At 71.5% G+C, this 114187-nt stretch carries 109 protein-coding genes and 1 pseudogene (1 of these 110 cut by a window edge); 55 read left to right on the top strand and 55 right to left on the bottom strand.

Features of this window, described 5'->3' with window-relative positions:
- Positions 1 to 141, top strand: partial view of a SigE family RNA polymerase sigma factor gene (locus tag VHW64_RS05870; protein ID WP_329649582.1) — the 3' end only. The gene continues 438 nt to the left of window position 1, outside the view; the window shows 141 of its 579 coding nt (coding positions 439–579); the start codon falls outside the window, past its left edge; the stop codon is at positions 139 to 141.
- Positions 138 to 1427: a hypothetical protein gene (locus VHW64_RS05865; RefSeq protein ID WP_329649581.1), complete on the top strand. Its 1290-nt coding sequence runs from the start codon at positions 138 to 140 to the stop codon at positions 1425 to 1427. Before VHW64_RS05870 ends, VHW64_RS05865 begins: the two co-directional genes overlap by 4 nt.
- A gap of 24 nt (positions 1428 to 1451) precedes the next feature.
- On the opposite strand, the gene VHW64_RS05860 is transcribed toward VHW64_RS05865, so the two are convergent.
- On the bottom strand, positions 1452 to 2279 hold the full coding sequence (locus VHW64_RS05860; protein WP_329649580.1) for a M55 family metallopeptidase: 828 nt from the start codon (positions 2277 to 2279) through the stop codon (positions 1452 to 1454).
- 114 nt (positions 2280 to 2393) lie between these two features.
- Here VHW64_RS05860 and VHW64_RS05855 point away from each other — a divergent pair, with 114 nt between their 5' ends.
- Positions 2394 to 4553 (top strand): HelD family protein, encoded by a 2160-nt coding sequence (locus tag VHW64_RS05855; protein WP_414690454.1) that lies wholly within the window; start codon positions 2394 to 2396, stop codon positions 4551 to 4553.
- 113 nt (positions 4554 to 4666) lie between these two features.
- Here the strand turns inward: VHW64_RS05855 and VHW64_RS05850 are convergent, their stop codons facing one another.
- On the bottom strand, positions 4667 to 6112 hold the full coding sequence (locus VHW64_RS05850) for an MFS transporter (protein ID WP_329649578.1): 1446 nt from the start codon (positions 6110 to 6112) through the stop codon (positions 4667 to 4669).
- A gap of 113 nt (positions 6113 to 6225) precedes the next feature.
- Between VHW64_RS05850 and VHW64_RS05845 the strand changes: the two genes are divergently transcribed.
- Positions 6226 to 6654 carry a MarR family winged helix-turn-helix transcriptional regulator gene (locus tag VHW64_RS05845; protein ID WP_329649577.1) on the top strand — a complete coding sequence of 143 codons (429 nt, stop codon included), beginning with the start codon at positions 6226 to 6228 and terminating at the stop codon, positions 6652 to 6654.
- A gap of 154 nt (positions 6655 to 6808) precedes the next feature.
- Here VHW64_RS05845 and VHW64_RS05840 read toward each other — a convergent pair whose 3' ends face one another.
- A complete protein-coding gene (locus VHW64_RS05840; protein ID WP_329649576.1) occupies positions 6809 to 7900 on the bottom strand; it encodes an AAA family ATPase in 1092 nt (363 codons plus the stop codon).
- Between the two features lie 119 nt (positions 7901 to 8019).
- Here VHW64_RS05840 and VHW64_RS05835 point away from each other — a divergent pair, with 119 nt between their 5' ends.
- The 5 genes from VHW64_RS05835 to VHW64_RS05815 all read left to right on the top strand — a co-directional run bounded on the left by VHW64_RS05835 (position 8020) and on the right by VHW64_RS05815 (position 14474).
- Positions 8020 to 9996: an anthranilate synthase family protein gene (locus VHW64_RS05835; protein WP_329649575.1), complete on the top strand. Its 1977-nt coding sequence runs from the start codon at positions 8020 to 8022 to the stop codon at positions 9994 to 9996.
- A 147-nt stretch (positions 9997 to 10143) separates the two neighbouring features.
- Entirely contained in the window at positions 10144 to 10506 is a 363-nt protein-coding gene (locus VHW64_RS05830) for a hypothetical protein (protein ID WP_329649574.1), read from the top strand.
- On the top strand, positions 10503 to 12425 hold the full coding sequence (locus VHW64_RS05825; protein ID WP_329649573.1) for an amino acid transporter: 1923 nt from the start codon (positions 10503 to 10505) through the stop codon (positions 12423 to 12425). The genes VHW64_RS05830 and VHW64_RS05825 overlap by 4 nt, the downstream gene beginning before the upstream one ends.
- A gap of 49 nt (positions 12426 to 12474) precedes the next feature.
- The gene (locus VHW64_RS05820; protein ID WP_329649572.1) at positions 12475 to 13812 is read left to right on the top strand and encodes a sensor histidine kinase; all 1338 of its coding nucleotides are present in this window, start codon (positions 12475 to 12477) and stop codon (positions 13810 to 13812) included.
- Positions 13809 to 14474, top strand: coding sequence for a response regulator transcription factor (locus VHW64_RS05815; RefSeq protein ID WP_329649571.1), 666 nt, complete (start codon positions 13809 to 13811; stop codon positions 14472 to 14474). Before VHW64_RS05820 ends, VHW64_RS05815 begins: the two co-directional genes overlap by 4 nt.
- Before the next feature lie 132 nt (positions 14475 to 14606).
- Here the strand turns inward: VHW64_RS05815 and VHW64_RS05810 are convergent, their stop codons facing one another.
- The 7 genes from VHW64_RS05810 to VHW64_RS05780 all read right to left on the bottom strand — a co-directional run bounded on the left by VHW64_RS05810 (position 14607) and on the right by VHW64_RS05780 (position 19960).
- Entirely contained in the window at positions 14607 to 16070 is a 1464-nt protein-coding gene (locus tag VHW64_RS05810) for a HAMP domain-containing sensor histidine kinase (RefSeq protein WP_329649570.1), read from the bottom strand.
- Positions 16071 to 16072: 2 nt separating this feature from the next.
- Positions 16073 to 16789 (bottom strand): response regulator transcription factor, encoded by a 717-nt coding sequence (locus tag VHW64_RS05805; protein ID WP_329649569.1) that lies wholly within the window; start codon positions 16787 to 16789, stop codon positions 16073 to 16075.
- 57 nt (positions 16790 to 16846) lie between these two features.
- The gene (locus VHW64_RS05800) at positions 16847 to 17704 is read right to left on the bottom strand and encodes a fructosamine kinase family protein (RefSeq protein WP_329649568.1); all 858 of its coding nucleotides are present in this window, start codon (positions 17702 to 17704) and stop codon (positions 16847 to 16849) included.
- Between the two features lie 80 nt (positions 17705 to 17784).
- Positions 17785 to 18192: a TIGR03618 family F420-dependent PPOX class oxidoreductase gene (locus VHW64_RS05795; protein WP_329649567.1), complete on the bottom strand. Its 408-nt coding sequence runs from the start codon at positions 18190 to 18192 to the stop codon at positions 17785 to 17787.
- A gap of 56 nt (positions 18193 to 18248) precedes the next feature.
- Complete coding sequence (locus tag VHW64_RS05790) at positions 18249 to 18767, bottom strand: low molecular weight protein-tyrosine-phosphatase (protein ID WP_329649566.1); 519 nt, start codon at positions 18765 to 18767, stop codon at positions 18249 to 18251.
- The gene (locus VHW64_RS05785; RefSeq protein ID WP_329649565.1) at positions 18767 to 19219 is read right to left on the bottom strand and encodes a phage holin family protein; all 453 of its coding nucleotides are present in this window, start codon (positions 19217 to 19219) and stop codon (positions 18767 to 18769) included. The genes VHW64_RS05790 and VHW64_RS05785 overlap by 1 nt, the downstream gene beginning before the upstream one ends.
- A 30-nt stretch (positions 19220 to 19249) precedes the next feature.
- Positions 19250 to 19960 (bottom strand): GntR family transcriptional regulator, encoded by a 711-nt coding sequence (locus VHW64_RS05780; RefSeq protein ID WP_329649564.1) that lies wholly within the window; start codon positions 19958 to 19960, stop codon positions 19250 to 19252.
- A 143-nt stretch (positions 19961 to 20103) separates the two neighbouring features.
- Between VHW64_RS05780 and VHW64_RS05775 the strand changes: the two genes are divergently transcribed.
- The 3 genes from VHW64_RS05775 to hisC all read left to right on the top strand — a co-directional run bounded on the left by VHW64_RS05775 (position 20104) and on the right by hisC (position 22770).
- Positions 20104 to 21021 (top strand): dimethylarginine dimethylaminohydrolase family protein, encoded by a 918-nt coding sequence (locus VHW64_RS05775; RefSeq protein WP_329649563.1) that lies wholly within the window; start codon positions 20104 to 20106, stop codon positions 21019 to 21021.
- 75 nt (positions 21022 to 21096) lie between these two features.
- Complete coding sequence (locus VHW64_RS05770) at positions 21097 to 21690, top strand: VanZ family protein (RefSeq protein WP_329649562.1); 594 nt, start codon at positions 21097 to 21099, stop codon at positions 21688 to 21690.
- Between the two features lie 9 nt (positions 21691 to 21699).
- The gene (gene hisC / locus VHW64_RS05765; protein ID WP_329649561.1) at positions 21700 to 22770 is read left to right on the top strand and encodes a histidinol-phosphate transaminase; all 1071 of its coding nucleotides are present in this window, start codon (positions 21700 to 21702) and stop codon (positions 22768 to 22770) included.
- A 19-nt stretch (positions 22771 to 22789) separates the two neighbouring features.
- On the opposite strand, the gene VHW64_RS05760 is transcribed toward hisC, so the two are convergent.
- Positions 22790 to 24091, bottom strand: a complete 1302-nt coding sequence (locus VHW64_RS05760; RefSeq protein WP_329649560.1) for an MFS transporter — start codon at positions 24089 to 24091, stop codon at positions 22790 to 22792.
- A complete protein-coding gene (locus VHW64_RS05755) occupies positions 24088 to 24672 on the bottom strand; it encodes a helix-turn-helix domain-containing protein (protein WP_329649559.1) in 585 nt (194 codons plus the stop codon). Before VHW64_RS05755 ends, VHW64_RS05760 begins: the two co-directional genes overlap by 4 nt.
- Before the next feature lie 303 nt (positions 24673 to 24975).
- Between VHW64_RS05755 and VHW64_RS05750 the strand changes: the two genes are divergently transcribed.
- Positions 24976 to 25917 (top strand): glutathione S-transferase family protein, encoded by a 942-nt coding sequence (locus VHW64_RS05750; RefSeq protein ID WP_329649558.1) that lies wholly within the window; start codon positions 24976 to 24978, stop codon positions 25915 to 25917.
- A gap of 3 nt (positions 25918 to 25920) precedes the next feature.
- Positions 25921 to 26748, top strand: coding sequence for a DUF72 domain-containing protein (locus VHW64_RS05745; RefSeq protein WP_329649557.1), 828 nt, complete (start codon positions 25921 to 25923; stop codon positions 26746 to 26748).
- Between the two features lie 399 nt (positions 26749 to 27147).
- On the opposite strand, the gene VHW64_RS05740 is transcribed toward VHW64_RS05745, so the two are convergent.
- Positions 27148 to 28776: a DHA2 family efflux MFS transporter permease subunit gene (locus VHW64_RS05740; protein ID WP_329649556.1), complete on the bottom strand. Its 1629-nt coding sequence runs from the start codon at positions 28774 to 28776 to the stop codon at positions 27148 to 27150.
- A 117-nt stretch (positions 28777 to 28893) separates the two neighbouring features.
- On the opposite strand from VHW64_RS05740, the gene VHW64_RS05735 reads away from it, so the two are divergent.
- The 4 genes from VHW64_RS05735 to VHW64_RS05720 all read left to right on the top strand — a co-directional run bounded on the left by VHW64_RS05735 (position 28894) and on the right by VHW64_RS05720 (position 33752).
- Complete coding sequence (locus VHW64_RS05735; RefSeq protein WP_329649555.1) at positions 28894 to 29784, top strand: MarR family winged helix-turn-helix transcriptional regulator; 891 nt, start codon at positions 28894 to 28896, stop codon at positions 29782 to 29784.
- Positions 29785 to 30043: 259 nt separating this feature from the next.
- Complete coding sequence (gene pdhA, locus VHW64_RS05730) at positions 30044 to 31225, top strand: pyruvate dehydrogenase (acetyl-transferring) E1 component subunit alpha (protein ID WP_414690453.1); 1182 nt, start codon at positions 30044 to 30046, stop codon at positions 31223 to 31225.
- Entirely contained in the window at positions 31225 to 32223 is a 999-nt protein-coding gene (locus VHW64_RS05725) for an alpha-ketoacid dehydrogenase subunit beta (RefSeq protein ID WP_329649554.1), read from the top strand. Before pdhA ends, VHW64_RS05725 begins: the two co-directional genes overlap by 1 nt.
- A 29-nt stretch (positions 32224 to 32252) precedes the next feature.
- A complete protein-coding gene (locus tag VHW64_RS05720) occupies positions 32253 to 33752 on the top strand; it encodes a dihydrolipoamide acetyltransferase family protein (RefSeq protein ID WP_329649553.1) in 1500 nt (499 codons plus the stop codon).
- Between the two features lie 10 nt (positions 33753 to 33762).
- Here the strand turns inward: VHW64_RS05720 and VHW64_RS05715 are convergent, their stop codons facing one another.
- Genes VHW64_RS05715 through VHW64_RS05705 form a run of 3 tightly spaced genes read right to left on the bottom strand, consistent with a single transcriptional unit; the run spans position 33763 to position 37248 of the window.
- A complete protein-coding gene (locus tag VHW64_RS05715) occupies positions 33763 to 35196 on the bottom strand; it encodes a M1 family metallopeptidase (RefSeq protein WP_329649552.1) in 1434 nt (477 codons plus the stop codon).
- Positions 35193 to 36704: a M1 family metallopeptidase gene (locus VHW64_RS05710; protein WP_329649551.1), complete on the bottom strand. Its 1512-nt coding sequence runs from the start codon at positions 36702 to 36704 to the stop codon at positions 35193 to 35195. Before VHW64_RS05710 ends, VHW64_RS05715 begins: the two co-directional genes overlap by 4 nt.
- Positions 36691 to 37248, bottom strand: coding sequence for an RNA polymerase sigma factor (locus tag VHW64_RS05705; protein ID WP_329649550.1), 558 nt, complete (start codon positions 37246 to 37248; stop codon positions 36691 to 36693). Before VHW64_RS05705 ends, VHW64_RS05710 begins: the two co-directional genes overlap by 14 nt.
- A gap of 63 nt (positions 37249 to 37311) precedes the next feature.
- Here VHW64_RS05705 and VHW64_RS05700 point away from each other — a divergent pair, with 63 nt between their 5' ends.
- Positions 37312 to 38784, top strand: a complete 1473-nt coding sequence (locus tag VHW64_RS05700) for a serine/threonine-protein kinase (RefSeq protein WP_329649549.1) — start codon at positions 37312 to 37314, stop codon at positions 38782 to 38784.
- Between the two features lie 3 nt (positions 38785 to 38787).
- On the opposite strand, the gene VHW64_RS05695 is transcribed toward VHW64_RS05700, so the two are convergent.
- Positions 38788 to 39570, bottom strand: coding sequence for a hypothetical protein (locus tag VHW64_RS05695; RefSeq protein WP_329649548.1), 783 nt, complete (start codon positions 39568 to 39570; stop codon positions 38788 to 38790).
- A 112-nt stretch (positions 39571 to 39682) separates the two neighbouring features.
- Here VHW64_RS05695 and paaN point away from each other — a divergent pair, with 112 nt between their 5' ends.
- Complete coding sequence (gene paaN, locus VHW64_RS05690; RefSeq protein ID WP_329649547.1) at positions 39683 to 41347, top strand: phenylacetic acid degradation protein PaaN; 1665 nt, start codon at positions 39683 to 39685, stop codon at positions 41345 to 41347.
- Positions 41348 to 41453: 106 nt separating this feature from the next.
- Positions 41454 to 42929, top strand: coding sequence for an amidohydrolase (locus VHW64_RS05685; protein ID WP_329649546.1), 1476 nt, complete (start codon positions 41454 to 41456; stop codon positions 42927 to 42929).
- 76 nt (positions 42930 to 43005) lie between these two features.
- Here the strand turns inward: VHW64_RS05685 and VHW64_RS05680 are convergent, their stop codons facing one another.
- The gene (locus VHW64_RS05680) at positions 43006 to 44193 is read right to left on the bottom strand and encodes a helix-turn-helix domain-containing protein (protein ID WP_329649545.1); all 1188 of its coding nucleotides are present in this window, start codon (positions 44191 to 44193) and stop codon (positions 43006 to 43008) included.
- A 102-nt stretch (positions 44194 to 44295) separates the two neighbouring features.
- Here VHW64_RS05680 and VHW64_RS05675 point away from each other — a divergent pair, with 102 nt between their 5' ends.
- The 3 genes from VHW64_RS05675 (at position 44296) to VHW64_RS05665 (ending at position 47419) form a co-directional block, all read left to right on the top strand.
- Positions 44296 to 45417 carry a ferredoxin reductase gene (locus tag VHW64_RS05675; RefSeq protein WP_329649544.1) on the top strand — a complete coding sequence of 374 codons (1122 nt, stop codon included), beginning with the start codon at positions 44296 to 44298 and terminating at the stop codon, positions 45415 to 45417.
- Between the two features lie 59 nt (positions 45418 to 45476).
- Positions 45477 to 46721, top strand: coding sequence for an acyl-CoA desaturase (locus VHW64_RS05670; RefSeq protein ID WP_329649543.1), 1245 nt, complete (start codon positions 45477 to 45479; stop codon positions 46719 to 46721).
- Positions 46722 to 46867: 146 nt separating this feature from the next.
- A complete protein-coding gene (locus VHW64_RS05665; protein WP_329649542.1) occupies positions 46868 to 47419 on the top strand; it encodes a hypothetical protein in 552 nt (183 codons plus the stop codon).
- A 12-nt stretch (positions 47420 to 47431) separates the two neighbouring features.
- Here the strand turns inward: VHW64_RS05665 and VHW64_RS05660 are convergent, their stop codons facing one another.
- Genes VHW64_RS05660 through VHW64_RS05650 form a run of 3 tightly spaced genes read right to left on the bottom strand, consistent with a single transcriptional unit; the run spans position 47432 to position 50952 of the window.
- Complete coding sequence (locus VHW64_RS05660) at positions 47432 to 48220, bottom strand: maleylpyruvate isomerase family mycothiol-dependent enzyme (RefSeq protein ID WP_329649541.1); 789 nt, start codon at positions 48218 to 48220, stop codon at positions 47432 to 47434.
- A gap of 22 nt (positions 48221 to 48242) precedes the next feature.
- Positions 48243 to 49649, bottom strand: coding sequence for an amidase family protein (locus tag VHW64_RS05655; protein ID WP_329649540.1), 1407 nt, complete (start codon positions 49647 to 49649; stop codon positions 48243 to 48245).
- A 40-nt stretch (positions 49650 to 49689) separates the two neighbouring features.
- A complete protein-coding gene (locus VHW64_RS05650; RefSeq protein ID WP_329649539.1) occupies positions 49690 to 50952 on the bottom strand; it encodes an aminoglycoside phosphotransferase family protein in 1263 nt (420 codons plus the stop codon).
- Positions 50953 to 51126: 174 nt separating this feature from the next.
- On the opposite strand from VHW64_RS05650, the gene VHW64_RS05645 reads away from it, so the two are divergent.
- The gene (locus tag VHW64_RS05645) at positions 51127 to 52431 is read left to right on the top strand and encodes a 2-oxo acid dehydrogenase subunit E2 (RefSeq protein ID WP_329649538.1); all 1305 of its coding nucleotides are present in this window, start codon (positions 51127 to 51129) and stop codon (positions 52429 to 52431) included.
- Positions 52432 to 52848: 417 nt separating this feature from the next.
- Here the strand turns inward: VHW64_RS05645 and aqpZ are convergent, their stop codons facing one another.
- On the bottom strand, positions 52849 to 53574 hold the full coding sequence (gene aqpZ, locus VHW64_RS05640) for an aquaporin Z (RefSeq protein WP_329649537.1): 726 nt from the start codon (positions 53572 to 53574) through the stop codon (positions 52849 to 52851).
- 151 nt (positions 53575 to 53725) lie between these two features.
- On the opposite strand from aqpZ, the gene VHW64_RS05635 reads away from it, so the two are divergent.
- From VHW64_RS05635 to VHW64_RS05620, 4 genes are read left to right on the top strand one after another with little or no spacing between them, the layout of a single operon-like run.
- Positions 53726 to 53920: a hypothetical protein gene (locus VHW64_RS05635; protein WP_329649536.1), complete on the top strand. Its 195-nt coding sequence runs from the start codon at positions 53726 to 53728 to the stop codon at positions 53918 to 53920.
- Positions 53917 to 55014, top strand: coding sequence for a zinc-binding dehydrogenase (locus VHW64_RS05630; RefSeq protein ID WP_329649535.1), 1098 nt, complete (start codon positions 53917 to 53919; stop codon positions 55012 to 55014). The genes VHW64_RS05635 and VHW64_RS05630 overlap by 4 nt, the downstream gene beginning before the upstream one ends.
- A complete protein-coding gene (locus VHW64_RS05625; protein ID WP_329649534.1) occupies positions 55011 to 55844 on the top strand; it encodes an NYN domain-containing protein in 834 nt (277 codons plus the stop codon). Before VHW64_RS05630 ends, VHW64_RS05625 begins: the two co-directional genes overlap by 4 nt.
- A gap of 55 nt (positions 55845 to 55899) precedes the next feature.
- Positions 55900 to 56394 (top strand): VOC family protein, encoded by a 495-nt coding sequence (locus tag VHW64_RS05620; protein WP_329649533.1) that lies wholly within the window; start codon positions 55900 to 55902, stop codon positions 56392 to 56394.
- A 43-nt stretch (positions 56395 to 56437) separates the two neighbouring features.
- On the opposite strand, the gene VHW64_RS05615 is transcribed toward VHW64_RS05620, so the two are convergent.
- The 3 genes from VHW64_RS05615 to VHW64_RS05605 are packed head-to-tail and all read right to left on the bottom strand — an operon-like array spanning position 56438 to position 58239.
- On the bottom strand, positions 56438 to 56818 hold the full coding sequence (locus tag VHW64_RS05615; protein WP_329649532.1) for a hypothetical protein: 381 nt from the start codon (positions 56816 to 56818) through the stop codon (positions 56438 to 56440).
- The gene (locus VHW64_RS05610; RefSeq protein ID WP_329649531.1) at positions 56815 to 57171 is read right to left on the bottom strand and encodes a hypothetical protein; all 357 of its coding nucleotides are present in this window, start codon (positions 57169 to 57171) and stop codon (positions 56815 to 56817) included. Before VHW64_RS05610 ends, VHW64_RS05615 begins: the two co-directional genes overlap by 4 nt.
- Positions 57172 to 57216: 45 nt before the next feature.
- Entirely contained in the window at positions 57217 to 58239 is a 1023-nt protein-coding gene (locus tag VHW64_RS05605; protein WP_329649530.1) for an RNA polymerase subunit sigma-70, read from the bottom strand.
- A gap of 177 nt (positions 58240 to 58416) precedes the next feature.
- Here VHW64_RS05605 and VHW64_RS05600 point away from each other — a divergent pair, with 177 nt between their 5' ends.
- The 4 genes from VHW64_RS05600 (at position 58417) to VHW64_RS05585 (ending at position 63555) form a co-directional block, all read left to right on the top strand.
- Positions 58417 to 59850 carry a DHA2 family efflux MFS transporter permease subunit gene (locus VHW64_RS05600; protein ID WP_329649529.1) on the top strand — a complete coding sequence of 478 codons (1434 nt, stop codon included), beginning with the start codon at positions 58417 to 58419 and terminating at the stop codon, positions 59848 to 59850.
- A 44-nt stretch (positions 59851 to 59894) separates the two neighbouring features.
- Positions 59895 to 60944: a maleylacetate reductase gene (locus tag VHW64_RS05595; protein ID WP_329649528.1), complete on the top strand. Its 1050-nt coding sequence runs from the start codon at positions 59895 to 59897 to the stop codon at positions 60942 to 60944.
- A gap of 72 nt (positions 60945 to 61016) precedes the next feature.
- The gene (locus tag VHW64_RS05590) at positions 61017 to 61904 is read left to right on the top strand and encodes a dioxygenase (protein WP_329649527.1); all 888 of its coding nucleotides are present in this window, start codon (positions 61017 to 61019) and stop codon (positions 61902 to 61904) included.
- A 205-nt stretch (positions 61905 to 62109) separates the two neighbouring features.
- Positions 62110 to 63555, top strand: coding sequence for a DEAD/DEAH box helicase (locus VHW64_RS05585; protein ID WP_329649526.1), 1446 nt, complete (start codon positions 62110 to 62112; stop codon positions 63553 to 63555).
- A gap of 45 nt (positions 63556 to 63600) precedes the next feature.
- Here the strand turns inward: VHW64_RS05585 and VHW64_RS05580 are convergent, their stop codons facing one another.
- The gene (locus VHW64_RS05580; RefSeq protein ID WP_329649525.1) at positions 63601 to 65754 is read right to left on the bottom strand and encodes a DEAD/DEAH box helicase; all 2154 of its coding nucleotides are present in this window, start codon (positions 65752 to 65754) and stop codon (positions 63601 to 63603) included.
- Between the two features lie 563 nt (positions 65755 to 66317).
- On the opposite strand from VHW64_RS05580, the gene VHW64_RS05575 reads away from it, so the two are divergent.
- Positions 66318 to 66689, top strand: a complete 372-nt coding sequence (locus tag VHW64_RS05575) for a VOC family protein (RefSeq protein ID WP_329649524.1) — start codon at positions 66318 to 66320, stop codon at positions 66687 to 66689.
- On the opposite strand, the gene VHW64_RS05570 is transcribed toward VHW64_RS05575, so the two are convergent.
- A complete protein-coding gene (locus tag VHW64_RS05570) occupies positions 66686 to 67357 on the bottom strand; it encodes a maleylpyruvate isomerase N-terminal domain-containing protein (RefSeq protein WP_329649523.1) in 672 nt (223 codons plus the stop codon). The genes VHW64_RS05575 and VHW64_RS05570 overlap by 4 nt on opposite strands.
- 163 nt (positions 67358 to 67520) lie before the next feature.
- Here VHW64_RS05570 and VHW64_RS05565 point away from each other — a divergent pair, with 163 nt between their 5' ends.
- Positions 67521 to 69446: a PAS domain S-box protein gene (locus VHW64_RS05565; RefSeq protein ID WP_329649522.1), complete on the top strand. Its 1926-nt coding sequence runs from the start codon at positions 67521 to 67523 to the stop codon at positions 69444 to 69446.
- Positions 69447 to 69484: 38 nt separating this feature from the next.
- A complete protein-coding gene (locus VHW64_RS05560) occupies positions 69485 to 70873 on the top strand; it encodes a serine hydrolase domain-containing protein (RefSeq protein WP_329649521.1) in 1389 nt (462 codons plus the stop codon).
- Positions 70874 to 70891: 18 nt separating this feature from the next.
- Here VHW64_RS05560 and VHW64_RS05555 read toward each other — a convergent pair whose 3' ends face one another.
- The 9 genes from VHW64_RS05555 to VHW64_RS05515 all read right to left on the bottom strand — a co-directional run bounded on the left by VHW64_RS05555 (position 70892) and on the right by VHW64_RS05515 (position 80478).
- The gene (locus VHW64_RS05555) at positions 70892 to 71404 is read right to left on the bottom strand and encodes a hypothetical protein (protein ID WP_329649520.1); all 513 of its coding nucleotides are present in this window, start codon (positions 71402 to 71404) and stop codon (positions 70892 to 70894) included.
- 62 nt (positions 71405 to 71466) lie between these two features.
- Positions 71467 to 72357: an alpha/beta hydrolase gene (locus VHW64_RS05550; protein WP_329649519.1), complete on the bottom strand. Its 891-nt coding sequence runs from the start codon at positions 72355 to 72357 to the stop codon at positions 71467 to 71469.
- A gap of 113 nt (positions 72358 to 72470) precedes the next feature.
- Positions 72471 to 73721 carry a hypothetical protein gene (locus VHW64_RS05545; protein ID WP_329649518.1) on the bottom strand — a complete coding sequence of 417 codons (1251 nt, stop codon included), beginning with the start codon at positions 73719 to 73721 and terminating at the stop codon, positions 72471 to 72473.
- A 203-nt stretch (positions 73722 to 73924) separates the two neighbouring features.
- Positions 73925 to 74734 carry an SDR family oxidoreductase gene (locus tag VHW64_RS05540; protein WP_329649517.1) on the bottom strand — a complete coding sequence of 270 codons (810 nt, stop codon included), beginning with the start codon at positions 74732 to 74734 and terminating at the stop codon, positions 73925 to 73927.
- 129 nt (positions 74735 to 74863) lie between these two features.
- Positions 74864 to 76219, bottom strand: coding sequence for a transaminase (locus VHW64_RS05535; protein WP_329649516.1), 1356 nt, complete (start codon positions 76217 to 76219; stop codon positions 74864 to 74866).
- Between the two features lie 57 nt (positions 76220 to 76276).
- A complete protein-coding gene (locus tag VHW64_RS05530; protein WP_329649515.1) occupies positions 76277 to 77515 on the bottom strand; it encodes an amidohydrolase family protein in 1239 nt (412 codons plus the stop codon).
- Between the two features lies 1 nt (position 77516).
- Positions 77517 to 78368, bottom strand: coding sequence for an alpha/beta hydrolase (locus VHW64_RS05525; RefSeq protein ID WP_329649514.1), 852 nt, complete (start codon positions 78366 to 78368; stop codon positions 77517 to 77519).
- A gap of 56 nt (positions 78369 to 78424) precedes the next feature.
- The gene (locus tag VHW64_RS05520; RefSeq protein WP_329649513.1) at positions 78425 to 79885 is read right to left on the bottom strand and encodes an NAD(P)-binding protein; all 1461 of its coding nucleotides are present in this window, start codon (positions 79883 to 79885) and stop codon (positions 78425 to 78427) included.
- Positions 79882 to 80478 carry a TetR family transcriptional regulator gene (locus VHW64_RS05515; RefSeq protein WP_329649512.1) on the bottom strand — a complete coding sequence of 199 codons (597 nt, stop codon included), beginning with the start codon at positions 80476 to 80478 and terminating at the stop codon, positions 79882 to 79884. Before VHW64_RS05515 ends, VHW64_RS05520 begins: the two co-directional genes overlap by 4 nt.
- A 101-nt stretch (positions 80479 to 80579) precedes the next feature.
- Here VHW64_RS05515 and VHW64_RS05510 point away from each other — a divergent pair, with 101 nt between their 5' ends.
- The 3 genes from VHW64_RS05510 (at position 80580) to VHW64_RS05500 (ending at position 82900) form a co-directional block, all read left to right on the top strand.
- The gene (locus VHW64_RS05510) at positions 80580 to 81470 is read left to right on the top strand and encodes an SDR family oxidoreductase (RefSeq protein ID WP_329649511.1); all 891 of its coding nucleotides are present in this window, start codon (positions 80580 to 80582) and stop codon (positions 81468 to 81470) included.
- Positions 81471 to 81516: 46 nt separating this feature from the next.
- On the top strand, positions 81517 to 82317 hold the full coding sequence (locus tag VHW64_RS05505; protein ID WP_329649510.1) for an SCO family protein: 801 nt from the start codon (positions 81517 to 81519) through the stop codon (positions 82315 to 82317).
- An 88-nt stretch (positions 82318 to 82405) separates the two neighbouring features.
- The gene (locus tag VHW64_RS05500) at positions 82406 to 82900 is read left to right on the top strand and encodes a GNAT family N-acetyltransferase (protein WP_329649509.1); all 495 of its coding nucleotides are present in this window, start codon (positions 82406 to 82408) and stop codon (positions 82898 to 82900) included.
- 42 nt (positions 82901 to 82942) lie between these two features.
- On the opposite strand, the gene VHW64_RS05495 is transcribed toward VHW64_RS05500, so the two are convergent.
- The 4 genes from VHW64_RS05495 to VHW64_RS05480 form a co-directional block, all read right to left on the bottom strand.
- Positions 82943 to 83878, bottom strand: coding sequence for a hypothetical protein (locus VHW64_RS05495; protein ID WP_329649508.1), 936 nt, complete (start codon positions 83876 to 83878; stop codon positions 82943 to 82945).
- A gap of 69 nt (positions 83879 to 83947) precedes the next feature.
- Positions 83948 to 84109 (bottom strand): hypothetical protein, encoded by a 162-nt coding sequence (locus VHW64_RS05490; RefSeq protein ID WP_329649507.1) that lies wholly within the window; start codon positions 84107 to 84109, stop codon positions 83948 to 83950.
- Between the two features lie 274 nt (positions 84110 to 84383).
- Positions 84384 to 85205 carry an IclR family transcriptional regulator domain-containing protein gene (locus tag VHW64_RS05485; RefSeq protein WP_329649506.1) on the bottom strand — a complete coding sequence of 274 codons (822 nt, stop codon included), beginning with the start codon at positions 85203 to 85205 and terminating at the stop codon, positions 84384 to 84386.
- A 17-nt stretch (positions 85206 to 85222) separates the two neighbouring features.
- Positions 85223 to 86704, bottom strand: a complete 1482-nt coding sequence (locus VHW64_RS05480; RefSeq protein ID WP_329649505.1) for an amidohydrolase family protein — start codon at positions 86702 to 86704, stop codon at positions 85223 to 85225.
- Between the two features lie 194 nt (positions 86705 to 86898).
- On the opposite strand from VHW64_RS05480, the gene VHW64_RS05475 reads away from it, so the two are divergent.
- From VHW64_RS05475 to VHW64_RS05450, 6 genes are all read left to right on the top strand, one after another.
- Positions 86899 to 88071: a CoA transferase gene (locus VHW64_RS05475; RefSeq protein WP_329649504.1), complete on the top strand. Its 1173-nt coding sequence runs from the start codon at positions 86899 to 86901 to the stop codon at positions 88069 to 88071.
- Between the two features lie 10 nt (positions 88072 to 88081).
- Positions 88082 to 88900 (top strand): citryl-CoA lyase, encoded by an 819-nt coding sequence (locus tag VHW64_RS05470; protein WP_329649503.1) that lies wholly within the window; start codon positions 88082 to 88084, stop codon positions 88898 to 88900.
- Positions 88900 to 89763 carry a hypothetical protein gene (locus tag VHW64_RS05465; RefSeq protein ID WP_329649502.1) on the top strand — a complete coding sequence of 288 codons (864 nt, stop codon included), beginning with the start codon at positions 88900 to 88902 and terminating at the stop codon, positions 89761 to 89763. The genes VHW64_RS05470 and VHW64_RS05465 overlap by 1 nt, the downstream gene beginning before the upstream one ends.
- Entirely contained in the window at positions 89760 to 90119 is a 360-nt protein-coding gene (locus tag VHW64_RS05460; RefSeq protein WP_329649501.1) for a hypothetical protein, read from the top strand. The genes VHW64_RS05465 and VHW64_RS05460 overlap by 4 nt, the downstream gene beginning before the upstream one ends.
- Before the next feature lie 8 nt (positions 90120 to 90127).
- Entirely contained in the window at positions 90128 to 91090 is a 963-nt protein-coding gene (locus VHW64_RS05455; protein WP_329649500.1) for a zinc-binding alcohol dehydrogenase family protein, read from the top strand.
- A 226-nt stretch (positions 91091 to 91316) separates the two neighbouring features.
- A complete protein-coding gene (locus VHW64_RS05450; protein ID WP_329649499.1) occupies positions 91317 to 92297 on the top strand; it encodes a 2-oxo acid dehydrogenase subunit E2 in 981 nt (326 codons plus the stop codon).
- 108 nt (positions 92298 to 92405) lie between these two features.
- On the opposite strand, the gene VHW64_RS05445 is transcribed toward VHW64_RS05450, so the two are convergent.
- On the bottom strand, positions 92406 to 92873 hold the full coding sequence (locus tag VHW64_RS05445) for a hypothetical protein (RefSeq protein ID WP_329649498.1): 468 nt from the start codon (positions 92871 to 92873) through the stop codon (positions 92406 to 92408).
- Positions 92874 to 93126: 253 nt separating this feature from the next.
- Between VHW64_RS05445 and VHW64_RS05440 the strand changes: the two genes are divergently transcribed.
- Positions 93127 to 93828: a Type 1 glutamine amidotransferase-like domain-containing protein gene (locus tag VHW64_RS05440; RefSeq protein ID WP_329649497.1), complete on the top strand. Its 702-nt coding sequence runs from the start codon at positions 93127 to 93129 to the stop codon at positions 93826 to 93828.
- A gap of 117 nt (positions 93829 to 93945) precedes the next feature.
- Here VHW64_RS05440 and VHW64_RS05435 read toward each other — a convergent pair whose 3' ends face one another.
- The 5 genes and pseudogenes from VHW64_RS05435 to VHW64_RS05415 form a co-directional block, all read right to left on the bottom strand.
- Complete coding sequence (locus tag VHW64_RS05435) at positions 93946 to 94308, bottom strand: YciI family protein (RefSeq protein ID WP_329649496.1); 363 nt, start codon at positions 94306 to 94308, stop codon at positions 93946 to 93948.
- Between the two features lie 128 nt (positions 94309 to 94436).
- Entirely contained in the window at positions 94437 to 94610 is a 174-nt protein-coding gene (locus VHW64_RS05430; RefSeq protein ID WP_329649495.1) for a hypothetical protein, read from the bottom strand.
- A gap of 28 nt (positions 94611 to 94638) precedes the next feature.
- Positions 94639 to 95163: pseudogene (locus tag VHW64_RS20280) on the bottom strand (SCO6745 family protein); the annotation flags it as partial.
- 93 nt (positions 95164 to 95256) lie between these two features.
- Positions 95257 to 95904: a response regulator transcription factor gene (locus VHW64_RS05420; protein WP_329649493.1), complete on the bottom strand. Its 648-nt coding sequence runs from the start codon at positions 95902 to 95904 to the stop codon at positions 95257 to 95259.
- Entirely contained in the window at positions 95897 to 97780 is a 1884-nt protein-coding gene (locus tag VHW64_RS05415; protein ID WP_329649492.1) for a sensor histidine kinase, read from the bottom strand. Before VHW64_RS05415 ends, VHW64_RS05420 begins: the two co-directional genes overlap by 8 nt.
- Before the next feature lie 67 nt (positions 97781 to 97847).
- On the opposite strand from VHW64_RS05415, the gene VHW64_RS05410 reads away from it, so the two are divergent.
- Both VHW64_RS05410 and VHW64_RS05405 read left to right on the top strand, forming a co-directional pair.
- Positions 97848 to 98525, top strand: a complete 678-nt coding sequence (locus VHW64_RS05410; protein ID WP_329649491.1) for a hypothetical protein — start codon at positions 97848 to 97850, stop codon at positions 98523 to 98525.
- A 137-nt stretch (positions 98526 to 98662) separates the two neighbouring features.
- Entirely contained in the window at positions 98663 to 99373 is a 711-nt protein-coding gene (locus VHW64_RS05405; protein WP_329649490.1) for an SGNH/GDSL hydrolase family protein, read from the top strand.
- 733 nt (positions 99374 to 100106) lie between these two features.
- On the opposite strand, the gene VHW64_RS05400 is transcribed toward VHW64_RS05405, so the two are convergent.
- From VHW64_RS05400 to VHW64_RS05370, 7 genes are all read right to left on the bottom strand, one after another.
- A complete protein-coding gene (locus VHW64_RS05400) occupies positions 100107 to 101012 on the bottom strand; it encodes an NAD(P)-dependent oxidoreductase (protein ID WP_329649489.1) in 906 nt (301 codons plus the stop codon).
- 374 nt (positions 101013 to 101386) lie between these two features.
- A complete protein-coding gene (locus VHW64_RS05395) occupies positions 101387 to 102193 on the bottom strand; it encodes a YoaK family protein (protein ID WP_329649488.1) in 807 nt (268 codons plus the stop codon).
- A 49-nt stretch (positions 102194 to 102242) separates the two neighbouring features.
- The gene (locus VHW64_RS05390; RefSeq protein ID WP_329649487.1) at positions 102243 to 103133 is read right to left on the bottom strand and encodes an aldo/keto reductase; all 891 of its coding nucleotides are present in this window, start codon (positions 103131 to 103133) and stop codon (positions 102243 to 102245) included.
- 31 nt (positions 103134 to 103164) lie between these two features.
- A complete protein-coding gene (locus VHW64_RS05385; RefSeq protein ID WP_329649486.1) occupies positions 103165 to 103377 on the bottom strand; it encodes a hypothetical protein in 213 nt (70 codons plus the stop codon).
- 54 nt (positions 103378 to 103431) lie between these two features.
- Complete coding sequence (locus tag VHW64_RS05380) at positions 103432 to 104049, bottom strand: TetR/AcrR family transcriptional regulator (RefSeq protein WP_329649485.1); 618 nt, start codon at positions 104047 to 104049, stop codon at positions 103432 to 103434.
- On the bottom strand, positions 104046 to 104951 hold the full coding sequence (locus VHW64_RS05375) for an NAD(P)-dependent oxidoreductase (RefSeq protein WP_329649484.1): 906 nt from the start codon (positions 104949 to 104951) through the stop codon (positions 104046 to 104048). The genes VHW64_RS05380 and VHW64_RS05375 overlap by 4 nt, the downstream gene beginning before the upstream one ends.
- Positions 104948 to 105925, bottom strand: a complete 978-nt coding sequence (locus VHW64_RS05370) for an aldo/keto reductase (RefSeq protein ID WP_329649483.1) — start codon at positions 105923 to 105925, stop codon at positions 104948 to 104950. The genes VHW64_RS05375 and VHW64_RS05370 overlap by 4 nt, the downstream gene beginning before the upstream one ends.
- Positions 105926 to 106147: 222 nt before the next feature.
- On the opposite strand from VHW64_RS05370, the gene VHW64_RS05365 reads away from it, so the two are divergent.
- Positions 106148 to 106912 (top strand): SDR family NAD(P)-dependent oxidoreductase, encoded by a 765-nt coding sequence (locus tag VHW64_RS05365; protein WP_329649482.1) that lies wholly within the window; start codon positions 106148 to 106150, stop codon positions 106910 to 106912.
- Between the two features lie 22 nt (positions 106913 to 106934).
- Positions 106935 to 107273, top strand: a complete 339-nt coding sequence (locus VHW64_RS05360) for a DUF6928 family protein (RefSeq protein ID WP_329649481.1) — start codon at positions 106935 to 106937, stop codon at positions 107271 to 107273.
- Positions 107274 to 107476: 203 nt separating this feature from the next.
- Here VHW64_RS05360 and VHW64_RS05355 read toward each other — a convergent pair whose 3' ends face one another.
- Positions 107477 to 108022, bottom strand: a complete 546-nt coding sequence (locus VHW64_RS05355; protein ID WP_329649725.1) for a helix-turn-helix domain-containing protein — start codon at positions 108020 to 108022, stop codon at positions 107477 to 107479.
- An 80-nt stretch (positions 108023 to 108102) separates the two neighbouring features.
- On the opposite strand from VHW64_RS05355, the gene VHW64_RS05350 reads away from it, so the two are divergent.
- Positions 108103 to 109140: an aldo/keto reductase gene (locus VHW64_RS05350; RefSeq protein WP_329649480.1), complete on the top strand. Its 1038-nt coding sequence runs from the start codon at positions 108103 to 108105 to the stop codon at positions 109138 to 109140.
- 93 nt (positions 109141 to 109233) lie between these two features.
- Here the strand turns inward: VHW64_RS05350 and VHW64_RS05345 are convergent, their stop codons facing one another.
- The gene (locus VHW64_RS05345) at positions 109234 to 109920 is read right to left on the bottom strand and encodes an SDR family NAD(P)-dependent oxidoreductase (RefSeq protein WP_329649479.1); all 687 of its coding nucleotides are present in this window, start codon (positions 109918 to 109920) and stop codon (positions 109234 to 109236) included.
- A gap of 100 nt (positions 109921 to 110020) precedes the next feature.
- Between VHW64_RS05345 and VHW64_RS05340 the strand changes: the two genes are divergently transcribed.
- The 4 genes from VHW64_RS05340 (at position 110021) to VHW64_RS05325 (ending at position 114140) form a co-directional block, all read left to right on the top strand.
- Entirely contained in the window at positions 110021 to 110632 is a 612-nt protein-coding gene (locus tag VHW64_RS05340) for a PadR family transcriptional regulator (protein ID WP_329649478.1), read from the top strand.
- Positions 110629 to 111363 (top strand): ABC transporter ATP-binding protein, encoded by a 735-nt coding sequence (locus VHW64_RS05335; RefSeq protein ID WP_329649477.1) that lies wholly within the window; start codon positions 110629 to 110631, stop codon positions 111361 to 111363. The genes VHW64_RS05340 and VHW64_RS05335 overlap by 4 nt, the downstream gene beginning before the upstream one ends.
- On the top strand, positions 111360 to 113180 hold the full coding sequence (locus VHW64_RS05330; RefSeq protein WP_329649476.1) for an ABC transporter permease: 1821 nt from the start codon (positions 111360 to 111362) through the stop codon (positions 113178 to 113180). The genes VHW64_RS05335 and VHW64_RS05330 overlap by 4 nt, the downstream gene beginning before the upstream one ends.
- 315 nt (positions 113181 to 113495) lie before the next feature.
- The gene (locus tag VHW64_RS05325; protein ID WP_329649475.1) at positions 113496 to 114140 is read left to right on the top strand and encodes a DUF4232 domain-containing protein; all 645 of its coding nucleotides are present in this window, start codon (positions 113496 to 113498) and stop codon (positions 114138 to 114140) included.
- The last annotated feature ends 47 nt before the right edge of the window (positions 114141 to 114187 follow it).

Genomic DNA, 114187 nt, shown 5'->3' with positions numbered 1-114187 from the left:
GCCGAGGTGCTGGGCTGCTCGGTCGGCACCGTCAAGAGCCAGGCCAGCAAGGCCCTGGCCAAGCTGCGCATCGACCCCGCCCTGGCCGAGCCGGGCGAGCCGGGCCCGGGCGCCACCGACGACGAAGGAGACCTGCGATGACCACGATCGCCGACCTGCGCCGGGTCCTCGACCAGCATGCCGACGAGGTCGGCGTCCCGCAGACCGTCGCCCGGACGGCCGGAGTCCACCAGCGCGTCGCCGCCGTGCGGCGTCGCCGGCGCGCGGTGGCAGTCGGCACGCTGGCCCTCGTCGTGCTCGGTGGAGCGGCGGTAGCCGTCGTGCCGCGACTCGGTCCCGCCCAGCCGGCGGCACCCACGCTCCTGGGCCGCAAGGCGCCGACGACCATGCACGCGCTCGGCTTCACCTATCGCACCGACGGCCACGGCGAGACGTTCGCCGGCTCGGGCTCCTTCCACCTCTCCGAGTCCGACCAGCCCCGGCTGTTCACGTGGACGACCAGCCCGCGGTCGTCGGTCGTGCTCGGCCTTCCCGACAACACCCGGTGGCACTCCCGCGAGTCGCGCTTCCGTGACTATGTCGTCGTGCCCGCGGGCGAGAGCGGGACCGTCCAGGTCTCGGCCCCCAACGGTCGCGTCGGGATCGCGTCGTACGACCTCACCGGCGCGCCGCCGCCGGGCTACACGAAGGCCGGGCTCACCTACCGCAGTGACGTCGCGGGCACGGCTCTCCTGCGGGCCATGGTCTCCGATCGAGGGCAGGTGGACCTGAGGGGATCCTTCAGCGTGCCCGACGGCGCGGTCGCCGTGGCGCCGGTCTGCTCCGGGCTGCCCGCCGACGACGTCATCCACCTCGCGTTCGACGGCTCCGAGCGGACCGAGGTCTCGGGGTCGCAGTGCGACTCCTCCGACTTCGCGGACGCCGGCTCGCACGTGACCTCGACGTTCTCCGCGGCCCTCAGGCCCGGGACCGAGCCCGGGACCGCCGCGACGATGCGGATGTGGGTCACCCACGGGGACGACGACACCCAGGTCGTCGCGGCGGGATCGGCGCCGGACCTGCGGATGGGCCTCGGCGTCTACGGATCGCTGCGTTCGGAGAGGGTCGGCGGCGACGACCTTCCCGATCGCGTGGAGTACCTCGGCCACACCTGGGCCCTGCGCACGATCGCCAACGGGTCGACCGGCGGGGTGCACCCCTCGCTCCCGGTCAGCAAGGTCGACCGGGTCATCGGCATCGCCTGGACGAACCACGGGCGCATCCGGGTGTCCTTCCACGCCGGGACAGCGAGCGGCGGTGGGGAGTTCAGCGGAGTGGGCAGCGGCTCGATCGGCGACCTGTGGGCGGCGGCCGGCACCACGCCGACCGTGACCCTGACCGGAGGGACGGGTCGGTACGGGATCGCCGCCTACGAGCGGATCGACTGACGCCGCGCGGGCCGGGGTCGCGGGTCAGTGCGTCTCGACCAGGCTGCGGGTCAGGAAGACGAGCGTCATGAAGGTGCGGAACGCCGAGAGCGGGTCGTCGTCGGTGAACGACACCGTCCGCGAGCCGACGCGCGCGACGCCGCGGAGCCAGGTCGCCTGCTCCGCCATGTCGGAGGAGAGCAGGTCGACCTCGAGCGTCGCGGGCAGCGAGATCGCGGGCGGCGTGAGGGCTTCGACGCCGCGCAGAGCCGAGGTCACTCCCGCGCGGATCCGGTCTCGCGAGACCTCGGGGTGCAGGTGCTCGGCGGCGTAGCGGCTCACGGAGCGCTTCACCTCGATCGCCGTGATGTCCGGGCAGAACGGCGAGGCCTCGGGCCCGACGTACTGGTCGCCGGTGATCACGGCGACGGGGACACCGTGGTGCTGCGCGACGAGGGCGTTGATGCCCGCCTCGCCGGTGCCGACGCCGTTGATCCGGACGTCGCCGATGGCGCGCGGGTTGTAGGTGTGGGAGAGGACGCCGGGCGTCGGCATCGCGGCGTGGTAGCCCAGCAGCACTGCCGCGTCGTACGACGGGTCGAGGCCCTCCATCATGTACAGCGGCTTGAAGCGTCCCGAGAGGTAGGCCGCGTGGCCGGCCAGCCCGGCGGGCGGGAGGTTGCGCATCAGCGAGTGGCTGTCGTTGACCAGGATCTCGGTGGCACCGGCCGCCACGGCGCCGTCGATGGCGGCGTTCACCTCGCCCAGCACGAGCTCGCGGCCCGACGCGTAGTCGTCGCCGCCGGCGATGCACTGCTCCCAGTCGCAGATGCCGGCCACGCCCTCGGCGTCCACCGAGATGTAGACCTTCACAGCCGCAGCCTGACACAGGGACAGGTCGCGCATCCGCGGGGAGCGGGCGATACGATAGTCAACTTGCTTGCTGCTGGTGGCGCCGTCCGTTCCGGGCGGCCGGGTTCGAGGGGAATGCGTTCGTTGGCAGACGAGGTGCTGGCCGCTGAGCTCGCCGCTGAGCAGGTCTTCGTCGACCGGGTCTACGTCCAGCTCGAGAGGTCGGCGCGCAACGCGCGGGCGCTGGCCCGGGAGGGCCACGGCCGAGGCGCCCTCGGGCACGAGGGCGGGCTCGTCGAGCGCGACGCCATGGTCTTCCAGGCCGCGCGCCGGATCGCTCAGCTCGACGCCGCGCACGAGGGGCTCGTCTTCGGTCGCCTCGACCTCCACGACCGGGTCGACGCGGATCCGCGCTACATCGGCCGGATCGGGCTGCGCGACGACAGCCGCGACTCCCTGCTGATCGACTGGCGGGCGCCGGCCGCCGCGGTGTTCTACCAGGCGACCGCTGCCGAGCCCCACGACGTCGTACGCCGTCGGGTGCTGCGCTGCGCCGGCCCGACGGTCGTCGGCGTCGAGGACGAGCTGCTCGACGCCGAGGCCGAGACCGACCTGCCGATCGTCGGCGAGGGCGCGCTGATGGCGCAGCTCTCGCGAGCCCGCGACCGCTCGATGCACTCCATCGTGGCCACGATCCAGGCCGAGCAGGACCGCGCGATCCGTGCGCCCGGCAAGGGCGTGGTCACGATCAGCGGCGGTCCGGGGACCGGCAAGACGGTCGTCGCGCTGCACCGCGCCGCGTACCTCCTCTACAACGACCGGCGGCGCTACGAGACCGGCGGAGTCCTGGTCGTGGGCCCCTCGGGCGTGTTCATGCGCTACATCGAGCGGGTACTGCCCTCGCTCGGTGAGACTGCGGTCGCGCTGCGGTCGCTCGGCGAGGTCGTCAGCGGGCTGCGGGCCACGCGGCACGACTCCCCGGCGGTCGCTGCCCTCAAGGGCTCGGCCCGGATGGCGGAGCTGATGCGACGTACGGCGCGCCAGCAGGCGCCGGGGTCGGCCAAGGAGTTCCGGGTGTTCTGGCGCGACGACGTCATCCATCTCGACCGTGGCGTCCTCGGCAGGCTGCGGCGACAGCTGATGGGCCAGGGCCAGCGCAACCGGCAGCTGCCGCGGGTCGCCTCGGCGCTGCTGGACGCGATGTGGCGTCAGGTGCGCGGCGAGCGCGGGCGCGAGCGAGGGCGCGAGGCGTTCGACGACGACATGCTCTCCTCGCAGGCGTTCCTCGACTTCGCCCTGTCGTGGTGGCCGCCGCTGTCGGCGCCGGAGGTGCTGGCGTGGCTTCGCGACCCGGAGTTCGCCACGCGCGTCGGCGAGGGCGTGCTCAGTGCCGACGAGCTCCGCCTGCTCGTCGACTCCTGGCAGTCCACCGGGCTCGCCGTCGAGGACGTTCCGCTCGTCGACGAGCTGCGCTACGCCCTGGGCGACGTCCCCGACCGCGCTCGCGAGGAGGACCACGAGCTCGACGACTTCCTCGGCGGTGACCTCCAGGAGCTCACGACCGCGGCCGAGCGCGAGTACGGCTCGTCGGCGCCGTGGCAGCCGCCGACCCACCGGATCGAGGACGACGGCTATGCCCACGTCCTGGTCGACGAGGCCCAGGACCTCACCCCCATGCAGTGGCGGATGGTGGGCCGCCGCGGACGCGCCGCGACGTGGACCATCGTCGGCGACGCCGCGCAGTCGTCGTGGCCCGTCCCGGCGGAGTCGGCGTCGGCTCGTGCGGCTGCGATCGAGGGCAAGGAGCTGCACGAGTTCCACCTGTCGACCAACTACCGCAACTCCGCGGAGATCTACGAGTACGCCGCGGCGTACGCCGAGCGGGTCGGGCTCGGCGCCGACCTGCCGACCGCCGTTCGCTCGACCGGTGTCTCGCCCCGCGAGGTGGCGACGCAGGGTGGGCTGTCGCAGACCGTGCGGCGTGAGCTCGCCGAGATCGCCGCCGAGGTCGGCGGCACGATCGGGGTCGTCGTCCCGGCCGCCCGGCGCGCCGAGGTCTCGGGCTGGCTGGCCTCGTGGCCGGAGTACGCCGCCGATGCTCCTCATGCCGCCGACCCGGGCACCGCGGGTGAGGACCGGATCGTCGTCCTGACGGGCATCGACACCAAGGGGCTGGAGTTCGACGGCATCGTCGTCGTCGCCCCGGACGCGATCGAGGCCGAGTCCCCGACCGGCCGCGCCACCCTCTACGTCGCCCTCACCCGCGCCACCCAGCTCCTCACCCTGATCGGTTGAGTGGCGCGTTCCGACCCGTTGAGTGGCGCGTTCCGACCTGTTGAGTGGCGCATTCCGACCCGTTAAGGTGCGGGCTCGCCGTAAGAACGGCTCAAGGGCTCAGAGCTCGTCGCTCAACGGGGGGCGAGCTCGAGCTCGCGCTCGACCGCCTCCTGGTGGGCGTGGACCTGGTCGCGCGACGGCAGCAGCAGGCTGGCCAGGGCGGCCAACGCGTAGCCGCAGGCCGCCACCCAGCACGCCGCCATCAGGCCCGAGCGCAGTGAGGCCGCGTCGTACGACGTGCCGACGTCGGTGAAGAACACCGTGCCGGCGATCGCGATCCCCAGAGCCGCGCCGACCTGTTGCACGGTGCCATAGGCGCCGGACGCCGCTCCGGCCTCGGCGCTGGGCACCGTGGCCAGCGCGACGTCGACCAGGGGGACGACGAGCAGGCCGAGCCCGATCCCGCTCACGACGAGCGCGGGCACGAGGTCCCACGTCGTGAGGCCGTCGCCCTGGCCGTGGATGGTCGCGAGGACCCACACGGTGGCCGCTGACTGCAACGCTGCGCCGGTCGCCATCACGACCTTGCCGAGCCTCATGCCCAGGGGCACCGAGATCCCGGTGCCGACGAAGGCACCCAGGCTGAACGGCAGGAGGGTCAGCCCGGCGTGGATCGCCGACCAGCCGAGCCCCGTCTGGACGTAGATCGTCAGGACGAGCGCGAACCCCGCGAGCGAGCCTTGGAACGCGCCCTGCGTGACCAGACCGGCCGAGAACCCGCGGTCGCCGAACAGCCGCATCGGCAGCAGCGCCGAGCCGGTCCTCTGCTCACGATGTCGCTGCTGGGCCACGAACGCCGCGAGCAGCACCAGGCCCCCGGCGCCGACCGCCCAGACCCACGCCGCCCAGTCCTGGTCGCGACCTTCGACCAGTGCGTAGACCACGCCCAGCAGGCCGGCCGTCGCCAGCAGCAGCCCGAGGGGATCCAGCCGGAGCGGGTGCTCGGACCGGGTGTCGGGCACGAACCGCAGCGCGAGCGCGACGAGGGCGGCACCGATCGGCAGGTTGATCAGGAAGATGCTGCGCCAGCCGATCCCGAAGGCGTTGCTGCTGACCAGCCAGCCGCCGAGCACCGGTCCGATCACCGCCGACATCCCCGACACCGCGCCGATGACCCCGAGCATCGCGGCCCGCTCCCGCGCGTCGTACAGCGCCTGGAGGGACGACAGCACCTGCGGCACCATCATCGCCGCGAAGCCGCCCTGGACGACCCGCGCCAGCAGGAGTACGCCGATGGACGGCGCGATGCAGGCCAGGGCCGAGCCGAGCGTGAAGCCGACGACACCGGCCACGAACAGCCGGCGCCGCCCGAAGATGTCGCCGAGGCGCCCCCCGGTGATCATCAGGACCGCGAAGGCCAGCAGGTAGCCGCCGACGGTCCACTCGAGCTGGGCGCCGCTGGCGCCGAGGTCGTCACGGATGGACGGGAGCGCGACGTTGACGATCGTCGCGTCCAGCAGGTCCATGAACGACGCGAAGATGAGCACGCCCATGGCGAGCCCCCGCTTGTGGAGCATCTCGTTCTCCTGGTTCGGGTTTCGGGTAGTCTTTGGGAGTCAGAGATCCCGTTCTGGGATATCTCTGATTCGGAATAGTTCCGATGCGGAGAGAATAGCGAGGGCTGTCTGCGTTGTCCACCCGGAAGCAGCTCGGCACCCAGATCGCCTACGTCATGCAGGAGGTGATCGCCTCCGCGGTGCTGACCAACGAGCGCATCGCGCGCACCGTCGGCCTCAACGTCGTGGACTTCCAGACGTTCGGCGTGCTGCTGCGCACCGGGCCGATGACGCCGGGGCAGGTCGCCGCGGCCACGGAGCTGCCGTCCAGCACGACCACCCGCGTCCTGGACCGGCTCGAGGGCAAGGGGATGGTCAGGCGCGAGGCCGACCCGTCAGACCGGCGCAAGGTGTGGGTGCACGCCGTCCCGCTCGACGACGACCGCGTCAACTCGGCCTACGCCGAGATCGTGGGCCAGCTCGACCAGGCTCACGCCACCTTCACCGTCGCCGAGCTGGAGACCGTGCTGCGCTACCTGGACACCATCAAGAACGTGCGCTGAGTGGCCGGGCCACCACGAGCGAGACCACGGCGGCGCCCCGGAGTCTGCCCGCGATCTCGCGACGCGAGGGGGCGAGCGGATGAGCGCTCAGCGACATCCGAGCAGGGTGCCGTACCTCACCCCGGTCGACCATTCTCCGAGAGGGGCAGGGGTCTCACCCGTCCAACCCCCGCAGCGTGTCGCCGAGATAGGGGATCGCGAACTCCAGCCGGCCGCGACCGGCCGGCTCGACGACGCCGGCGGCGATCAGCCTGCGCCGGTAGGTGTTGACGTACTGCGCGTCGCGGCCGAGCCGCTCGGCGACGTCGCCGACCCTGGACGCGCCCGAGTCCTCGGCCATCGCGCGCAGGAACTGCCGGTCCACGTCGGACAGGAACCTCAGGGCCGGTTCGTGGAGCAGCTCACCGAGCCGGGTCCGGGACTGGGCGACGGCACGGTCCACGGCGGCCGCTCCGATGTCGTCGGCATCGGTGCTCCGCCAGATCTGGTGACCGATGAGCTGCACCAGGAAGGGGTAGCCCTCGGTGGCCCGCGCGGCGCGCCGGCACGCGTCGACGTCGATGGTCCGGCCGTTGTCGGCGAACGTCTCCACGAACGCGTCCTCGACGTCCTGGAGGTCGAGTGCCCCGAGCACGTGCCGGTCGGCCCGGCGTAGGAACGTCAGCACGTCGTCGTTGAGCAGGGACGAGATCGCATACGGCAGGCCCGCCATGCAGAGAGCGAACTCGCGGTCGTCGCGGACCAGGTGCTGGCTGAGCACGGCCAGCTCGCGCAGCTCGGGGACCTGTCCGGCGTGGATCTCGTCGACGGTCAGGAGCAGACCGCTGTCGCGTCGTCCGAGCAGGTCCGACAGGTGCTCGACGGTCTCGCGGAGATCGGCCGGCTCCGGCGCGGGGCGCTGGAGCTCGATCCCGGCGCCGCCGGGCAGGCGGACTCCGGTGATGCGTCCCTTCGCGGGCGGCTCCTCCGCGCTCAGGAGCCGTGCGGCGCCCCGGAGGATGCGGCCGGCCAGCCCTGGCGTGGCGGTCTCGCTGAGGTGGAGCCAGCCGGCTCGGTCGAAGACCGCCTCGACCTCGTTGAGCATCACCGTCTTGCCGACTCCGCGGGGGCCGGTGAAGAGCGTCGTCCGACCCGGCGCCCCCGGGCCGTCGGCGATCGCGTCGCGCACGTCGTCGAGGTGACGCTGGCGGCCGATCAGCTCCGGCGGCGACGAGCCGGGGCTCGGCTTGAACGGGTTGGCGCTCATCGAGGCCCTTCTTGCTAGTCCTTCTCATTTCTTCTCATTCATTATCATTGCTTGCCAACGCCAGCCAACCCCTGGCACGGCAGGCTGGTCGTGTCCCGGCCACAGTAGATTCGGGCGGCATGACCGCAGACCTCCCTGATCGAGGGTTCGATCGAGGGCCAGATCGAGGCTCAGATCGAGGGTCAGATCGAGCGCAGAGCGCCCGGGACGCCATCGCCGCGCTCCAGGGGCACGAGGCGTGGGCGATCATCCGGCGCTCGACGCGAGCGGGCGACCGCGACACGGTCGGCCTGGTCGGCGGTCGCCGGCACGTCGTGGAGTCCCTGCTCGACATCCCCCTCGAGACGGGCGTCCCGGAGCACGGGCTGATCGCCGACCGGCTGGTCGCCGTCCCGTTCCGGCAGGTCCGCGAGCGTGGCCTGGAGGCCCACGACGACGGCACCCCGCTGGTGGTCGTCGACGTCGAGACCGAGCTGGAGTTCACCGTCGCCGACGTGCTCGCCGCGATCGACGACGACGCCGTCGAGCTGGCCGACCGCGGTGGCTTCGACATCGACGACACGGCGTACGCCGAGCTGGTCGAGACGATCATCCGCGACGAGATCGGGCAGGGCGAGGGAGCCAATCTCGTCGTCGGTCGTCAGTATCACGCCCAGGTCGCCGACTGGGACGCCGGCAGGGCGCTGACCGTGTTCCGTCGCCTACTCGAACGCGAGCGCGGCGCGTACTGGACGTTCGTGTTCTTCACCGGCGACCGGTACCTCATCGGAGCAAGCCCGGAGCGGCATGTCTCCGTGCACGGCGAGGACGTCCGGATGAACCCGATCAGCGGGACGTTCCGCCTCGGCGTTGACGACGTCCGCCGCGGCCTGCTGGAGTTCCTGCGCGACGAGAAGGAGATCTACGAGCTCTTCATGGTCGTCGACGAGGAGCTGAAGATGATGTGCGACGTGTGCGACAAGGGCGGGCAGGTGCTCGGTCCGTTCCTGAAGCCGATGAGCCGGCTGGTGCACACCGAGTACTTCCTGGCCGGCCGCACGAGCCGCGACCCGCGCGAGGTGCTGCGCGACACGATGTACGCCGCAACCGTCACCGGGAGCCCGCTCCAGAACGCCTGCCGCCTGATCAAGAAGTACGAGTCGCACGGGCGCGCGTACTACGGTGCCGCGCTGGCGATCCTGGGTCGCGACGCCGAGGGCGCGACCGTCGTCGACAGCCCGATCCTCATCCGGACCGCCGATGTCGGGCTGGACGGGCGGCTGACCATCACCGCGGGTGCGACGCTCGTGCGCGACTCCGAGCCGACGTCCGAGGTCGCCGAGACGCACGCGAAGGCGGCCGGCATCCTGTCGGCCTTCGGTCTCGTGGATGCCGCGCCCAGTCCCGGCGTCGACGTCGCCGAGCTGGTGAACGACGAGGACGTCCTGCTCGAGCTGTTCGCCCGCAACCGCCGCCTCTCGTCGTTCTGGCTCACCGACCAGTCGGGGGCGCGGCCCGACCCCGCACTCGCGGGCAAGCGCGTGGTCATCCTCGACGGCGAGGACGACTTCGTGAACATGCTCCGCCACGTGCTGGGCGTCGCCGGGATGACGAGCACCGTCGTCACGCACCCGGCGTACGCCGACGGGGCCCTGGACGACGCGGACCTGGTGATCGTGGGTCCCGGCCCAGGGGACCCACGTGACGACGCCGATCCCAAGATCGCGACGTTCCGGCGCGCCGTCGACCGGCTGCTGGCCGGCGACCAGCCGTTCCTCGCGGTCTGCCTGGGTCATCAGGTGCTGTGCGACCGGCTCGGAATCCCCTTGGCCTACAAGGACATCGTCTTCCAAGGCACCCAGGACGAGGTCGTGATCGACGGCCACCCCGAGCGCGTGGGGTTCTACAACACGTTCGTCGGGCGCGTCGCCGCCGACCACCAGCTGCCGCCGGGGGTGTCGGTCGACGCCGACCCCGGCTCGGGCGACGTCCACCTCGTCCGCGGCCCCCACTTCCGCGGCATCCAGTTCCACGCCGAGTCGATCCTGAGCCAGCACGGGGCAGACCTCGTCCACCGCCTCGCCACCGATCTCCTCGCCCAGCCCGAGACACGCTGACTCGGCGCAAACGCGCGCCCAAAGCACGCCGACTCGGCGAATAAGTACGCCCAAAGCACGCCGACTCGGCAGGTGCCGACTCGGTGAGGGCGTCAGGAAGGCGTCAAGACCCGTGGGTACGCCGAGCGGGGCACGCAAGGTGGGACCGTGAGCATCCACGCCTCGGCGCGCCGGGACACGTTCCCCCCGGTGTCCGGCATCCCCTGGGCAGAGCTCGCCGGCGTGCGGGTCGGGATCGTGCTGTGGGGCGGCCTGGCCGTCCTCGACCTGGCCCGCATCGCCGCGGTCTCGTCGTACGCCGCCGGAGCGGTGATGGTGCTGCTGGTCACCGCGGCGTCGGTGGGCGCCGCGACCCGGGCAGGTCTGGGCGCCGCCGGCACGGGCTGGCTCCTGATCGACGGCTTCGTCGAGCACCGGGCCGGCGTCCTCGGCTGGGACGGCCGGCACGATCTCGCCCTGCTCGTCGGGATGACCGCCCTGGCTCTGCTCGCGACCCGGGCACGTCGATGACTGCGTCGACCAACACCGCCGTCCCGCTGACCCGGCGGGCCAAGGCATGGTTGGTCACCGAGGGCGAGCTCGGTCACGACCATGCCGGCAAGCCTTGGTGGAAGGTGATGTGCCTGACCGGCGTCGACTACTTCTCGACGCTGGGCTACCAGCCCGGCATCGCTGCCCTGGCAGCGGGCCTGCTCTCCCCGATCGCCACGCTCGTGCTCGTCGCACTCACCCTGTTCGGTGCCCTTCCCGTCTACCGCCGCGTCGCGGAGGAGAGCCCCCACGGCGAGGGCTCGATCGCCATGCTGGAGCGGCTGCTGAGCTTCTGGAAGGGAAAGCTCTTCGTCCTGGCGCTGCTCGGCTTCGCCGCGACGGACTTCATCATCACGATGACGCTGTCGGCGGCCGACGCGAGCGCCCACCTGATCGAGAACCCGAGTCTGCACCCCTATCTGGCAGGCCACCAGGTCGCGATCACCCTGGTCCTGCTTGCTCTGCTGGGCGCGGTCTTCTTGCGCGGGTTCACCGAAGCCATCGGGGTGGCCGTCGCTCTGGTCGTGAGCTACCTCGGGCTGAACGTCATCGTGATCGGCGTGGCCTTCTGGCACATCGCGCAGGCCCCGGCCCTCGTCCCGGACTGGAAGCACGGACTGGTGGCGGCGCATGGCAACCCGTTGGCCATGGTGGGAGTCTCGCTGATCGTGTTCCCCAAGCTCGCGCTCGGCATGTCCGGCTTCGAGACCGGCGTTGCGGTGATGCCCCATGTCTCGGGCGACGCCGGCGACACGGAGGCGCGCCCCACGGGTCGCATCCGGGGCACGCGCCGGCTCCTGACGACCGCTGCTGTGCTGATGAGCGCCTTCCTGGTGACCAGCGCGTTCGCCACCACCCTGTTGATCCCGGCTGCCCAGTTCAAGGCCGGCGGTCACGCCAACGGGCGTGCCCTGGCCTACCTGGCGCACCTGTACCTCGGCAACGGCTTCGGGACGGTGTACGACGCCTCGACGATCGCGATCCTGTGGTTCGCCGGGGCCTCTGCGATGGCCGGGATGCTGAACCTCATCCCTCGGTACCTTCCCCGATACGGGATGTCTCCGGAGTGGGCCGGTGCGGTCCGCCCGCTCGTGCTGATCCTCACCCTCGCTGCTTTCGTGATCACCTGGATCTTCCATGCGAGCGTGGACGGCCAGGGTGGTGCGTACGCCACCGGTGTCCTGGTCCTGTTCACCAGCGCCGCCACCGCGGTGACCCTGGCTGCTCGGCGCGCCGGGCAGCGATACCGCTCGGTCGGGTTCGCGGTGATCGCCCTCGTGTTGGCCTACACCACCGTCAGCAACGTCGTTGAGCGTCCGGACGGCGTGAAGATCGGTGCCTGCTTCATCGCTGCGATCGTGCTGGTCTCGCTCCTGTCCAGGATCAAGCGCGTCTTCGAGCTGCGTGCGACCGAGATCGACTTCGACGCCACCAGCCGGGTGTTCCTGCGCGACTGCGCGCGCCGGACCATCCGCCTGGTGGCCCACAAGACGGAGGACCGCGATGCCGACGAGTACGTCGCCAAGGTGCGGCAGCTGCGCCGCGACCACGACCTGCCGTCGGACCCCGACGTCGTCTTCGTCGAGGTGACGGTCGTCGATGCCAGCGACTTCGAGGGCCAGCTCCACGTGCGCGGCGAGGTCCTGCACCACCGCTATCGGGTGATGAGCGTCAACGCGTCGTCAGTGCCCAACGCGCTGGCGGCGCTGGCCCTGCGCATCCGCGACGACGCCGGCGTGATCCCGCACGTGTACTTCGAGTGGACCGAGGGGAACCCGGTCCAGCAGCTGCTCCGGTTCCTGCTCTTCGGCTCCGGCGAGGTCGCGCCGGTCACCCGCGAGGTGTTGCGTCGGGCCGAGCCCGACCCGGCCCGTCGCCCGCACGTCCACGTGGGGTGAGGTGTCCGCGCAGGTCCTCGACCCGGCCCTGATCGGGGACACTGGGGCCGTGCAGAGTCCGGAAGCGGGTCGGTTGAGCCGTCGGCGACTGGTCCTCGGCTGGGCCGGTGTCGTCCTCGGGCTCCCGCTGCTGACCGAGGCGCTGGCGCGGCTGGCGTCCGGGTCGTCGCGCAGCTCCCTCGCCACGATGCTCTACCTCAGCCTCGCCGTCCTGATCGCCCTGGTCGGTGGCCGGTGGCCGGGCCTCGCGGCCGCCGTGCTGGGTGCACTGCTGCTGAACTTCTACCTCCTGCCGCCCCTGCACACCTTCGACGTCGCCTCGGGGGACGACCTCTTCGCCCTGCTGGTCTTCGCCGTCACCGCGATCGCCGTCGCGGCGGTCGTCGACGCGGCGGCGCGCGGACGGGCAGAGGCGCGGGCGGCCGGCCGGGAGGCGGGGACGCTCGCCATGCTCAACCGGCAGGTGCTCGGCGGGGAGTACGACGTGCCCCGGCTGCTGGACCTGGCACGCCGTACGTTCGGCGCCGACGACGCGGAGCTGGTCGCGCAGGAGCCCGGCGCACAGCCGGGTGCCGTCGTGGTGCCGGCCGGTGCCGGCGGCTGGCTCGTGTTCTCAGGCGCCGAGCTCGGCCCCCGTGAGCGCTCGGTCGCCGCCGCGTTCGCATCGCACGTCGGGGTCCTGCGCGAACGCGAGGAGCTGGCCCGGCAGTCGATGGCGGCCGAGCAGCTCGAGGCAGGGAACCGCACGAGGACGGCGCTGCTGGCCGCCGTCTCGCACGACCTCCGCACCCCGCTGGCGGGCCTACGATCGGCGGCCGAGACCTTGCGGGTCCACGACCAGCGGCTCGACGTCGCCGAGCGCCGCGAGCTGCTCGCGGCGATGGAGTCGTCGATCTCACGACTCACCCTCATGGTCAGCGACCTGCTCGACATGAGCCGGCTCGAGACGGGCGCGGTGGTGCCGATCGCGGGCGACGTCCCGCTCGGAGAGGTCGTCCGCCGTTCGCTGGTCGGACTCGAGGACGCCGGCAGGGTCGAGATCGGCGACCTGCCCACGGCGTACGTCGACGCCGGGCTGCTGGAGCGGATCGTGGCGAACCTGGTCGGCAACGCCCTGCGCTACAGCGAGGTCGTCGAGGTGGTCGGCGAGACCCGCGGTTCGCGAGTGCGGCTGTGCGTCGTCGACCACGGCCCCGGCGTCGAGGTCGCCGACCGGGCCCGGATCTTCGAGCCGTTCCAGCGCCGCGGCGACTCCGGGAGCGGGGTGGGCCTGGGTCTGGCGGTCGCGCGCGGCCTCACCGAGGCGCAGGGCGGGACCCTGGAGGCGACCGAGACGCCGGAGGGCGGGCTGACGATGGCCCTCGACCTGCCCGGAGCCGGATCGTGAGGATCCTCCTGGTCGACGACGACACGACTCTGCGTCGCACTCTGGGCATCGGACTGCACGCGGCCGGCCACGACGTGCTGATCGCGGCCGACGGACGCTCGGCGCTCCAGGCCCTGCGCGAGGACAAGCCCGACCTGGTCGTCCTCGACCTCGGGCTGCCGGACATCGGCGGCGTCGAGGTCCTGCGCCGGCTGCGGGCGTGGAGCACGGTGCCGGTGGTCGTCCTGTCCGCGCGGGCCGAGTCCGGCGAGAAGGTCCTGGCTCTCGACCTGGGTGCCGACGACTACGTCACCAAGCCGTTCGGGATGGACGAGCTGCTCGCGCGGATCCGTGCGGCGGGACGTCGCGCCGGCTCCGACGTGCCGGTGCTCGAGGCCGGTGACCTCGTCATCGACCTGCCCGCGCGGCGCGTCACCAAGGGCGGCGCGGTGGTGCGGCTGACGCCGACGGAGTGGGGACTGCTGGAGATGCTGGTCCGCACCCCGGGGCGGTTGGTCAGCCAGCGCGAGCTGCTGCACGAGGTCTGGGGTCCGGCGTACGGGAGGGAGACGAACTACCTGCGCGTCTACGTCGGGGGACTGCGCAAGAAGCTCGAGGACGAGCCCGCGCGGCCCCGGCACCTGATCACCGAGCCCGGCATGGGCTACCGCTTCGAGCCCTAGCTCTTCTTGGCCTCGCACTCAGTCGAATCCCCCGCTTACGCGGGGGAGTTGACACTTACTGGCCGTTGCAACCCCCAATAAGTGCCAACTCCCCCGCGTAAGCGGGGGATTCGACAGACGCCGAGCCCCAGCTCAGGTGGGGGTGGCGAGGAGGGGGGCGCCGGGGAGCTGCATGATCATCCGGGTCCCCCCGGCGTCGGTCTCGTCGACCCGGACGACGCCGGAATGGCGCTCGATCACCTGGCGGACGATCGAGAGCCCGAGACCCGAGCCCGGCATCGACCGGGACTCCTGGGAGCGGTAGAAGCGGTCGAAGACATGCTCTCGGTCGCCGGCCGCGATGCCGGGACCCTCGTCGTCGACGGTCAGTGTGCCGTGGTTGAGCCGGATGCCGACCCGGCCCCCCGAGGGGCTCCACTTCACGGCGTTGTCCAGCAGGTTGGTCACCGCGCGCTCCAGGGACGCCGACTCGCCGATCACCCACCAGGGCTCGGTGTCCACCTCGAAGGTCAGTCCGGTGCCGCGGCGCCGGGCGCGGGCCACGGCGCGATCGACGACCTCGGCCAGGTCGACCTGCTCGACCACGGTGCGCAGCGGCTCGTCGCGGGCGAGCTCGACCAGGTCGCCGACCAGCGTCGACATCTCCTCGATCTGACCGCGTACGTCGTCGAGCAGCTCGTGGCGGGCGGCGTCGTCCAGCCCGCCGGAGCTGTCGGCCTGGAGCATCAGGTCCAGGTTGGTGCGCAGCGACGTCAGCGGCGTGCGCAGCTCGTGTCCGGCATCGGCGACCAGCCGTCGCTGCCGGTCTCGCGACGCGGACAGTGCGACGAGCATGTCGTTGAACGCCGTCGCGAGCCGCGCGATCTCGTCGTCGCCCTCGACCGGCAGCGGCTGGAGGTCCTCGGTGCGGGCGATCCACTCGACGCTGCGGGTCAGCCGTCGCACCGGGCGCAGACCGTTGCGGGCGACGGCCCAGCCCGCGGCCGCGGCGCCGATGACGCCGGCCAGGCCGAACAGCAGCATCACGGCGCCCAGGCGCTTGAGCACCCGCTGCTCGGGCGCCATGTTCTGGGCGAGGACCAGCGCCACGCCGGGGTAGCCCGAGGGGACGCTCACGACGCGGTACTGGACGGTGTTCACCGTGATCGTCCGGATGCTGTGGGCGGAGTGACCCGCGGCCACCTGGCGTTCGGGAGATCCCAGCGCCAGCGGGGTGTTGTCGCCCTCGATGGCGTACTTGTGGCCCTGGTAGTTGTACATCATCATGTCGACGCCGCCGGCGCCCAGCGCCCACCGCGGCACGGAGGGGTTCTGGTTGACCGACGGGATGCCCGCATCGGCGATCGCGTGCGCCCGACCGATCAGGGAGTTGTCCAGGGAGTTCTCCAGCGACATCCTGACGGTCACGAAGGCGCCGAGCGCGACCAGCGCGACCGCGAAGCAGACCGCCATCGTGGTCATCAGGATGACCCGACTGGCCAGGGAGCGCCGGTAGTGCCATCGCGGCTCGTCGAGAGCCGACGTGCGCGACGTCGGCTCGGCCGCCGGGGCGGCCTCAGCGGCGGGTGCGGCCGACGCCTTGGCCGCCTGACGCACGCTCACCCCTCCTTCAGGACGTACCCGACGCCTCGAACCGTGTGGATCAGCCGGGGCTCGCCCTCGGCCTCGGTCTTGCGGCGGAGGTACCCGACGTAGACCTCGAGGGAGTTCGCGGTGGTCGGGAAGTCGTAGCCCCAGACCTCCTCGAGGATGAACGCGCGCTCGAGCACGCGCCGTGGGCGGCGCAGGAACATCTCCAGCAGCGTGAACTCCGTGCGCGTCAGCTCCATCGCGCGCCCGTCGCGGCGTACGTCGCGGGTCGCGAGGTCCATGGACAGGTCGGCGAAGGACAGCACCTCGAAGTCCTCACCGTCATTGGGTACGACGCGGCGCAGCAGCGCCCGCAAACGGGCCAGCAGCTCCTGGAGGGCGAAGGGCTTGGTGAGGTAGTCGTCGGCCCCGGCGTCCAGGCCCTCGACCCGGTCGCCCACGGCGTCACGTGCGGTCAGCACCAGGATCGGGACGTCGTTGCCGGCCTTGCGCAGCGTCTTGGTGGTCTCGATGCCGTCGAGGCGCGGCATCATCACGTCCATCACGACGACGTCGGGACCCTGCCCGTGGCCGATGCCCGCGAGCGCCTCGGCTCCGTCGGCGGCCAGGGACACGGCGTACCCGTTGAACTCCAGGCTTCGGCGCAGCGACTCGCGCACCGCCTTGTCGTCGTCGACGACGAGCACGTGCGGCTTGCTGCTCGCGGAGGTCGACGCGGGTGTCACCCCCCTACTGTGCCCGATCGTCCTGAGTCGTGCCTGAGAAGCGAGGACGGCGCGCGATCAGGCGTACCGGCCCGCAACCTCGGCCGCGCGCGCGCCGTAGCCGCCGCCGAACCGGCAGGCGTGGACCAGCAGCGGGTGGAGCTGGTGCAGCCCCACGCGGTCCTCCCAGCCCTCGGCCAGAGGCGACACCTCCTCGTACGCCTGGAGCACCCGAGGCAGCTGGGGCAGCCCGAACAGGGCGAGCATCGCGAGGTCGGTCTCCCGGTGACCGCCATGAGCAGCCGGGTCGATCACGCAGGAGCCGGCTTCGTGGGTCCAGATGACGTTGCCGTTCCACAGGTCGCCGTGCAGCCGTCGCGGTCCCTCCTCCGGGACCAGGCCGGGCAGACGGCCCACGATCCCCTCGACCACGGCCGCCCCGTCGGGGGAGATGGCGGCGCGGTCGCGGGCCAGCTTGAGGTAGGGCAGGACCCGCCGGGTCGCGTAGAACTCCGCCCAGGTCGGGGCCGCCTTGTTGGGCAGGGGCAGCCGCCCGATGAATCCCTCGCGACCCGAGCCGTACGCCGCGGCCCCGGCGTCGTGGGTCTTGGCCAGGGCCCGGCCGAACTCCGCGGCCGCCTCGGTAGACAGCTTCCCGGGCTCGACCCACTCCAGGATCAGGCAGTCGGCCTGGACGGCGAGGACCTCGGGCACGTGGACCCCGGCCGCCTCGCCCAGCCAGCGGAGCCCGGCCGCCTCGGCCTCGAAGAAGCCGGCCGGCGCGTTGGTCAGCGTCTTCATGAACGCCGACCGGCCGCTGCTCAGGCGCAGCTTGGTGGCGATCGCGACGTCACCGCCGGCAACCGGAGCCGTGGCCGCGACCGCGGAGCCCAACAGCTCCTCGGCCCGGCGGGCGATGTGGGGCTGACGCGTCATCGCGACCTCCTCGGATCCGGCAGGGTTCACCGTACTGCGCCGCGCCAGCCTGCTCCGCGGGTCGTCCGTCCCAGAGGTCCTCAGTCGATCTCCCACCCGTGCCAGTGGGTGATCTCGACCCACGCGCTGACGCGGGCGGACGCGCGGTTGCCGAAGGCCTGCCCGGTGTAGTGGCGAGCCAGCCGGTCGATGTCGGCCAGTGCTCGCTGCTCGTCGTGCTCCCAGCGCGCGACCTGGCCGCGGACGCTGACGTGGACGTACCACTCGTCCTCCTGGAGCACCGTGAGGGAGACGAACGGGTGCTCCTGGATCCAGCGCAGCCGCGCGCGACCGGCATCCATGTTCACCAGCACGGTGCCGTCGTCCTCGAGGAGGTACCACGTCGCGACCGACATCGGATGCCCGTCGGGCCGGCGGACGGCGATCACGGCCGGGTTCGGCTGCCGCAGCAGCGCGAGGGCGGCCTCGGGGAGCGGCGGCTTCGGCATCGGTTCCTCCTGTGGCGGCGTGGCGGCGTGGCGATGTGGCGATGTGGCCGCGTGGGCTACGGCGCGGACCGCTCGGACTGCCCGGACAGCCCGGACAGCCCTGACAGCTCGGTGACCAGGGCCTCGGAGGTGCGCTCGACCAGCTCGAGCACGGTGTCGAAGCCGTCGCTCCCGCCGTACCACGGGTCGGGCACGTCCGCACCCGGCTCGACCGGGTCGAAGTCGCGGTAGAGCCGGACCCGCTCGGACCGGCCGCCCACGTCGGCGAGGTTGGCCGAGTCCATCGCCAGCACGAGGTCGTACGACGCGGCCTCGGTCTCGTCGTACTGTCGAGCCCGGTGGCGGGTGGGGTCGTAGCCGGCCTGGTCGAGGGTCGCGGCGGCGCGGTCGTCCATCGGCTCGCCGACGTGCCAGTCGCCGGTCCCGCTGCTGCTCACGCTCACCCGGCCGTGGAGCCCGGCGTCCGCCAGCCGCTGCTCGAGCACGACGTGGGCCATGGGTGAGCGGCAGATGTTGCCCAGGCAGACCAGGGTCACGCGGTAGTGACCCGGCCGCCGCGGGGGCGGCAGCGGCACTAGCCCTGCCCCTGCCGGGATCGCGAGCGAGACCGCGCCCGCGACCGGGACCCCGGGCGGCGGTCGTCGTCCTCGAGCACCGCGACGTCGATGAACCAGTTCACCACCGTGATCACGATCGAGCCCCACAAGGCGTTCCAGAAGCCCTGCACGTGGAAGCCGATGCCGAGCCCGCCGGCGATGGAGGCCGTCAGCATCAGCATCAGCGCGTTGATCACCAGCAGGAACAGGCCGATGGTGAAGATGATGAAGGGAATGGAGAAGAACGTGACCACGGGCTTCACGAAGCTGCTGACCAGGCCCAGGATCAGGGCGACGAGCAGCAGGGGCAGGAGCTTGTGCTTCAGCTCCGCCTGCCCCGTGTGCGGGCCGGTGAGGTAGATGCCGGAGATCAGCCAGGTCGCGACAGCGACCCCCGCGGCGGTGGACAGCAGCCAGGTCACGAACCTCACCTCTAGAAGCATAGGCGAGGGGTCGGCGGGTCAGGTCAGGTCGAGCCGCTCGATGATGGCGTCCTCCGCGCCATGCAGATGGACCTCCAGCTCGGCGATCGCGGCGTCGGTGTCTCCGGACTCCAGCAGGTCGAGCAGGTGGTGGTGGCTGCCGGCCTGGTCGCGGGCGTTGCGGCGCACGCGGTCGATCTGGGCGAGCACCAGCCGCAGCTCCCCGACGATGGACTCCGCCATCGCGACCAGTCGGGGCGATCCCGTGAGGCCGACCAGGCTGAGGTGGATGCCGAGATGGAGCTCGTTGAGCTCTCGGTACGACGCGTCCGCGGCAACGGCCCGCTCGTAGTCGGCGAGCGCGTACCGGACGGCGTGACGGGCCTCCTCCGAGGCCCGGGCCCAGGTGCGCACCCCGGCCGTCTCCAGGACCGTTCGCGCGGTCGACACGTCGCGCACCGACTCGGGGTCGGGGCTCGCCACGCTGACGCCGCGGTTGGGCTCGCGGGTCGCCAGCCCCTCGGCGACGAGCAGGGCCAGCGCCTCGCGGACGGTCGGTCGCGAGACCCCGAGCGACTCGGTCAGCGCGACCTCGCGCAGCGGTGTCCCGGACTCGATCTCACCGTCGAACACGGCCCTGCGCAGCTCGTCGGCCACGCGCTCGACGGTCGAGGAGTGCTCCAGGCTCAGCCCGTCGAACGGCGAGCCGTCGCCGGCCGCGCGGACGGAACCGGGCTCGACGGGGGGCATGTCGGCCATTGTCCGACAGCCGGGGCCCGGACGCCGACTTGCCGGCCCTCGACCCGTCCTCCATACTCGATCTTGTCAGATTGTCTGACAAAGAGTTGTCGGCGCCCCGCCTCGGGCCGGCGCTCCTGCGAGAGGGGTACTCCGTGTCGATCACCCGGCCACTGCGATGGGGACGCCGCTACGTCATGGTCCGTCCCGACCACTTCCGCATCGACTACGCGATCAACCCCTACATGGATCCCGCCGACCAGCCCGACGCCCGCCGCGCGATGGCGGAGTGGATCGAGCTGGTCGCGACGATCGAGCGGCTCGGTGGCACCGTCGAGGTCGTCCCGCAGCGCGAGGACGCCCCCGACATGGTCTACGCGATGAACCTCGGCCTCGCGATGGTCCTCCCCGAGGGCCTCGCGGCCTCTCGCGGACACGTCGTGATGTCCCACATGCGCTTCGCGGAGCGCCGGATGGAGACGCTCACCTCGCAGCCGTGGTTCGAGCGCAGCGGCCGCACCACGTCGTACGTCGGTCGCGATGGCGTCGGCGCCCACCTCGAGGCGGGCGACGTCTTCGCCTGGGGCGACGCCCTCGTCGCCGGCTACGGTCCGCGCACCGAGGAGATGGCGCTCAAGCACCTCGCCACCGAGCTCGGGGTGCGCGTGCGCGGTCTCCGCATCACCCACCCCGCGATGTACCACCTCGACCTGGCCTTCTGCCCGCTCGACGACCGCCGCGCGATGGTGGCGCCGGGAGCCTTCGACCAGGCCTCGGCCGAGGCGCTGCTCTCCCTGGTGCCCGAGCCGCTGGTGCTCACCGACGACGAGGCGCTGTCGACGTTCTGCGCCAACTCCATCGTGATCGGCCAGACGGTGGTGCTGCCGGCCGGCAGCCCCGCGCGGGTTCGCGAGCAGCTGGTCGCGTGGGGCTTCGAGGTCGTGGAGGTCGAGGTGTGGCAGTTCCACAAGGCCGGCGGCTCGGTGCGCTGCCTGACCAACCCGGTCGACGTCACCGTGGGTCGCGACCTGCCGTCGGTGCCGGGCGGGCAGGTGCTCCTGCCTCCCGTCTGACCGCCCGCCCGAGCCCGGCCGCCAGGACCGGCAGGCCGGGACGCCGTCCGGCACCTCGCCCTTACCCTCGACGACATGGAACCGATCGGTGGCATCACCTGGATGCTGCTGTTCGCCGCCGCCGCCGGACTCTTCTCCCTGGTCGTCGGGCTGGCGGTCGGGCGCCGGATGGGGGCGCTTGCGGGCGTCGCGTGGTTCGGGCTGCTGTGGAGCCTCGTCGTGATCGCGATCGTGACGCTGGTGCCGGCTCGCAACGGCCTGGGCTACATCCCCGCCGACGAGCACGCGACCAGGTGCAGCTGGAACATCAACGGCCCCGCGCCGGGTGGCTTCTGGATCTTCGGTGGCGGCCAGGAGCTGCTCAACACCCTGCTGTTCGTGCCCGCCGGGGTCTTCGGGGTGGTCGCGGCCTCGCGGTGGCGAGCCGGCCGGGTGCTGGTGCCGCTGGGCCTGCTCGCGCTCGCGGCGTACTCCCTGGGCATCGAGGAGACCCAGCTCCACGTCGCGCGGATCGACCGTGCCTGCGACGTCACCGACATCATCGACAACGTCTCGGGAGCCCTGATCGGCGTGGCGGCCGGACTGGTCCTGCTGCCGGTCCTGCGGCCGTGGCGAGCACGGTCAGGGCACGGTCACGGCACGGTCACGGTGCGGGGACGGCGGAGATAGGTTGACCGCATGACTTCGCCGCAGCCGCGCGAGTGCGTCCTCCGGATCCCGGCCTACGTCGCGGGCAAGCCGCCGAAGACGCGCGAAGGTCTGACGACGTACAAGCTGAGCAGCAACGAGAACCCCTACCCGCCGCTGGCGGGCGTGGTCGAGGCGGCCGCGCGGGCCGCCGAGCAGATGAACCGCTATCCCGACATGGGCAACACCGCGCTCTACGCCGCGCTGGGCGACAAGCTCGGCGTCGACACCGACCGGCTGGCCCTGGCGACCGGCAGCGTGGGCCTGATCTACCAGCTCGTGCAGGCGTTCTGCGAGCCCGGCGACGAGGTGGTCTACGCCTGGCGCAGCTTCGAGGCCTACCCCATAGCCGTCACCGCCGCGGGTGCCGCCAACGTCCAGGTGCCGCTCGCCGCCGACGGTCGCCACGACCTCGACGCCATGGTCGCGGCCGTCACCGACCGCACCAAGGTCGTCATGGTCTGCACGCCGAACAACCCCACCGGGCCGTCGGTGACCCAGGCCGAGCTCGACAGGTTCCTGGAGCGCATCGGGTCCCACGTGCTCGTGGTCGTCGACGAGGCCTACCTCGAGTTCGTGCGGATGCTCGACGCCGTCGACGGTGTCGCGACGGTGCTGGCTCACGACAACGTCGTGTCCACCCGCACCTTCTCCAAGGCCTACGGGCTGGCCGGCTTCCGGGTCGGGTACGCCGTCGCGCCTCCCGCCGTAGCCGCTGCCCTGCGTGCCGTGAGCCTGCCGTTCGGCGTCTCGGGGGTCGCCCAGGCCGCGGCGATCGCCTCCCTGCGAGCCGAGCCGGAGCTCCTCGAGCGCGTCGAGGGCCTGGTCGCGGAGCGCGAGCGGGTGGTGAAGGCGCTGGCCGACGCCGGCGTCACGGTGCCGGAGGCGCAGGGCAACTTCGTGTGGTTCGCCGTCGGCGACCGCACCACCGACCTCGCCGCTGCGGCCGACGAGCTCGGCATCGTGGTGCGCCCGTTCGCCGGCGACGGGGCACGGGTCACGATCGGCGAGACCGAGGCCAACGACCGGGTCGTCGAGCTCGGCCGCACCTTCCAGCGCTGACGCGGCCGGGTCAGCGCTGTCAGGCGGCGACGGTCTCGCGGGTGGGGGCGGGCTCGCGGCGGCTCATGCCGCGGAAGCTCGGGAAGAGAGCGGGCGCCATCGTCGCGGCGAAGTAGCCCAGGCCGACCACCAGCAGGGCCGGTGAGAGCCCGATCCGACTCACCAGCACGCCGCCCAGGACACCGCCCACCGGCATCAGCGACCAGCACAGCGCGCTGGACAGGGCCGTCACCCGGCCCACCATCTCGCGCGGGATGCGCTCGAACTGCACCGCGCCGAGCACCGGGTTCAAGAAGCCCGACGACGCCCCGCCGACCACGCACATCGCCAGGATCGCCCACAGCGGCACGCCCAGCGCGAAGAGCACGAACCGTGGCAGGCCGGTGACCAGGAACGCCACGAGGTAGGTCGCGAACCTCGGCAGCCGGGTGCCGTACGTCGCGGCGACGACCGAGCCGAGCATCGACGCGCCACCCCAGACGGAGAAGACCAGACCGACCGCCCCGACCCCGGCGCCGGAGTCGTGCGCCCACACCGGCAGCAGCACCGCCGACCACGCGAGGTCGAGCAGGTTGGTCACCGCCACCATGACGCACAGACTCATCAGGACGGCGTCGCGACGCAGGAAGTCCCAGCCCTCGCGGAGCTGCGCGGCGTACGACGACGTCTCCGGCTCGGTGACGGTCTCGGCACCGGACGGCTGGGAGAGCTGGGCAGGCGTCGTCTCCAGGCTCCCGGTCGTCGCGACGAGCACCAGTGCGCACAGGCCGAACGACGCGGCGTCGACGGCGACGGCGTCGGCCGCGCCGATGGTCGAGACCAGGCCGCCGGCGATCGCCGCTCCGACCATGGTCGCCCCGCGCTCGATGGCCGAGGACAGTCCGGTGGCGCGCTCGTAGGGCACCTCGGCCCGCTCGACGAGCGCGGGGACCAGGGCGGTGCTCGCCGCGTCGCCGGGTCCGCGCAGGGCCCCGGCGATCGCGACGAGGCCGAGCAGGACGCCGAAGCTGAGCGCACCGGCATGGTGCAGGACCGGGATCGTCCCGACCACGAGGCAGGAGAGCGCATCGGCGGTGATCGCGAGGCGACGCGCACCGACGCGGTCCACCACGGGTCCGCCGAAGGCCTTGAGCAGCACCATCGGCGTGATCTCGGCGAAGGCGACGAGCCCGGTGCGCGTCGGTGAGCCGGTGGTGATCAGGACCAGCCAGGGGATCGCGATCATCGAGACGCGGGTGCCGAGCAACGAGATCGCGTCGGCGGTCAGCCACCCGTAGAGCGGGAGTCGGCGGCCCGGCTTGCGGGTCGATGCGAGGGTCATGCCTGCGGTCCCTCCAAGACGACGGTGCCGGGCCTGGGGAACGCGTTGAGGTTGACCACGAAGGTGTCCGCGCCGGGGCTGTCCTCGTCTGCCTCGGTCCAGCCCTCGATCACGTCGACCAGCGCCAGCACCAGCTCCTCGGCCCGCTCGGGGGTCAGCCGGAGGTGCCAGTCGCTGGTGGTGCTCGCAGACCGCCAGGGGGCGGGGAGGTAGCGGTGCTCGGCGGCGAACTGCATGAGGGTCTCGGTGTAGAGCAGCGCGACCGAGTGCAGGTAGGCCTCGGTGCTCTCGGCCTCCTCCTCGGTAGTGCGCGAGTCGAGGTCGGCGCGCGTGTTCATGTGGGCGGCCCGCCACCACCGGTCGCGTCTGTCGCCGCGGCCGGCGTCCTCGACGATGAAGCCGTGCTCGGCCAGCTGTCGCAGGTGGTACGACGTGGCGCCGGTGTTGAGGCGGAGCAGCTGGGCCAGCTGGGTGGCGGTGGCCGGGCCCTCGAGACGCAGGAGCATCAGCATCTTGAGCCGGGTCGGGTGGGACAGCGCGCGCAGCCCGGCGGAGGTGGGGGTGACGGTGGAGTCGGCCATACCCACAACATACCTTTGCAAAGAACACTTTGCAAAGGGTGCTGTGGCGTTTCTGCGTCGTCGGCCGACCCGGCCCCGGTCAGCCGCCACGGGACCGACCCGGTCGACACTCGGCGGCACTCGGCCGGCCGCAGTCGGTTCGCCTGTGGCCGTCCCCCTTGGCGGCCGACGACCTGCGCACGTGTCGCCCGGGTCGGGTCCCGTGGCGGCCGACCGGGGGCGCGGCTGGAGGCTCGTGGGCGCCTCCGGTGGTCCGGGTCGTGGCTGGCGAGTCTCGGGCTTGGTTGCGGGTACGACGTGAGGATGGCGGCGTTCGAGCGCGATACCGACTACCTCCCGGACCGGGTCACCCGCGAGTCGGGACGCTCACAGGACCCGGCTGTGGGTGACCTCGACACGACCACCTGGCCGGCCGAGGCCGGTCGGTACCGGCTGGTGGCGGCGTGGGCGTGTCCGTGGGCCAACCGGGCGATCATCGTGCGCCAGCTGCTCGGCCTGGAGGACGTCATCTCCATGGGGGTGTGCGGGCCGACGCACGACGAGCGCAGCTGGACCTTCGGGCTGGACGCCGACGGCCGCGATCCCGTGCTCGGGATCGAACGTCTCCAGCAGGCCTACCTCGCCCGCGAGCCCGACTACGCCAGGGGGATCACGGTGCCGGCGATCGTCGAGGTGGCGTCGGGGCAGGTCGTCACCAACGACTTCCCCCAGATCACCCACGACCTCTTCTTCGAGTGGCGCGACCACCATCGTCGCGACGCGCCGGACCTGTGGCCGGTCGACGTCCGCGCCGAGATGGACGAGGTGATGGAGCGGATCTACACGGAGGTCAACAACGGCGTCTACCGCTGCGGCTTCGCCGACGACCAGGCGGCCTACGACGAGGCCTACGACCGGCTCTGGACGGCGCTGGACTGGCTCGAGCAGCGGCTGACCGACCGCCGCTACCTGATGGGAGCGGCGATCACCGAGGCCGACGTCCGGCTGTTCACCACGCTGGCCCGGTTCGACGCGGTCTACCACGGCCACTTCAAGTGCAACCGCACCAAGCTGTCGGAGCTGCCGGCGTTGTGGGGCTATGCCCGCGACCTCTTCGGGACCCCCGGCTTCGGCGACAACACGGTCTTCGACCAGATCAAGACCCACTACTACGTCGTCCATCGGCAGCTGAACCCGTCCGGGATCGTCCCGAGGGGGCCGGGTCTGGACGGCTGGCTCACGCCGCACGGCCGCGACAGACTCTGAGCCGTGAGCGGGCAGGTCAGGGTCGGCATCTCGGGATGGCGCTACCCCGCGTGGCGCGGTGACTTCTACCCGACGGGCCTGCCGCAGCGGCGCGAGCTGGAGTACGCCGCCGACCACCTCACCTCGATCGAGGTGAACGGCTCCTTCTACTCCCTGCAACGCCCCTCGTCGTACGCCGCGTGGCGGACCGAGGCGACCCGGGTCAAGCCGGCGTTCGTGTTCTCCGTCAAGGGTCCCCGGTACGTCTCGCATCTGAAACGGCTCAAGGGCGTAGAGATCCCACTCGCGAACTTCTTCGCTTCGGGAGTTCTCGCACTCGGGCCGGCGCTCGGGCCGATCCTGTGGCAGCTGCCGGAGAACCTCCGGCTCGACGCCGCCGTGCTGGACGAGTTCCTCGCGGGCCTGCCACGCTCGACGACCGAGGCCGCCGAGCTCGCCACCCGTCACGACGACAAGGTGCCCGATGACCGCGCGCTCACCGCGGCCGAGGACCACCGGCCGATCCACTACGCACTGGAGTTCCGGAGCGCCTCCTTCGCCACTGCCGAGGCCGACGCCGTACTGCGCCGGCACCGCATCGCGACCGTGCTCGCCGACACGGCCGGGCGCTGGCCCAAGGTCGACCAGGACACCGGTCCGGTCCGGTACGTCCGGTTGCACGGCGACCAGGAGCTCTACGCCAGCGGGTACACCGACCGGGCCGTCGACGAGTGGGCTGACCGGTGCCGCGGGTGGTCCGCGGCCGGGCAGGACGTCTTCGTCTACTTCGACAACGACGTCAAGGGCTATGCGCCGCGCGACGCGATGCGCCTCATCGACCGACTGACGTGACCTCGCTGCGCTTGGTCGTGCGGCGCACCGCCCGGCAGTGGATGCAATGACCTTGCCCTCGGCCCGAGCCCGACCCGGGCGCACCGTGGCTCGCGACGTTCACGTGGTCCGGCTCGGACAGCGACGGGTCGACCCCGGTCGACGACGTGCAGCTGTCGGAGGCCGGCCGGAAGGGGGGTCCTACGCCTGGGGTCCAGGACGGTCGCCGCACCACGGCCACGGAGACCGACGCCGAGTTCGAGGGTGGGTCCCCGTGCTTCCGCGCGCGGGCCGTGGACCCGGCGGGCGAGAAGCCGCCTGGCGCGTGCGCTGCTTCCGGGCCAGGGCCTACCACCCCGTCGTTCGCTGGCCCGGTCATCGGCTGACAGGGTCGTGTGTCCGAGCCCGCGCTAGACCGCGCTAGACCGCGGTCTCGGGCACACGACCGGAGTCATCGGTGGGCTGGCCCGTCGCAGATCGGTCGACGAAGTCCTTCTGCCGGATCAGGACCAGGCACAGCGCCCCGACGACGAACGCCATCACCGCGGCGATCATCGTGATGTGGTTGAGCGAGTCGACCACGCCCGAGGTGCCGACCGACCGCACGAGGTCGTAGGCCTGCTGGCCCGCGGCGGCCCCGCCCTGAGCTGAGGCCGCCTGCTGCGCGCCGGTCGCGGCGGGCACGACCTGCCCGCCCGAGAGGGCCGCGGTGAGGCCGTGGACCGCGTTCGCGGGGACGTGACCCGCGACCAGCTGGGGCCGGACGGCGTCCGCCACCCGCTGGCTGAAGATCGACCCGAGCGCGGCGATCCCGGTGGCGATCCCGACCTGTCGGAACGTCGAGTTCACGCCGCTGGCCATGCCCGCGCGGGACACCGGGACGACGCCGACCGCGGTGGACGCCAACGGCGGGTTGATCATGCCGACCCCGAAGCCGGAGACGAGCAGGCCGGGGATCAGGTGGGTCCACGACGAGTCTTCGTGGATCCCGTGGATCAGCAGCAGGCCGACGCCGAGGATCAGGAAGCCGGGTCCGATCAGCCACTTCACGGGCATCTTCTCGGTGAGGCGGCCCGCCACCGCCGCCGCGAAGAACGACGCGACGGACAGGAACAGGAACCGGACGCCGGTGGCGACGGCGGAGTAGCCGAGCACGTTCTGCACGTAGATCACGAGGTAGGTCAGCAGCGAGAAGATCGAGGCCGAGACGCCGAACGCCGCGATCAGGCCTCCGGTGAACGTGGGCTTGCGGAGGAGGCCGAGGTCGAACATCGGATGCTCCTGGAGAAGCTGGCTGACGACGAAGACCACCAGCAGCACGCCGGACAGGACGAACGACAGCACGACCCGCTGCTCGCCCCATCCGTCCTCACCGGCCTCGATGAGCCCGTAGACCAGGGCGCCGAGCGCGATCGAGAACGACACGAAGCCGAACCAGTCGGGACGCCCGGCGTGCCGGTCCTTCGACTCGACGAGGCGCATCAGCGTGACGGCCAGCGCGACCAGGCAGATCGGCACGTTGACGAAGAAGATCCACCGCCACGACAGGCCGCTGGTCAGGGCGCCGCCGAGCACCGGACCGATCGCGACGGCGACGCCGGTGGTCGCGCCGAAGACGCCGAAGGCCGTCCCGCGGTCCTTGCCGTGGAACGCCGCGGCCAGCAACGCGAGCGCCGTCGCGAACATCGCGGCGCCGCCGATGCCCTGGAACGCTCGAGAGATCGTGAGGAACGTGATGTTCTGCGCCGACCCGCACGCGACCGAGCCGAACGTGAACACGACCAGCCCGATCACGAACACCAGGCGGCGCCCGTACAGGTCGGCCAGGGACCCGGCGGTGAGCAGCAGGGCGGCCAGGCTGAGGGCGTAGGCGTCGATGACCCACTGGAGGTCGGACAGCGAGGCGTGCAGCTGGTCCTGGATGTCCGGCAGCGCGACGTTCACGATGGTGATGTCCAGCAGGAGCATGAAGACGCCGAGGCAGACGGCAGTCAGGGTCCACCACTTCGGGTCGGCACCCGAGGTCGCCGGGGGGTGCTGCTGGCTCATGGTGTCTCCTCCGCCTGCCGGCAGGGATCACCGACCGGATATCGTCACACAGTTAACGATTACCCTCGGTACGATACTCGAGACGAGACGATCGTCAAGCGGCTAACGATCAGGGAGGTGAGGGAGTTGGGTCAGCAGCTGCCCGGTGCGCCGCAGGTGCTGCATCCCGCGCTCGCCGATCTGGCCGGGCACGTCGTATGGCGTGCCCACGCCAAGGTCGCCGCGGCCATCGAGTCGGTGCTGCCGGAGAGCATCGACGTGCACGGGTACGCCGCGCTGGTCGCCCTCGGCGACGGTGTCCCCCGATCGCAGCAGGGTCTGGCCCGGTCGATCTGCGTGAGCCGCACCACCGTCATGCGGGTGGCGGCCGACCTCGCCGCCCGGGGCCTGGTCGGCCGGGTGCGCAACCCCGAGGACCGACGCTCCTACCTGCTCACCCGCACGCCTGAGGGGGCGGCCGCGGCGCGCACCTGGCGCCGCCACGTCGACCAGCTCGAGGACGCGGTGATCGCGGGGCTCACCGCACGCCAGCAGGACGACCTGCGTGCTCTGCTGGGCAAGGTCGTCGAGCCCGACCTGGCCCCGGACACTCCCGACGCCCTCCGGCACAGCATCGGCTTCCTGGTGACTCGCCTGCACATGCCGATGCGCACGGAGTTCAGCAAGGCCCTCGCCCCGATCGGGATCGAGCCGCCCCACGTCGGCGTACTCACCGCCCTGCGGGCGACGGGCCCCGTGTCCCAGTCCGAGCTGGCCAGGATCTTCGCGCTCAGCGGGGCGCACATGGTCCAGCTCGTCGACGAGCTGGAGGAGCGTGGCCTGGTCGAGCGACGCCGGCTTCCGGCCGATCGACGCGCGCAGGTGCTGCACCTCCGGCCCGGCGCGCGGGAGCGGCTTGCCGAGGCTCTCCCTCTCGCCGACGCCGTCGTGGCCGACTCCCTGTCGCCGCTCACGCCGGCGCAGTCCCGGCGCCTGCTCGACCTCCTGCGCCGCCTGGTCACCACCTGACGCCGAGTCGGCACGTGACGACTCGGCGCGATTTCGGCGTACACATGTGCCGACTCGAGGCGTTTGGAGTGCACATATGCGCCGAGTCGGCGTGGGCGGCGGGGGCTGGGTGATTCGCGGGGTCTCGGTGCGTCCCGGTACGTTGGGGGACATCATTGTGGTCCCAGTCACAGCGGCGTCATGGCGCACCACCCCGCGCCGTACGCCGTCCGGAGCAGGCAGGCGGCGACCCCGCGAGCCTTGAGCACAAGGAGCAACCGTGACCCAACCCGGCTTCGGGCCCGACCTCGCGGAGGTGTTCGGGCCGGCCCGCCAGACCAGCGCAGAGACAGGGGCCCTCGGCCTCGTTCAGCTGCTCACCCCGGAGGGCGAGCGCGTCGAGCATCCGGAGTTCTCCTTCGGCGACGACCTGGCCGACGCCGAGCTGGCCGAGACCGTGCGCGGCTTCTTCCGCGACATGACCCTCACCCGCCGCATCGACGTCGAGGCGACCGCGCTCCAGCGGCACGGCGAGCTCGGGATCTGGGCCCAGCTGCTGGGGCAGGAGGCGGCCCAGGTCGGCGCCGGTCGAGCCCTGCGGCCGCAGGACTACGTCTTCCCGACCTACCGCGAGCACGGCGTCGCCTGGTGCAAGGGCGTCGACCCGTTGAAGCTGCTCGGCCTGTTCCGCGGCGTCGACCAAGGTGGCTGGGACCCTCGCGAGAACAACTTCGGCCTCTACACGATCGTGATCGGCGCGCAGACGCTGCACGCCACCGGCTACGCCATGGGCATGCAGCGCGACGGTGTCGTCGGCACCGGTGACCCCGACCGCGACTCCGCGGTGATCGCCCACTTCGGTGACGGCGCGTCGTCCCAGGGCGACGTGAACGAGTCGTTCATCTTCGCCGCCAGCTACAACGCCCCGGTCGTGTTCTTCTGCCAGAACAACCAGTGGGCCATCTCGGAGCCGATCGAGCGCCAGACCCGGATCCCGCTCTACCAAAGGGCTCTCGGCTTCGGCTTCCCCGGGGTGCGCGTCGACGGCAACGACGTGCTCGCGACGTACGCCGTGACCAGGGCGGCGCTCCAGCGGGCCCGCGACGGCCAGGGTCCGACGTTCGTGGAGGCCTACACCTACCGGATGGGCGCCCACACGACGACCGACGACCCCACCCGCTACCGGCTCTCCGACGATGTCGAGCGCTGGAAGCTCAAGGACCCGATCGCGCGGGTCGAGGTCTACCTCAAGCGCAACGGCCTGGCCGAGCAGAGCTTCTTCGACGACGTCTCCGCCGAGGCCGACGACCTCGGCCACCGGCTCCGCGAAGGTTGCAAGGCGCTCCCTGACCCCCAGCCGTTGAGCATGTTCGACCACGTCTTCGCCGAGGAGACCGACGAGCTGGCCGCCCAGCGGGATGGCTACGCGGCGTACCTCGAGAGCTTCGAGGGGGCCCACTGATGACCACGGACAGCCGGCCCAACCAGAAGGTCACCCTCGCCAAGGCGCTCAACATGGGCCTGCGCAAGGCGATGGAGGACGACTCGAAGGTCCTGCTCATGGGCGAGGACATCGGGACGCTCGGCGGGGTCTTCCGGATCACCGACGGCCTCCAGAAGGACTTCGGCGAGGACCGCGTCATCGACAGCCCGCTGGCCGAGTCCGGCATCGTCGGTACGGCGATCGGCATGGCGCTGCGCGGCTACCGGCCCGTCGTCGAGATCCAGTTCGACGGCTTCGTCTACCCCGCCTACGACCAGATCGTGTGCCAGGTCGCCAAGATGTGCTACCGCTCGCAGGGGCGCACGCCGTTGCCGATGGTCATCCGGATCCCGTTCGGCGGGGGGATCGGCGCGGTCGAGCACCACAGCGAGTCGCCCGAGGCGCAGTTCGCCCACACCCCCGGACTCAAGGTGGTCGCCTGCTCCAACCCGGTCGACGGCTACTGGATGATCCAGCAGGCGATCGCCGCGCCCGACCCGGTGATCTTCTTCGAGCCGAAGCGGCAGTACCACGCCGACAAGGCCGACCTCGACGAGAGCGCGACGCCCGACCCGCTGTTCACCAGCCGGGTCGTGCGGCAGGGCAGCGACGTGACCGTGCTGTCCTACGGCCCGACGGTGAAGACCGCGCTGAAGGCCGCCGAGGCCGCGAGCAACGAGGGCCGGTCGCTGGAGGTCGTCGACCTGCGCACGCTCTCACCGCTCGACCTGGGGAAGGTCTACGACTCGGTGCGCAAGACGGGTCGTGTCGTGGTGACCCACGAGGCCCACGTCAACCTCGGCCTGGGCGCTGAGCTCGCCGCACGCATCACCGAGGAGTGCTTCTACTCCCTGGAGGCGCCGGTGCTGCGGGTCGGCGGCTTCGACACGCCGTACCCGCCCTCGCGGATCGAGGAGGACTACCTCCCCGACCTCGACCGGGTGCTCGACGCGGTCGACCGCACGCTGGACTTCTGAACCGTACGAGCAGAGGGGGCACCACACCCATGGCCGAGTTCAAGCTGCCCGACGTGGGCGAGGGTCTCACCGAGGCCGAGATCGTGACCTGGAAGGTCAAGGAGGGCGACGTCGTCGTCATCAACCAGGTCCTGGTCGAGATCGAGACCGCGAAGTCCCTGGTGGAGCTGCCCTCGCCGTACGCCGGCACGGTGCAGCGGCTGATGGTGCCGGAGGGCGAGACCGTGCCGGTGGGGACGCCGATCATCGCGATCGGCGACGCCCTCGACGGCCCGCTCTCCGACGCGCCGCAGGGCGCGCCGGCCGCGCAGACCGAGTCCGACCCCTACCTCGGGATGGCCGAGCGGGCAGGGGCGGCCGGCGGTGCCTCGTCGGTGCCGACCCCGTCCCCTGAGATCGACCTCTCCAACCCGGCGGCGTCGGGCTCCGCAGAGGGCGAGTCGCTGGTGGGGCGGATGAAGGCCGACCGCGGCGCCACGCGCCGTGCCCGCAAGCCCGCCGCGGCGATCCAGACCCAGGCGGCCTTCGAGCCGACCGGGGCGGCTGCGCCGATCGACCTCGACGAGCAGGACGAGTCCGACGGCCCCGCCGTTCCGGCGACGTCGGCCCTGGCAGGTGGAGACACCGGGAACGTGCGCGTGCTGGCCAAGCCGCCCGTGCGCAAGCTGGCCAAGGGGCTCGGGGTCGACCTGGCCCGCATCTCCGGGACTGGCCCTGACGGCGCCGTCACCCGCGACGACGTGCACGCCGCCGGAGCCGGCGCGACGTCATCCGAGACGAGCCCGCCAGGACTCGGAACCGACCACGTCCCGGGCGGCGCGCGCGAGACGCGCGAGCCGATCAGGGGCGTGCGGAAGATGATGGGGCAGGCGATGGTGCAGTCGGCGTTCTCGGCGCCGCACGTCACCGAGTGGGTGACCGTCGACGTGACCCGGACGATGGAGCTCGTCGAGCGGCTGCGCGGCCGCCGGGAGCTGCGCGACGTCAGGGTCTCGCCGCTGCTCGTGCTGGCCCGCGCCGTGATCCTCGCGATGCGGCGTACCCCCGAGATCAACTCCTGGTGGGACGACGCCGCGCAGGAGGTCGTCGTCAAGCACTACGTCAACCTCGGGATCGCCGCCGCTACGCCGCGCGGGCTCGTCGTCCCCAACGTCGCCGACGCGGAGCGGCTCTCGCTCGTCGAGCTCGCGGGCGCGCTGGGCGAGCTGGTCGACACCGCTCGGGCCGGGAGGACCCAGCCCGGCGAGATGAGCGGTGGCACCTTCACGATCACCAACGTGGGCGTCTTCGGCATCGACAGCGGCACGCCGATCATCAACCCGGGTGAGTCGGCGATCCTGGCCTTCGGTGCGGTCCGCAAGCAGCCGTGGGTGGTCTCCGGGGCAGACGGCGACGAGATCGCCGTACGTCAGGTGACGACGCTCGCGCTGAGCTTCGACCACCGGCACATCGACGGCGAGAAGGGCTCGCGCTTCCTGGCCGACGTCGCCGGCGTGCTCGAGGACCCCGGGACCGCCCTGCTCTACTGACCCACCCGTCTCAGTGTGCGTGCCAGGCCGGCTCCTTCTTGCCGAGCAGCCACCGGTGGAAGAAGGAGCCCAGGTCGCGGTGCGTCTTCCGGCTCCACCAGCGCACCACCTGGGCGCGTGAGGAGCTGGTGTGCCGGTGGCTCGCCGGCCATTGGTGGACCAGGGTGTCGAAGCGGCTCTTCCCGATCTTCTTGCTGAGGGTGTCCCACATCAGCGCGGGGATCACGTAGACGTTGATCTCCCCGAAGTCCGTCGGGTCGTACGCCGCGGGCGGCCCGCTCGAGGCTCGGTAGAGCGCGGCGAACCGCGCCCACCCGGAGAGGTCCTTGTCGAGCGAGATGCCGCTGCTGCGGGCCGTCCATCGACCCTCGGCGAGGTAGAACGCCATCCCCTCGTTCATCCAGAGATCGCTCCAGTCGCGCGGCGTCACGGTGTCGCCATACCACTGGTGGGCGATCTCGTGCACGACATTGTCGTGGTCGAGGACGCTGCCCTTGGTCCCCATCGTGACCATGGTCTCGGTCTCCATCGCGGAGTAGCTCGGCACCGCGACGATGCCCAGCGTGGAGAACGGATAGGGACCGACCTGCTTCTCCAAGAACCTGACCGCCGGCCCGGCGTACCGCAGGACGCCCAGCTCGTGGGGATGGCCGGGGTGGGTCCAGAGGTCGACCGACAGGCCCTTCACCGCGTGCACCGAGTGGTGCACGTAGTCGCCGATGGCCAGCGTCGTGAGGTACGACGAGCACGGCGCGTTCAGGTGCCACCGGGTCACGGTGGAGTCGCCGAGGGTCTTGCGCGAGCGCAGCCTCCCGTTGGCGATGCCGACCATGCCCCGGGGCGCGGTGATCGTGAAGTCGTAGAAGGCCTTGTCCGCGGGGGTGTCGTTGACGGCGTACCACGTGTAGGCGCCGAAGGGCTCCTGCATCGTCCAGACGCTGCCGTCGGGCATCGGGGTGAGGCCGAGGGTCGAGAAGTCGGTCCGCTGCGTCGGTGCGGGTACCGGGTGCGGGATGCCGGCGTAGCGCAGCGTGAGCACGTGGCGCGAGCCCTTGGTCAGCGGGCTGTCGACGTGGATCCGGTCGCCGTGGTGGGACGGCATGACCGGGTCGCCGTCGAGGGTGGCCGAGGAGACCGCCAAGGAGTGCAGCAGCTCGAGGGTGAACGACGACGCCGTGCGGGCGGCGCGGAACGTCACCGTCTCGTGACCGACCAGGGTGGTGGTGTCGGGGTCCCAGCTCAGGTGCAGTGCGTAGTGGAGCGCGTCGACGACGACGCTGCCGTGCTGGGGGTACATCGTGTCGCGGTGCAGCGTGCTGACAGCCGCGGACCACTGGTCGGACCTCGCGGGGACCTGGTGCGCGGAGGCGACGGGCACTCCCGCGAGCGACGTCGCGACGAGAGCCGCGACCAGCGCGCTCGGCAGGGCGATCCGTAGGGTCATGAGGCGTCCTTCCAGACGGGTTCGTGTGCTCCGAGCAGCCAGGCGTGGAAGACGGGGGTGAGGTCCTGCCCCGAGGCCTTGCTCCACCACGCCGCCAGGCTCGTGCGGTCCTGGCTGGTGAAGCGATGGGTGTCGAGCCAGCGCCGGGCCAGCGACCAGAACTCCCGGTCACCGAGGCGCTGGCGCAGCGTGTCCCACATCAGGGCCGGGATGTAGTAGGCGTCGCCCTCGGCGAAGGAGCCGGGCGCGTAGTGGGCGGGCGGGCCGTACTTCGCCCGCAGCTGGGTGGCGAACCTCGTCCACTGGCGCAGGATCTCTGCGCGGCTGTGCGGCCCGTGGTCGCCGGTCCAGGTCGCCTCGGCGAGGTAGGTCGCCATTCCCTCGTTCATCCACAGGTCGCTCCAGTCGTCGGGGGTGACGGTGTCGCCGTACCACTGGTGCGCGATCTCGTGCACGATCGTGTCGCGCGACAAGGTGTACCTGTCGTCGCCGAGGGTGACCATCGACTGGGTCTCCATGGCGCTGTCGGAGGGGACGACGAGCAGGCCGAGGCTCGGGAACGGGTAGCGGCCGACGAGCCGCTCGAGGTAGGCCACGGCCTTGGGCGCGTAGCGCAGGCGGCGCACCATCGAGGGGTGCCCGGTGGGGGTCCACAGCGAGATCGGCAGGCCGTGAGGTCCGGTCAGGCGGGTCTCGGTGAAGCGTCCGATCGCGATCGTCATGAGGTACGACGCGGCGGGCTCGGGCAGGTGCCAGCTGGTGACGGTGTGCCCGGCGACGGCGGTGCGTGACCGGAGCGTCCCGTTGGAGACGCCGACCTCGCCGGAAGGGGCATGGATGGTGACGTCGTAGAACGCCTTGTCGGAGGGCTGGTCGTTGACGGCGTACCAGCTGTAGGCGCCGTACGGCTCCTGCATGGTCCACACGGTCCCGTCGTCGGCGATCGTCCACCCGGTCGTGGTGAAGTCGGAGCGGTCGGTGGGCGCGGTCACCGGCTCCGGCGTGCCGTCGTAGGTCAGCTGGAGGAGGTGCCGGCTGTTCTTGTCGACCGCCTGCGAGACGACGAGCTCCTTGCCGGGGTGCTGGAACGACACCGCCCTGCCGTCCAGCCAGACGTGGTCGACGGTGAGCTGGCGGGCCAGGTCGAGATCGATGTGGCTCGAGGTCGTGGCCGCGCGGAACAGCAGCGACTCGGTCCCCGTCAGCGTGTCCGGGCCGTCGTCCCAGGTCAGGTCGAGGGAGTAGTGCAGCGCGTCGACGCCGGCGTTGCCGACGCCGGGATAGACCGAGTCGGTCCGCGGGCTGCTCGTCGCCGCGTCGTACGCCGTGGTGTGCAGAGCGGCGTGCAGCGTGGTGTGGGCCGTGCCGCCGTTCGTCGTGGGGCCCGGCGCGGAGGGCGGTGGTGGCGCCGCGCCCGACGAGCCGGAGCCGCAGCCCGTGCCCACGGCGGCGAGCAGCGCGAGGACCGCGACGACGGCTGCCCGGGAGCCCATCTCAGTCGTTGCCACGGAGCAGCGGCCGCGCGAGCTTGCGGCCGTGGTGGATCTGCGCCTTCACCGTGCCGAGGGGGACGCCGATCTGCTGGGCGATGTCGTCGTAGGACATGCCGTAGACGTCGCGCAGGATCAGTGGCTCGACGAACTGCGGGTGCTCGCGCTCGATGGTCTCCATCGCCTCGAGCAGGTCCAGCCGCGTGCCGGCGATGACGCTGGTGGTGCGCGGGTCGGGCTTCTCCAGCGGCAGGATGTCGCTGGAGATGGCCTGGTTCTTCATCCGGCGGTACGTCGTGCGGGCGCTGTTGACGGCCACGACGTGCATCCAGGTGGTGAAGCGGCCCTGCCGGCCCCACGAGCCGAGCTTGTTGGAGATGTTGATCAACGCCTCCTGGCAGGCGTCCTCGGCGTCGGGCGTGAACGGCAGGACCTGCCGGCAGACGTTCAGACACCGTGGGCGGACGGCCGTGAGCAGCTCCTCCATCGCGTCTCGGTCGCCCTCCTGGGCCCGCCGCGCGAGCTCGTCCACGTCGTCCGCGGTGAGTGCCTCTCGAGTCATGCGTGTCCTCGTCCTCCCGTGGCGCCCCGAGGGCGCCCCTTGGTCTGCACCATAATGCCGAGCATGCCCATGCCTGCCCGACTCGGTCGATATGCCGTGCGACGGCGCATCGGCTCGGGCGGCTTCGCGACTGTCTGGCTCGCTTATGACGAGCAGCTCGACTCTCCGGTTGCCATCAAGGTCCTCGCGGAGAACTGGACCGAGGACTCCCACGTCCGGCAGCGCTTCTTGGAGGAGGGTCGCTTCCTGCGCAAGGTGGAGTCGCCGCACGTCGTGACCGTCTACGACGCGGGCTCGCTGGACGACGACCGCCCCTACCTCGTGATGTCCTACGCCGACCAGGGCACGCTGGCCGACCGCCTGGAGGGCGAGGGGCTGACGGTGCCGCAGGCCTGCGAGGTGATCCGGCAGATCGGGGAGGGCCTGCACGCGCTGCACCAGCGCGGCGTGCTCCATCGCGACGTCAAGCCGGCCAACGTGCTGTTCCGCACCGTCGACCCCGAGCACGACGGCACCATGGTGCGGGCCATGGTCGGCGACCTCGGCCTCGGCAAGGCGCTCGACGTCTCGTCGCGGCTGACCATGATCGCCGGCACCCCGTCGTACGTCGCGCCGGAGCAGGCCCAGGGCGAGCACCTCGACGCCCGCGCCGACCAGTTCTCCCTGGCGGCACTGGCCTTCCTGCTGCTCAGCGGCCGACCGGCGTACGCCCACGGGACGCTGTCGGCGGCTGCCGACCCCCCGCCTCCGCCGCCGCTGTCGACGGACGACCGCAGGTTCTCCGCCCGGGTGGACACCGTCGTACGCCGCGGGCTCGCGGCCGACCGCGAGCAGCGCTACCCCGACGTGCAGGCGTTCGTCGCCGCCCTGGTCGCCGCCCTCGGCGACGACGGGATGGGCACGCTGCCCGCCCGCTGGCTGCCGATCGACCCGGAGCTGACCCAGCCGGGCAACCGCCCGTCGCTGGTGCCGACGCCCGACGAGCTGCCGGTGGCCGGCCCGCCGAGGTCACGTCGACGTCGGTGGCCGGCCGCCGTCCTGGCCCTGGTGCTGCTCGCCGCGGGGGGTGCCGCCGGCTTCGTGGGCTGGCGCCACGCCCACCAGAGCGAGACGTTCACCGACGCCGACGGGGTCCTCAAGGTCACCGTCCCGCAGTCGTGGGCGCACTCGGTCTCCGAGAACGGCTGGGTGCCGCCCGGGTCGTCCTTCAACCAGTCGGGCCTCTCGGTGGGTGACGCCGCGGACTGGCGAGACTCGCCCGGCGGCCAGGGTGTCTTCGTCGGCCTGATGGCCGAGGACACCCTGCCCAAGACCATGCCCCAGCACCCCTCGTGCACCGAGCGGGGGCGGCCGGAGGACACCACGACCCACGGCGACCCGACCCGCACGGTCGTCTCCACGGGCTGCCCCGGCGTGATCGTCGAGCACGTCGTCCAGGTCAGCGCCGACACCCTGCTGTGGGTGCAGGTGCGCGCCCACGACCGCAGCACCGCGGCGAGCGTGCTGCTCTCGGTCCACACCCGAGGCGTCGGCTGACCGTCAGCCGCCGGCGGCGGTGCCGCCCTGCTTGGCCTGCTGGCCGGGGTGGTACGGGTCGGTCGTGCCGCTGACGATGAGCGCGAAGCGGTGGAACAGCGCCTTGAGGCCGGGGACGTCCTGGGCGCGGCCCGCGACCGACATCTCCAGGGTGGCGGTCGTCGACGGGGCGGCGGCGAACCACTGGAAGTAGTTGTAGCGCAGGTGGTTGGTGGCGTCTCGGAACGTGAAGTACACCGCGGACGGGGTCCGGTGCAGGACCTGGAAGTTCTTGAAGCTCTGCTTGAACGCCGCGACCTTGGTGCTGACCATCTGGCCGGTGTTGAAGGCCAAGGTGTTGTCGAGCTCCTTGACGCGCAGGCTGTAGCCACCGATGACCTGCTCCCCGACCGGCCGGTAGCGGACCTCCGGCTGCCGCTTCGCCTGCTGCGGAGTGAGCGGGCTGTCCACCACCAGCGGCGGAGCGCACTCGCTGGGCGGCGAGCACACGGCGTAGGCCTGCCAGCCGGCCGGGATGCGGTAGTGCCACGTCGCGAGGTCGTTGCCGATCGTGTGGTCGGGCGGCGGCAGGGGCAGCGCGGCGCTCAGCGACGGGTAGTCGATGTCGGGCGCCGGGGGCTTCTGGGTCGGCGGCGCGTCGACGGGAACGCTCGGGGACACCGCCCGGACCGGGCGCGCGTCGCCGGAGACGCTGGCGCCGGCCTGCCCCGCGCGGGCGACGACGACGCCGATGCCGATCCCGAGCACCCCACACAGCAGCGCGACCACGAGACCCCGCATGCTCATGCGCCCCAACCTACCGAGCGGGGGGCGAACGCCCGAGATCCCCGCGATCACGGTCGTGTGACGGTTCTGACCCCCGTTTGCGTCGGGGTGTCACACCCGTCAGGGTTGGCCCATGACCGGCCCCCTGCTCGACAAGCACCGCGAGAAGCTCGACGCCGCGGTCGCGGCCTGTGCCTCGCGGGAGCACTACTCGGCCTACGACGAGTCGCCCTCCCCCCGGGTGTACGGCGAGTCCGCGGCCGCCGAGGGCAAGGCGGCGTTCGAGGCCTGGCTCGGCACGTCGTTCCCGCTCACGACGGCGGGCAGCGACGGCAGGGTGGCGACCGAGCGGTCGCCGTACGGCTTCGACCTCGAGATCACCTACCCGCGCGCCCACGACCTCGACGCCCTGCTCGCGGCGGCGCAGTCGGGGATGCGCGCCTGGCGCGACGCCGGTCCGGACGGGCGCGCTGGGGTGTGCATCGAGATCCTCGAGCGGCTGCACACGCGGGTCTTCGAGCTCGCGAACGCCGTGCAGCACACCAGCGGCCAGGCGTTCGTGATGGCGTTCCAGGCCGGGGGCGCGCATGCGCTCGACCGGGCCCTGGAGGCGATCGCCTACGCCTGGGTGGAGATGACGCGCACGCCGCGCACCGCCGTGTGGGAGAAGCCGGGCAGGGTGCCGCTGGCGATGGAGAAGACGTTCACCGTCGTGCCGCGCGGGGTCGCCCTGGTGATCGGGTGCAACACCTTCCCCACGTGGAACTCCTGGCCGGGTCTCTTCGCGTCGCTGGTCACCGGCAACCCCGTCGTCGTGAAGCCGCACCCGTCGGCGGTGCTGCCGCTGGCGATCACCGTCGCCGTGTGCCAGGAGGTGCTGGCCGAGGCGGGCTTCGACCCGGCCCTGGTCTCCCTGGCCGCCGAGGAGCCCGCCGACAAGCTCGCCGCGGCGCTCGCCGTACGTCTGGAGGTGCGCCTCGTCGACTACACCGGTGGCAACGCCTTCGGCGACTGGCTCGAGCAGAACGCGCGCCAGGCGGTCGTCTTCACCGAGAAGGCCGGCGTCAACACCGTCGTGGTCGACTCGACGTCGTCGTTCGCCGCGATGTGTGCGAACCTCGCGTTCTCCTTCGCTCTCTACACCGGACAGATGTGCACCGCCCCGCAGAACGTCTACCTGCCGGCCGCGGGCGTCGCCACCGACGACGGGGTCAAGTCGCCGGCGGAGGTCGCGGCCGGGATCGCGGCGGCCCTCGACAGGCTCCTCGGTGAGGATGCCCGGGCGGTCGAGCTCCTCGGCGCGGTGGTGAACGACGGCGTGCTCGCCCGGCTGGACGCCGCTGGCGCGCGGGGTCGCGTCTACGTCGAGTCGCGGGCGGTGACCCACCCGGCGTACCCCGACGCGACGGTGCGGACGCCGACCCTGGTCGGGCTGACCGCGGCCGACTCCGACGTGTACGAGCAGGAGTGCTTCGGTCCGGTCGCCTACCTCGTCGAGACCGCCGGCACCCAGGAGTCGATCGGGCTGTTCCGCGAGACCGTGCGGGAGCACGGCGCGATGACCGCGGCGCTCTACTCCACCTCCGAGGAGGTCGTGCAGCGGATGCGCGAGGCCGCGCTCGACGTCGGCGTCGCCCTGAGCGAGAACCTCCTGGGCGCCGTCTTCGTCAACCAGTCCGCGGCATACTCCGACTTCCACGGCACCGGCGCCAACCCGGCCGCCAACGCGTCGTACACCGACGGCGCGTACGTCGCCTCCCGCTTCCGCGTCATCCAGTCCCGCCGCCACCTCCCCTAGACGCCGGGTCGGCACGAGGTACACACACGGGCAGGCGACCAGGTGCCCGGGCCCGGGCAGGGGTGTCCCTTGGTGCCGAGTCGGCGTGCCTTCTACGGTGTGGGCCGTGGCCGACTTCCTGCTCCGCAACGCCCGGATCGTCGAGCTGGGACCGGGGCCAGGATGGGCGGGCCCTGCCGACGTCGTCGTCGAGCAGGGGGTGGTCCGCACCATCGGGCATGAGCTGGAGCGCCCCCTGGGCATCGAGGAGTACGACGCGGAGGGGCGCTGGCTGATCCCCGGGCTGTGGGACAGCCACGTCCACCTCGCGCAGTGGACGGCGGTCGGCGAGCGGCTCGACCTCGCCGGCACGGAGTCACCGGAGCACGTCCTCGCCCGGGTGCGCGACCACCTCGCCGACCACCCGGGCCCGCTGGTCGGCTACGGCCACCGCCTCGGCACCTGGAGCTCCGAGCCGACCGTCGCCGCCCTCGACGCCGTGGCTCCCGACATCCCCGTCGTGCTGATCGCCGGCGACGCGCACCACGGCTGGCTGAACTCCCGTGCCCTGGCACTGCTCGGCCTTCCCCCGCGAGCCGGGGTGGTCGCCGAGAACGAGTGGTACGACGCCTACACGCGCATCGACGCGGTGCTCGCGCCCGACCTCTCGCCGGCCGCCTATCGCCGTACCCTCGACCGGGCCGCGGCGCTGGGCATCACCGGGATCGTCGATCTCGAGCGCGGCCAGACCGCGGCCGACTGGGCGCCCCGCGACCCGCCGCTCCGGGTCCGCGTCGCGACGTACGCCGACGGGCTCGACGTCGTCGTCGAGGCAGGACTACGCGGCGGCGACGTCCTCCCGGGCTCGGCGGACCTGGTGACGATGGGCCCGCTGAAGATCATCGGCGACGGGTCGCTCAACACCCGCACGGCGTGGTGCTGCGAGGACTACTCCGACGGCTCCGGCGCCGGCGCGCCCAACCAGACCGCCGCCGAGCTGGCTGGCCTGCTCGACCGGGCGCACGCCCACCAGCTGGAGGTCGCCACGCACGCCATCGGCGACCTGGCCCTGCGCCAGGTGCTCGCGGCGTACGACCTCACCGGGGCGCAGGGGTCGATCGAGCACGCCCAGCTGGTCACCCACCGCGACGTGCGGACGATGGCCCGGCTCGGGCTCCGCGGCAGCGTGCAGCCGGCCCACCTGCTCGACGACCGCGACGTCACCGAGCAGATCTGGGCCGGACGTGCCGGGCGCTGCTTCGCGTTCCGCTGGATGGTCGAGGCCGGCGTCCGGCTGGCGCTCGGCTCCGACGCGCCGGTCTCGCCGCTGGATCCGTGGCTCGCCGTGGCCGCGGCCGTCCACCGCAGTGCCGACGAGCGGCCGCCGTGGCACCCCGAGCAGGCGTTGACCGCCCGCGAGGCCCTGGCCGCCAGCGTGGACGGCCAGGGCAGCGTGCACGCCGGGATGCCGGCCGACCTGGTGCTCCTCGACGCCGACCCGCTCGCCTCTCACGCCGACAGCGCCGAGGCCGGCGCCGCGCTGCGCTCGATGCCGGTCGCGCTCACCACGGTGGCCGGCGAGACGGCGTACTCCGTGCTCTGAGGCCTCGGGGGTGCCGCGACCGGATGTGCCCGGCCGCGGCGGTCAGGCCGGCGCTCAGGCCGCGCTCAGGCCGCGCTCAGGCGAGGGCGACCGTCAGGTCGCGGATGGTGCCGGGGTCGTCGAGCCGGTCGCCGTACAGCTCGCGTAGCTGGCCCATGCGGTAGCGCACCGTCTGGGGATGCACGAACAGCGCGAGGGCGATGTCGTCACGCCGACCTTGGTGCAGCAGCCACGCACGCAGGGTCTCCATCAGCTTCTGCTGGGTCGCCGGGCGCAGGTCGGCGAGCGGCGCGAGCACCCGCTCGCGCAGGTCGGCGACGGCGTCGCGGTCGGCGGCGAGGACGAGCTCGGCGAGGTGCTCGTCGGTGTCGTACGTCGCGTCGCCGCCGATCTCCGCGCGCAGGTCCAGGCCGCGCAGCGCCCGGACGTACGACGCGCTGGCGGCGAGCCAGGGACGCGCCGGTCCGGCCACGGCCGAGCGACCTTGCAGGGTGCGGACCAGCCGCGCCCGCGCCCGGCCGCCGGCGTCGGGGACCAACAGGATCCCGAGGCCGTCGGGCAGGCTCGCGGGCTCTCCGACCGACGCGAGCGTGCGCACGTCGAGCAGGCCGCGCACCGGCCGGACCTGGGCACTGGGCAGGATCACCGCGGTCAGCGTCTTGGGCGGCGGCCAGTCGGCCCGCTCGGCCGCCGCGACCAGGGCGTCGGCCGGGTCGCCGCGCAGGATCCCGAAGGCCAGCCGGTCCAGGTATCCCTGCCGCACCCGCCCGCTGGTCTCCAGCTCGTCGGCGTGCCCGGCCACCGACGCCGCGGACAGCTCGTCGATGTAGGCGAAGACCAGCTCGGCGAAGTCGGCCAGCACGTCGGCGGGCACCCCGGCCGCCACCGCGGTCTCGGCCAGCTCGCGCCAGGCCACCCGAGCGCCCACCCGGTACGCCGAGAGCAGGGCGTCCGCGCTGCGTCCGCTGCGCGCCTCACCGCGACCGAGCGCGTAGGCGCCCTCCAGGGCCGGTGAGAGCGGCTGGGCCTGGTCCGCGACCCTGCCCCGGGCCGCGAGTCGCAGGAAGCCGGCGAGCGCCATCTGCACGGCGTTCTCGACGTTGTCGCCCATCCGTCCGCCGAAGGCGCCCGCGTAGGAGGGGACCTCGTCGGTGATCGCTGCGATCGTGTGCGTCGCGACCTCGGGAAGGCGGCGGCGGAGCAGGTCGAGGAGCCGCGGATCTAGCCGGATCCGTGTGGTGGGGCGCACATCCGGAGTGCTCATGGTCCCAAAGTGTGACATATTTGTTCACATCGAACAAAAGCCCTCGGGTGATTCACGTGTGGCGGTCAGGAACGCGACGGGTACTCCCGACATGCTGGACGCATGAGCACCACTGCTGCGCCCTCGGTCCGCTGGCGCAGCCGTGCTCTGAAGCTCGCCGAGGCGGCGACGACCCCGCTGGTGCCCGCTGACTTCCTCGACCTCTTCGCGCCGCTGCGCGCCGGCGCCGAGCTTCGCGGCCGCGTCGAGTCGGTACACCCGGAGACCGCGGACGCCGCGACCCTGGTGATCCGGCCGGGCGCCGACTGGGCCGGCCACGTCCCCGGCCAGTACGTCCGGGTGGGCGTGGACGTGGACGGCGTCCGCTGCTGGCGTGCCTACTCCCTGACCCACGGCCCCCGGGCCGACGGGCGCATCTCGATCACGGTCAAGGCCGTGCCGGACGGCCACGTCAGCCCGTTCCTGGTGCGGCACACCCGGCCGGGCACCCTGCTGCACCTCGAGCAGGCCACGGGCGAGTTCGTGCTCCCGGTCGCGGGCCCCCGCAAGCTGCTGTTCGTCACGGCCGGCTCGGGCATCACCCCGGTGATCGGGATGCTGCGCAACCTCTACCCCGCCACCGACAGCGGCGTGCTGCACCTGCCGCGCTCGGCGCCGTACGACATCGTCGTGCTGCACGTCGCGCCGGCCGAGCCGCACTCGATCTTCGCCGACGACCTGCGGCGGCTGGCCTCGGCCGGGGCGATCCGGCTGGTCGCCCGCTACGACGACGAGCACGGCGTCCTCGACCTCGCCGACCTCGACGCCCTGGTGCCCGACCTCGACGAGCGGACGACGTTCGCCTGCGGTCCCGGCGGGCTGCTCGACGCGATCGCCGGCCACCACGAGGAGCGCGGGCTGCCGCTGTTCACCGAGCAGTTCCGGGTCGCCACGGTCGTGGCGGGCGAGGGCGGCACCGTCACCTTCGACCGCGCCGGCGTCGACGTCGAGTGCGCCGGCGCGCGCCCGATCCTCGAGCAGGCCGAGGCCGCCGGGGTCCTGATGCCGAGCGGCTGCCGGATGGGCATCTGCTACACCTGCGTGCTCCCGTTGCGAGAGGGCGCGGTCCGCGACCTTCGCACCGGTGAGCTCACCACCGCGGTTCCGGGCGAGACGTCCGCGGGCGGCGTCGCGATCCAGACCTGCATCAACGCGGCCGCCGGGCCGTGCCACATCGACCACTGACCAACCCATCGAAGCCACACCACTGCCACACACAACGCACGGGACGACGAGGAGGAACGATGACCACCATCCAGAAGAAGGCGACCATCGGCCAGACCAACCCGATTGCCCACCTGAGCGCCGAGGACATCGAGCTGATCGCCAAGGAGCTCGACGCGATCCGGGCCTCGGTCATCGACACCCGCGGCGAGCGCGACGCCCGCTACATCCGCCGGGTGATCAAGACCCAGCGGTCCCTGGAGCTGGGGAGTCGCGTGGTCCTGCTGGCCTCGCTGTTCCCGCCCGCCTGGGTGGTCGGTACCGCCGGCCTCTCGATCGCCAAGATCTTGGAGAACATGGAGATCGGGCACAACATCCTGCACGGCCAGTGGGACTGGATGCGCGACCCGAAGATCCACTCCACGACCTGGGAGTGGGACTCCGCGACACCGGCCGAGCAGTGGAAGCACGCCCACAACGAGCTGCACCACAACTTCACCAACGTCGTCGGCAAGGACAACGACCTGGGCTACGGCATCATGCGGGTCGACGAGGACCAGCCCTGGCACCCGATGCACCTCGGCCAGCCGTTGTGGAACTTCATCAACGCGCTGTTCTTCGAGTACGGCATCGCGGCGTACGACCTCGAGCTCCGCGGAGCCGTCGCGCGCGGCAAGACGAAGGACCCGAAGTTCAAGGCCGAGTTCAAGGCCGTCCGCGCGAAGATCCGGCGCCAGGTGACCAAGGACTACGTCGTCCACCCGGCGCTCTCGATGGTGACCGGCTCGTTCCTGTCCACCGCCGTGGCCAACTTCACCGCCAACACGGTGCGCAACCTCTGGTCGCACTCGGTGATCATGTGCGGTCACTTCCCCGAGGGTGTCCAGACCTTCGAGACGCGCTCCATCGAGGGCGAGACCAAGCCGCAGTGGTATCTGCGGCAGATGCTCGGCTCGGCGAACATCTCCGGCTCGAAGCTGATGCACATCATGACCGGGAACCTCTCCCACCAGATCGAGCACCACCTCTTCCCCGACCTGCCCTCCAACCGCTACGGCGAGATCGCGCCGCGGGTCCAAGAGCTCTTCGAGCGCTACGACCTCGACTACTGCGCGCGCCCGCTCCCGCAGCAGGTGTACTCCGCGTGGCACAAGGTGGTCCGGCTGTCGCTGCCCAACGGCTGGCTCGACACCACCAACGCGCGCAACCTGCCCTCACAGCTCAAGCGCCTCTACGAGGTGACCGCCGGTGGCCCCAAGGTCCGCCGTGCCCTCCAGGCCCGGATGACCCAGGAGCACCGCCGCTCCCTCACCCCCGCCGCCTGACCCCCCTCCTGTCTGTCTTGCCTTGTCTTGCCAAATCCCCCGCTTCAGCGGGGGATTTGGCACTTCTTGGGGGTTGTAACCCCCAAGAAGTGCAAGGAGAGGCCAGGAACCCTGTGACGCGTGGGACGACGGCGTGAGGAGGACGTGTGTTCGGGTCGGTCGACGCCTCCGCTGAGGACGTCGCTCGGGCGCTGCCGGGCGACGAGCTCGTGCCGCGCGCGGACGTCGTCATGGACCGCTCGTTCGACCTCGCCGCGGCGCCGGAGGAGGTCTGGCCGTGGTTCGTCCAGCTCGGCAAGAGGCGCGCCGGCTGGTACCTCCCGGCGAACGTCGAGCGGCTGGTGCCCTCGAAGCGCCGGGCGCTGCGCCGCATCGAGCCGTCGCTCCAGCTGCTCCGGGTCGGCTCGGTGATCCCCGACTGGGGCGGGCGCCGCGAGACGTTCACCGTGGCGATCCTCGAGCCCCCGGACGCTCTGGTGCACACCACCCAGCGCGGCCGCACGCTCGGCTCCTGGGCGATCGTCCTCACGGCGTACGACGCGCCCACGGGACCCGCGACCCACGTCCAGCTCCGCCTGCGGCTCGCCCCGGTACGACGCAAGCGGCTCGCCACCACCGCCGGTGAGCTCCTCGACGCCGGCACGGTCGCAGGCCTCGCCGCGGGGCTCCGCGAGCGTCTGAGTCCTCCCCCGGGATAGCCCGGGGAGGGCCTACAGGCCGGGGAAGGTCGCGCGCAGGCGGTCCAGGTCCACGCCCGACGCCGACACCGATGCGGGTGTGTGGTCGGGGTCGAGCCGGCCGTAGACCAGGCGGACGAACGCCTCGGTCGGCAGCGTCAGCGTCGCCTCGGACGACGTGTCGTCCAGCGAGGGTGAGAGCGAGACGCCCGCGGGCGAGACGTCGAGGTGGTAGGCGCGCTCCGGCGAGGTGGTGCGCACCTCGACCGACACCGACTCCTCCGACCCCTTGCCCGCCCAGCCGGCCACCATCGACAAGCCGTCGGCCACCAGCGCCGCCGCGTCGTCCGGCAGGGTCGCGGCCGGGTCGAGGACGACGGCCACGTCCCATGTGTGGATGGCGTGCTCACCGAGCCGCATCCGCAGGAACCCCTCGAGACCCAGGTCCATCCCGAACAGCTCGAGCTGCCAGGCCGACCGCTGCTCGTCGCTCAGCGAGTCGACCGCCTCGAGGAAGCCCGCGTTGACCGCCAGGCTGTCGCGCGCCTGGTCGGCCGGAGCCTTGGCGTTCCAGGCATCCCAGATGGGCTGGTTCAGCTCGCTGCCGGGTGCGGGCTCGCCCTGTGTCCCGGCCTCCAGGTAGTGCCCGAAGATCTCGGTGCCGGAGCCGAGGTGCGAGGCGACATCCGCGACCGACCACTCGTCGTCGTAGGACTGTCGGGTCAGGTCGCCCTCGCCGATCTCGGCGATGGCGGCGCCGAGGCGCTCGTGGGAGGCCCGGAGCACGCCGAGCACGTGGGGGACAGCGGTGGTTTCGGTCATGCTGGGTCCAACCCGGAGACCGTCAGACCCATTCCGCGAACGTCGGAGGGGGCAGCGGGCCCGTGGTCCGGTCTCGCGCGGACTCGAGGGCCAGGCCCAGCTCGAGCAGCGTCGCGTCGCTGCCACGCGCACCCCACATCGAGACCGCTACCGGCAGTCCCTTCGCGAGCTCCATCGGCACGGTCAGGATCGGCGCACCCGCGAGCGCACTCGAGGTGCTCGCGCCGGGGCCCTCCCCGCCTGGGTCGCCGTTGACGAGGTCGATGGGTGGAGCGGGCGCCATCGTCGGGACCAGCAGGGCATCCAGCTGGTGCTCGCCGAGCACCCGGTCCAGCTCGGCCACGCCCGCGGCGGCGCAGGCTCCGACACTGGCGAGGTACTCCGAGGACGCCACGCCCTCGGTCTGCTCGGCCTGCTCCAGGAGACTTTGCCCGAACCAGAGAAGCTCCTCGTCGGAGTGTTCCCGGTTGAAGGCGATCACGTCGGCCAGCGAGGTGACCGACCCGCCGCGCGCGGCGAGGTAGCGACCGAGCGCGACCTTGAGCTCGACCAGGAGCACGGTCAGCTCGGCCTCGCCGTCGAGGTCCTTCAGGGTGGGTAGCGATAGCGAGTCGACCACGACCGCTCCCGCCCCGGACAGCGCCGAGAGCGCGCGCTCCGCGGCGGCGTCGGTGGCCGGGCTCCCTCCCCACAGGTCGCGGGGTACGCCGACCCGTCGTCCCCGCAGGCCGCCCTCCGGCTCGGCCGCAAGCCCCGGGGCGATGCTGGTGCCGGCCATCGCGTCGAGCAGGGCGGCGGCGTCGGCCACGGTCAGCGCCATCGGGCCCGGAGAGTCCTGGGTCCAGGAGATCGGCACGACTCCCTCGGTGGGGACCAACCCGACTGTCGGCTTGAGACCCACCAGTCCGCAGGCCGCCGCGGGCGCGGTGATCGAGCCGTCGGTCTCGGTCCCGACGGCGTACGCCGCGAACCCGGCGGCGATCGCCGCGCCGCTGCCCGAGCTCGATCCCCACGCCGTGCGGTTGAGGGCGTAGGGGTTGCGCGTCAGGCCGCCGTGCGCGCTCCAGCCCGACGTCGATCGCCCGTCGCGGATGTTCGCCCACTCGCTGAGGTTGGTCTTGCCGAGCACCACCATGCCGGCGTCGCGCAGGCGGCGCACCAGCGCGGCGTCCCGCAGCGGCGGTGCGTCGGCCAGGGCCAGCGACCCTGCCGTGGAGGCGAGCCCCGCGGTGTCGACGTTGTCCTTGACCAGAACGGCGCGGCCGTGCAGCGGCGAGCGCCGGTGTCCGGCGGCGCTCTCTCGGTCGAGGGTCTCGGCGTCCGCAGACGCGTGCGGGTTGACCGCACTGAGCGCGCGAACGCGCGCGTCGTGCTCCTCGATGCGCTCGATCAGGCGGCGTACCTCGTCCTGGGCCGGTCCTGGTGTCACGCCCGTGATCCTGACAGTCCGCGGCCTGGTGCGCACGACACTAGGTCAGGAGCGACGGCAGCTCGCGCAGCCAGCGGGCGACGACTCCGCTCATCTCCCAGTAGGACGCGGCCTCCTGCGCCCGGTAGATCTGCTCGAACGTCACCAGCTGGAACAGCGTGTTCGCCCGCACGGCGAGCTCGAGCGCCAACGTCGTGTCGACGCCGGGGTACGACGTGCGCCACGCGTCGGCGAAGGCCGACTCGGTCGCCGCGCGCTCCTCGTCGGGCAGGCGCTGGCCCAGCTGCACGGCATCCAGGAACGGGTGGGACACGCACGCGTCGCTCCAGTCGTAGAGCACCAGCGAGGCGTCGTGGTGGGCGACGTTGCCGGTGTGCAGGTCGCCGTGGACGAGCGTGTCGGGGATGCCCAGCGACGCCAGCCGTTCCAGGAGCGCGTGGGCGTCGTGGCGTGCGGCCCGCGCGCCCGCGAGCTCGGCCCGGGTGAGCTGGCCGAGCTCGATCCCGTCGTCCAGGATCGCGTCGAGCGCGCCTGCGGTCCTCCCCAGGTCGCGCAGAGGGACGCCCGTGGCGTCGATCGCGGCTCGCCGCTCCAGGGAGCGCTGCTGTATCGCCACCGCCGCTCGGGCCGTCAGCGGTCCGACGCCCGTGGGTGCCGCGTCCTCGTCGGCTCCTGGGATGTTCTCGGTCAGCAACCATCCCCGATCGGCATCAGTCGCGATGACGCGCGGCGCATGCTCGGGTGCCAGCTCGGACACCAACCGGGTGAGCGCGGGCTCGGCCTGGAAGTGGGCGGCGGAGGCCTTGAGCCACACCGGCCCGGAGTCACAGGGCGCCTCGACCACTGCGGACATGCTCCACACCTTCCGCGCCCGCGCCGGCCCGGTGCGTCGTCGTCCGTCGGTGAGCATGCGGTCGACCCAGGCCTCCACCTCGCCGTACCACGTCGTGCGGAACCAGTCCGGGCGTCGTGGGGGAGCCTCCGCTCGACCGCGGGCGATGGCGTCGACCTCGGTCAAAGCGTCGACGACGGCGGCCTCCTCGGCCAGCTGGCCGGGGGGCACCCAGCGACCTGGCGCCCGCTCGCCGCGGGGCGCGAAGACCGAGAGCAGCACGACCGGGTCGGCCTGCACCTGGAGCTGGGGCGCGACGAGCACCGCCGTGTCATCGCCCGCGGCGGCGGCGCGCGGCACGAGGGCGGTGAGGCGCCGTTCGGTCTCGAAGGCCGGAAGGCGACCGGAGTCGTCGGCCAGGACGTGGCCGTCGTGGAGCAGGGCGCACAGCTGGCGCGCGGGTGTGGGCACCGGAAATCTCCTCGCGACACGACAGCGATGAACTGCCTTGGTGCGTGGTGGAGGGTACCTCGGTGGGCTAGGTTGCGAATCGACGACAGCGCCTGACGTTGCCATGGGGGGCCGTGGATCAGGCGCCCGGGCATGACCAGTCCTTGGGGGGACGCCGTGGCGCGGGTGTTGCGCATGCCAGAGGTGGCCGACGACCCGACGGTCGCCACGCTCACGGCCTGGCTGGTGAGGGAGTCCGGTGACTTCGCCGGCGCCCAGAGCATCGCCACCGTCGAGACCGACACCTCGTTGGTGAGCATCGAGGTGGCCGAGCCCGGAGTGCTGATCAAGCCCCTGGTCGAGCCCGGCGACCGGGTCCAGCCCGGCGCGCCGCTGGCCGTGCTGGGTGCGCCCGGGGAGGTCATCGGGGACGTCGAGCAACTCATGGTCGAGCTCGGGCTGGCGGTGGCTCCGGAGTCGACCGATGCGCAGGTCCACCTGCGCCCGGTCCGCCCCGGCGACCCGCTCTACGCCACGACCTGGCCACCCCTCGAGGCGACGCCGGACGGCAAGGTCCTCGCCGAGCAGCCGCCGGCCGCCGAGGCCACGATCGCCGAGACTCCGATCGCCGAGACTCCGATCGCCGTAGATACCGACCCCGACGAGGCCCAGAAGCAGGCGGTCGTCGCCCAGGTCGCCACGGAGCGGGCCGCCGACGAGCGGGCGCACGCCGACGAGTCGCCCGTTGCCGAAGCCGTCACGGCCGAGCTCCCGGCTGCCGAGGAGCTCGTGGCAGCCGCGTCGACCGACCCGCTCGGCCACCCGGTCGTCATACGCAAGATGGTCGACTGGGCCGACACCGTCGCCGAGGCCGTGCTGGGTGCCGTCCTGTCCTCCGACGCGCGCCCCACGGCCGGCACGCCGGTGGCGGCCCCACGTCAGGTGCAGGTGCGCGAGCTGGTGCGGGCCGATCAGCTGAGCGCCGTGTTCACCGAGGTCGAGACGGTGTCCCTGATCTCGCTCGTGGTCAAGGCCGTGGCACTCACCAGCCGGCGGCTTCCGCTGCGCACCGACGTCCCGTCGCCGTCGGACGTCGCCCTGCTGCGCTGGACCGACGCGGGCCCGGTCGCGCCGGTGGTGCGGGTGGCCAACCTGATGACGGTGAGCTCCTTGACCACGACGTTGGCCGATGTCGATGCCCGGGCACGGGCCGGCCGCCTGGCCTCTGCCGAGCTCGAGCCCGCCGCGGTGACCATCGTCGACCTCGGCGCCGACGGCGCGGGCGAGGCCGTGCTCGACGCCACCGCCGGTCATCCCGCGATCTTGACCGTGGGAGCCCTGCGCGAGCAGCCCGTGGTCGAGAACGGCGCCGTGGTGCCGGGGACCGTGATGACCCTGGTCCTGGCCTGCGACGCATCCCGCATCGGCGGCACCGTCGCGGCGCGTTGGCTGGCCCACCTCGCCCGGCTTCTCGAGCAGCCCCTGCTCTTCCTGACCTGACCCGAGCTGCCCGGTGAAGCGGAGCGACGGTTCAGGCTGCGCGGGGGACGCCGAGGCGAGCAGGTCGGGGGCGACGTCGTCGGACTTGCTTCGCAGCTCGAACGCCGTGCAGCGCACGACGATGCGGTCCCGGCCGGTGGTCGACCGTGCCCGCTGGATGTCGGCTCCCCCACTGCATGACGTCGACGCGGAAGGCCCCGTCGACCTCGAGCACGGGGGTCGTGCCGTTCGGGAGATCCCACTGACAGTCGGTCCAGCGGACCTTCCCGGACCGGTCCACGCGAGGCCGCTGGCGATCGGGCGGTCTCGGGCCGAACTGGCGGCAAAGACGGCGCACGTCGATCTCGACGTGCGCCCAGCGTTCCCGAATCCGATCGGGCGTGGGCCTGCTCCACACAACCCGGTGAGGCGGAGCGGTCAGCCCTCGGTGGCGAGCTCGAGGGCGACCGGCTCGTCGCCGCTGCCGAAGAGCGTGGCGTACGTCGCGCCGGCGATCAGGGCGCCGACCAGCGGGGCCAGGATGAACAGCCAGAGCTGGCCGATCGCGGTGCCGCCGGCGAACAGGGCGGGCCCGATCGAGCGGGCCGGGTTCACCGAGGTGTTGGAGACCGGGATGCTGATCAGGTGGATCAGGGTCAGTGCCAGTCCGATCGCCATCGGCGCGAAGCCCTTGGGTGCGCGGGTGTCGGTGACTCCGAGGATCACGTAGAGGAAGAATGCCGTCAGCACCAGCTCGACCAGCAGCACCGACCACCACGCGTACCCGTCGGGTGAGCGGTCGCCATAGCCGTTGCTGGCGAAGCCGGAGGTCGTCGAGTCGAAGCCCGAGCGGCCGTGGGCCATCACCCACAGCCCGAACGCCGCGACGATCGCCGCGGCGACCTGGGTGACGACGTAGGACGGGACGTCCTTCCAGTCGAAGCGCCTGCCCATCGCGAGGCCGACGCTGATCGCGGGGTTGAAGTGCCCGCCCGAGATGTGCCCCACGGCGTAGGCCATGGTCAAGACGGTCAGGCCGAAAGCGAGGGCGATGCCGAAGTACCCGATGTGGGCGCCGGCGAAGACGGCGGCGCCGCAGCCACCGAAGACCAGCCAGAAGGTGCCGAAGAACTCGGCGGCCAGGCGCTGAGGGAGAGGGTGCACGGGGTTCCACCTTTCTCTTGTCCTGTCGCGATCGTGACAGACGCCGCCCGTTTGGCGGTGGACCTCGCGAGGCGTTGCGGGCGAGGGCTTCGGGCCGCTGCCTGCGGGCGGGCGAGCGTTCGAGTCGATCTTCACCTTCGACCCGGCAGCGGTGCGGACGGCGGCCGAGGTGGGCGTCGCGGCGGCGCGCGCTGCCGGGACGGTTCCGGCCGCGACGCTCACGGTGCTCGACGAGGAGGTCGCGGCGGGGCCCACCACGGGCCACGGGGTCGACGCCCTGGTGGTGCGCGCCTTCGACTACCTCCAGCACGTGACACTCGTCCGCGGCCGTAGGGTCGCGTCATGACCTCGGCCCTCGTCGCCACGCGCCCCGGAGTGCTGGAGGTGCAGGACGTCGAGCTGCCCGCGCTGGGTCCCGGCGACGTCCGGGTCGAGGTGGCGGGGGTGGGCGTGTGTCACTCCGACCTGTCCATGGTCGACGGCACCCTGCGGCCGTCGTACCCGCTCGTGCTCGGTCACGAGGCGTCGGGCGTCGTCACCGAGGCGGGTCCGAGCGCGGGTGTGCCGGTGGGCCGACACGTGGTGCTCAACTGGGCGGTCCCCTGCGACTCGTGCTGGCACTGCGAGCACGGCGAGCCCTGGCTGTGCTCGACGGTCGAGGGAAGCACCGGTACGCCGGGAGGGAGGCTCGCCGACGGCACGACCTACCAGGCCTGCCTCGGGCTCGGCGCGATGGCCGAGGAGGTGGTCGTGCCCGGCCGGGCCGTCGTACCCCTGCCGGACGACGTGCCTCTCGCGGAGGCGGCTCTGCTCGGGTGCGCGATCCTGACCGGCGTCGGTGCGGCCGGCAACGCCGCGCGCGTGCAGCCCGGCGACTCCGTGCTGGTGGTCGGCCTGGGCGGCGTCGGGCTCTCGGCCGTCGCCGGCGCCCGGCTGGCGGGCGCGCGGAAGATCCTGGCCACCGACATCGCGGAGTCCAAGGAGCCGCTGGCGCGGGCAGCGGGGGCGACGGACTTCCTGGTGGCGTCGGCCGGTCTGGTGCGGCAGGTCCGCGCCATGACCGACGGGCGCGGCGTCGACCGGGCCTTGGAGTGCGTCGGCTCGGCGGTCACGATCCGCCAGGCCTGGAGCGCCACCCGGCGCGGGGGCACCTGCGTGGTCGTCGGCGTCGGGTCGCCGGACCACGAGGTGAGGTTCAACCCGCTGGAGCTGTTCCACTTCTCGCGGACGCTGGTGAGCAGCGTCTACGGCAACAGCGACCCCCGCCGCGACATCGCCGGCCTGCTCGAGCACGTCGCCGCGGGCCGGCTCGACCTCGCTGGCACGATCACCGACCGGATCACCCTGGCCGACGTCCCCGCGGCGTTCGACCGGATGCGGCGTGGCGAGGGCGGCCGCGCCCTGGTGGTCTTCCCACCCCGAGACCAGGAGGCCCGATGACCGACGACGGACGCGTGGCGGTGCTCATCGACTGCGACAACATGAGCCACCGCTGGGTGCGCGCCATCCTCGCCGAGGCCGCCAAGCACGGCACGCTCGGGATCAAGCGCGGCTACGGGGACTGGACCGACAGCCATCTGGACGGCTGGCGCGACAAGCTGCCGGAGTACGCCATCCAGCCGATCCAGCAGTTCGCGTACACGGTCGGCAAGAACTCCACCGACTTCTCGCTGGTGATCGACGCCATGGACCTGCTCTACGCCGGCACCGTCGACACCTTCTGTCTGGTCACCAGCGACAGCGACTTCACCCGGATCGCGATGCGGCTGCGCGAGTCCGGCAAGCAGGTGCACGGCATCGGCGCGCGCAAGACGCCGCGCGCCTTCCAGAGCGCCTGCGACCAGTTCACCTACGTCGAGGTCCTCGTCGGCGAGGGTGTCGAGGCGGCTGCGGCCGAGCCGTCGGAGGCGCCGGCGAGCACCACGGGCGCGGTGAAGGCGACCGCGCGGAAGGCCGTGAAGAAGGCGACGCCGGCCAAGAAGGCGGCTGCGCCGTCGAAGAACGATCAGGTCCGGCAGCTCACCGAGCTCCTCCTGCCGGCGGTCGAGGCGAACGCCAAGGACGACGGTTGGGCGTCCCTGTCGGCTGTCGGCTCCTACGTCGTGAAGACGAACCCGACCTTCGACTCGCGCAACTTCGGCTACGCCAAGCTCAGCACCCTGGTGGCCGACCTGCCCGCGCTGGAGGTCCAGGAGCTGGCGTCGCGCACGGACGGCCTCTCGGTGCTGTACGTCCGCGAGGCCGGGGCCCGGTCGGCACGCCGTACCTGACCTGGCGCTGCCCGAGCCGCGGCTGGATGATGGTGACTCCACCGAGGGGAGCGACATGAGCATCGACCTGGACGCCATCAACGCCGAGCGCGAGCGGATCAAGGCCGACCACCTGGCTGACGACGGCGCCCGACCGGAGAGCAGCGCCCGGGGGCTGCACCACTTCGCGCTGATCTGCTCCGACGTCCGCGCGACGATCGAGTTCTACCAGGGGATCTTGGAGTTCCCGCTCACCGAGATCTTCGAGAACCGCGACTACGCCGGTTCCAACCACTTCTTCTTCGACATCGGTCACGGCAACCTGCTGGCGTTCTTCGACCTCCCGGGCCTCGACCTCGGTCCGTACGCCGAGGTGCTCGGCGGCCTGCACCACCTCGCGATCTCGGTCACCGAGGAGCGCTGGCAGCACCTGCGCGGCAAGCTCGACGCGGCCGGCGTCGAGTACGTCGTGGAGAGCGAGAAGTCCATCTACTTCCGCGACCCCGACGGCGCCCGCCTCGAGCTCCTCGCCGACCCGCTAGGCGAGATGTACGGCACCAAGGTCCTCTGACGCCAACTCAACGAGCCCGGAGGGCCAACTCAACGAGCCCGGGTCAGCGTTGGCGGGCAAGGCGCCGGAGCCACCAGAGACCGACCAGGGGGAGCACCAGCGGGACGAAGCCGTAGCCGCTTCCGTAGTCGGACCAGACGCTCGCCCGGTCGATGTCGGAGGGGTGGCTGAGGGTGCCGATGACCAGGACGCCGCTCAGCTCGACGCAGATCGTGGCCAGGGCGAACCGCCGGTGCTCGGTCGCCAGCGCCCAGGTGGCCAGGATGTAGACGACGCCGGAGAACAGCGACAGCGAGTAGGCGACGGGTGCCTTCGAGGCCTGCGTCGCCAGCTGGACCAGCGCGCGGGCGGTCGCGGCCAGGGCGAACAGGCCATAGACGAAGACCAGCACCCGGCCGAGCCCGGTGCGGGTGGAGCTGCTCACGTGGCCCCCCACAGCTGGTGCAGGCGCAGGAACAGCACGGGGATGACGAACACCGCCACCAGCAGCACGCCGGTGCCGGCCCGGGTCCGCTCGCCGGCAGACCAGAGGAACCCGGCCGGCAGGATCAGCACCGACCCGACGAGGTAGCCGACGTAGGCCGCGACGTTGACCCCGCCGTGGTCACCGCCGACCATCACGAGCCCGACCACGAGCTGGGCGACCAGCCCGACCTCGACCAGGGCCAGCGCCGCGTAGAGATAGTCGTTGGGCAGCCGGTCGGCGACGATCAGCACGACTAGCCAGACCAGCAGAACCGCGCAGACCGCGCCCAGCACGATCTGGAGCCCGGTCACGTCGGCGAGCCTAGCCAGGGCGCCAGCCAGGTGTCGTCGAGGCCCTCAGGTCAGGATCCGTGGCAGCCCGAAGCTCGCCATCACCCCCGTCTCGAACCGGGTGACCTCGCTGACCCGGTCACCGGCGAAGCTCACGACGAGGAGCCCGTTGGCCCGCCAGGTGTCGGTGACGGGGTCGAGCGTGTACATCCCGCTGGCGGGGCAGCCGTTGGCCCGGGTGTGGACGAACCTCAGGGTGCGCCCGTGGGGATGGACGATGGCGGCGAAGAAGGCGATCGCAGCGTCGCGCCCGTGGTACTCGTAGGGGAGCGGCGGCATCCGGAGCCAGACGTCGTCGCTGAGGATCTCGACCAGCTTGGTCACGGCGTGGGCCGAGAACGCCTCGACGTACGCCGCGACCAGTCGCCGCTCCTGGGCAGAGCCCGGCTCCGGCCCCGGAGCCTGGGCCCGCTGCTCGACCAGGATCGGGTCGGCCTCGAGCCTCGCCCGCGCCCGCTTGAGCGCGCTGGTCACCGACTCCACGGTGGTGTCCAGGATCTCGGCGGCCTCCGCCGCGCGGTACCCCAGGACGTCGCGCAGCAGCAGCGCCGCGCGCTGGCGAGGCGGCAGCAGCTGGAGCGCGGTCACGAACGCCAGCGACGTCGCCTCGTGCTGCTCGACGATCGCCTCCGGGCCGGGAGCCGGGTCGGCCACCTCGAGCAGGTCGTCGGGGTACGGCGTGAGCCAGGGCACCTCGCCGTACCTCGTCGGCTCGGGGGCGGCGACGCCGTTCACCGTCGGGCTCACCTGCGGCCCCCGACGGGCCGTGGCGCGCACCGCGTCGAGGCTCCGGTTGGTCGCGATGCGGTACAGCCAGGTGCGCACCGACGACCGCTCCTCGAAGCCGCCCAGCCCTCGCCAGGCCGAGAGCAGCGTCTCCTGAAGCGCGTCCTCGGCATCCTGGAGCGAGCCCAGGACGCGGTAGCAGTGCACCAGCAGCTCATGCCGGTACGGCGCGACGAGCCCGCGGAACGCCTCCTCGTCTCCGGCGCGGGCCAGCGCCATCCGGTCAGCCTCGTCGATCTCCATGTCCTCACCTTCGCTTCTCCTCAGACCCTCTCGCAGCCCGCCGACAGAGCCGCTGGAGATGTGGACGACGGCGCGCGACCGAACTGGGCGGTCGGCGCCGGCCCAGTTCCCGGCGTACCCGCCGTCTCTCCTGTCGTACGCCGGTGCCACCTGGTCCCGACGGGAGAAGGAGCTGTGATGTCCTCGAAGGAGCACCCATCGACGACGCGCCTGACCGTGCTGCTCACGGCCGGCGCCTACCTGCTGGTGACGCTCGACGCGCTCGTCGTGGTCACCGCCCTGCCCTCGATCCATGCCGATCTCGGCGGAGGGGGCGGCTCGCTGCCATGGATCATCAACGCCTACGCCCTGACCTTCGCCGCGGGCATCATCGCCGCCTCCGCGCTGGGTGACCGTCTGGGACGCGCGCGGATGTACGCCGCGGGGCTCGTGCTGTTCAGCCTGGCGTCGGCGGCGTGTGCCCTGGCTCCCGGGCTCGGACTGCTGATCGCGTTCCGCGCGGTCCAGGGGCTGGGCGCCGCCGTGGTGATGCCGCTCGGGCTCACCCTGCTGACCTCGTCGTTCGCTGCCGAGCGGCGCGGAGCCGTGGTCGGCATCTGGGGAGGCGTCGCCGGCCTCGGCGTGGCCTCGGGGCCGCTGGTCGGGGGAGCGGTCACCGAGGGACTGGACTGGCACTGGATCTTCTGGGTCAACGTCCCGCTCGGCCTCGCCGCGGCGGTCGCCGTGCTGCGGACCCTGCCGGTGACCTACGGGCCGCGCACCCGGCTCGACCCGCTGGGGATCGTGACCGCCTCGGGCGCCATGGCCGCGCTGGTCTGGGGCGTGCTGCGCGCGCCCGACTCCGGCTGGGGCTCGGGTGAGGTCCTGGTCGCGCTCGTCGCCGGTGCCGTCCTGCTCGGGGCGTTCGTGGCGTGGCAGGCGGTCGCCCCCGAGCCGATGGTGCCCCTCGCGCTGTTCAGGTCGCAGGTGTTCTCCGCGGCGGCCTCCACGCAGTTCCTGATGGCCGCCTCGATCTTCGCCACGGCGTACCTCACCAGCGAGTTCTTCCAGGTCTCGCGCGGCGACTCCCCGCTGGCCGCCGGTGTGGGCTTCCTGCCCTGGACGATGACGCCGCTGGTCGTCGCGCCGCTCGCCGGACGGCTGGTGGACCGGATCGGCGCGCGCGCCCTGGCCGCTCCCGGTCTCGCGCTCCAGGCCGTCGGGTTCGTGTGGCTCCTCCACGAGGCGCACGACCACGCGACGTACGGCGCGTTCGTCGTCCCGTTCGTCGTGGCAGGCGTGGGGATCTCGATGGCGCTGCCGTCGGCGTCAGCCGCCGGGCTGAACGCGGCACCGCCCGCGCTGCTGGGGCGCGCCGCGGGGGTGCTGAACACCGTCCAGCAGGTCGGACAGGCGGCCGGGGTCGCCGTGGTGACGGCGGTCTTCGACGCGCACGGCTCCCTGGCCACACCGGCCGCCACGCTGTCGGGGTACGAGCCCGCATTGGTGACGGCAGCCGCGATCTCGCTGCTGGGTGCCCTGACCGCCCTCGCGATCGGTCGCCCCCCCGGCCGCCCGCTGGTCACCCCCGACAACGCCGACCCGGCCCTTCGTCACGCCGAGATCGGCTGACCCGGGTCTCCCCAAGGGGTGGTCGGGTGCGATACCAAGGACTCGTGCAGTTCGCCCACGCATGGCCCGAGCAACGAGTGCGGTTCGCGACGGGTGCCGCGGCGGAGGCGACGGCCGAGGAGGTACGACGCCTGGGCGCGACCCGGGTGATGGCCGTCGCCTCCCACCCGGCCCGGGCCCAGCCGGTGCTGGCCGGCGTGCCCGTCGTCGTCTGTCACACCGAGGTCGCCATGCACGTCCCGGTCGCGACCGCGGACCGCGCCCGCACGGTGGCCGCGGAGCACCACGCCGACGCGCTGGTGTGCGTCGGTGGCGGCTCCGCCACCGGTCTCGCCAAGGCCGTCGCACTCTCCACGGGCCTGCCGATCGTCGCCGTCCCCACGACGTACGCCGGCTCGGAGGCCACCGCCGTGTGGGGGATGACCGACCACGACGGGAAGACGACCGGGACCGACCCGGACGTGCTCCCCCGCGCCGTGGTGTACGACGCGAGCCTCACGCTCGGCCTCCCCGTCGCGCTGAGCGTCGCGTCCGGCCTCAACGCCGTGGCTCACTGCGTCGACGCGATGTGGGGACCGACCGTCGACCCGATCGACCAGACACTCGCGCTGGAGGGGATCCGGACCCTGCGCACCGGCCTTCCGCGGGTCGTCGAGGAGCCGACGGAGGTCGGCGGTCGCGAGCAGGCGCTGCTGGGGGCCTACCTGGCCGCCGTCGCCTTCGCCTCGGCCGGCTCCGGACTGCACCACAAGATCTGCCACGTGCTGGGCGGACTCTTCGGGCTCCCGCACGCGCAGACCCATGCGGTCGTGCTCCCGCACGTGCTCGCGCTGAACGCACCCGCCGTGCCCGAGCTCGACCGGCGGATGGCGCACGCTTTCGCCGCGGACTCCGCACTGGCCGGCCTGCTCGCCCTGGACGACGAGCTGGGGGCACCGCGCTCGCTGCGAGACCTGGGGCTGGCCGAGGACGACCTGCCCCGCGCCGTGGGCCCGATCGTGGCGGCTGCGTCGTCGGACAACCCGGTGCCGGTCAACGCCGAGCGCGTCGCGGCCCTGCTGCACGCCGCGTGGGAGGGGAAGGAGCCATCGTGAGGCGCGTCGCGCAGGAGGACAGGGACGAGAGGCGGGCTCCTGCCGCCTTGCCACGGAGAGCGGGCACCGAGCATGAGTGAGATCCCGGCGGAGCAGCAGGAGCGCGAGTCCGCGCTGGTCGAGCGGGTCGTCGCGTCGTTCGCGGGCACCCCGGACCCGCGCACCCGCGAGCTCGTCGAGGCCCTCACCCGTCACCTGCACGGCTTCCTGCGCGAGACCCGGCTGACCGAGCAGGAGTGGAAGCAGGCCGTCGACTTCCTGACCGCTGTCGGCCACATCACCGACGACCGGCGACAGGAGTTCATCCTGCTCTCCGACGTCCTCGGTGCGTCGATGCAGACGATCACGGTCAACAACCAGGCGTACGCCGACGCCACGGAGGCGACGGTGTTCGGCCCCTTCTTCGTCGAGGGATCGCCGGAGGTCGGCCTCGGCGGAGACGTCGCGCACGGCGCACCCGGAGAGCCCTGCTGGGTGGAAGGCACGGTGCGCGACACGGGGGGATCCCCGGTCGGTGGCGCGCGGGTCGAGGTCTGGGAGGCCGACGCCGACGGCAGGTACGACGTGCAGTACGCCGACGACCGGGTCACCGGGCGGGGGCATCTGCACAGCGACGGCCGCGGCCGCTACCGCTTCTGGGCGGTGACCCCCACGCCGTACCCGATCCCGGACGACGGACCGGTCGGCGAGCTCCTTCGCCTGACCGGTCGCTCGCCCATGCGCGCCTCCCATCTGCACCTGATGGTCGAGGCGCCCGGACACCGGACCCTGGTGACCCACGTCTTCCCGCGTGGCGACGCCTACCTGGACTCCGACAGTGTCTTCGGGGTGCGCGACTCGCTGGTCGTCGACGTCCACCAGCAGCTGCCGACCACGCCGACCCCAGACGGCCGTGCGGTGGTCGGCCCGTGGGCCCGGATCGACTTCGACATCGTCCTGGCGCCCTCGTCGGGTGGGTGAGGCAGCTCGTGCGTCGATGCGCGCGGGACGGCATACCTCGGGTAGGCTGGTGGCATCAGTTCGTCGAGCTCTCGCCGCGAATTGTCCGCATGTCGTAGCTCATACCTGCTCCGTGCGTAGCCGCCCGACGACCACGTCGGCTCCCGGCTTCGGTGAGACACCACACAGATTCGGCTTTCCTTTGTCTTCGTTCCAGTCTCTGGGCGTGCCTGCACGCCTGTCCTCGGTCCTTGCCCGTCAGGGCATCGAGACCCCCACACCCATCCAGGCCGCCACCCTGCCCGACTCCCTGGCGGGTCGCGACGTGCTCGGCCGCGGCCGCACCGGCTCCGGCAAGACCTACGCGTTCCTGCTGCCCCTGGTGGCCCGGCTCGCCGACGGTGGTCGTCCGCGACGCAGCGCTCCGCGGGCCCTGATCCTGGCGCCGACCCGCGAGCTGGTCGGCCAGATCGACGCCGCCCTCGCGCCACTCGCCGCCGCGGCCGGGCTCACCAGCCGCACCGTCTTCGGCGGAGTCGGCCAGCAGCCCCAGGTCAACGCGCTGCGCCGCGGCGTCGACATCGTCGTCGCCTGCCCCGGCCGGCTCGAGGACCTGATCGGCCAGGGCCACTGCTCCCTGGACGACGTCCAGGTCACCGTGCTCGACGAGGCCGACCACATGGCCGACCTCGGCTTCCTGCCCGGCGTACGCCGGCTCCTCGCCCGCACGCCCAAGAAGGGCCAGCGGCTGCTGTTCTCGGCCACCCTCGACAAGGCCATCGACACCCTGGTCAAGCAGTTCCTCGTCGACCCGGTCACCCACCAGGCCGACTCGGCCCAGTCGCCGGTGGCCGAGATGACCCACCACGTGCTGCACGTCGACCGCGAGCACCGCCTGCCGGTGCTGGTCGACCTGGCCAGCGCCCCGGGGCGCACGGTGGTCTTCACCCGCACCAAGTACGGCGCCAAGGCACTCGCCCGCCAGCTCAACAAGAGCGGCGTCCCGACCGTCGAGCTGCACGGCAACCTCGGCCAGGGTGCGCGGACAAGAAACATGGAGGCTTTCCACTCCGGGAAGGTCGCGGCCCTCGTCGCCACCGACATCGCGGCCCGCGGCATCCACGTCGACGACGTGTCCCTGGTGGTGCACGCCGACCCGCCGGCCGAGCACAAGGCCTACCTGCACCGCTCCGGACGCACGGCGCGCGCCGGCAACGCCGGCACCGTGGTCACCCTGATGACCTCCGAGCAGGTGCGCGACGTCCGTGACCTGACCCGCGCCGCCGGCATCAAGCCGACCACGACGCGGATCCAGGGCGCCACGCACCCGGTGCTGCTCGAGCTCGCTCCCGGCGAGCGCACCCTGGTCGCCGGCATCCTGCCCGCTGCGGATGCCGAGTCCGCGGCGACCGGATCCCGAGGCGGATCAAGAGCCGGATCAAGAGGCGGTTCCAGAGGCGGTTCCAGGGGCGGATCCGGAGGCGGCGGTGGGCGCGGACGCAACCGGCGTCGCAGCGGCTCGGGTCAGCGCGGCTCGGCCGGCGGCGGGCGCCGTCCCTCGGCGGAGTCGACGCAGCAGAAGCCGGCATCCGGTGCGCCTCGTCGGGCTCCTGCTCGCACCACCTCCGGCCGCAGCCACAGCGCCGCGTCGTTCAGCAGCGGCAAGCGCTGACACACACCTGGTGAAACGCCGAAGCGGAGAGCTCCCGCTTCGGCGTCACCGGGCCTGAAGCGCCTCGGTGAGGATGGCGGCCAGGGTCTCGACCTGGACGTCGACGGTCGAGGTCGACTCCTCGTCGGCACCGTCGAGGGCCCGAGCCGCCAGCCCGGCCTTGCTGTCGATCAGCTCGGCGATCTTGGCGTCGATGGTCTGCGCGGCGATGATCCGCCAGGCCGTGACCGGCATGGTCTGACCGATCCGGTGGACCCGGTCGATGGCCTGTGTCTGCTCGGCGTTGGTCCAGGAGAGCTCGGCCAGGACGACGTTGGACGCCACCTGGAGGTTGATGCCCACGCCGGCCGCGGTCAGCGAGCAGACGATGACCTGGGTGCCGGGGTCGTTGACGAACGAGTCGATCGCCTTGTCGCGTGCGACGCGCGTCTGGTCGCCACGGATGGACGTCGACCCGACACCGCGGCGGGCGAAGATCGCCTCGGCGGTGTCCATGACGTCGAGGTGCTTGGCGAAGAACACGACCTTGCCGGTGCTGCGCGCCAGCTGGACGGCGTAGTCGGTGGCGAGCTCGGCCTTGGCCTGGCCGATCTTGCGCACCATGGTGAAGACGTTGTCGCCCGCCCCGTCTCCGCTGCTGCGTGCCTCCGAGCCCTCGGCGACCTCGCGCTCGGCCACCCGGTGCACCAGCTCGTGGTCGATGCCGTCCTCGCCGAGCACCGACATACCGGCTCTGCGGTGCTCGAGAGCGGCGTCGTACCGGCCGACGAGCCGCTTGGCCAGCTGCTGCCCGGCCTCGCGGATGGAGCGGCCCACCGCTCCCTCGAGCTCGACCGGCAGGTCGGCGATCCGTCGTGCCGGGATGTCCGCGGCGACGTCGACCTTGCGCCGGCGCACGATGCCGAGGTCGACGACGGCCTGGCGGGCGGCGGGGTAGAAGGGGTGGTCGGCCGGCGTGAGGCCGGTCTCCTCCAGCGCCGCCATGAGTGCGACGCCGGGCTTCTTCTCCTCGATCCAGCCCAGCATCTGCCAGATGGCCCGGAAGTCGTCGATGTCGTTGATCAGCGGGGTGCCGGTCAGCGCCATCAGCAGCGGCCGCGCGACGCGCTGCCGGATGCGGTCTGAGACCTCGAGGACGTTCTGCGAGCGCTGCGACTTCTTGTTCTTGATGTAGTGCGCCTCGTCGACGACCAGACCACGGAAGCCGTGCTCACCCATCCAGCGGACGTGGCGGTCGAGCACCTCGTAGTTGACGACCACGATGTCGGCGAAGCCGTCGACGTCCTCGCCGTCGCCATGGACGACGGTGACGCTGCGGCTCGGCGTCCACATCTGGGCCTCTCGCGCCCAGTTGGTCTTCACGACGTTCGGGACGATCGCGAGCAGCGGGAACGCGCCCGCGGTCTGGGCCGCGAGGAGCGCCTGGGCGGTCTTGCCCAGGCCCGGCTCGTCGGCGAGCAGGAAGCTGCGATGGCCGTCGGCGACCGACGCGACCAGCCTGGCCTGGTGGGCCATCAGGTCCAGCCCCGGAGGCAGCAGCACCGGGCGCGCGTCGGGCAGCTCCATGCTCGCGGGCGAGCCGGGGGCGGCCTGCTCGAAGGAGTTCAGCAGCGGCTCGATCAGCTCCCACCCGGCGAGGTAGCCGTGCACACGGGGCGGTGCCTGGCTGAAGTCGGGCACCAGGAACGGGTTGGCGAGCTGGGCCTGGACGACCGACTGGGGAAGCGCGGTGCGGTCGCGGCCCACCCCGGAGAACGGGGACGGCTCGGGCTCCGGCTCGTCCTCGACCTCGATCCCCGCCTGGCGCTGCATCTCCCGCTCGAGACGACGCGTGGCGTCCGAGACGTCGGCGTCCTCCTGGAGGAGCGCGAACAACGACGGCTCACGGGTGGCGATCTGGGCGAGGATCGTCGCCAGCCCCTCGAGCCGCTTCAGCTGCGTCTCACGCTGCGCCTGGGTCAGGGAGTCGTCGTTGCGGACGTGGGCACGCTCGGCCCTGGCCAGCAGGGCCGAGGCCTGGAAGCGCGCGCGCTGTCCCGAGGTCAGCTGCCGGCTCGCCACGGCGCGCTCGACCTCGCGCACCGCCATCGCGAGCACCGGGATGATGCCCTCGTTGTCACGGTTGCGAACGCGGTTTCCCGAGCCGCGCTGCTGCCCCGACCGGGTGTTCCCGGACCGGCGACGACGCTGTGTGGCCAACCAGCCGCTCTCTTCCTCAAGCGCGAATCCCCGACACCGGCGACGAGAGTTCGTCGTCCGGCCCCCACCGTCACCGGCGGTCCTGATCTCGACGGCCCGAACCGCTGCGAACGGGCCCCCTCGGCCGTGTCGCGCCCGGACGGCGGACACCTGGCCACTGCGTGGGGGACCGGATCGGTCGGCCATGCAACGGTGCCGAGGAGCCCAGTGTACGAGGTTCGCGTCGCTTCGCACCCTCTCGGCTCGGATTTGTGTCCTGCGTCGACCGCCGAGGGTGGCAGCAGGGCCGGCGACGCCCCCTCCCCCCTCCTGGGTGCCTGGCTGCCAAATCCCCCGCTGGAGCGGGGGATTTGGCACTTCTTGGGGGCTGCAACCCCCAAGAAGTGCAAGGAGAGGCCAGGAACCCTGTGACGCATGGGACGACCGGGCGAGGAGGAACGTCGTCCGACACCGGTACGACGGCCCGTGCCGGCCAGCTTCGGACACCCGTCGATTTGTGTCGACCTCGCACGTCATGCAGACAGAGGCCGCCCGACGGGTGGCCACCGAGCGGAAGGCCGAGCATGAGCCCGCACCCCGTCGTCCACGCAGAGATCCGGTCCAGCGACCCCGACGCCACGCGGGCGTTCTTCGGCTCGCTGTTCGGCTGGACCTACCCGACCGAAGGCGCCTACCCCGGCTACACGTTCGTCGACACCGGTGTGCCGGACGCGCTCTACACCGCGATCAGCCCGCTCCAGGGCGACGGCGACCTGGTCACGTTCTTCGTGGGCGTCGACGACATGGCAGCCTCGATCGCCGAGACCACCCGCCTCGGCGGCCGCGTGGTCCAGGAGCCGGTGCGCGTCCCCGGCGTGTCCTTCGCGCTGATCGCCGACCCCCAGGGGCACGTCGTCGGCCTGGCCCAGCAGCTCGCCGAGGACGCAGGGGCCTAGAGAGAGAGCGGCAGCGCTCCTGCCAGGTGGCCCGCTCCCTCGGGGAGCGGGCGTCGACCGAGTGCGACCAACGCCGCCTCCTCGTCGTCCCAGTCGGCGGGGAGGTCGGCGTCGGCCAGGGCCTCGACGGTCCGGCGTACGACGCCCAGGGAACCCGCGGTCGGGTGGCCGGCGTCAGCGCCCAGGTCGAGCTGATGGACGGCGAGCTCGACCACCCAGGTCGCCAGGAAGTCACCGCTGGTCATCGCCTTGGCCTGGAACAGCACCGCGTGGTCCGGCATCCGGGCCAGCGCGAGCCGGCCGGTGCCCACCACGTCGGTGAGGTGTCGCAGCGCCCCCGACGGCCGCTGGTACGCCGCAGCGGTGCGCCGCATCCACAGGATCGCCGGCACGGCCGCATCGGGGCCGTCGTCGACGTCCGCGAACGAGGACCAGTACGACGCGGCGTCGTGGTCCGGCGCGTCGTCGACCAGGGCGGCGCAGACGCCGACCATCTCCTCGAGCCCCGCGCGCACGTGGACGACGACGTCGAGTCGGCTCCATCCGTGGACGAGCGAGGCGCCGAGCAGGTCGTACTCCGAGAACGACCCGGCCGCCCGGACGAACTCCGTGGTCTGCTCCAGCAGCAGCTCGACCGCGGTGCTGTGGTCGTAGTGGAGCGGGCGCACCTCAGCCCCGAGTCGCCTGTGTCGTGATCCGCGCCAGGGTGTGCGTCGCTGCATGGGTGATCATGGGCGTGAGCGTAGGCGCGCACGCAGACACCGGGCGCCCGGTGCGGACATGTTCGGCGCGATCCGGGGAACTAGACCGAGAACAAGGAGGTGCGTCCTCGTGTCGGAACTGCCGCGACCCTGCGTCGTCCTGGTCGACGACTCTCGGGAGGTTCGCGCGGTCATCCGCCGTCTGCTGGAGGCGTCGGGCTTCGAGATTGTCGGCGAGGGCGGCGACGGCGATGAGGCGATCGTCCTGGCGCTCCGGCACCAGCCCGACCTCCTGCTCCTGGACACCAGCATGCCGAAGGTCGACGGCATCGAGGCGCTTCCGGCGATCCTCGCGATCAGTCCCGAGACCAAGGTGGTCATGTTCACCGGCTTCGAGGAGCCCGGTCTAGCGGCTCGCGCACGCGAGCTGGGCGCCGCCGACTTCGTCGAGAAGTCGCTGCTGATCGAGGACCTCCCCGAGCGGCTGATGCGGGTCGTCGAGTCGGCGGTGCCAAGGGACGGACCCGTCGTGCCCACGCGTCCGCGGGCGGTGCCCGAGCACCCGGTGCACGCCGAGGAGCGGGCGGTGCTCCACGAGCACGTGCAGCAGTTCCGCGAGCTCTTCGACAGGGCCGAGATCGGGATGGCGACCGTGACCTCGAGCGGGTCCATCGTCAGAGCCAACCGAGCGCTGGCCGCGCTGATGTCGTGCTCGCCGTACGACCTCATCGGCGTCGACTACGGCCGCCTCACCGTCGGTCGCGGCGACGAGCTCGACCGTCATCTGGAGGCGATCTGCTCCCGCGGAGCGGATCTGCGGGCCATGGAGCACGAGGTGCCCTCTCCGCCAGGCGTCGAGGGAGCCCGGTTCGTGCGCGCGACCCTGGCTCCGATCCGCGACTCGCGCCACCACGTCCTCTATGTCTTCGCCCAGGTGCAGGACGTCACCGCCCAGCGAGCCGTCGAGAGCGACCTGCGGCGCAGCGAGGAGAACTTCCGCCGCCTCGTGACGGCGGTCGAGGAGTACGCGATCTTCCTGCTCGACCTCGAGGGCACGGTGATCAGCTGGAACTCCGGCGCCCAGCGGATCAAGGGCTATACGTCGAGCGAGATCGTGGGCCAACACTTCCGGGTCTTCTACCCCCGCGAGGAGCAGGACGCCCAGCATCCCGAGCGCAACCTCGAGCTGGCGCTGCGCGACGGGAGCCACGCGGAGGAGGGTTGGCGGTTGCGCAAGGACGGCAGCCGCTTCTGGGCGATGGTCGTCATCACGCCGGTCTACGACGAGGCCGGGCAGCACGTGGCGTTCGCGAAGGTGACCCGCGACCAGACCCGGCAGCGCGAGCTCGATGAGGAACGGCGCGACTTCGCCGACCAGCGCGACCACCTCCTGTCGATGACGGCCCACGAGCTGCGCACGCCGACGGCGGTGATCGACGGGTCCGCGAGCGTACTGCGCGCGTCGTGGGACGAGCTGTCGACCGGCGATCGTGACGAGTTCCTGCGGGCGATCCGCAGTGGGGCGACCCGCCTGCGTCGGCTTGCCAGCGACATGTCGATGGCGGCGGCCGCGACCGGCGACCCGCTGCCGCTGCACCTGGAGGAGGTCTCGCTGACCGATCTGCTGCGCAGCGCCGCCGGTCGGGCTCAGGCGGCGGGCGTCGACATCCACGTCGAGACGGAGATCGCGCGTGAGGGTGTGTTCGAAGGGGACTCCGTCCGGCTCGGGCAGGCGCTCGACAACCTCCTGGACAACGCGGTCCGTCACGGTCGAGCACCGGTCTGCCTCGTGGGCGAGGTCGGAGACGCGATCTCGATCCGGGTCACCGATGGCGGGCCCGGGGTCCCGGCGGACCTGGAGCCCCGGCTCTTCGAGCGGTTCGCAGTCGGCGACTCGGGCGGCACGGGGCTCGGGCTCTACTTCGTGCGCGAGATCGCCGGGCGACACGGCGGTGACGTCACCTACCGGGCGCCGACCGAGGATGCACCCACCACCCTGGCGATGAGCTTCCCCCTGGTCCAGGTCTCCGACCGGCGCGGACGTCGCGGCTCGTGACCCTGGGCAGGACGCGGCATCGCTGACAGCATGATCCGGTGACGACGTTGGCCGACCTGTCCGACTGGCTCTCCGAGCGACTGCCGGCATTGCTCGAGCAGCACGACGTCCCGGCGGCCGGCGTGGCGGTGCTGGCCGAGGGCGACGTCGTCGAGCACGCGGCGGGCATCCTCAGCAGACGCACCATGGTCGGGGCCACGGTCGAGTCCGTGTTCCAGATCGGGTCGGTCACCAAGCTCTGGACCAGCTCCCTGGTGATGCAGCTGGTCGACGAAGGCCGGGTCGACCTCGACGCGAGGGTCCGCACCTACCTCCCGGAGTTCCGGATCGCCGACGAGGACGCGGCGAGCCGGGTGACGGTGCGCCAGCTCCTCACCCACACCGCCGGCTTCGAGGGCGACATCTTCACCGACACCGGAGTGGGTGACGACTGCATCGAGAAGTACCTCGACGTCCTGCACGACGTCCCGCAGCTGTTCCCGCCCGGCGCCATGTGGTCCTACAACAACGCCGGGTTCAGCGTCCTGGGCCGGCTGGTCGAGGTCCTCCGCGAGAAGCCGTACGACGTGTGTCTGCGTGAGCGCCTGATCGACCCGCTCGGCATCACCCACGCGGCGACCAGCCCCTACGAGGCGATCCTGTTCCGCGCCGCGGTGGGTCACATCCAGCCGGCCCAGGACGCGGCGTACGAGCCGGCGACGGTGTGGGCCCTGTCGCGGTCCAACATCCCGGCCGGCTCCATGCTCGCGATGAGTGCGCGTGGCCTGCTCGCGTTCGCGCGGATGCAGCTCGAGGACGGCCGGGCGCCCGACGGCACGCAGGTCCTGGCGCCGGGGACGGCCGCCCACATGCAGGCACGCCAGGTGGGGCTGCCCTACCTCGGCTTCCTCGGCACGTCATGGGGCCTGGGCTTCGAGCGGTTCGACACCGATGCGGGCGACATCGTGGGTCACGACGGCAACACGATCGGCCAGGCGGCGTTCCTCAGGATGGTGCCCGATGCCGGGGTCGCCGTGGCTCTGCTCACCAACGGTGGCAACGCCGCGGCGCTGTACGCCGACGTCGTGGGCCACGCCCTGGCCGAGCTGACCACGACGCGGCTGCCCGGCCTGCCACGGCCGCCCGCCCGACCCGGGCCGATCGATGCGACGGCGTACGCAGGCACCTACTCCTGCGACGTGGCCGACCTGGTCGTCAGCCAGGGTGACGACGGACGCGTCTGGCTCGACGAGATCCCGAAGGGCATCGCCGTGGAGTTCGGGGATGTCCCGAGCCGCACCGAGCTCGTGCACTACCGCGACACGACCCTGGTCGCGCTGCACCCGGATCGCGGGATGCACCGGCTCTACGCGTTCCTCGGCGACGACGGCGCCGGTCGTCCGGCGTACCTCCACGCCGGGCGGGCGCTGGTCCGCGCTGCGTCGTGACGCCGCGCAGACCGGGGCTCAGGCGATCGCGCGTCCGCGGGGGTCGTGGGTGGCCACCGGCCAGTCCTCGCGGGCCCAGGCGAGACCCTCGTCGACGGCTCGGCCGATCTCGTCGCGCGCGGCCCGGACGGCCTCCAGGTCATCGGCCATGGCCGACGCGCCAGGAGCGTCGGACGAGGCGAGGTAGTCGCCCAGGTCGCCCAGGAACGCCGTGAGCCAGCCGACGGGATCCGGCGGCATGGCCGGCTCGAAGGTGCGGCTCCCGGGCTCGCCGTCCGGCATCGACGGGTGCCAGTGCATCCGGTCGGCGGCGCCGGCCGCCGACTCCAGGAGGTCGATGCGACACAACGCCGGGTCGAGGCTCGCCGAGTCGGAGACGTAGATCGAGCCGTGTGAGGACCACCGGGCCGGCCGGATCTCGATGCGCACGCCGCGCTCCCGCGCGTCCGGGGTACCGGCGACCTCGGGGTCGAGGAAGTCGATCCGGGCCACTGCCACGGCGAGATGGTCGAAGACCCATACGCGTTCCATGCCGCGAGCCTGGCATGCCGCGCCCGCCGTCTCAACCGTGACGACCTCGCCTGGAGCATCGCTCAGAGCAGTCGGTGGGCCTGGCCGGCCGTGTGGCGGAGCACGGCCGGCACCACGACGTCCCAGGCCGGCGCCGGAGGCACCTCGTGACCCATCCCGGGCACGACGAGGAGCGTCGCGCCGCGGATCGCCTCTGCCAGGGCTCGGCCGTGGGGGAGCGGGAAGAGCGGGTCCTCGGAGCCGTGCACCACCAGCGTCGAGACGGTGATCCGGCGTACGTCGAGTGGCTCGAGCTCGGCGTCGGCCTCGTCGTCCTCGCCGACGACGAGCCAGTGGTTGGCGGCTGCCGCCGGGTCATGGCTGCGGGCGTGGACGCCGAGCGCCACTGCGCGCACGCGGGGCTCGTCGAGCCCGATCGACCCTGCGTAGGGACGCTGGCCCGCCACGACCCAGTCGGCGTAGCCGGCGGCGTCCGACCAGTCCGGCTCGGGCGGCGGGGAGCCGAAGGACGCCCGGAGGTCGGCGGTGGGACCCGGGAGCTGCTCGGAGTCGGTGCCGCCGACCGACGTCGTCGAGACCAGCGTCAGGCTCGCCAGGAGGTCGGGCCGGCGCAGAGCCAGGACCTGGGCGATCGCGCCGCCCATGGAGACTCCCACGAGATGAACCTCTCCGAGTCGGAGAGACTCGATGAGCCCGAGGCAGTCGCGGGTGAGCTGCATCCCGCCGTACCCGGGCGACCCGGGGTGCCCGGTCGTCGACTCGCCGGTGTCGCGGTGGTCGTAGCGGACGACGTGTCGCCGGCCAGCGGCCAGCCGGCGGCACAGGTCGTCGTCCCACCAGTCCATGGAGGCGGCCGCTCCCGCGACGAGCAGGACGGGGGGATCGACAGGGTCGCCGAACGTCTCGACGCACAGCTCGACGTCGCCGACCCGCACCATCCGACGACAGCTCACGGCAGCACCCTGCCAGGACCCGCGGCATCGGGGGAAGGCGAGGTGCGGGAGGCCTGGCCACCAGGGTCGAGGTCGCTGCGGCAGGATCGCGAGGGGCGTCAAGGGCCAGAAGCTCAGGCGGTGGCCGGGACCCAGATCCCGACCAGCCTGTCGAAGCAGCTCGCCTTGCTGGCATCGGTCCAGTAGCCGGCGTGGATGTGCCCGGTGAGAAGCAGGTGTCTCACGGCGATCTCCTGGTCGAGGTACCTCACGGACTCCGGAGCCCGGCCGGTCGCGATGTCGTCGGCCGCCCCTGCGCCGCCGGTCGGAACGACGTCCGCCGCACCCGCACCAGTGTCGTCGCCGTCCTTGAGGTTCGAGGCGAACACGTCGGCCTGGTTGAAGACGTTGGTCCACGCGAGCCCAGGGTTGCGCGCCGCACGACCGTCGACGTACTCCGGGGCGTACAGCCGAACCAGGTCCAACGGACAGCCGATGGTGACCATCGTGTCGATCGACTGGGCCGGTACGACGCCGACCAGGGAGGTGGTGCGCGGGAACATCGCCTCGTAGGTCGCCAGGCTGCCGAAGCTGTAGCCGAGCAGATGGATCGGGCCGATCCAGTGTCCGTCGGTCAGGTCGTTGACGGCGTGGTCGAGGCGTCTGGTGATGGTGTCGGCCAGGACGTCCTCGTTCTTCGCGAAGCGGATCAGGCTCTCGGTGAGCAGGGCCAAAGCCAGGAGGTCCTTGCGCAGCTTCGCCCAGGTGATGGTCAGGCCCAGGGACGAGATGCCGAGCGTCCAGGCAGCGACCTTGTCCTCCGCGCCGAACGTCTTGTCCAGCCATCCCACCTGGAGTCCGAGGGTCGTCAACAGGGCCACGAAGGCGACGAGGGCGGCGACGACCAGTGCAAGCGCACACGACAGACCCAGCACGAGCTGGAGCTTGGTCCGGGCCGTCTTCGCCGGTCTCCGGAGGGCACCGACCCACCACAGGATGCCTTGGAGGGCCAGGAACCCGGCCTTGATCGCGCCCGGGCCGACCGAGGGCGCGAACGCGGTCGGGGACTCCTCGAGGGCGGCTCGGTAGTCGAGCTGGAAGAGCTGGAGCACCGGCTTGCGATCAGGGCCCAGCACGGTCTTGCTCGCGGTCAGGCCGGTGGGGGTGACGACGTCGTGGCTCGCCTCGGCGGTGAACCTGTGCGCGGAGTCCCTCAGGTCCAGCGACTTCGCGATCATGTCCGCGACCGTGTCCGCGGTGTTCTTGGCCGACCTGCCAAGACCCGGGAGGTAGATCAGCACCGGGATCGGGTTGTCCGGCACTCGCTCGAACGTCGTGCCGGTCTCTGCCGCCGTGGTCTGCGGGTCGTGCTGCGAGCTCCTCATGACCAGACTCTCCGTTCGTGTCGCCCTGCGACTCCCCCTGCGACGCAGGAGCGAGCCGGGCCGGTCGAGGTGGCTCTCCGGATGCTTCCCGCGTCCGACAGTAGGCAGGTGCGTCCGGCTTCGCGTCGTTCTCGAGAGCGATCTCCTCGCGCGCGAACGACCGGTGAGTTGCCGGGCTCGGCGCCGCGGCGCTCACCCCGGGGTCAGCGGGTGGCGATGTGGAAGGTCTCGGTGTGTCCGTCGACCGCCACGACCTGGCCGTTGACCATCGAGGCCTGCGGCGAGGCCAGGAACGCGCACAGCTCGGCGATCTCGGCCGGCCTGACGAACCGCGGGATCGACTGGGCCTCGGCGTACTCCCGCTCGACGACGTCGGATGAGACCCCCCGCGCCGCGGCCTCGGCGGCGATGACCCGACCCATCCGCGGACCCTCGACCGAACCCGGTGCCACCGCGTTGGCGCGGATGCCGAACGGGCCGACCTCGACGGCCAGGGACTTGGTGAAGCCGATCACGGCCCACTTCGCGGCGGCGTACGGCGTGCGCATGCCGTAGCCGAAGAGCCCGGCCGTGGACGAGATGCCCACGATCGCGCCCGACCCCTGCCGCTTCATGTGCGGCACGACGAGCCGCGCCATCAGGAAGTGGCTGTCGAGGGTGACGGCGAGGCACTGCCGCCAGGCCTCGGGGCCGATGTCCTCGACGCGCGCGGTCGGGCCGGCGACACCGGCGTTGTTCACCAGGACGTCGACCCCTCCCCAGCGGTCGACGACCGCGCGGACCCAGCGCTCGGTGTCGGCGGCGTCGGACACGTCGCCGACCACGCCGTACCGCTCGGGGTCGGCCTCGACGGCGGTGCGCACGGCGTCCTCGTCGTTGTCGCAGACGCTCACCTGTGCGCCATCGGCTCGGAATCGGTCGGCGATCGCGGCGCCGATCCCGGAGGCGCCGGCGCTGACGAGCACTCGGAGCGGCTGGTCCGTGGTCATCTCGGCGACCTGCTGGGCGTCCATGCGGCTACCCTGCCGCATCGGCGCCGGACTTCTTGGCCTCTCTTGTCACTTCCCGGGGGTTGCAGCGGCCAGGAAGTGCCAAATCCCCCGCCTCAGCGGGGGATTTGGCAACCAACCACCAGCCAAGGGTCAGGTCAGCTCGCCGACGAGGGCGGCGTAGGCCGCGACGTAGGCGTCGACGTCGTCGTCCGTCGCCGCGACCGAGCACGTCGGCCCGGCGCCGACGATGGCGTCCCACACGCCGCGGTTGGCGAGGTAGACCCGCGCGAGGCGACGCATCGGCACGTCGAGGCTTGCCAGCGCCTCGCTCGCCGTCCGCGGCATGCTCGGGCCGAACGTGAACCCCGAGCGCGGCCAGAACCGATGGGTGGTCCACGCCAGTCCGGCCCCGGCGGCGACCTTCGACAGCCCGTCGGCGAGCCGGCCGCCGAGGCGCTGGCTGTGGGCGTACGCCTCGTCGGTCAGCACCTCGCTCATGGTGGCCCGGGCCGCCGCCATCGAGACGGGGTTGCCGAAGAGCGTGCCGCCGACCGCGACCTGGGGCTTGTCGTCGTCGCGACCACCCGGTCGCTGGAGGGCCGACGCGACCTCGGCGGTCATGCCGTAGGCGCCCAGCGGGATGCCCGCTGCGATGGACTTCCCGACGGTCACGAAGTCCGACTCGAGCGCCCACATCCGGGTCAGTCCGCCCGGGCCGACGACCTGGGTGTGCGTCTCGTCGTAGGCCAGGAGGGTGCCCGTGGCCCGGGTCAGCTCGCGCAGGCCGGCGTGGAAGCCGTCGTCGGGCATCAGCAGGCCCACGTTGTTGGTCAGGGCCGGCTCGGTGATGACGACGGCCACCTCGCGGGTCGCCAGCGCCCGCTCCAGGGCCGCCAGGTCGTTGAACGGGACGACGAGGGTCCGGGTGGTGACGTCGCGCGGCAGACCACCCTCCTCCGGCACGAGCCGGCCGTCCTCCAGCTCGACCAGGACGTCGTCGAAGTGACCGTGGTACTTGCCGTCGAAGACCAGCACCTTCTCCCGTCCGGTCGAGGAGCGGGCGATCCGGAGGACCTCGGTGTTGGCGCTCGTCGCCGACAGGGTGAACTGCCACCAGGGCAGGCGGTAGCGCCGGGCGAGCTCGCCGGCCACCCAGACCGAGTCCTCGGTCGGCAGCAGGTACTGCGACCCCAGGGCCACCTGGCTGCTCACCGCCGCGACGACGGGAGCCGAGCCGTAGCCGGTGAACATCGACATGTCCGCGATGTTGAAGTCCGCGTACTCGTGGCCGTCGACATCACGCAGCCGCGACCCGGCAGCCGACCCGATGAACAGCGGCGGATGGTCGTACGACGTGCGCAGCCAGCTCATCGGCACGCCGTTGGGCATCACGCGCTGCCCCGAGCCCCACAGCTCCAGGCTGCGTGGGCGCGCCGCGACGAAGGCCGCGTCCTCCCGCTGCTTGAGCGTGGCCACTCGGGCCGGGTCCACGCCTGATCCCCCCACGCAGGGCAGCGTAGGGCACCGGCGCGGTGGCGGTCCTGCGTCGTCAGCCGGGACCGGTCAGCCCGGGCCGGGCAGGGAGAACGTCGTCTCCGCGGACGACGCCGCGACCAGGCGCCCGGAGGCCACGACGTACGCCGGCGCCTCGTGATGGGCGAGCACCGGTCGCAGCCGCTCGTGCCGATGGACGACGAGGTCGGCGTTGCCGCCGACCTCGAGTCGGTGACCCGTGAGGCCGAGCACGGTCGCGGCGGTCGTCGTGACAGCGTCGTAGACGAGGTCGATCCCGGCGGTGTCGACCGCCCCGAGCGCGTGCGCGCCCAGGAACGCGACCTCGGTCATGTTGTGGCGGCCGAAGGGGTAGAAGGCGTCCTCGATGTCGTCCTGCCCGAGCGCGACCGGCAGCCCCATCGCGGTCAGCTCGCGGACCGGAAGGTGCAGGGGCCCGGTGTGCGGGTCGCTGACGAACCCGAGCCCGGCGCGCCTGGCCAGCCCTGCGAGACGTTCGAGGGACGGGCGGGGGTAGAGGCCGACGGCTCGGGCGTGGTGGGCGACGCCGCGCCCGACGAGACCGTGCGCGAGCATCGCCTCGGCCAGCATCTGGGTCGTGTGCAGCGTCGGGTCGCCGGCGTCGTCGACGAGCATCGCCACCCCCCGGTCGTGGGCGGCGGCGAGCTCGCACATCCGGCGCACGTGCTCGCGCGCCTCGGCGTCGGTGTGCTCGACCCACGGGATGCCGCCGACCACGTCGGCACCGAGGTCCACGGCCTCGCCGACCAGCTCCTCGGCTCCCGGGTCGCAGAGCAGCCCGTCCTGCGGGAACGCCACGACCTTCAGGTCGACGACGCCGCGGAGCTCCTCGCGCAGTGCGAGCAGGGGGATCACACCTTCGAGGCCTGCCGAGGTGTCGACGTCGGCGAACGCCAGGACGTGTCGCACGCCGAACCGCACCGCCTGCATCAGCGCGGCCCGCGCGTTCGGCTCGATCCACGACCGGTCGTAGTCCGCCTTCACCGCCGACGCGAGCTCGATCGAGTGCAGCGCCGAGCCCATCTGGCCCGAGGTGTACGCCGTCAGCGCGGCGTCGCCGGCCCGGTCCAGCGTGTGCACCTTGTCGAGGTGGAGGTGGGCGTCGACGAAGCTCTCGGTGACCAGTCCGCCGGCGGCGTCGAGCTCGTCGCGACCGGTCAGCGTGTCCTGGGTGAGGGCGGCGACGCGACCGTCGTCGATCCCGACGTGCCAGCGACCCGCACGGCCGCGCAGCGTCGCGTCGGCGACGACGAGCTGGTGCGCGGGCAACTCAGCGAGCCCCGCTCGCCGGCCCGACGAGCCGGTCCATCGCCTCCACGACCGACCCGGGGGACTCGTGCCACACGAAGTGCCCGGCCCCCGGCACGACGGTGCTCCAGGCGCCCGGGATGCGCTCGGCGCTGTCGGTGCCGGCGGTGGTGGGCATCGGGCTCAGCTCGCCCACGACCACGCCGACCGGGGTCGTCAGGGAGGGCAAAGAGGACTCGAGCTCCGGCAGGCGCGCGACGACGTCGCCGTACAGTCCGGTGTTCGCCGCTGCGGAGAACTCCACCGGTGGCATCGCCGGCGCGGAGGCCGGGTCGGCGAAGTACGACGGCCAGAACATCGAGAGAGCCTCGTGTGACTCCTCGGTGGTGGCCTCGCCGGCCATCTCCTTCTCGTCCAGCGCCTGCGCCAGGGCCTGCTGCTCCTCGGGCAGGCGCGCCACCATCTCGGCGCCGAACGCCGCCATCCCGCCGTCGCCGACGGCCCCCAGCGGGTCGACCGACAGCACGCCGTCGATGCGCCGGGGGATGGCCGCGGCTGCGTGGAAGACCAGGTGTCCCCCCCACGAGTGGCCCATGAGGTAGGCCGTGTCCCAGCCGAGGCCGTCCAGGACCGCGACGATGTCGGAGACCGCCTCGGCGACGGTGAACTCGCCGTCCTCGGTCGACGGGGCCAGCCCCCGCTGCTGGAAGGTCGCGACGTGATACCTCGTCGCGAGCTCGGCGACGGCGTCGTCGAGATAGCCGTAGCCCATGCCCGGTCCGCCGTGGATCGCCAGGACGCGGGGGCCCTCGCCCGCCGTCCACCCCGAGAGCTCGCCGGACCCGGTGTCGACCGTGAAGGTGGTTCGCTCCATAGCCGCACCTTAGGGCCCACCGGGTCGTCCGCTCCACGACGACGCGGGGCCCGGCCTCAGGCGGACGACCCGAGGCGGCGGAGCGGGGAGGGGTCGGCGACGTCCTCCTGGACGCGCCCGAGCTCGGCGAGGCGGGCCAGGCCGGCCGGGGTGTGCTCGCCCAGCCGGGCGAGAGCGGCCACCACGTCCGGCGAGGCCCGACGCTCGGCGGGGACGCGCGCGGGGTTGAGGGCCACCGAGTCGGCCCAGCTCTTGATGTCGGGCGCACCCCCGAACGCCTGGGTCGCGCGGGTGCCCCGGACGTTCATGGCCGCCCAGTGGGCGAGGGTGTTGCCGTACGGCGACGGCGGGCACAGCCGGTTCTTCTCGGCCCGCGCAGCGCCCTCGTCCGGGTCGGGCCCGCGGGTCGCCTCGACGTAGCCGACGACGGCGGCGCCGAAGCACGGGAAGCCCGCGCGGATGGGCTGGAGCGTGATCGCCGAGGGACTCCACACCCGCACGAGCGGGGGGTTGCGGAGCCCGGAGGCGGCGCAGTGCACCACGACCGCGTCTGGCGCCGTCGAGATGGTGCCCTCGGCGAGGGTCACCAGCCCGCGGTCGACCCGGAGCACGTGCCCGCGGCGTACGACGCGCTCGACGCTGCGCAGCAGGTCCAGCTCCCAGCGTCCCAGCGTCGGCGCCCGCGCCATGCTCGGCATCACCGAGGGGTCCAGGCGCATCATGACGCCGGCCTCCTCGAGGCCCAGGAGCACCTCGTCGAGGGAGGACGCCACGGCAGCGGACTGCATGATGTCGGCCGCCATGCCGAGGATCGAGGCCGGGTCGGGCTGGACGACCGCGCGGTCGAGCATCCACGGGTCACGCGGCCTGACCCAGACGATCCGGTCGGGGTCGAGACCGTGCCGGAGCAGCCAGACGATCGCGTCGGTGGCGGTCTTGCCCGAGCCGACGACCACCAGCTCGCTCGGAGCGTGCTCGAGGCGGGGGACGTCGTTGACCGGGATGACGCGGGCGTCGGGCGTGACCTCGAACGGCGGAGGCATCACCGAGGGGATGTCGGGGGAGAGATAGCGCGCGTCGACGATGCGGCAGGTCGGGGAGACCGTGAGCCGCCGCCCCGAGACCCGCGAGACCGTCTGGCGGTCTCCGACGTACTCGCTCGCGGTGTGCAGCTCGACCCGCCCCGAGGGCAGGAGCCGGTCGGTGAGGACGCGACCGTAGTAGGCGCAGATCTCCGACTTCGTGGCGCGCTCGTGGAGGCCGGCCTCGGGTCCGTCCTGCTGGACTCGGCCACCGCCCAGCACCGTCGACGCCACGCCGTAGAACGTCGAGGACTGGTGGAGCTGGACGAACGGGTAGGCGTCGAGCCAGTGGCCGCCGACGGCCGGCCGCCGGTCGACCATGGCGACCTTGACGTCGGAGTGCGTGACCAGGGCATCGGTGAACGCCATCCCGGTCGCGCCCGCGCCGACGACGAGGTAGTCGGCGTCGATGGTGCCGCCGGCCGCCGGGCTCACCGGGAGGCCCCCGAGGCTCGCCGCCGACCACCCCTGGAGGTGATCGCACCGAGCTGGGTGAGCGACTCGCGCACGACCGCGGTGAGGTCGCGGGTCTCGTCGTCCCCCACCCAGCGTGCGAACGCGACCCGCATGACCGCGATCCCGGCCTCGGCGGCCAGGCTCGCGTCGGGCTCGTCGACGCCGCGGCGTCGTAGCCCGTCGGCCAGGGCGCCGGCCAGCGATGCCATCTTGGCCAGCTCGCGCTCACGCAGCTCCGCGTTCGCGTCGATGACCGCCTGGCGGCGTCGCGCGAAGTCGCGACGCTCGCCGAGCATCGTCGCCGCGGCGTCGAGGGCCGCGGCCACCGCCCGCATCGGCGCTGCGGAGGCCGGGGTGCGGTCCACCGCCTCGACCATCGCCGACCGCAGGGTCTCGGAGCCGTCGAACAGGACCTCGCGCTTGTCGGCGTAGTAGCGGAAGAAGGTGCGGGACGTGAGGCCGGCGCGGGCGGCGATGTCGGCGACGGTCGTCTGGTCGAAGCCGCGCTCGAGGTAGAGGTCCATCGCCGCTTGCCGGAAGCGGCCACTCGCGCCCGGCTCCCAGCGACCCATGCCCGGATCCTACGCGATGTCACACCATGACATCGCTGTGCTAGCGTGATGTCATCAAGTGACATCGAGCCCGCTCGGCGGGCCGGGAGCGGGAGGTCGTCATGCGGGTGTTCGTCACCGGTGCGTCAGGGTGGATCGGGTCGGCGGTCGTCGCCGAGCTCCTCGCGGCAGAGCACGAGGTCGTCGGGCTGGCCCGGTCGGAGGCGTCGGCCGCCACGGTCGCGGGTCTCGGGGCCGAGGCCCTGCGCGGAGACCTCACCGACCTCGACAGCCTCCGCGCCGGCGCCCGACGAGCCGACGGCGTCGTGCACCTGGGCTACCACCACGACTTCTCGCAGATGGCCGAGGCCGCGGCGATGGACCGTGCCGCCATCGACGTGCTGGGTGAGGTGCTCGCGGGCACCGGCGGGCCGCTCGTGACCGCGTCGGGGACGCTCGGCCTCTCGCCGGGACGCGTCGGCACCGAGCGGGACGTGCCCGACCCGGCCAACCACCCTCGCATCGCCAATGCCGCCGCGACCCTGGCGTACGCCGACCGCGGGGTGCGCGCGTCGGTCGTGCGCTTCGCGCCCACCGTGCACGGCGCGGGTGATCACGGGTTCATCGCGACGCTGGTGGCGGTCGCCCGCGACCGGGGGATCTCGGCGTACGTCGACGAGGGGGCCAACCGGTGGCCGGCCGTCCATCGCCTCGATGCGGCCGACCTGGTGCGCCGCGTCGTGGACGATGCCCCGGCCGGATCGACCTTCCACGCCGTGGCCGAGGTGGGGATCTCGGCCCGGACCATCGCGGAGGCCATCGGCCTCGGCCTCGGCGTGCCGGTCTCGTCGATCCCGGCCGACCGGGCCGACGAGCACTTCGGGTGGATCGGCCGCTTCTTCGGCGCCGACGCCCCGGCATCCAACGCGCTGACCCGCGAGCGGCTCGGCTGGGACCCGAACCGCCCGGGCCTGGTCGCCGACCTCGACGCGGGTCACTACTTCCTGGCCTGAGGGGGGGCCGCGCGACCGGCTCAGGGTCGCCGTGGAGGATGGTGGCGTGCGCCTGGTCCCGTCTCCCGTCCTCCGCCGGCCCCTGGCACTGGCCGTCACGACGCTCGCGTCCGCCCTGCTCCTGACGGCGTGCGGCTCGAGCCACGCGCCGTCGGCCCCCGTCGGCGGCGGGGGCACGGTCCTCGACCGCCCGCTGCCCTCCGCCATCGAGTCGCTGCCCCTTCGCGACGCCGACGGCCACCCCGTCACGCTCTCCGACTTCCGTGGCAAGACGCTGGTGGTCTCCGACTCGATGACGCTCTGCACCGAGGACTGCCCGCTCGACACCGCGAACGTCGTCGCGGCGGCGACGGCCGCCGATGCGGCGGGACTCACCGACAAGGTGGAGTTCCTCACCATCACGGTGGACCCGGCCCGCGACGACAGCCGCCACCTCACGGCGTACCGCAAGCTCTACGACCCGCACCACCAGCTCGCGAACTGGCAGCTCCTGACCGGGAGCCAGGCCGACATCACGCAGCTGTGGAAGTACCTCGGCGTGTACTGGGAGCGGGTCAAGGAGGACTCCCCACCCGACCACGACTGGCTCACCGGGAAGCCGCTGACCTACGACATCGCCCACGCCGACGAGGTGCTGATGTTCGACCCGAAGGGCGTCGAGCGCTACGTCGTCTCGGGGCACGCGCACGTCACGGGGACCAACGGCCTGCCGAGCAGGATGCGGGCCTACCTCAGTCCGGCCGGAAGGCGCCACCTGCTCCGTCCCGGTGCCGCCACCTGGACGCCCGCCAACCTCCTCGCCGGGGTCAGCTGGCTGACCGGCCACCACGCCTCCCTGTCGTCCTAGCGGTCGACCCGGCTGTCGACCCGGCTGTCGACCCGGCTGTCGACCTGGCGTCATAGCTCTCGGACCGCGGGTCTGTCAGGGTCACGGGGTGGGAGAGCTCGAGCTGCTGCGCGCAGACCATGCCGACGCCGTGCTCGACTTCGAGCTCGAAAACCGGGGCTACTTCGCCACGTCGATCTCCGACCGCGGCGACGACTACTTCGAGCACTTCTCCGACCGCCACGCCGCGATGCTCGCGGACCAGGACGCGGGCCGCGGCGCCTACTACGTCCTGGCCGACGACGACGGGTCGATCCTCGGCCGCTTCAACCTCCTCCTCGGCGACGAGGGCGTTGCCACGCTCGGCTACCGGGTCGCGGGTCGAGCGGCGGGGCGCGGCGTGGCCACCGCCGCCGTGGGCGAGATCTGTGCCCTCGCCGCCCACCAGGGCGTCCGCACCCTGCGAGCCGCCACGTCGTACTCCAACCTCGCCTCGCAGCGGGTGCTGCTCAACAACGGGTTCCGACCCGTCGGTCCCGCAGGGCCGGAGGACCTGGGCGGCAAGACCGGCAAGTGGTACGAACGGGACCTCCTCGACGAGTGAGGGTGGTTCGTCCCCGCGCGAGCCTTGCGATCCGGAATCCCGCTAGCGCCCGGCCAGCATCGAGGCGAAGGCCGTGTCGACGGTCGGGTCGGTGGGGATGTAGTCGTGGGCGCCGGAGTCTGCTCGGAACCAGACGACGGACTGGATGTCGTCGGCCTCCATCGCGGCCGGGATGCCTCGGAGGAAGTCGATCTGGGTCTGCGTGCTGAACGTCGTGCCGGCGTCCGAGGCGTCGGTCTGGATGCCGGTCTCGGTGATGTGGCGGGTGATGTCGCCGTACCCATGAGGCACCAGGACCTCGTTGACGAACGTCGCGAACAGCTGGGTGGCGGTCTCGCCGTCCGCGTGCCCGCCGGTCTTGTACGGGTCCCAGCCGACGTCGTCGAGCTTGGAGTGGGCCGGCAGGAACGCCGCCTCCGTCGCGGGGTCTGCGAAGCCCGCGAGCCAGACCAGCGAGTGGACGTGCGAGGAGTGGGCGTGGATCAGGTCGGCGACGTGGTCGGCCGCGGCGACGTACTCCGCGGGCGTCTGGCCGGGGGCGACACCGCCCTCGCCGTTGACGTAGTTGGCGTCGGGCTCGACGTCGAGGGCCAGCAGCACCCGGGTGTCGAGGGCGTCGAGTGACTTGATCACCGCGATGACGTGGTCGTCGTAGGTGCCCGCGGCGATGTCCGACCAGGTCACCCACGAGCCGTCGGTGATCTTGGTCATGAGGGCGACCTGCACCTCGCGGCCGTCGGCGGCGGCGGACCGCATGGTCGCCGGCAGGGGCGAGTCCCAGCCCAGGTAGAACGACGCGACGGCGGGCTGCTCGCGCCACCCGGACGTGTAGGCGCTCAGTCCCGCGTTGTTGCCGGACAGGTAGACGCCGATCGCGGGACCGGAGCCGCCGCCGGTGGTCCACCGCACGATGGCGACCACCGCCGCGACGCAGACGAGGGCCACGACGCCCAGGGACCATCCGCGCTGCCGGCTCATGGGTCCATGATCGGTGATGACCCGGAACCCGCCATTTCCGCGCCGGTCCCGGCGGCCCGGCGACGTCGCTCAGGCGGGCTGCCAGAGCTCGATCCGGTCGCCCTCCGGGTCGGTGACCCAGCCGAAGCGGCCGACGCCCTCGAACTCCTCGGTCTCCCCGGCGACGTCGGCTCCCGCGGAGCGGAGCCGGCCGAGCATCGCGTCGGGGTCGCGGACCCGGAAGCTGAGCATCGTGCCCTGGCTGCGAGACCCGAGGTAGTCGGTCTCGGCCTCGAACGTCGCGAAGACCGTCGCGCCCGCCTCATGGCGTCAGGCGCCGTGCTCGTGGGTGTCCAGACCCAGGCAGTCGCGGTACCACGCGCTCAGGACGGCCGGGTCGGCCGCGCGCGGGAAGCACCCGCCGATGCCGAGCAACGCTCCATGCGCCAAGCCTGCCCCTCCACCAAGGACGCGACACCCCCACCGGGTGCTCCGGCCGGGGTCCTCGCGGGATCGGAGCCAGACGTCAGGCGCGGGCCTCGGCATGCGGTCGTGACTGCCACAGGGCCCAGTCGCTGCTGACCTCGCCGGCGGCGCGCAGCAGGTGCGGGAGATGCTGGTCGAGCAGGGTCCCGGTCGTCGTCTCGGCCGCGTGGACGGTGACGTTCATGGCGGCGCGGACGCTCCCGGCTCCGTCGCGGACCGGCACGCTCACCGAGCGCACGCCCGGTGCTAGCTCCTCGTCGGCCAGCGCCCAGCCGCGGGCACGCACCTGCGCGAGCTCGGCGTCGAGGCTCTTCCGTGACATCTCCTCGGGCTCGACCAAGGAGTGCGGCGGCGTGAGCCCGCTGCGGCTGGGGATCTCCAGCACCTCGTCGAGCTCGGACGGCGACAACGACGCCAGCAGGACCTTGCCCTGCGAGGTGACCGGTGCGGGGAAGAGGGTGCCGATCTCGACGCGCAGCGCGATGATCTTCGGCACCGAGACGCGCGCGACGTAGATGATGTCGCTGCCCTGGAGCTGTGCCATCGACGACGACTCACCGGTCCTTCGGACCAGCGCCTCCAGGTGGGGGCGTGCGATCTCCCACAGGCCGAGCGAGGCGACGTACGCCGTCCCGAGGGTCAGGCACCTCGGCGTCAACGAGAAGGCGCCGTCGACCGACCTGACGTAGCCCAGCTCCTGCAAGGTCAGCAGGAGCCGACGTGCCGTGGGCCGCGCCAGTCCGGTCGACGACGCGACCTCGGCCAGGGACATCTCGCGATGTGATGCGTCGAAGCAGCCGAGCACGTCGAGCCCCCGGGCGAGCGACTCGACGAAGTCAGGTCCCGAGCCTCGGCCTGCCACGTCGTTCCTCCGGGTCCTCAGTCCTCGGCTCCCGAGGCGGGGTCGCCGAACATCGTCCCGCGCGCGCCGTGGGTGCTCTCGGACTGGTAGTCGGTGTACTGGTAGGGGTTGTCGAGCACCTTGCTGCCCTCCGGGAGGGCCGGGTGCATGCCCGCCTGCCAGGTCTCCTCGCCCATCGCCGCGCGCAGGTGGTCGATCGTCGCGTCGATCCCCCGGCGTACGGCGGGGGCGTCGAAGCCGACCAGCTTCCCGGCGTCCTTGACCACGCGGCCGTCGACGATCACGGTGTGGACGTCGCCACGCTGGGCCTGGAAGGCCACGTGGCCGTAGGGGTTCACGATCGGGAAGGACACCGGCGAGTCGTCGTTCTTGATCAGGACGACGTCGGCCTTCGCTCCGGCAGTCAGCCGACCGAGGTCGTCTCTCCCGAGGGCGCGTGCGCCGCCGCGGGTCGCCCAGTCCACGACGTGCTCGGCCCGCAGCGACAGGGCCGTCACCGTGTCGCCCTTGACGTGGGCCTCGAGGTGCTCGCGGGAGCGGTCGGCGCCGAGGGTGGTGCGCATGGCCGAGAACAGGTCGCCGCTCCACCACACGCTGGTGTCCATCGACAGGGACACCGGGATGTCGTACTGGCGCACCTGCCAGGTCGGCGGGTAGCCCTGCCCGGCGCTCTGCTCGGACTCCGTCGACACCGACACCGAGCCGCCGGAAGCAGCGATCCGCTGGTAGGAGTCGGCGCTCAGGGTGGCGGCGTGCACGTAGATGCTCTCCGGAGCCGCGAAGCCGTTCTCGTGGATCAGCCGGATGCCGTCGTCGTTCGTCGCGCCCCACACCCCGGCGTGCGTCGTGACCGCGAGGCCGAGGTCGCGCGCCACCTCGAACGCCGCCCGCTCGGGGAACGACGGGTCGCCGGTCACGTCGAAGGCGAGCTGGAAGCCGAGCATGTCGCCCGCCCCGGTCCGCCGCCGCTCGAAGAAGTCGCGCACGGCCGGGTCGGCCGTCCACTCCCACGGTCCCGCCTGGATGTTGCCGTAGGCCAGCACGAACCGGCCCGGAGTCGCCAGCAGCGCGTCGACTGCTGCGTCCGCGTGGTCGACGGTCTGGAGCCCGTGCGACCAGTCGACGGTCGTGGTCACGCCGGCCTCGAGCGACTCCCAGGCCGAGAGCAGGTTGCCCGCGTGGATGTCCTCGGGGCGGAAGGTCCTGCCGTGCTCGAGGTAGTACCAGACGAAGTACTGCGTGAGGGTCCAGTCGGCGCCGTAGGCGCGCATCGCGGTCTGCCACATGTGCCGGTGCGTGTCGATCATCCCGGGCATCACGATGCCGCCGGACGCGTCGATCTCGCGGGTGCCCTCGGGCACCTGGAGGCTGGGTCCGACCGCCTCGACCCGGTCGCCGACGACCAGGACGTCGGCCCGGGGATGGACGGTGTGCGCGTCGTCCATCGTGAGCACCGTGCCGCCGCGCAGGACGACCGGCTCGGGCATCGAGTCGGGCATGGCCCCTCCTCCGTGCTGCCAGGGACGTCGTCGTGGCCGGGACCGCGATGAGAGGTGAGCGGACACATGTCCGTCTAGCGGTCAATCTCGACCCCTTGGCCCCGTCTGTCAAGGTCGAAGGAACCTTGACGCACAGGAGACATCGCTGGTGAACTCCGCGCGGACGAGCGTCCGCAAAGACCTGGGGGGCCTGAGTGACCGAACGACCGACGGGACCTCTCGCGGGCATCCTGGTCGCAGACTTCTCGCGGGTGCTGGCCGGTCCGTACGCGACGATGCTGCTGGCCGACCTCGGTGCCGACGTGATCAAGGTCGAGTCGCCGGCCGGCGACGACACCCGGGCCTGGACCCCACCGGTGCGCGACGGCATCTCGACGTACTACCTCGCGGTGAACCGCAACAAGCGCTCGGTCGTCCTGGACCTCAAGGACGACGGCGACCTGGGGCTCGCCCGCGAGCTGGGCACGCGGTGCGACGTCATGATCGAGAACCTCAGGCCCGGCGGGATGGCGCGCTTCGGCCTCGGGTACGACGACCTGTCGCCGGCCAACCCGGGCCTGGTCTACGCCTCGATCAGCGGGTTCGGCACGACCGAGAGGGGCGCCGCCCTGCCGGGCTACGACCTGATCGTGCAGGCCATGTCGGGGCTGATGAGCCTCACCGGTGATCCGGACACGGAGCCTTTCCGCTCCGGGATATCCGTCTTCGACGTGATGGCCGGCATGCACGCGGCCATCGGCGTCCTGGCCGCGCTCAACGAGCGCTACCTGACCGGCACGGGCCAGCAGGTCGAGGTCAACCTGCTCTCCTCCGCCCTGTCGGGAATGGTCAACCAGACCAGCGCCTACGTCGCGGGCGGCGTCGTCCCGCAGCGGATGGGCAACAGTCACCCGAGCCTCTACCCCTACGAGCCGATCCCCTGTGCCGACGGCGAGCTGATCATCACCTCGGGCAACAACGCGCAGTTCCGCAAGCTCTGCGAGGTGATCGGCGCGCCGGAGCTCGCCGACGACCCGAGGTTCGCCCGCAACGAGGACCGGACGGTCCACCGCGCCGAGCTGCGCCCCCTGCTCGTCGAGCGGCTGCGGACGCGCACCAAGATGGAGTGGTTCCGCGACATCATCGCCGCCGGCGTGCCGTGCGGACCGATCAACGACGTCGCCCAGGGTGTCGGCTTCGCGACCGAGATCGGTCTGGACCCGGTCGTCGAGGTCGGCGAGGGAGACGCGATGGTGCCGTCGGTCCGCAACCCTGTCACGCTGTCGGACACGCCCGTGGACTATCGACTGCCGCCCCCCGCGCTCGACGAGCACGGGAAGGAGATCCGGGCCTGGCTGCGCGGTGACGAGGGATCCGTCGGAAGCTGAGAGAGGCACGATGAGCGAGCTGGAGTTCCCGACGTCCCTGGGGACGTCGAGCGCCGACGAGATCCGGCTGCTGGGTCGCAGCCTCACCGAGGACCTGATGGGCGAGGTCGGCTTCGGCGAGCTCGCCTTCTGGCTGGTCGCCCTGCGTCGGCCCACGCCGTCCGAGACCCGCGTCTTCGAGGCGGTCCTGGTCGCGCTGGCCGACCACGGCTTCACCCCAACCGCCATCGCGGCCCGCCTCACCTACCTCTCGGCGCCCGACTCGCTCCAGGGGGCGCTCGCCGCCGGCCTGCTGGGTGGCGGGTCGCGGTTCCTCGGGGTGACCGAGGACTGCGGCCGCTTCCTGCACGAGGTGCTTGCTCGCGACGACGCCCTTCGCGACGACGCCCTGCCCGGCGACGACGCCGGCTGGGACGCGCTCGCCCTGGCCGCCGTACGCCGGGAGCGCGCGGCCGGACGGTACCTGCCGGGCCTGGGCCACCCGGTCCACAAGGTCCTCGACCCGCGGACGCCGCGGCTGCTCGCCATCGCCGAGGAGGAGGGGCTGCGTGGGCCGCACCTGCGGCTCTTCGAGGCCATCGGACGCACCCATGAGGAGGTGCTGGGTCGTCGACTCCCGCTCAACGGCGCGGGTGTCTGCGGCGCGGCGCTGGCCGACCTCGGCCTGCCCGTCGACCTGCTGCGCGGCTTCGCTCTCCTGGCTCGTGCCGCCGGGCTGCTCGGGCACCTGGCCGAGGAGGCGCGCCGTCCGATCGCGATGGACGCCTACCTGGCCGTCGACCGCAACGCCGTGTACACCGACCCGACCGACAGCTCAGGGGAGGCCTGATGGCAACCGTCGCCGCGGTCATCGCCTCGACCCACCATCCCTTCTACTACCGGGCGAGCACGAGCACCGGCGCCGACCGGCCGCCGTTCGCCGACGAGTGGCAGGCCAAGATCGAGACCTTCCGGGAGACGCTCACCCGGGCCGAGCCCGATGTGCTGGTGATGGTCGGCAGCGACCACTTCCACCAGCTGTGGCTGGACAACATGCCGCAGTTCCTGGTCGGCAAGGCGCCGTACTACGACGCCAACTGGTACAACGAGGAGCGCGAGTTCGGGCTGCCGCGCCTCCGGCTCGGCGGCGACGAGGAGCTCTCGTCGCACATCCTGCGCAACGGGCTGGACGCCGACTTCGACCTCGCCTTCAGCAACGAGCTGCGGATCGACCACAGCATCACCTGCCCGATCATCACGCTGCGGCCCGAGGCCGACCTGCCGATCGTGCCGATCTACACCAACATCTTCGCGCCGCCGCTGCCCCAGCCGAAGCGGTTCGTCCAGCTGGGCAAGGCGATTCGCGAGATGGTCGAATCGTGGGAGAGCGACAAGCGAGTGGCCATCATCGGCACCGGCCATCTCTCGCTCGAGCTCGGAGGCCCGCGCCAGTTCGGCGAGCACGGACCCGACCCCGAGTTCGACCGCAGGGCGGTCGACTGGATCGCGAACGGCGACCTCGCGGGCTGCCTGTCCGAGGTGACGCTGGACAGCCTGCACGCGCCCGGGAACGCGACGCACGGCTTCATGGACTTCATGCTGATGATGGGCGTGGCGGGCGAGGGCGTGAAGGCCGACCACGTCGACTCCCTGGACCTGTTCCACACGATGGAGGCCTACTTCACCTGGTATCCCGAGGGGGCGCTGTCGTGAGCAGGTACCTGCTCGACAAGTTCCTCTACACCGTCGACCGCGACCCCGACCTGGTCGAGCGCTACCGCTCCGACCCGGCCGGCACCGTCGACTGGTGGGAGGCCGAGATGGCGAACGTCCTCCTCAACTGCCACACCGGCGAGAGGTCCACGTGGCTGGCCTTCGAGGACGACGAACGACGTGCCCTGGTCGAGCACGACCACGTCGCCCTCTTCGCGCTGGGAGCCCACCCCTTCCTCACGCTCACCTTGTTCATCGCCATGTTCGAGCGCGACCACGGGCCGCTGGAGTACCAGATCGCCTTCGGGCAGCGGCTGCGGCACTTCGACCTGCCCTACCCGGACATCGCGACATGAGCGGCTCGATGAGGGGCGCGGTGCTCCACACGCCGGGCCGGCCGCCGTCGTACGGCGAGCACCCGGCGCCGACGTCGCAGGCGGGGCGGACGCTGCTCCGGGTCACCGCCGCGCCGCTCGTGCCGCTGGACCTGCTGTGCGCCTCCGGGACGTCGTACTTCGGGGTGCCCGCCACGCCGTACGTCCCCGGTGGCCAGGGTGTCGGCGTCGTGGAGTCGTCGCACGCGTTCGAGCCCGGGACCCGGGTGTGGTTCTTCGCCACGGCCGGGATGCGGCCGGGTGACGGGTCGCTGGCCGAGCTCGCCGCCGTACCCGACGGCGACGTCGTACCCCTGGCTGCCGGGGTGAGCGACGAGCTGGCCGCGGCCGTCGGCCTGTCCGGAGTCGCCGCGTGGATGGCACTGTCGTGGCGCGCGCAGCTCCGGCCCGGCGAGCGCGCCCTGGTCCTCGGCGGCGGCGGCGCGGTGGGCCAGATCGGGATCGGCGCGGCCCGCGTGCTCGGAGCGTCCGCCGTGGTGGCCGTCGCCCGGACCTCCTCGGTCGAGCGAGCGGCGGCGGCGGGCGCGGACGTCGTCGTGCCGCTGGTCGACGACGTGGACCAGCTGGCGGCGGCGCTGGCCGAGCACGGCCCGTTCGACGTCGTGCTCGACCCGGTCTTCGGCGTCGTCTCGGAGGCGGCGTCCCGCACGCTGGCCGAGCGCGGCCGGCTGGTGAACCTCGGCGGGGCCCGCGGCGACCGCGCGACGTACTCCTCCTCGGTGATCCGGAGCCGCACCGCCTCGATCCTCGGCTACACCAACAACGCGCTGTCACCCGAGCAGCGGCGGGAGGCGATCGGCGCGGTCCTCGAGCACGCGGCCGCCGGCCGGGTCTCGATGCGCTACGAGGTGCGCTCCATGGCAGACGTCGAGGAGGTCTGGGCGCGCCAGGCTGCCGGCGAGCCCGCGGCGCGCGTCGTCCTGGTCCCCTGACCTGCTGCCTTCCGGGAGGGCGTACGAATCGCGGCCTACCGCGCTAGCTTCGTATGGCGTCACCGGGGTGGGCCTGGAGTGGACCCGGGGTGGACCCGGGGTGGACCTGGGGTGGTCTGGCGTCGCCGGGTCCCATAGCCTGAGCCTCGGATGTCGCAGCGCCCGGCACCGCCGAGCCGGGTGCATCCAAGACTCTTGGGGGAGGCCCGTGCCGCGCGTGCTCCGCATGCCTGAGGTCGCGACCGGCGCAGGCGATGGCGTGCTGGCCGCGTGGCTCGTCGACGAGGAGGCGCGCTTCGACGCCGCCCAGACCATCGCGTACGTCGAGACCGACGACGAGCTGTTCAGTGTCGAGGCCGGGCGCCCCGGGCTGTTGCTCAAGACCCTCGTCGAGCCCGGCACCCGGGTGGCGCCGGGGACGCCGATCGGCGTCCTGGGCGAGCCCTGGGAGCGGGTGCAGGACGTCGAAGCGGTGCTGGCCGAGCTCGGCGTCGCCGGGCGGCAGCGCCAGACGGCACCCTCGTGGTTCGACGCCTCGGCACCGTCCTCGCCGTTGCCCGAGCCGCCGGAGCCCCGATCTGGTGTCCTCTCGGCGCCGGAGGCCACGCCCTTGACGGTGGTGGCCGAGATGATCCCGCTCGAGGTCGAGCCGCTGCTGGCAGATCTTCCCGAGGAGCCCCGGCGCGGCGCCCATGCGGCGCCGACCCAGGCGACGGCGCAGGTGCCGGCGCAGGTGCCGGCGCAGGTGCCGGCCCAGGTGCCGGCCGAGCCGGCGACGCTCCAGCACCACTACCTGCGCGCCCGCGTCCGAGTCGACCGCCTGGTCGCGCTGTCGGAGCAGCTCGACCGGTCCGACTCGGGGGTCACCGACCTGGTCGTCCGGGCGGTCGCCGCGGCCCATCGTCAGGTGCCGCAGCTCGCGGTGGCGCACCTCGACGACGGCGTCGCCACGGGCATCCCGGTCAGCGACCCTGGACGCTTCGGTGTCGAGGAGGCCGCGCCGATCATCCCGGCGGGTCAGTCCGCCGCTCTGGCGTTGGGGGCGGTCCGCGACGAGCCGGTGGTCGAAGGGGGAGCGGTCGTGCCGGGCAAGGTGCTGACCGTGACCCTGTCGGTGCGTCCGGGCCGGGTCGACGACGTCCAGGCCGCGCGCTGGCTCGCCGTCCTCGTCGCCCTCCTCGAACGCCCCGAGTGGCTCCTCGACTAAGCGCCGAGTCGGCGCAAGTGTGCGCCGAATTCGCGCCGAGTCGGCATAAGTGTGCGCCGAATTCGCGCCGAGTCGGCATATGACGACTCGGCGTTTAGGGGCGGCGGATCAGTACCACAGAGACCGCGGCCACCAGACCAGCAGCCCCAGGATCGGAATGAAGGCGATGGCTCCCAGGAGCAGTACCGACACCACGACCCCGGACCTGCCGAGGGCCTTCCCCAGGACTCCGCACTGCAAGCCGAGCACGTTCAACCAGGCGACGCTCACGGCCGCGGCGAGCATTCCACCGATGCCGACCATCGCGAACCCGCCATCGCTGCCGAGTCTGATGATCTCCGGGTAGCCGTGAAGCGCGGAGATGGCCACGACTCCCATCAACACGCCTCCGACCGCGAGGAGGGCGCCCGCCATGCCTGCCGCGACCACAGGGACGATCGTCGTCGCGGCCCCCCCGCGGGCCGCGACGAACGGGCCGCCGGCGGAGTCCGAGCGGTCCGCGATTCCCGACCCGACCACGTCGCCGACGACGGAGGCGGTGAGGAGCAACCGGTCGGGGGAGTCTTGCGCCGTCATCTAGGCGACGCTGTCGCAGCGCTCTGCGGACACCACCTCGATCCGCACCCGACGCCACGCCTCGTAGTCGTCGTCGGTGATGCACGCGGCCATGTCCACCTGGTCGAATCTAGGGGCGCGGCCAACGGGTGTGGGACGTGCGTCCTGCGAGAACGTCGTCCGACCGCGTCGGATCGGCGCGGTGCCGTTCGTAGAACTACTGTCCGGCCACCCGTGTCGTCCTGCCCTCAGGACCTCCTGACAGGAGAACACCGTGAAGCTCCTTCTCACCTCCGGCGGCGTGTCGAACGCCAGCATCCGGGACGCCCTCGTCGAGCTGCTCGGCAAGCCCATCGCCGAGTCGACGGCGCTGTGCATCCCGACGGCGATGTACGGACATCCGAGGGTCGGCCCCGGCGTGAAGGCCTGGCAGTTCGTCAGCGGGAACTCCCAGAACCCGATGGTCGACCTCGGCTGGAAGTCCGTCGGAGTGCTGGAGCTCACCGCTCTCCCCAGCCTCGAGGAGGATCAGTGGGTGCCGCTGGTCCGTGAGGTCGATGCCCTGGTCGTCGCCGGTGGTGACGTCCTCTACCTGTGCCACTGGATGCGCGAGTCGGGGCTGGCCGAGCTGCTGCCGTCGCTCGCCGAGACGGTGTGGGTGGGTCTCAGCGCGGGGAGCATGGTGATGACCCCCGTGGTCGGTGACGACTTCATCCAATGGCGACCGCCCTCGGGCGACGACACCACCTTGGGCGTCGTCGACTTCTCTATCTGCCCGCACCTCGCGGACGACGGCATGCCGGGCAACTCCATGGCCGAGGCGGTGCAGTGGGCGGCCGGCATCCCGAACCCGGCGTACGCGATGGACGACCGGACGGCGATCGTGGTCGTGGATGGCAACGTCGAGTTCGTCTCCGAGGGGCGTTGGGAGCCGTTGGTCACCCTGACGTCCGGGAGCGGTCACACCGGGCCGTAGCCGCTGCGTCGGCAAGCGCCGCGCATTCCCATCTGTCCCAGGTGCCAAGTGAGCATGCCCGCGGGCCAGACCTGCTCGGTCCGGCCCGCGCGTGGCTGGTCGGCTCGAAGGCCCGGCTCAGTCGCCGGGGGTCTCCGGCCCGGTGGAGATCTGGCGCAGCGTCGAGATCACGGTGACCTCGGGCCAGTACTTCGCGTGCAGCTGGGCGAACTCCTCCTGGTCGGCGACGGCCAGCTCGAGGGTGTCGTACTGCATGATCGCCCACCCGCCGACGACCTCCTTGGCCTCGGCGTAGGGACCGTCCACCCGGCTGACCACGCCCTCGCGAACGACGAAGTTCACGGCGTCCTCGGTGCCGTAGAGACCGCCACCGTCGAGGAACACGCCCTTGGCCGCCTGGTCGCCGATGTAGGTGTCCATCGCGTCGAACAGTGCCTGCGGCGGCGTACCGACGCCCTCTTCAATCCTCACGAATCCCATGAAACGTGGCATCTCGATCACTCCTACGGGGTTGCTGGTGGTTGCTGTCTCATACCTACGTCGAACAGCTCCCGAGCTCTTCGACAACGACCTCGACGATTCTTCCAATCTTCTCCCGGTCGGTGCGACTACTGGGACCCGGTGGCCTGAAGTCGCCCGGAGACGGGCTCGAGCAGCGCGATCGGCTCGTCCAGCTCGCCGGCCTCGAGCGCGTCGTACGGCGTCTGCGCGAGCGCGTCGGTGACCGACTCGATCCGATCCTTGGTCGTACCGCCCGGCCCCGATGAAGCGGCCGCCCGCATCGAGGAGACCTCGGTGGCGCAGCCCGTCCATCACCGCCGCCAAACGGGTCTTCGGGAGGTCGTGGATGCGGCCGAACGACTCCGCCGGGTAGATCTCCTGGTCGAGGGCGCAGAGCACGTGGGCCTCGGGCCCGCCGATGCGCTCGGTGACCAGGGCGGCGATGTGGCCGTCGCCGCGCTGCTCGCGAAGCATGTTCGCGGCGTACCAGAGCCGGGCCACCGGCTCGTCGGGCACCCGGGAGCGTGCGGAGTCCGGCATACATCACCGGCCCTCGGTCGGCACGCCGGTTGCGGCCTTGGCGAGGAGCTCGGCGGCACGGGTCAGCTCGGGAGAGTCGACGAGGTCGCCCAGGATCCGGCGCAGCGCGGCGACGCAGCCACGCTGACGGGCGGCCTGCGCCTCCTCGGGGGTCGTCGTGTCCCAGACCTTCGGGATGTGGCGGGCCACCTCCCCGTCGGCGAAGTCGTAGCACGCCGCGTGCACGACCTCGGCCGGCACCCGACCGAGCGGGGCCGAGCGTCCCGCGAAGTAGCCGTCCCAGTAGCCGCGCAAGCCGGGTGCCCTTCGGGATGAGGGTCAGCTTCTCCTCTTGCGCTCAGACGTCGAGTCGCTGCTGCAGGATGGGGAAGGGGCGCGCTGGGGTCGTCATCCGCGGCTGCCGAGGCCGGCTCTGCGGGCGAGGGCGACGGCCTCCGAACGATCGTTCACACCCAGTTTCGTCAGGATCATGGAGATGTTGTTGCGTGCGGTCTTCGGCGAGACATCGAGCCTGACGCCGATGGCTGCCGGGCTGAGCCCATCGGCCATCGCGGCGAGCACGTCGTGCTCGCGTTTGGTTAGCCCCGGGATCGCCGGTCCGGCTGGGTCGATGGTTGCTCGTCCCACCACCTTGGCCGCGACGGCGCCGCCGAACACGGAGTGCCCCTCGGCGGCGGCCACCACCGCGGATCGAAGCTCTCCCCTACCAGCACCCTTGAGTAGATATCCGCGGGCTCCGGCGCGGAGTGCGGCAAGCACGGAGTCGTCGTCGTCATACATCGTCAGCACGACTACCCCGGTCTCCGGTAGGGCTCGAAGAATCTCGCGCGTTGCGGCGACCCCTCCCATGCGTGGCATCTCGAGGTCCATCACCACCACGTCGGGCCGGTGACGAAGCGCGGCTTCGAGGGCCTGCTTCCCATCTGCAGCTTCCGCAACCACCTGAAATCCCTTCTCGCCGGAGAGGACGCCGACGAGACCTGCGCGCACAAGGTCGTGGTCATCGACGATCAGCACGCGAATGGGGTCACTCATGGCCGTACTCTCCTGAGGCATCGAGCGGGATGGACGCCACGATCCTCCAGCCGCCGTCAGGGTATGGGCCGGCCCGAAAGATGCCGCCGAGCTCCTCAACCCGATGACGCATGGACTCCAGCCCGGTACCTTCCGAGCTTCCGACAGCACTGACGCCGTCGTTGGTGACAGCAAGTGTTGCCTCGCTGCCGATCGCGAGGCATACATTGCACTCGGTCGCCGATGCATGGCGTACCACGTTGGTGATCGCCTCCTCGGCGATGCGAAGAAGCGCCACCTCGGCCGCCGCTGGCAAGCGCCCGCCCGTTGCGACGGTGTGGTCGAAGGTGACGCGCAGCCCGCCACGTCCAGCTCTGTCGACGGCTTCACCGACCGCACCGACCAAGCCGACCTCGTCGAGCCTCGGCGGACGGAGACCCGCGACAAGACGACGCACGCTGCCGAGCGCGTCGTAGACCTCTGCCCGCAACATCTCCAGCGACAAGGCAACGTCCGGGCGATCGACCGTCTCGCTCGCAACGTCGAGTCCGAGCGCGATACCTGTCAACTGCGGGCCCAGGCCGTCATGAAGGTCCATACGAAGCCGCCGGCGTTCCTCCTCGCGTGCCGCGACAACCTGCTCACGCGAAGCCTGAAGGTCGTCGGCAAGGGCAATGGGCTCGAGAACGAGAGCCGCATGAGCCGCCAAGTCAGAGATCAACCGACGTTCCCGGCGCCGCAACGCATCTTCACCGCGGCGCAGTCCGACGGTGAGCTCACCGAGCTCACGGTTACGGTGGACGATCGAGAACCTGGCCGACGGGCCCTCGGCGACACCCGCGACGACGGCGCGCGCCGGTTCGCCATACTCGATCTGGACCCAGGGGACGTGAAGGGCGTCCCGCATTCTCCCGACGTAGGACTGGATGACCCCCTGCGGAGTCGACGCACCCGCAAACTCCGCGGTGAGACCGGCCACGGCGGCGTAGGGGTCACCAGTGGAGCCGTAGACGAACCGGTCGACACGACGTTGTAGCCACGCTCGTGCCGGAGCGAGTGCAATCACCGAGATCGCTGCGGCGCCGAACGCAGGAACACTGTCCGAGTCAACCCCGGAAAGAGTCGCGACCCCGACGGCAGCGACAAACACCCCGACGACCAAACTTGTCAGCAGCCCATAGAGGAGGGTGCGGCGCAGAACCAGGTCGAGCCCATAGACCTGGTGACGCAACGTCGCCGCGGTCACGACTGCCAACTCGACCAACGTCAGTCCGAGCCCGACGGCCGCACCGACCGGCGTCGGTAGCAGGACAACCGCCGGGATCGTCACCACCGTGACCGAGACACCGACGACGAGCAACCAGCTCAACACCCTTCGGTCGTCTCCTCGGGCGTTCCTCCAGCGCATCCACAGCACACCGATGGCCAGCACGGCTGAGGGACCGAAGAAGACGGGCACCAAGGTGACGTCGACCGCAGCGACCGGAATGCCAACGACGGCCAACGCAATGGACAGCATGCTGAGCCACCGAAGCCAGTTCCGCGGGAGCAGACCGTCCGGATAGAACGCATACATCGCCATCAGAACCGGTTGCTCCACAACCTCGGCCGCGGCGGCGATTCCGCCGAACATCGTGCCCCCCGCAGCGGAGTCGAGCACAGCGGCGACCCAGTGGCCGGCCCCTGCCAGCAACGCCAGCCAGCCGAACAACACCTTGGGTCTGTGGCGCGCGAGATAGAGCCCCGGGACCGTCCACGCGAGTCCCGACGCCAGGTTGAGCAGCACTGGTCCGGACATCGTGACGACAAGTGTGCCGTCCCGCGGTCCCTCAATGGCCGGGATCCATCCCGGGTCAACCGGGAAAGCCTCCCGCTCGGCCGGCCGCGTTGCCCTCACACCCCGGGAACATGCCAGACCAGTCTCGACTCAGGTCCCCGCACAACGACACCCGCAAGGAGCGCACATGAAGGCCATCGCACTCGTCTGGATAGCGGGCGGAACACTCTGGCTCGCCGCCGGACTCGTCAATGACGGCACCCATGAGGCGATCTGGCTCGCGTCGGACACCCTCATCGCCATCGGAATCGCCGGACTCTGGCGTGCCAACCTCCACTCGAGCCGTCGGCTCGGGGTCGCCGGGCTTGCACTAACTACCCTCGGCCGCGCCGCCTTTGTTGTCGCCGAGATCGTCTCCGCAATCAACGGAAACGACGAGAACGCCCTGCTGCCCGTAGGTGCACTCGCCACCGCGATCGGCATGAGCCTGTTTGGCATCGCGGTCTTCCGCACCCACACCCTCGACGCCCTCGGCCGCTTCGTGCCACTGACCGTCGGGCTCTACCCGTTCGCAGCCATGTTCCCAATCGTCATCGTGACCGGAGAGCCTTCGTCGCTAGCCATCTCCCTGTGGGGTGTTCCCATCGCGCTCCTCGGCGCAGCGCTAGCACCCAAGACAGTCGCCGCCCCGACACCTGGCCGTGCACGATCGTCCAGCCCCCGGCGACCGGCACCAGGGATGCCGCCAGAAGCCGGTCACGCGCGTGACAGCCCCGACGTGGCTCCCATACTCAATTGGAAGTCTCTCGGCACGGACCTACGACGGGCATCCGGACGCTTCCGCCAGTGGAAGGCACCCCAATGACTTCAATGTCACTAGTCCGCCAGGCGCTGCTCGTCGTTGTCCTGACAGTCTGCGCCTCTTCCTGTTCGTCGGGGTCGGGCTCCAGCGACGCCGCGAAGGCCCCGACCGCGCCTGACGCGAGGTACCCCTCGTCGATCGTGGCACTCGGTCACTCCGGTCTCACCGGCTACGACTCCGACCCGCAGCAGCCGCAGAGCGATGTCCTGGACAACTCCTGGGCGACCGGGACGAACCCGAAGGTCGACAGCATCTACCAGCGGATCGTGGCGCTCAACCCTGAAGCCAAGGGCCACGTCGCGAACTTCGCCGTCGACGGCTCCGGCGTGGACAGCCTTCCCTACCAGGAGACGGAGGCCGCGGCGGTCACGCCGACCCCTCAGCTGGTGATCATCCAGTCGATCGACAACGACATCAAGTGCGACGGCACCGACCCGCAGAACTACGGCCCCTACCGACGCAAGCTAACCGCCGTCATGAACTCGATCACACAGGACCTGCCAGGCGCGAAGATCTTCTTCGTCTCCCAGTGGGCCAGCGTCAAGGACTACGACCGCACCGTCAAGCGGATCGACCCCGATCACATCACCGGCACAGGTCTCTGCGACCCGATCGACCTACAGACGCGCAAGCCCGAACCGCAACACGAGGCCTACCTCCAGAGCCTGGTCGACCACTACTTCGGCATCATCACCGCGGTGTGCGCGAAGTACCCGACCTGCCGCACCGACCATGGAGCTATGCAAGAGATGAAGCTCCAGAAGGGCGACCTCGCCGCGGGCCTCGACCATCTCTCGGTGACCGGACATCGGAAGATGGCCGCGCTGGCCTGGCGGGCCTTCTACGGCTGAGGGCTCGGGTGCAGTACCCGGTGACAGGCGGACGCAGGCTTATCCGCCGCCTGTCGGCGCGGCGAGAACGGCGCTCCTCTGCTGCTGACCTGGCAGGAGGGGAACCGATGACACCGTCGCGCCGGCACCGCTTGTCAGGATCGCTGTTGATGCAACTGCCCGACAAGGGACACAACCCCGCCTTATGTTCATCCGACGCGAAAGGCAATGAGGATGGTCTGGGGACGGCCGCGCTGGCGCTCGGTGGCTGCGGCGGGACAAGCGACCCTGCCAGTCCCACACAGGCATTGATCGAACCGCCGACGCGTGCGGACATTTGGGCAGCGCCGGCGCCACGTACGGGGCGAGTACGGCGAGCGCGCAGGACTTCGGACTCTCGTGACAGCTCTCGGGTACTCCGTCGAAGGGGTGCAAGACAGGGGGGACCCCGACCTAGTAGCGGCCGCGAACCGGATGGACCACGCGATGAACGCGGACGACGCCATCGCCGCTGCACTTTCCGGATTTCGTCAAGACCTGCTCGACCAACCGACCGATGAGGTGGTCATGTCGCCGCCAATCAACCGGGTCACACGAGGGTCCCGACTGAGCCGTCACCACAGAGGGCGTCCGACTCGTGATCGCGACAGGCGCACCGCCGAGCCTCGCGAGCACCGGACCCTTCGCCGCGGGCGCACCTACGACCTGCGGACTCTGCGAGCGGCCCGTGTGTGAGCATGCGGGAGCACCATTGTCAGGAGGGCCGCGCTCCTGGGTGTGGCAGCACGTCGCGCCAGGAGTGCTGTGGCTCGAAGCCGAGGAGGTCGCGGGCCTTGTCGATGGCGTAGAAGGTCTCGTCGCGGGCCATCTCCCGGCGCACCTCCACCCCGTCGTAGAAGCGGTTCTGGATCTCCTTCGTCGTCGCGGCTACCGACATGTCGGCGTTGGCGACGTTGAAGACCTCATATCCCAGCCCGTCTGTCTCCAGACAGCGCTGCACCATCTGGCCCAGGTCGCGGACGTCGATGTAGGCGAAGAGGTTGCGGCGCCGCAGCGACGGGTCGGCGAGGAAGGGCGGGAACATTTCGGCGTACTCGTGCGGCTCGATGACGTTGTTGATCCGTAGGCCGTAGACGTCTGCCCCGGTACGGGCCTGGAAGGAGCGTGCCGTCACCTCGCCGGCGACCTTCGACATCGCGTAGGCGTCCTCGGGGACCGTCGGGTGGTCCTCGTCGACCGGCACGTAGAGCGGGCGCCGCTCGCCCTGGGCGAAGCAGATCCCGTAGGTCGTCTCCGAGGAGGCGAACACGATCTTGCGCACCCCCAGCCGGGTCGCAGCCTCGAGCACGTTGTAGGTGCTGAGGACGTTCGTCGCATACGTCGCCGCGTCCGACCTGAGCAGGATCGCCGGAACCGCGGCGAAGTGCACGACGGCGTCGTAGGTGGGCTTCTCGGGCAGTTCCAGCTCCTCGAACGTCGCCAGCCCGGCGACCGCGGAGTAGGTCTCACCCGCGTCGGTCAGGTCCACCCGCAGATCAGCCACGGCCGGATGCGCCAGCGGGACGAGGTCGGCGTTGGTGACGTGGTGGCCGTGCTGGGCGAGGTACGGCGCGACGTGCCTGCCGGCCTTGCCGCTGCCACCTGTGAAGAAGATCCGCATGATCCAACGTACGCGCAAACGCATGGCCGGGGCAGCCTGACCGAGCCGGGTCGCCCGCTCTCGCGCATGCTGATCAAGCGGATCAGGTCGCCGATCCTACGAGAGGTGCTGGACGCCATCGGCGCCGCCACCGTCCAGAAGGTCAGTCAGTGGGTCGAGGAAGTCCTGCGCCGTTGCCGGCGCGAAGGGGTTCGTGGCGGTGTGTTGACCCGGCTGCTTTGCTGCCATCGAGCAGAGACAACGGCGATTCGCTCCACGGCCTGTGGCGCCGACGAAGGTGCGCCATTGCGGAGGGGACGCGGAGGGTATTGCCGTTCCAGGTCACACGACGAGTCGAGATGTCCCTTCGCTTCCTAGGTCGAGAGGAGTCTGTCCTATCCCCACGCTTCCGAGGTCGGACGACGGATGGCGACGTGGGCGCCGACCGCGACGGAGGCCAGCAGCGCGGCAGCAATCCAGAGCGGCGCGGACGGGCCTAGCCAACGCAGGAGAGCGCCGCCGACCAGGGCGCCGCCGAGCATCGCGAGCACGGGCAGCAGTCGTCTGAAGCGCACTTTGACGGACGTGGCGTCTGCGACGAGTCCGGTCACGGTCAGCGTCAGCACGGTCGTGGTCAGGTCCGGCACTCCCAGCCGGCGCGCGACGGCGTTCTGGCCGCCCATGGCTCCTGCGAGCAGGCCGATCAGGACAAAGCGCGTCGTCTGGCCGCTGATGCCGGCGCCGCCGGCCACGACGGCGGCGGTCACGACCAGCACGGTCTGCGTCGTCGCCGCGACCCTCAACAGATGACCTCGGTGCGGAGGGTGCCGCAGGGACCACCGGCCGCCGGCTGCGGCCCCGAGTGTGAATGCGAGGACGGCCAATAGGCTTGCCGCCACCGAAATTCCGCCCGCGCCGGCAAGCCCGAACCCGACGAAGACGACGTTGCCCGTCATGTTGGCCACGAACACGCGCCCCAGGCTCAGGTAGCTGAACGCGTCCACGAGCCCGGTCACGATCGTGAGGAGGATCAGCAGAACGGGAAGGGGGCCCTGAACCCGATCGCTTCTCGTCCTCTGGCCCACGGATTCGGCACCAGGGCGGGGACTCGTGTCCGGTGACTGCCGCGATGGTGTTGCCGCGGACCCGGCGACCGGAGCGTTGACCAGGTCCTCGCGGCCCTCGGCGACGGCGAGGCTCACCCGTTCGACGTACTCCCCGTGCAGCTCACGCGTAGCGTCGGCGGAGACGTCATTCATCGGTAGCCCCCGGACCTGGTAGCGCGGTCTGGTTGAGCAGGCTCAGCTGGTCTGTGGTCAGGGCGAGGTTGACCGCCTCAGCGGAGGCCCGGATGGTCGCCGGCCGACTCGAGCCGGGAATCGGGATCACGACCGGGGAGCTGGCTAGCAGCCATGCCAGGGCGACCTGTTGCGGCGTGACGCCGAGCTCGCCCGCGATCTCCGCGAAGGGTCGGAACCGGGTGCCGAGGTCGGCGGCGCTCCTGATGCCGCCGAGGGGGCTCCAGGGAAGGAAGGCGATTCCGAGCTCCTCGCAGAGCCGGAGCTCGGGCTCGCTTGACCGGAAGGCCGGGGAGTACTGGTTCTGGACCGATGCCAGTCGCCCCCCGAGGATCGCTTGCGCTGTGCGGATCTGTTCGGGATCGGCGTTGGAGATGCCGGCCATCCGGATCTTGCCTGCGTCGAGGAGGTCGGCCAGGACCCCGATGGAGTCCTCGTAGGGCACGCTCGGGTCGGGACGGTGGAACTGGTAGAGGCCGATGGCGTCGACTCCCAGACGCCGAAGGGACGCCTCGCAGGCCGCTCGCAGGTGCTCGGGCGTGCCGTCGAGTGCCCATGAGCCGTCTGCTGGACGTACGTGGCCGCCCTTGGTGGCGACCAGGACGTCGGAGGCGTCGGCGCCGTAGGAGGTGAGGGCCCGGGCGACCAGGGTCTCGTTGTGCCCGACGTCGTAGCTGCCGATGTGGTACGCGTCGGCGGTGTCGATCAGGGTGATGCCGGCGTCGAGGGCGGCGTGGACGGTGGCGATGGAGCGGGACTCGTTGGGCCGTCCCTGGATGGACATCGGCATGGCGCCGAGTCCGATGGCGCTGACCTTGGTGTCGCCGATCTGACGCGGGTACATGGGGTCTCCTTCGGGGTCTGGTGGCTGAGGTCTAGCTGGCTGACAGCGGAATGAGGTTCGCGGTGTGCTGGGGCGTGCTGGCGTCGCGCAGCAGGTCGAGGACTGCGAGGAGGTCGTCGAGGGCGACCTGCCCATGGGCGGCGACGCTGCATGCCCAGTGCTCCAGGTCGGCAGCCGTGGCGGTGACCGCGAGGCGGCTGGCGTCTTCCAGGCTCAGGTCGTGGTGGTTGTGGTGGTGGTTCATCGGGATTCCTCTTTCTGGGGTTTGGATGCGCTTGCGGGCGATCGAGGGCGGTCCTCAGGCGTTTGGTCGGTCGGAGGAGATCGTGGTGATGACGGCGTCGATGACCTGCTCCGCGAATCGCTGGGTGAGGGGGGCGTGGCCGTGCAGGAGCCGGTGGTAGACGGGTCCGTAGAGCAGGTCGAGGGCGACCTCGAGATCGGTGTCGGCGGCGATCTGCCCGCGCTCGCGAGCCCGAAGTAGGAGGTCGCGGCTGGCGCTCCGCCGTGGCCCGATGAAGTGCTGCCGGTACAGCTCGGCGAACTCGGCGTCGGTCTGGGCGGCCGCCACCAGGCCAGCCACGACACGTGCGTAGGGCCGGCGCTTGAGCTGCCGGACCCATGGGCGCAGGAGGGCGAGAAGGTCGCCCCGCAGCGTGCCGGTGTCACGACCCTGCGCCGAGGCAGACGACGCCCACTCGGCTGCCAGGGCGTCGAGGGCGAGCCGCTCTTTGGAGGGCCACCATCGGTAGATGGTGGCCTTGCCGACCCCGGCACGGCGCGCGACATCGTCCATGCTCATCGAGCTCAGTCCCTGGTCGAGCAGGAGCTCCATCGCACTTGCCAGGATGGCTCGTTTGGCCGTCTCACTCCGAGGTCGTCCCCGGGGCGGGTTCTTCGCCGCGGCGCCGGTCACGACGTCGCCACCAGGTCTCCGCTGGGCGCGAGGTCCGAGAGGAGGCGGAACAGGGCCGCGATGTCGCGGTGTTCGTAGCCGACCGATCGAGCCATCGTCAGCATCGTGTCGGCGGCCGTGGTCGACGGCATGACCAAGCCCTCCTCGCGCCCGCTCTCGAGGGCGAGCCCGAGGTCCTTCTGCATCATGGCCACGTCGAACCAGGCCTCCTCGGGCAGGTCGAGAACCAGCGCCGCGCGCGCCCGGAGCATCGGGGAGCCGATCGCACTGTGGGTCAGGACATCGAGGGCCAGCTGCCGGTCGACCCCGCCGCGTTCGGCGAGCTGGACACCTTCGCTGAAGGCCAGCATCTGTACCGCGAGGCTGACGTTGATGCCGAGCTTCAGCAGCAACGCGTGCCCGACGTCACCGACGAAGGTCACCGTGCTGCCTAGCTCGCGCAGAAGCGGCTCCACGCGTTCGAACGCGTCAGCCGTGCCGCCGACCATGATCGCCAGCGTCCCGGACTCCACCGCAGGGACGCTGCCGGAGACCGGTGCGGACAGCATCCCGGCGCCGATGGCCCCGACACGCAAGGCCAGGGCGCGACTGGCGCTCGGGCTGACGGTGCTCATGTCCACGTACACCGAACCCGGCGCGAGGCCGGCCAGGATGCCGTCCGGACCATCGGTCACCGCTGCGAGTGCTGCGTCGTCGGTCACCATGCTGATCACGACGTCCGAGTGCTCGGCCGTGGTGCGCGGGGTGTCGCACCAGACCAGCCCGCGGCCGATCACGGCGCGGGCCCTGGACCGCGTTCGATTGGTTCCGACAACGCGATAACCCTGGTCGAGGAGTCGGCCGGCGATCCGGCCGCCCATCGCGCCCAGACCAACCACGCCGACGGTGCCGATGGCGGTCATGCGCTGAGCTCGGTTCGGATCGTGGCTTCGATGTCGGTCACATCGGTGTCGCTGAGCACCAGGCTTGCCGCGGTGAGGACCGATTCGACCTGGTCCGGTCGGCGGAAGCCGAGGATCGCACCGTGCACGGCGGGGTTGCGCAGTGTCCAGGCCGCGGCGACTGCGCCCGGCGTTGCGTCGTGTCGAGCGGCGACCGTGCGGAGCCGCTCCACCAGTGCCAGGTGTCGCGACAGCTGCGGTTCCCTGAACCGCCGGTCGTGCTTGCGCCAGTCGTCGTCCGGGAGACCGGCGATCCGCTCCCGCGTCATCGCACCGGTCAGGAGCCCTGACGCCATCGGCGAGTAGACGATGACACCGATGTCCTCGGCTGCGACGTACGGCAGGATCTCGTCCTCGATGTGGCGGTCGATCAGCGAGTACGGCGGCTGCAGCGTCTCCACCGGTGCGATCTGCTGGATCCGCGTGAGCTGGGCGGTGTCGAAGTTGGAGACCCCGATGTGACGCACGAGCCCCTGCTCCTTCAGCTCGGCCAGGGCCGCCCAGCCTTCTTCGATGTCGACCTCGGGGTCGGGCCAGTGGATCTGGTACAGGTCGATGGCGTCCACGCCGAGCCGGCCCAGACTTGCCTCGGCCTCACGCAGGATCGAGTCGCGTTTCAGACTGTGCAACACGCGGCCACCGGGACCGGGCACGAGCGAGGCCTTGGTGAACACATACGGGCGCTCGTCGACGCCGGCCAGCGCCCGCCCCACCACCTCTTCGGAATGCCCGAGCCCATAGGCAGCAGCTGTGTCGATCCAGTTCACCCCGAGCTCGAGAGCGCGGTGGATCGTGTCGATCGACTCCTGGTCCTCCTGCGGACCCCAGCCGAACTCCCATCCCCCACCTCCGATCGCCCACGCGCCGAAGCCCACACGAGTGATCTCGAGCCCGGTCTGTCCGAGCTGAGTCGTCGTGATCCGTGTCGTCTCCATAGGTTCTCCTCGCGTGGCTTGGTCCTGCGTCCTCAACTGCATAACAAAACGATACGGAGCGTTTCGATACGAGTCAAGAGACCCAGTGGATGTTCGACGTAGGGGAACAAGACGGCCATACACGTCCCACGCCCCCACAACCAGCAGCACTAACCTGCGCCAGTGACTGACCCCGCCCCGAGCGTTCCCTCGCTGCTCTTGCTCACCGGTCGGACCGCCCTCGTGACCGGCGCGGGCTCCGCAACTGGTATCGGTTTCGCGACTGCACGCATGCTCGGTGCGCTGGGAGCATCCGTCGCCCTCACCGCTACCAGCGACAGGGTGCACGAGCGAGCCGCGGAGCTCGCCCGGCTAGGGGTCGAGACGATCGGTCTCGTCGCCGATCTCACCGACCCGTCGGCCGTTTCGTCGACCGTCGACCACGCGCATGCAGCCCTGGGACCGATCGGGATCCTGGTGAACAACGCCGGGATGACCAGCCAGGCAAGTCCGGTCCTGGGCGACGGCATCGTCGATGACGAGTCCGGAACCATCTTGCAGCTTCCGCCGGACGCATGGCGTCAGACTCTCGCGCGCAACCTGGACACGGCATATCTGGTCACCCGAGCCGCCCTGCCCCACATGCTGTCTGCCGGTTGGGGACGGGTGGTCATGGTGGCCTCGGTCACCGGGCCGGTGATGGCGATGCGCGGGGAAGCTGGGTACGCCGCCGCGAAGGCAGGCATGGTAGGCCTGATGCGATCCGTGGCCCTCGACCACGCCGGAGACGGCGTCACCTGCAACGCCGTCGCACCCGGCTGGATCGCCACTGACAGCCAAACCACCGATGAAGCCGACCAGGCCCGAGCCACGCCGCTAGGGCGAACAGGCACACCCGATGAGGTCGCCACCGCGATCGCAACGCTGTGCCTGCCCGGGGCCGCGTACACCACCGGCCAGCTCGTGGTCGTCGACGGCGGCAACTCCATCGCCGAAGAGCGCGCCTGAGCCCTGCAGGAGACCCGGGTCAGTGAAGCCCGAGGTGGAATACGAGGCCGCGACCCGAGACGCACATCTCTACAACCCGACCATTCTTCACCCGCGCTACGTCAAGGCAGCCAAGGGACGAGCGCTGGTCCTGCTCACGCAGCGGTCCTTCAACGACATGTTTGCCCACGCCCGATGGGAGGACGGCGGACACGTCCGCTCCATCAGCGTCAACCCCGTCGGCGGGATCGTGGAAGACATCGGCGCGCACCCGGGGCCTTCGAGGCCCCGCTCTGGTGCGTTGCACACCCCGTGGATGGTGACTATCCACCGCCTTTTCACCCACTGGACCTTAGCGATGTGGCATTCCGCTTCGTCATAGGCCTGGTCCTTGATGGGAAAGCCGGACCCCGGCCCGACCGAGACGGAAGCGGTCAGACTCTCATCCTGGTCACGGGCTGGCTCGAGTGCATGAATCGCAAGCTCATGCCGCTGAATGGTGCGTCCTTCCGCTGGCTGCGGGGCGCATTTGCCACCGCGCTCTCGTGCTGAGTCGGTGACGCCGGTGGGCCAATGTCCGCGCGTTCAGGTTTGGGGGCGCGACGGGGCCGCGAGCCCGTCGAGGATCAGGTCGAGCATGCGCGGCGCCCGGTCTACCGGTGTGGATGCTGCCCGCCAAAGCGCACCGGTCAGCTGGAGGAAGTCACCGGGGTCAGCGTCTCCGCGGATGCTGTCCTCAGCCTTGCCGGAGTCGAGCAGGTCGGTGATCGCCCCGATGACCGGGCCGTAGGTGTGCTCCGTGATCGTCTGGTGGGCAGCGGGGGTCAGAGCATCGCCAAGGCCGTGCTTGCGGCGCATTGCCTCGACCAGGTCCAGCGTCCAGGCGCGCAGCGCGTCCACGGGCGGCAGATCGGCCAGTAGTCGTGGGACGGAATCGACCAATCGGTCGACCTCGTGCCGGTACACCGCCAGGACCAGATCCTCACGCGTGGGGAAGTTCCGGTACAGCGTCCCCGCACCGACGCCTGCTCGCAGCGCGACCTGGTTCATCGACGTCCTTCCGTCCTCGGCGAAGGCGTCTCGCGCGGCCTCGAGGATGCGTGCCCGGTTCTCCCGAGCGTCCGAACGCACCACCGATGACTCCCTTGATAAGTGGAGAGGTCTCCACTACGGTTAAACGGAGACCTCTCCACTAACGATATGGGAGCACCATGCGCTACATCAAGCTCGGGACCACCGGACTCGACGTCTCACCGATCGCCATCGGAGCGATGAGCTACGGCGAGCCAGACCGCGGACACCCGGCGTGGTCGTTGAGCGAAGCCGACAGCCGGACGCTCATCAAGCAAGCCCTGGAGGCCGGCATCAACTTCTTCGACACCGCCAACATGTACTCCCAGGGCTCCAGCGAGGAGATCCTCGGACGGGCGCTGCATGACTTCGCCGACCGCGACGACATCGTCATCGCCACCAAGCTGCGCCACCCGATGCGTCCCGGACCCAACGGCAAAGGCCTGTCTCGCAAGGCGATCATGACCGAGGTCGAGCACAGCCTGAGCCGGCTCGGCACCGACTACATCGACCTGTACCAGATCCATCGCATGGACACAGCAACTCCGCTGGAGGAGACCCTCGAAGCGCTGCACGACCTCGTCAAGGCCGGCAAGGTCCGTTACCTGGGGGCCTCCTCCATGCACGCCTGGGAGTTCAGCAAGGCGCTGCACCTGCAGCGCTTCCATGGCTGGGCGAGGTTCGTGTCCATGCAGGACCACTACAACCTCTTGGCCAGGGAGGAGGAGCGCGAGATGCTCCCCCTCTGCGCCGACCAAGGCGTCGGCACGATCCCCTGGAGCCCGTTGGCCCGCGGGCGCCTTGCCCGCGCCAACGACGCAGTCACCGACCGATCCTCCAGCAACGACGCTGCCTACGCCGACATGCTCTACACCCAGGAAGCGTCCGACCACGCCATCATCGAAGCGGTTGGCGTGGTCGCTTCCAGGCATGGAGTGAGCAAAGCCCAGGTCGCGCTGGCTTGGCTCCGCGCGAACCCGGTCGTCAGCGCACCACTGGTCGGCGCAACCAAGCCCTCCCAGATCGATGACGCAGTCGCCTCCATCGATCTCAAACTCACGACCGAGGAGATCGAGTCCCTCGAAGCGCCCTACACGCCGCGCTACGACCTCCAAGGCATCTCCGACGAAGCAGAACTCGCACGAATCTCCAAGGAGATGGGCATCGCACCCGCCTGAACGCCCACATTTCACTGTCCGGCACGGCGGCAGATCGCGTCCACTGATCGCCGCTCAGGATGAGTCAGTACGCCGCATGTCGGCGCTGTGAAGTCACCAGGGAAGGAGACCGTTGATGTCTTGGAAGGTGCCACTGGGTCCCTCGCCCTGGGTCGACGCCATTCGGACGATGATCTCGACGGCCTCCCCCACCGAGGCGCCCACGTCGCGGGGGATGAAGTCGGTGTTCGTCAGTCCGGGCGTCACAGAGTTCACCCGCCACCTCGGGAATGCCCGGGCGTACTGGATGGTGAGCATATTTAGCGCGGCCTTCGACATCGGATAGCCGAGCGCCGACCAAGGCGCGTCCGGCGCAGCGTTGAGGGTCAGCGACCCGACAGCGCTGCTCACATTGACGACGATGGGTGCGGCACTGCCTTCCAGCAGCGGGGTACAGGCGGCGATGAGCCGGGCCGCGCCCACGACGTTGGTCGCCAACACCCGCTCGAGGTCGGGGATGGTTGCCTTGCCTGGGGAATCCTGGTCACCAGCGATGCCGGCGTTGTTCACCAGCACATCCAGGTGAGGCGACGAGCCACGAAGGGCGGCTGCTGCAGCACGCACAGACCGATCGTCGGTGACGTCTAGCTCCACCGCGGTCGCTCCGATCTCCGAGGCGATGGCACGACCGCGATCCAAGTCGCGTGCGCCGACATAGACGTCGTGCCCGGCTGCTACGAGCCGCCTGGCCGCTTCAAGTCCGAGCCCTCGTGTGGCTCCCGAGATCAGGGTGGTGGTCATGGCGCCAGCATGACCCGTTGGTCAAACTCGCAGCCAGCAGTGCGTCACATCGCAGCGCGCCGGCGCAGTCACATGTCGATCGCGGACTGCCGTCCTGTTCATGTCCGTCGGGTCCCGCCCTCCGGTTGCTGGCCGTGCTTGCATCTTAGAGTCTAACCGTTATCCTCCTTGTGAGATAACGGTTAGGGGCGGTGTGGTGCAGCGGGAAGTTGTGCTGGCGTTGCTAGCGAAGGAGCCTTCGCACGGGTACGAGCTCCGAGCCAGAACCGAACGTGCGCTGGGTCCGTTGGCGGCGGGGTTCAATGCGGGGCAGATGTACGTGACGCTGGGCCGGTTGGAACAGTCGGGACTGGTGACGTCGACGCGGGAGGCAGTCGCCGAGCGGCCGGAGCGCCGAACCTACGAGCTCACGGCTGCAGGTCGGGAGCGGGTCGAGGAGTGGCTCACCGATGTGACCTGGCCGCGTCCGGATCTGACGGACTTCCATCTCAAGCTGGTGGTGGCAGCCGCGGGACGGTTGGCTGATCCGGTCGAGTTGGTCAGTGCGCAGCGTCGCGAGCTGGTGCGGCGGCTTCGCGACGCCCAGCGTGCGGCGATGGACGAGCCGGACGGGTCGGATGCTTCCTTGTTGCTCGAGGGTGTTGTCCTGCGGATCGAAGCCGACCTCACCTGGCTGGATGCTTGCGAGCGCGTCTGGGGTGGTGCCCCATGAGCCCGGTGGTCCGGATGATCGGGGTCTGCAAGCACTTCGGGAAGGGAGAGGCACTGGTCAGGGCTGTGGACAGCCTCGACTTCGAGGTCTCTGAAGGTGAAGCGGTGATGGTGACCGGCCCGAGTGGCTGCGGCAAGTCCACGCTGCTCCAGCTCATGGGTGGGTTGGATCTTCCGACGGCTGGCGAAGTCTGGGTCGGTGGACGTCGGATCGATCGGACGTCTGAGCGAGCCCGGGCTCGGCTGCGCCGCGAACATGTCGGCTTCGTCTTCCAAGACTTCCACCTGATGGACGAGCTGACGGCCTTGGAGAACGTCGAGCTCCCGGCGTTGCTGGCCGGCACCTCGACCGGCCGGGCGCGTCGGCGCGCATCCGCCTTGCTGGAGGAGATGGGGCTGGCCGACCGGGGACACCACAGGCCGGCGCAGCTGTCAGGGGGCCAGAAGCAGCGCGTCGCGATCGCCCGGGCGGTGGTCAACCGGCCCACGGTGCTGCTCGCAGACGAACCGACCGGGAACCTGGACAGTGTCGCGACCACCGAGGTCCTTCGACTCTTCGACACTCTGCGCGCGAACGGGCAGACCCTGGTCGTGGTTACTCACGACCAGCGCACCGCGGCCACCGCCGAACGGATCGTGTCGTTGCGCGACGGCGCAATCGTCGAGGACCACATCCTCGCCCCCAGCACCGTCAACGCTGCCGACCTTCTCTCAGGTGAGGCATTGACGTGAGCCGGATCCGTCTCGGGGCCCGCCTGGTCGGGGCCGACCTGCGTCGACGGTCCGCGGAGACTCTGCTGCTTCTGCTCGCGTTGTCGGTCGCCGCGACCACCTTGACCATCGGACTGGTCCTGCACGGTCAGACCGGCGCCCCGTACGCCCTGACCCGGAACCGCACGGCCGGCCCAGACGTGGTTGCGCTCCTCTTCCCCGCACCCGGCAAGACTCTGACCGCGGGCGACCTGAGCAGCCTCAAGGCGGAGGCGGCCCGCCCCGGCGTGGCGGCCTCTAGCCGGGCATTTCCGACCACGTGGGCGCCGATCGGGGCCCACGGAGTGAACGGCGTCGCCCAGGTCCAGGGCCGCGACCTGGCGGCGTCGTCCGTGGACCGACCTGAGGTCATCGACGGTCGATGGGTCGGTGGCCGCGGTGTCGTAGTCGAAAGGGCCTTCGCCCAGGCGATGGGGGTCACCGTGGGAGAGATGGTGGCGCTGGGGCGGCGCCAGGTTCGCGTCGTCGGGATCGCTGTCTCGGCCGCCCTTCCGCCGTACCCCCAGCTCTGCACCGTCGGCTGCATTCTCGACCGGCCCGACTGGTTCTCCGCCCAGCCCGGTCTGGTGTGGACGACCCGGCATCGGGCGGTCGCGTTGGCCAGCCCCAGCGAACCGGTGGTCTGGTTCGAGTACCTGAAGCTTCACCACCCCGACGCGGCGCGTGCGTTTGCGTCGGCCAGCACCAGCAACGGTCCGCCCCAGGGTCGCCCCCAGCTGACACCCTGGCAGGACATTGCCGGCCGCCAGGCCGAGCAGCTGGCCAACGAGCGAGTGGCGGTCGTGTTCGGAAGCACCCTGCTGATCATGCTCGCGCTGGCCACCCTCATCGTTCTGGTCGGTGGCCGCATGACCGACGAGGTACGACGGGTCGGCATGCTCAAAGCCGCCGGCGCCACCCCGGGATTCGTGACCAGACTCCTGCTTGTCTCCTACCTCTCCATCGGACTGCTCGGCGCGGCGCTCGGTATCGCGGCCGGCCGTCTCCTCGCCCCCCGACTGGTGACCCTGAGTGCGGGACTCCTCGGCCACGTCGGGGCCACCACTCTCAGCATGGCCCAAGCCTTCACCGTCACAGCGTGTGTACTCGCCGTTGTGGTCCTGGCCTGCGCCGTACCAGCGTGGCGAGCAGCCCGCACGAGCACCCTTCAGGCACTCACCGACGGCGGGCGCCCACCCCGTCGCAACCGACTCCTGGTCGCCGTATCCGCCACGATGCCTACCCCTGCCCTGCTCGGCCTGCGGCTCGCCGGCCGGCGACCCCGCCGTGCCGTGCTCACCACTCTGTCGGTCGCGGTCGCCGTCTGTGGCGCCGTCGTCGTCCTCTACGCCCAAGCCAGCCTGAACGCCGACCGCACCCACGCCGGCGGCCCGGCAGATCCCCAAGCGGCCCAGCTCCACACCGTGACCACCACCCTGACGCTGCTGCTCGCGGTCATGGCGGCGGTCAACCTGCTCTTCGTCACCAGAGCCAATGCCGCCGATGCACGCCACACCCTGGCTGTGGCACGCGCTCTGGGCGCCTCACCCGCGGAGAGCGCCGCCGCTCTCGGACTGGCCCAGCTCATCCCTGCCCTCACCGGCCTTGTCCTCGGGCTCGTCACGGGAGTCCTTCTGTTTCACACCCTGTCGAGCTCTGACCCAGTTGCGCCGCCCACAGCACACCTCATCGCGATGGCGATCCTCACCGTGATACTCGTAGCGGCCCTGACCGCTGGCCCCGCCAGGGTTGAGGCCCTCCGCCCCATCTCGAAATCCCTGCGAGACACCTCCCGGTGACTACCAGCCTGAACGCACCCGTCGGCCGATCAGCACGCTGAGCGGCGTCGCCGCGTTCAACGCTGGTGATCCCCCGGTGTAGGACGACGATGTCTGTGCGAGGCATGTGCCCGACGCTTCAAGACATGCGCGACGGCTTGGGTTGCCGGCCATGAGATCCGCCGTAGCCGCTCACTGCTACCCCGATGACAGGTGGGTCCTTTCGCTGCCCGCCGGGCGTTCGAGAGAAGTGAATCCCTGCGGAGATGAGGACGTTCACAACCAGGGAGCAGCGACCCGCGTCCCATCAGCGACCACTTCGCGGCGGGAGCCGAAATGCGCGCAGGCGTAGTTCCAACAGGGCTGCTGGTCCTGGTGCTGGGAGCGTCTCTGACCTCGTGCGGGCAGACGCAGTCCCCCGAGATCGCCTCGCCACAAGCCGAGGTCGCGCATGGGACGGCGGCCCCCCATCCCAGAGGGACTGTCGACCGCCCGGAGCCGTCGCCGACAAGGCCGAGTCCGGCACGGGCCCGTAGGTGCCATGCGGACCAGCTTCGTCTCGCAGTTGCGCTGAGCGGGTCCACGATGTCCCAACCCTTCGCCGACATCTCGATCACCAACTCTGGGACCAGCACATGCGTGCTGACCGGGTATCCACGGATCGCGCTCGCCGGCCACCTTGGGTTCCCGGACCAACCTGCTCCGGCGGAGCCCGTGGGCATCACGGTGGGCCACCGGATCTATGAACGGGTGGACCCGGGACCGCACAAGGCCCTCGTGCCAGGACACCACCACGTTTTCTTCTCGATCGGGACCGCGGACGCATACGACGGCCCGCTATTCACGCTGACCCGACTGACCGTCGTTCTTCCGGGAACGAAGCGTCCCCAGGTGCTCCCGGTCAGCCTGCTCGCCAACGGGCCGCCCGGACGGAAGATTCCGGTCGGGCTCACCGCCCTCAATGACTCGCCCCACGCGTAGGAATCCCACCGCACCTGCCCGTATGAGGTGACCCATTCCGCCGCGAG

The organism is Nocardioides sp., from assembly GCF_036267815.1.
In the GTDB taxonomy this organism is placed as follows: Bacteria; Actinomycetota; Actinomycetes; order Propionibacteriales; family Nocardioidaceae; genus Nocardioides.
The sequence above is the reverse complement of the archived record's forward strand: the minus strand, read 5'-3'. Positions and strand labels throughout refer to the sequence as shown.

Coding starts and splice junctions, on each gene's coding strand:
- VHW64_RS05865 (WP_329649581.1), top strand. CDS start 138: ATGACCACGATCGCCGACCTGCGCCGGGTCCTCGACCAGCATGCCGAC.
- VHW64_RS05855 (WP_414690454.1), top strand. CDS start 2,394: ATGCGTTCGTTGGCAGACGAGGTGCTGGCCGCTGAGCTCGCCGCTGAG.
- VHW64_RS05850 (WP_329649578.1), bottom strand. CDS start 6,112: ATGCTCCACAAGCGGGGGCTCGCCATGGGCGTGCTCATCTTCGCGTCG.
- VHW64_RS05840 (WP_329649576.1), bottom strand. CDS start 7,900: ATGAGCGCCAACCCGTTCAAGCCGAGCCCCGGCTCGTCGCCGCCGGAG.
- VHW64_RS05835 (WP_329649575.1), top strand. CDS start 8,020: ATGACCGCAGACCTCCCTGATCGAGGGTTCGATCGAGGGCCAGATCGA.
- VHW64_RS05825 (WP_329649573.1), top strand. CDS start 10,503: ATGACTGCGTCGACCAACACCGCCGTCCCGCTGACCCGGCGGGCCAAG.
- VHW64_RS05800 (WP_329649568.1), bottom strand. CDS start 17,704: ATGACGCGTCAGCCCCACATCGCCCGCCGGGCCGAGGAGCTGTTGGGC.
- VHW64_RS05795 (WP_329649567.1), bottom strand. CDS start 18,192: ATGCCGAAGCCGCCGCTCCCCGAGGCCGCCCTCGCGCTGCTGCGGCAG.
- VHW64_RS05780 (WP_329649564.1), bottom strand. CDS start 19,960: ATGCCCCCCGTCGAGCCCGGTTCCGTCCGCGCGGCCGGCGACGGCTCG.
- VHW64_RS05770 (WP_329649562.1), top strand. CDS start 21,097: ATGGAACCGATCGGTGGCATCACCTGGATGCTGCTGTTCGCCGCCGCC.
- hisC (WP_329649561.1), top strand. CDS start 21,700: ATGACTTCGCCGCAGCCGCGCGAGTGCGTCCTCCGGATCCCGGCCTAC.
- VHW64_RS05760 (WP_329649560.1), bottom strand. CDS start 24,091: ATGACCCTCGCATCGACCCGCAAGCCGGGCCGCCGACTCCCGCTCTAC.
- VHW64_RS05755 (WP_329649559.1), bottom strand. CDS start 24,672: ATGGCCGACTCCACCGTCACCCCCACCTCCGCCGGGCTGCGCGCGCTG.
- VHW64_RS05750 (WP_329649558.1), top strand. CDS start 24,976: ATGGCGGCGTTCGAGCGCGATACCGACTACCTCCCGGACCGGGTCACC.
- VHW64_RS05740 (WP_329649556.1), bottom strand. CDS start 28,776: ATGAGCCAGCAGCACCCCCCGGCGACCTCGGGTGCCGACCCGAAGTGG.
- VHW64_RS05725 (WP_329649554.1), top strand. CDS start 31,225: ATGACCACGGACAGCCGGCCCAACCAGAAGGTCACCCTCGCCAAGGCG.
- VHW64_RS05720 (WP_329649553.1), top strand. CDS start 32,253: ATGGCCGAGTTCAAGCTGCCCGACGTGGGCGAGGGTCTCACCGAGGCC.
- VHW64_RS05715 (WP_329649552.1), bottom strand. CDS start 35,196: ATGACCCTACGGATCGCCCTGCCGAGCGCGCTGGTCGCGGCTCTCGTC.
- VHW64_RS05705 (WP_329649550.1), bottom strand. CDS start 37,248: ATGACTCGAGAGGCACTCACCGCGGACGACGTGGACGAGCTCGCGCGG.
- VHW64_RS05700 (WP_329649549.1), top strand. CDS start 37,312: ATGCCCATGCCTGCCCGACTCGGTCGATATGCCGTGCGACGGCGCATC.
- VHW64_RS05695 (WP_329649548.1), bottom strand. CDS start 39,570: ATGAGCATGCGGGGTCTCGTGGTCGCGCTGCTGTGTGGGGTGCTCGGG.
- paaN (WP_329649547.1), top strand. CDS start 39,683: ATGACCGGCCCCCTGCTCGACAAGCACCGCGAGAAGCTCGACGCCGCG.
- VHW64_RS05680 (WP_329649545.1), bottom strand. CDS start 44,193: ATGAGCACTCCGGATGTGCGCCCCACCACACGGATCCGGCTAGATCCG.
- VHW64_RS05675 (WP_329649544.1), top strand. CDS start 44,296: ATGAGCACCACTGCTGCGCCCTCGGTCCGCTGGCGCAGCCGTGCTCTG.
- VHW64_RS05670 (WP_329649543.1), top strand. CDS start 45,477: ATGACCACCATCCAGAAGAAGGCGACCATCGGCCAGACCAACCCGATT.
- VHW64_RS05660 (WP_329649541.1), bottom strand. CDS start 48,220: ATGACCGAAACCACCGCTGTCCCCCACGTGCTCGGCGTGCTCCGGGCC.
- VHW64_RS05645 (WP_329649538.1), top strand. CDS start 51,127: ATGCCAGAGGTGGCCGACGACCCGACGGTCGCCACGCTCACGGCCTGG.
- VHW64_RS05630 (WP_329649535.1), top strand. CDS start 53,917: ATGACCTCGGCCCTCGTCGCCACGCGCCCCGGAGTGCTGGAGGTGCAG.
- VHW64_RS05625 (WP_329649534.1), top strand. CDS start 55,011: ATGACCGACGACGGACGCGTGGCGGTGCTCATCGACTGCGACAACATG.
- VHW64_RS05620 (WP_329649533.1), top strand. CDS start 55,900: ATGAGCATCGACCTGGACGCCATCAACGCCGAGCGCGAGCGGATCAAG.
- VHW64_RS05605 (WP_329649530.1), bottom strand. CDS start 58,239: ATGGAGATCGACGAGGCTGACCGGATGGCGCTGGCCCGCGCCGGAGAC.
- VHW64_RS05600 (WP_329649529.1), top strand. CDS start 58,417: ATGTCCTCGAAGGAGCACCCATCGACGACGCGCCTGACCGTGCTGCTC.
- VHW64_RS05590 (WP_329649527.1), top strand. CDS start 61,017: ATGAGTGAGATCCCGGCGGAGCAGCAGGAGCGCGAGTCCGCGCTGGTC.
- VHW64_RS05575 (WP_329649524.1), top strand. CDS start 66,318: ATGAGCCCGCACCCCGTCGTCCACGCAGAGATCCGGTCCAGCGACCCC.
- VHW64_RS05555 (WP_329649520.1), bottom strand. CDS start 71,404: ATGGAACGCGTATGGGTCTTCGACCATCTCGCCGTGGCAGTGGCCCGG.
- VHW64_RS05545 (WP_329649518.1), bottom strand. CDS start 73,721: ATGAGGAGCTCGCAGCACGACCCGCAGACCACGGCGGCAGAGACCGGC.
- VHW64_RS05540 (WP_329649517.1), bottom strand. CDS start 74,734: ATGGACGCCCAGCAGGTCGCCGAGATGACCACGGACCAGCCGCTCCGA.
- VHW64_RS05525 (WP_329649514.1), bottom strand. CDS start 78,368: ATGGAGCGAACCACCTTCACGGTCGACACCGGGTCCGGCGAGCTCTCG.
- VHW64_RS05515 (WP_329649512.1), bottom strand. CDS start 80,478: ATGGGTCGCTGGGAGCCGGGCGCGAGTGGCCGCTTCCGGCAAGCGGCG.
- VHW64_RS05510 (WP_329649511.1), top strand. CDS start 80,580: ATGCGGGTGTTCGTCACCGGTGCGTCAGGGTGGATCGGGTCGGCGGTC.
- VHW64_RS05495 (WP_329649508.1), bottom strand. CDS start 83,878: ATGAGCCGGCAGCGCGGATGGTCCCTGGGCGTCGTGGCCCTCGTCTGC.
- VHW64_RS05490 (WP_329649507.1), bottom strand. CDS start 84,109: ATGCTCAGCTTCCGGGTCCGCGACCCCGACGCGATGCTCGGCCGGCTC.
- VHW64_RS05480 (WP_329649505.1), bottom strand. CDS start 86,704: ATGCCCGACTCGATGCCCGAGCCGGTCGTCCTGCGCGGCGGCACGGTG.
- VHW64_RS05470 (WP_329649503.1), top strand. CDS start 88,082: ATGAGCGAGCTGGAGTTCCCGACGTCCCTGGGGACGTCGAGCGCCGAC.
- VHW64_RS05465 (WP_329649502.1), top strand. CDS start 88,900: ATGGCAACCGTCGCCGCGGTCATCGCCTCGACCCACCATCCCTTCTAC.
- VHW64_RS05455 (WP_329649500.1), top strand. CDS start 90,128: ATGAGGGGCGCGGTGCTCCACACGCCGGGCCGGCCGCCGTCGTACGGC.
- VHW64_RS05450 (WP_329649499.1), top strand. CDS start 91,317: ATGCCTGAGGTCGCGACCGGCGCAGGCGATGGCGTGCTGGCCGCGTGG.
- VHW64_RS05445 (WP_329649498.1), bottom strand. CDS start 92,873: ATGACGGCGCAAGACTCCCCCGACCGGTTGCTCCTCACCGCCTCCGTC.
- VHW64_RS05435 (WP_329649496.1), bottom strand. CDS start 94,308: ATGGGATTCGTGAGGATTGAAGAGGGCGTCGGTACGCCGCCGCAGGCA.
- VHW64_RS05430 (WP_329649495.1), bottom strand. CDS start 94,610: ATGCGGGCGGCCGCTTCATCGGGGCCGGGCGGTACGACCAAGGATCGG.
- VHW64_RS05420 (WP_329649493.1), bottom strand. CDS start 95,904: ATGAGTGACCCCATTCGCGTGCTGATCGTCGATGACCACGACCTTGTG.
- VHW64_RS05410 (WP_329649491.1), top strand. CDS start 97,848: ATGAAGGCCATCGCACTCGTCTGGATAGCGGGCGGAACACTCTGGCTC.
- VHW64_RS05400 (WP_329649489.1), bottom strand. CDS start 101,012: ATGCGGATCTTCTTCACAGGTGGCAGCGGCAAGGCCGGCAGGCACGTC.
- VHW64_RS05390 (WP_329649487.1), bottom strand. CDS start 103,133: ATGTACCCGCGTCAGATCGGCGACACCAAGGTCAGCGCCATCGGACTC.
- VHW64_RS05385 (WP_329649486.1), bottom strand. CDS start 103,377: ATGAACCACCACCACAACCACCACGACCTGAGCCTGGAAGACGCCAGC.
- VHW64_RS05375 (WP_329649484.1), bottom strand. CDS start 104,951: ATGACCGCCATCGGCACCGTCGGCGTGGTTGGTCTGGGCGCGATGGGC.
- VHW64_RS05370 (WP_329649483.1), bottom strand. CDS start 105,925: ATGGAGACGACACGGATCACGACGACTCAGCTCGGACAGACCGGGCTC.
- VHW64_RS05350 (WP_329649480.1), top strand. CDS start 108,103: ATGCGCTACATCAAGCTCGGGACCACCGGACTCGACGTCTCACCGATC.
- VHW64_RS05345 (WP_329649479.1), bottom strand. CDS start 109,920: ATGACCACCACCCTGATCTCGGGAGCCACACGAGGGCTCGGACTTGAA.
- VHW64_RS05340 (WP_329649478.1), top strand. CDS start 110,021: ATGTCCGTCGGGTCCCGCCCTCCGGTTGCTGGCCGTGCTTGCATCTTA.
- VHW64_RS05335 (WP_329649477.1), top strand. CDS start 110,629: ATGAGCCCGGTGGTCCGGATGATCGGGGTCTGCAAGCACTTCGGGAAG.
- VHW64_RS05325 (WP_329649475.1), top strand. CDS start 113,496: ATGCGCGCAGGCGTAGTTCCAACAGGGCTGCTGGTCCTGGTGCTGGGA.